Annotated in this window: 87 protein-coding genes and 1 tRNA gene (1 of these 88 running past the window's edge); 45 read left to right on the top strand and 43 right to left on the bottom strand. The window is 39.4% G+C overall.

Annotated elements, in window-relative coordinates:
- Positions 1-122 precede the first annotated feature (122 nt).
- Positions 123-215: a (4Fe-4S)-binding protein gene (locus HC176_RS03475; protein WP_167916800.1), complete on the bottom strand. Its 93-nt coding sequence runs from the start codon at positions 213-215 to the stop codon at positions 123-125.
- Positions 216-330: 115 nt separating this feature from the next.
- Here HC176_RS03475 and kynU point away from each other — a divergent pair, with 115 nt between their 5' ends.
- The 6 genes from kynU to HC176_RS03445 all read left to right on the top strand — a co-directional run bounded on the left by kynU (position 331) and on the right by HC176_RS03445 (position 6,282).
- Positions 331-1,602 carry a kynureninase gene (kynU, locus tag HC176_RS03470; protein WP_167916799.1) on the top strand — a complete coding sequence of 424 codons (1,272 nt, stop codon included), beginning with the start codon at positions 331-333 and terminating at the stop codon, positions 1,600-1,602.
- Positions 1,595-2,992 carry an FAD-dependent oxidoreductase gene (locus tag HC176_RS03465; RefSeq protein ID WP_167916798.1) on the top strand — a complete coding sequence of 466 codons (1,398 nt, stop codon included), beginning with the start codon at positions 1,595-1,597 and terminating at the stop codon, positions 2,990-2,992. The genes kynU and HC176_RS03465 overlap by 8 nt, the downstream gene beginning before the upstream one ends.
- A gap of 18 nt (positions 2,993-3,010) precedes the next feature.
- Positions 3,011-3,793, top strand: coding sequence for an SDR family oxidoreductase (locus tag HC176_RS03460; protein ID WP_167916797.1), 783 nt, complete (start codon positions 3,011-3,013; stop codon positions 3,791-3,793).
- A gap of 142 nt (positions 3,794-3,935) precedes the next feature.
- Positions 3,936-4,472, top strand: a complete 537-nt coding sequence (locus HC176_RS03455) for a 3-hydroxyanthranilate 3,4-dioxygenase (RefSeq protein ID WP_167916796.1) — start codon at positions 3,936-3,938, stop codon at positions 4,470-4,472.
- Positions 4,473-4,510: 38 nt separating this feature from the next.
- Positions 4,511-5,638 carry an amidohydrolase family protein gene (locus HC176_RS03450; protein WP_167916795.1) on the top strand — a complete coding sequence of 376 codons (1,128 nt, stop codon included), beginning with the start codon at positions 4,511-4,513 and terminating at the stop codon, positions 5,636-5,638.
- Positions 5,638-6,282, top strand: coding sequence for an O-methyltransferase (locus tag HC176_RS03445; RefSeq protein WP_167916794.1), 645 nt, complete (start codon positions 5,638-5,640; stop codon positions 6,280-6,282). The genes HC176_RS03450 and HC176_RS03445 overlap by 1 nt, the downstream gene beginning before the upstream one ends.
- Before the next feature lie 184 nt (positions 6,283-6,466).
- Here HC176_RS03445 and HC176_RS03440 read toward each other — a convergent pair whose 3' ends face one another.
- The 6 genes from HC176_RS03440 to HC176_RS03415 form a co-directional block, all read right to left on the bottom strand.
- Positions 6,467-8,719 carry an ATP-binding protein gene (locus tag HC176_RS03440; protein ID WP_167916793.1) on the bottom strand — a complete coding sequence of 751 codons (2,253 nt, stop codon included), beginning with the start codon at positions 8,717-8,719 and terminating at the stop codon, positions 6,467-6,469.
- Positions 8,720-8,847: 128 nt separating this feature from the next.
- Positions 8,848-9,135, bottom strand: coding sequence for a twin-arginine translocase TatA/TatE family subunit (locus HC176_RS03435; RefSeq protein WP_167916792.1), 288 nt, complete (start codon positions 9,133-9,135; stop codon positions 8,848-8,850).
- A gap of 68 nt (positions 9,136-9,203) precedes the next feature.
- A complete protein-coding gene (locus tag HC176_RS03430) occupies positions 9,204-11,504 on the bottom strand; it encodes a M1 family metallopeptidase (RefSeq protein ID WP_167916791.1) in 2,301 nt (766 codons plus the stop codon).
- 215 nt (positions 11,505-11,719) lie between these two features.
- Positions 11,720-12,223, bottom strand: a complete 504-nt coding sequence (locus HC176_RS03425) for a DUF6702 family protein (RefSeq protein ID WP_167916790.1) — start codon at positions 12,221-12,223, stop codon at positions 11,720-11,722.
- A 52-nt stretch (positions 12,224-12,275) separates the two neighbouring features.
- On the bottom strand, positions 12,276-13,070 hold the full coding sequence (locus HC176_RS03420; RefSeq protein WP_167916789.1) for a carboxypeptidase-like regulatory domain-containing protein: 795 nt from the start codon (positions 13,068-13,070) through the stop codon (positions 12,276-12,278).
- Positions 13,071-13,159: 89 nt separating this feature from the next.
- Positions 13,160-13,960, bottom strand: a complete 801-nt coding sequence (locus HC176_RS03415; RefSeq protein WP_167916788.1) for a carboxypeptidase-like regulatory domain-containing protein — start codon at positions 13,958-13,960, stop codon at positions 13,160-13,162.
- A 160-nt stretch (positions 13,961-14,120) separates the two neighbouring features.
- Here HC176_RS03415 and pepE point away from each other — a divergent pair, with 160 nt between their 5' ends.
- Entirely contained in the window at positions 14,121-14,828 is a 708-nt protein-coding gene (gene pepE, locus HC176_RS03410; protein ID WP_167916787.1) for a dipeptidase PepE, read from the top strand.
- Positions 14,829-14,989: 161 nt separating this feature from the next.
- Here the strand turns inward: pepE and HC176_RS03405 are convergent.
- Positions 14,990-15,062 (bottom strand) — tRNA-Gly (locus HC176_RS03405).
- 82 nt (positions 15,063-15,144) lie between these two features.
- On the opposite strand from HC176_RS03405, the gene HC176_RS03400 reads away from it, so the two are divergent.
- The gene (locus tag HC176_RS03400; protein WP_167916786.1) at positions 15,145-15,585 is read left to right on the top strand and encodes a GNAT family N-acetyltransferase; all 441 of its coding nucleotides are present in this window, start codon (positions 15,145-15,147) and stop codon (positions 15,583-15,585) included.
- A gap of 63 nt (positions 15,586-15,648) precedes the next feature.
- A complete protein-coding gene (locus HC176_RS03395; protein WP_167916785.1) occupies positions 15,649-16,416 on the top strand; it encodes a M48 family metalloprotease in 768 nt (255 codons plus the stop codon).
- 61 nt (positions 16,417-16,477) lie between these two features.
- Here the strand turns inward: HC176_RS03395 and HC176_RS03390 are convergent, their stop codons facing one another.
- Positions 16,478-16,882, bottom strand: a complete 405-nt coding sequence (locus HC176_RS03390) for an ankyrin repeat domain-containing protein (RefSeq protein WP_167916784.1) — start codon at positions 16,880-16,882, stop codon at positions 16,478-16,480.
- Positions 16,883-17,123: 241 nt separating this feature from the next.
- Here HC176_RS03390 and gpmI point away from each other — a divergent pair, with 241 nt between their 5' ends.
- The 6 genes from gpmI (at position 17,124) to HC176_RS03360 (ending at position 21,550) form a co-directional block, all read left to right on the top strand.
- On the top strand, positions 17,124-18,638 hold the full coding sequence (gene gpmI / locus HC176_RS03385) for a 2,3-bisphosphoglycerate-independent phosphoglycerate mutase (RefSeq protein WP_167916783.1): 1,515 nt from the start codon (positions 17,124-17,126) through the stop codon (positions 18,636-18,638).
- A gap of 45 nt (positions 18,639-18,683) precedes the next feature.
- The gene (locus HC176_RS03380) at positions 18,684-19,091 is read left to right on the top strand and encodes a BT0820 family HAD-type phosphatase (RefSeq protein WP_167916782.1); all 408 of its coding nucleotides are present in this window, start codon (positions 18,684-18,686) and stop codon (positions 19,089-19,091) included.
- Positions 19,092-19,164: 73 nt separating this feature from the next.
- Positions 19,165-19,983 carry a type I methionyl aminopeptidase gene (gene map / locus HC176_RS03375; RefSeq protein ID WP_167916781.1) on the top strand — a complete coding sequence of 273 codons (819 nt, stop codon included), beginning with the start codon at positions 19,165-19,167 and terminating at the stop codon, positions 19,981-19,983.
- Positions 19,984-20,048: 65 nt separating this feature from the next.
- On the top strand, positions 20,049-20,315 hold the full coding sequence (locus HC176_RS03370) for a GxxExxY protein (protein WP_342448661.1): 267 nt from the start codon (positions 20,049-20,051) through the stop codon (positions 20,313-20,315).
- Between the two features lie 89 nt (positions 20,316-20,404).
- On the top strand, positions 20,405-21,172 hold the full coding sequence (locus tag HC176_RS03365) for a methyltransferase domain-containing protein (protein WP_167916780.1): 768 nt from the start codon (positions 20,405-20,407) through the stop codon (positions 21,170-21,172).
- A gap of 9 nt (positions 21,173-21,181) precedes the next feature.
- Positions 21,182-21,550 carry a DUF423 domain-containing protein gene (locus HC176_RS03360; RefSeq protein ID WP_167916779.1) on the top strand — a complete coding sequence of 123 codons (369 nt, stop codon included), beginning with the start codon at positions 21,182-21,184 and terminating at the stop codon, positions 21,548-21,550.
- Positions 21,551-21,554: 4 nt separating this feature from the next.
- Here HC176_RS03360 and HC176_RS03355 read toward each other — a convergent pair whose 3' ends face one another.
- Positions 21,555-22,529, bottom strand: coding sequence for an FAD:protein FMN transferase (locus tag HC176_RS03355; RefSeq protein WP_167916778.1), 975 nt, complete (start codon positions 22,527-22,529; stop codon positions 21,555-21,557).
- Between the two features lie 15 nt (positions 22,530-22,544).
- Positions 22,545-22,922: a Na(+)-translocating NADH-quinone reductase subunit F gene (locus HC176_RS03350; protein WP_167916777.1), complete on the bottom strand. Its 378-nt coding sequence runs from the start codon at positions 22,920-22,922 to the stop codon at positions 22,545-22,547.
- 90 nt (positions 22,923-23,012) lie between these two features.
- On the opposite strand from HC176_RS03350, the gene HC176_RS03345 reads away from it, so the two are divergent.
- The 9 genes from HC176_RS03345 (at position 23,013) to HC176_RS03305 (ending at position 33,309) form a co-directional block, all read left to right on the top strand.
- The gene (locus tag HC176_RS03345) at positions 23,013-24,137 is read left to right on the top strand and encodes a hypothetical protein (protein ID WP_167916776.1); all 1,125 of its coding nucleotides are present in this window, start codon (positions 23,013-23,015) and stop codon (positions 24,135-24,137) included.
- 58 nt (positions 24,138-24,195) lie between these two features.
- Positions 24,196-24,972 carry a hypothetical protein gene (locus HC176_RS03340; RefSeq protein WP_167916775.1) on the top strand — a complete coding sequence of 259 codons (777 nt, stop codon included), beginning with the start codon at positions 24,196-24,198 and terminating at the stop codon, positions 24,970-24,972.
- 19 nt (positions 24,973-24,991) lie between these two features.
- On the top strand, positions 24,992-26,050 hold the full coding sequence (locus tag HC176_RS03335) for a Kelch repeat-containing protein (protein ID WP_167916774.1): 1,059 nt from the start codon (positions 24,992-24,994) through the stop codon (positions 26,048-26,050).
- Between the two features lie 124 nt (positions 26,051-26,174).
- Entirely contained in the window at positions 26,175-26,621 is a 447-nt protein-coding gene (locus HC176_RS03330; protein ID WP_167916773.1) for a hypothetical protein, read from the top strand.
- Positions 26,622-26,725: 104 nt separating this feature from the next.
- Positions 26,726-27,310: an RNA polymerase sigma factor gene (locus HC176_RS03325; protein WP_167916772.1), complete on the top strand. Its 585-nt coding sequence runs from the start codon at positions 26,726-26,728 to the stop codon at positions 27,308-27,310.
- Positions 27,300-28,043: a tetratricopeptide repeat protein gene (locus HC176_RS03320; protein WP_167916771.1), complete on the top strand. Its 744-nt coding sequence runs from the start codon at positions 27,300-27,302 to the stop codon at positions 28,041-28,043. Before HC176_RS03325 ends, HC176_RS03320 begins: the two co-directional genes overlap by 11 nt.
- 12 nt (positions 28,044-28,055) lie before the next feature.
- Positions 28,056-31,301 carry a CHAT domain-containing protein gene (locus HC176_RS03315; RefSeq protein ID WP_167916770.1) on the top strand — a complete coding sequence of 1,082 codons (3,246 nt, stop codon included), beginning with the start codon at positions 28,056-28,058 and terminating at the stop codon, positions 31,299-31,301.
- Positions 31,302-31,379: 78 nt separating this feature from the next.
- Complete coding sequence (locus HC176_RS03310; protein ID WP_167916769.1) at positions 31,380-32,819, top strand: SLC13 family permease; 1,440 nt, start codon at positions 31,380-31,382, stop codon at positions 32,817-32,819.
- Between the two features lie 49 nt (positions 32,820-32,868).
- Positions 32,869-33,309, top strand: coding sequence for a Na(+)-translocating NADH-quinone reductase subunit F (locus HC176_RS03305; protein ID WP_167916768.1), 441 nt, complete (start codon positions 32,869-32,871; stop codon positions 33,307-33,309).
- A 94-nt stretch (positions 33,310-33,403) separates the two neighbouring features.
- On the opposite strand, the gene nqrF is transcribed toward HC176_RS03305, so the two are convergent.
- Genes nqrF through HC176_RS03275 form a run of 6 tightly spaced genes read right to left on the bottom strand, consistent with a single transcriptional unit; the run spans position 33,404 to position 39,446 of the window.
- Complete coding sequence (gene nqrF / locus HC176_RS03300; protein ID WP_167916767.1) at positions 33,404-34,714, bottom strand: NADH:ubiquinone reductase (Na(+)-transporting) subunit F; 1,311 nt, start codon at positions 34,712-34,714, stop codon at positions 33,404-33,406.
- Between the two features lie 9 nt (positions 34,715-34,723).
- Entirely contained in the window at positions 34,724-35,434 is a 711-nt protein-coding gene (nqrE, locus tag HC176_RS03295; protein ID WP_167916766.1) for an NADH:ubiquinone reductase (Na(+)-transporting) subunit E, read from the bottom strand.
- Between the two features lie 51 nt (positions 35,435-35,485).
- The gene (locus HC176_RS03290; RefSeq protein WP_167916765.1) at positions 35,486-36,133 is read right to left on the bottom strand and encodes an NADH:ubiquinone reductase (Na(+)-transporting) subunit D; all 648 of its coding nucleotides are present in this window, start codon (positions 36,131-36,133) and stop codon (positions 35,486-35,488) included.
- A gap of 4 nt (positions 36,134-36,137) precedes the next feature.
- A complete protein-coding gene (locus HC176_RS03285; RefSeq protein WP_167916764.1) occupies positions 36,138-36,887 on the bottom strand; it encodes a Na(+)-translocating NADH-quinone reductase subunit C in 750 nt (249 codons plus the stop codon).
- A 4-nt stretch (positions 36,888-36,891) separates the two neighbouring features.
- Entirely contained in the window at positions 36,892-38,091 is a 1,200-nt protein-coding gene (locus HC176_RS03280) for an NADH:ubiquinone reductase (Na(+)-transporting) subunit B (protein ID WP_167916763.1), read from the bottom strand.
- A complete protein-coding gene (locus HC176_RS03275) occupies positions 38,091-39,446 on the bottom strand; it encodes a Na(+)-translocating NADH-quinone reductase subunit A (RefSeq protein WP_167916762.1) in 1,356 nt (451 codons plus the stop codon). The genes HC176_RS03280 and HC176_RS03275 overlap by 1 nt, the downstream gene beginning before the upstream one ends.
- A 171-nt stretch (positions 39,447-39,617) precedes the next feature.
- Here HC176_RS03275 and HC176_RS03270 point away from each other — a divergent pair, with 171 nt between their 5' ends.
- Complete coding sequence (locus HC176_RS03270; protein WP_167916761.1) at positions 39,618-40,868, top strand: type IX secretion system plug protein; 1,251 nt, start codon at positions 39,618-39,620, stop codon at positions 40,866-40,868.
- 107 nt (positions 40,869-40,975) lie between these two features.
- Entirely contained in the window at positions 40,976-41,362 is a 387-nt protein-coding gene (gene apaG / locus HC176_RS03265) for a Co2+/Mg2+ efflux protein ApaG (protein ID WP_167916760.1), read from the top strand.
- Positions 41,363-41,386: 24 nt separating this feature from the next.
- Here the strand turns inward: apaG and HC176_RS03260 are convergent, their stop codons facing one another.
- Both HC176_RS03260 and HC176_RS03255 read right to left on the bottom strand, forming a co-directional pair.
- A complete protein-coding gene (locus tag HC176_RS03260) occupies positions 41,387-42,382 on the bottom strand; it encodes a DUF6695 family protein (RefSeq protein ID WP_167916759.1) in 996 nt (331 codons plus the stop codon).
- A complete protein-coding gene (locus tag HC176_RS03255) occupies positions 42,375-43,100 on the bottom strand; it encodes an NRDE family protein (protein WP_167916758.1) in 726 nt (241 codons plus the stop codon). The genes HC176_RS03260 and HC176_RS03255 overlap by 8 nt, the downstream gene beginning before the upstream one ends.
- A 150-nt stretch (positions 43,101-43,250) precedes the next feature.
- Here HC176_RS03255 and pruA point away from each other — a divergent pair, with 150 nt between their 5' ends.
- The 4 genes from pruA (at position 43,251) to HC176_RS03235 (ending at position 47,981) form a co-directional block, all read left to right on the top strand.
- Positions 43,251-44,879, top strand: coding sequence for an L-glutamate gamma-semialdehyde dehydrogenase (gene pruA, locus HC176_RS03250; RefSeq protein WP_167916757.1), 1,629 nt, complete (start codon positions 43,251-43,253; stop codon positions 44,877-44,879).
- A gap of 383 nt (positions 44,880-45,262) precedes the next feature.
- Positions 45,263-46,063, top strand: a complete 801-nt coding sequence (locus HC176_RS03245) for a helix-turn-helix domain-containing protein (protein WP_167916756.1) — start codon at positions 45,263-45,265, stop codon at positions 46,061-46,063.
- 84 nt (positions 46,064-46,147) lie between these two features.
- A complete protein-coding gene (locus HC176_RS03240) occupies positions 46,148-46,690 on the top strand; it encodes a cupin domain-containing protein (protein WP_167916755.1) in 543 nt (180 codons plus the stop codon).
- 559 nt (positions 46,691-47,249) lie between these two features.
- Complete coding sequence (locus tag HC176_RS03235; protein ID WP_167916754.1) at positions 47,250-47,981, top strand: hypothetical protein; 732 nt, start codon at positions 47,250-47,252, stop codon at positions 47,979-47,981.
- A gap of 71 nt (positions 47,982-48,052) precedes the next feature.
- Here the strand turns inward: HC176_RS03235 and HC176_RS03230 are convergent, their stop codons facing one another.
- On the bottom strand, positions 48,053-50,557 hold the full coding sequence (locus tag HC176_RS03230; protein ID WP_167916753.1) for a DUF5686 and carboxypeptidase-like regulatory domain-containing protein: 2,505 nt from the start codon (positions 50,555-50,557) through the stop codon (positions 48,053-48,055).
- Positions 50,558-50,624: 67 nt separating this feature from the next.
- On the bottom strand, positions 50,625-51,605 hold the full coding sequence (locus HC176_RS03225; RefSeq protein ID WP_167916752.1) for a pyruvate dehydrogenase complex E1 component subunit beta: 981 nt from the start codon (positions 51,603-51,605) through the stop codon (positions 50,625-50,627).
- 499 nt (positions 51,606-52,104) lie between these two features.
- Between HC176_RS03225 and HC176_RS03220 the strand changes: the two genes are divergently transcribed.
- From HC176_RS03220 to HC176_RS03200, 5 genes are all read left to right on the top strand, one after another.
- Positions 52,105-52,851 (top strand): electron transfer flavoprotein subunit beta/FixA family protein, encoded by a 747-nt coding sequence (locus tag HC176_RS03220; protein ID WP_167916751.1) that lies wholly within the window; start codon positions 52,105-52,107, stop codon positions 52,849-52,851.
- A gap of 131 nt (positions 52,852-52,982) precedes the next feature.
- Positions 52,983-53,942: an electron transfer flavoprotein subunit alpha/FixB family protein gene (locus HC176_RS03215; RefSeq protein ID WP_167916750.1), complete on the top strand. Its 960-nt coding sequence runs from the start codon at positions 52,983-52,985 to the stop codon at positions 53,940-53,942.
- 209 nt (positions 53,943-54,151) lie between these two features.
- Positions 54,152-54,772 carry a bifunctional nuclease domain-containing protein gene (locus HC176_RS03210; RefSeq protein WP_167916749.1) on the top strand — a complete coding sequence of 207 codons (621 nt, stop codon included), beginning with the start codon at positions 54,152-54,154 and terminating at the stop codon, positions 54,770-54,772.
- A gap of 15 nt (positions 54,773-54,787) precedes the next feature.
- A complete protein-coding gene (locus HC176_RS03205) occupies positions 54,788-56,311 on the top strand; it encodes a NupC/NupG family nucleoside CNT transporter (RefSeq protein ID WP_245234828.1) in 1,524 nt (507 codons plus the stop codon).
- A gap of 190 nt (positions 56,312-56,501) precedes the next feature.
- Positions 56,502-57,326, top strand: a complete 825-nt coding sequence (locus tag HC176_RS03200) for a thymidylate synthase (protein WP_167916748.1) — start codon at positions 56,502-56,504, stop codon at positions 57,324-57,326.
- Between the two features lie 71 nt (positions 57,327-57,397).
- On the opposite strand, the gene HC176_RS03195 is transcribed toward HC176_RS03200, so the two are convergent.
- The gene (locus HC176_RS03195) at positions 57,398-57,694 is read right to left on the bottom strand and encodes an isoamylase early set domain-containing protein (protein ID WP_167916747.1); all 297 of its coding nucleotides are present in this window, start codon (positions 57,692-57,694) and stop codon (positions 57,398-57,400) included.
- Positions 57,695-58,006: 312 nt separating this feature from the next.
- Between HC176_RS03195 and HC176_RS03190 the strand changes: the two genes are divergently transcribed.
- The 7 genes from HC176_RS03190 (at position 58,007) to lspA (ending at position 63,454) form a co-directional block, all read left to right on the top strand.
- Positions 58,007-58,921, top strand: a complete 915-nt coding sequence (locus HC176_RS03190) for a dihydrofolate reductase (RefSeq protein ID WP_167916746.1) — start codon at positions 58,007-58,009, stop codon at positions 58,919-58,921.
- Between the two features lie 414 nt (positions 58,922-59,335).
- Positions 59,336-60,892 (top strand): NAD(P)/FAD-dependent oxidoreductase, encoded by a 1,557-nt coding sequence (locus tag HC176_RS03185; RefSeq protein WP_167916745.1) that lies wholly within the window; start codon positions 59,336-59,338, stop codon positions 60,890-60,892.
- 244 nt (positions 60,893-61,136) lie between these two features.
- Positions 61,137-61,553 (top strand): SRPBCC family protein, encoded by a 417-nt coding sequence (locus HC176_RS03180; RefSeq protein ID WP_167916744.1) that lies wholly within the window; start codon positions 61,137-61,139, stop codon positions 61,551-61,553.
- 17 nt (positions 61,554-61,570) lie between these two features.
- Positions 61,571-61,819 (top strand): maltose acetyltransferase domain-containing protein, encoded by a 249-nt coding sequence (locus HC176_RS19620; protein WP_209309648.1) that lies wholly within the window; start codon positions 61,571-61,573, stop codon positions 61,817-61,819.
- Complete coding sequence (locus tag HC176_RS19615) at positions 61,816-62,007, top strand: DapH/DapD/GlmU-related protein (RefSeq protein WP_209309647.1); 192 nt, start codon at positions 61,816-61,818, stop codon at positions 62,005-62,007. Before HC176_RS19620 ends, HC176_RS19615 begins: the two co-directional genes overlap by 4 nt.
- Positions 62,008-62,044: 37 nt before the next feature.
- Positions 62,045-62,938: an ACP S-malonyltransferase gene (gene fabD / locus HC176_RS03170; RefSeq protein ID WP_167916743.1), complete on the top strand. Its 894-nt coding sequence runs from the start codon at positions 62,045-62,047 to the stop codon at positions 62,936-62,938.
- Positions 62,939-63,454: a signal peptidase II gene (gene lspA / locus HC176_RS03165; RefSeq protein WP_167916742.1), complete on the top strand. Its 516-nt coding sequence runs from the start codon at positions 62,939-62,941 to the stop codon at positions 63,452-63,454.
- Positions 63,455-63,510: 56 nt separating this feature from the next.
- Here lspA and galE read toward each other — a convergent pair whose 3' ends face one another.
- Both galE and HC176_RS03155 read right to left on the bottom strand, forming a co-directional pair.
- Entirely contained in the window at positions 63,511-64,530 is a 1,020-nt protein-coding gene (gene galE / locus HC176_RS03160; RefSeq protein ID WP_167916741.1) for a UDP-glucose 4-epimerase GalE, read from the bottom strand.
- The gene (locus tag HC176_RS03155) at positions 64,523-65,656 is read right to left on the bottom strand and encodes a DegT/DnrJ/EryC1/StrS family aminotransferase (RefSeq protein ID WP_342448660.1); all 1,134 of its coding nucleotides are present in this window, start codon (positions 65,654-65,656) and stop codon (positions 64,523-64,525) included. Before HC176_RS03155 ends, galE begins: the two co-directional genes overlap by 8 nt.
- 258 nt (positions 65,657-65,914) lie before the next feature.
- Here HC176_RS03155 and HC176_RS03150 point away from each other — a divergent pair, with 258 nt between their 5' ends.
- Positions 65,915-67,156, top strand: coding sequence for a 3-deoxy-D-manno-octulosonic acid transferase (locus tag HC176_RS03150; protein WP_167916740.1), 1,242 nt, complete (start codon positions 65,915-65,917; stop codon positions 67,154-67,156).
- A gap of 97 nt (positions 67,157-67,253) precedes the next feature.
- Positions 67,254-67,547 carry a hypothetical protein gene (locus tag HC176_RS03145; RefSeq protein ID WP_167916739.1) on the top strand — a complete coding sequence of 98 codons (294 nt, stop codon included), beginning with the start codon at positions 67,254-67,256 and terminating at the stop codon, positions 67,545-67,547.
- 170 nt (positions 67,548-67,717) lie between these two features.
- Here HC176_RS03145 and HC176_RS03140 read toward each other — a convergent pair whose 3' ends face one another.
- The 16 genes from HC176_RS03140 to HC176_RS03065 form a co-directional block, all read right to left on the bottom strand.
- Positions 67,718-68,041 carry a TM2 domain-containing protein gene (locus HC176_RS03140; protein WP_167916738.1) on the bottom strand — a complete coding sequence of 108 codons (324 nt, stop codon included), beginning with the start codon at positions 68,039-68,041 and terminating at the stop codon, positions 67,718-67,720.
- A gap of 105 nt (positions 68,042-68,146) precedes the next feature.
- Positions 68,147-68,911, bottom strand: a complete 765-nt coding sequence (locus tag HC176_RS03135) for a sulfite exporter TauE/SafE family protein (protein ID WP_167916737.1) — start codon at positions 68,909-68,911, stop codon at positions 68,147-68,149.
- Positions 68,912-68,935: 24 nt separating this feature from the next.
- The gene (locus tag HC176_RS03130; RefSeq protein ID WP_167916736.1) at positions 68,936-69,322 is read right to left on the bottom strand and encodes a VOC family protein; all 387 of its coding nucleotides are present in this window, start codon (positions 69,320-69,322) and stop codon (positions 68,936-68,938) included.
- Positions 69,323-69,505: 183 nt separating this feature from the next.
- Positions 69,506-69,877, bottom strand: coding sequence for a VOC family protein (locus HC176_RS03125; RefSeq protein WP_167916735.1), 372 nt, complete (start codon positions 69,875-69,877; stop codon positions 69,506-69,508).
- A 17-nt stretch (positions 69,878-69,894) separates the two neighbouring features.
- Positions 69,895-70,350 (bottom strand): DUF1801 domain-containing protein, encoded by a 456-nt coding sequence (locus HC176_RS03120; RefSeq protein ID WP_167916734.1) that lies wholly within the window; start codon positions 70,348-70,350, stop codon positions 69,895-69,897.
- A gap of 24 nt (positions 70,351-70,374) precedes the next feature.
- Positions 70,375-71,355, bottom strand: coding sequence for a 2-hydroxyacid dehydrogenase (locus HC176_RS03115; RefSeq protein WP_167916733.1), 981 nt, complete (start codon positions 71,353-71,355; stop codon positions 70,375-70,377).
- A 270-nt stretch (positions 71,356-71,625) separates the two neighbouring features.
- Positions 71,626-73,002, bottom strand: a complete 1,377-nt coding sequence (mgtE, locus tag HC176_RS03110; RefSeq protein ID WP_209309646.1) for a magnesium transporter — start codon at positions 73,000-73,002, stop codon at positions 71,626-71,628.
- Between the two features lie 18 nt (positions 73,003-73,020).
- The gene (gene rsmA, locus HC176_RS03105) at positions 73,021-73,815 is read right to left on the bottom strand and encodes a 16S rRNA (adenine(1518)-N(6)/adenine(1519)-N(6))-dimethyltransferase RsmA (protein ID WP_167916732.1); all 795 of its coding nucleotides are present in this window, start codon (positions 73,813-73,815) and stop codon (positions 73,021-73,023) included.
- A gap of 60 nt (positions 73,816-73,875) precedes the next feature.
- Positions 73,876-74,328 carry a GNAT family N-acetyltransferase gene (locus HC176_RS03100; RefSeq protein WP_167916731.1) on the bottom strand — a complete coding sequence of 151 codons (453 nt, stop codon included), beginning with the start codon at positions 74,326-74,328 and terminating at the stop codon, positions 73,876-73,878.
- A 25-nt stretch (positions 74,329-74,353) separates the two neighbouring features.
- Complete coding sequence (locus HC176_RS03095) at positions 74,354-74,677, bottom strand: DUF4286 family protein (RefSeq protein ID WP_167916730.1); 324 nt, start codon at positions 74,675-74,677, stop codon at positions 74,354-74,356.
- Between the two features lie 50 nt (positions 74,678-74,727).
- Complete coding sequence (locus HC176_RS03090; RefSeq protein ID WP_167916729.1) at positions 74,728-75,324, bottom strand: helix-turn-helix domain-containing protein; 597 nt, start codon at positions 75,322-75,324, stop codon at positions 74,728-74,730.
- 131 nt (positions 75,325-75,455) lie between these two features.
- A complete protein-coding gene (locus HC176_RS03085; protein ID WP_167916728.1) occupies positions 75,456-77,231 on the bottom strand; it encodes a tetratricopeptide repeat protein in 1,776 nt (591 codons plus the stop codon).
- Positions 77,232-77,743: 512 nt separating this feature from the next.
- On the bottom strand, positions 77,744-79,015 hold the full coding sequence (gene serS / locus HC176_RS03080; RefSeq protein WP_167916727.1) for a serine--tRNA ligase: 1,272 nt from the start codon (positions 79,013-79,015) through the stop codon (positions 77,744-77,746).
- Positions 79,016-79,051: 36 nt separating this feature from the next.
- Positions 79,052-80,377 carry an HTTM domain-containing protein gene (locus HC176_RS03075; protein WP_167916726.1) on the bottom strand — a complete coding sequence of 442 codons (1,326 nt, stop codon included), beginning with the start codon at positions 80,375-80,377 and terminating at the stop codon, positions 79,052-79,054.
- Entirely contained in the window at positions 80,370-81,302 is a 933-nt protein-coding gene (locus tag HC176_RS03070; RefSeq protein WP_167916725.1) for a bifunctional riboflavin kinase/FAD synthetase, read from the bottom strand. Before HC176_RS03070 ends, HC176_RS03075 begins: the two co-directional genes overlap by 8 nt.
- Positions 81,303-81,358: 56 nt before the next feature.
- The gene (locus HC176_RS03065; RefSeq protein ID WP_167916724.1) at positions 81,359-81,877 is read right to left on the bottom strand and encodes a hypothetical protein; all 519 of its coding nucleotides are present in this window, start codon (positions 81,875-81,877) and stop codon (positions 81,359-81,361) included.
- Between the two features lie 173 nt (positions 81,878-82,050).
- On the opposite strand from HC176_RS03065, the gene HC176_RS03060 reads away from it, so the two are divergent.
- Positions 82,051-85,086 (top strand): reprolysin-like metallopeptidase, encoded by a 3,036-nt coding sequence (locus HC176_RS03060; protein WP_167916723.1) that lies wholly within the window; start codon positions 82,051-82,053, stop codon positions 85,084-85,086.
- A 308-nt stretch (positions 85,087-85,394) separates the two neighbouring features.
- Here the strand turns inward: HC176_RS03060 and pth are convergent, their stop codons facing one another.
- From pth to HC176_RS03045, 3 genes are all read right to left on the bottom strand, one after another.
- Complete coding sequence (gene pth, locus HC176_RS03055) at positions 85,395-86,021, bottom strand: aminoacyl-tRNA hydrolase (RefSeq protein ID WP_167916722.1); 627 nt, start codon at positions 86,019-86,021, stop codon at positions 85,395-85,397.
- 103 nt (positions 86,022-86,124) lie between these two features.
- Positions 86,125-87,336, bottom strand: a complete 1,212-nt coding sequence (gene odhB, locus HC176_RS03050; RefSeq protein ID WP_167916721.1) for a 2-oxoglutarate dehydrogenase complex dihydrolipoyllysine-residue succinyltransferase — start codon at positions 87,334-87,336, stop codon at positions 86,125-86,127.
- Positions 87,337-87,369: 33 nt separating this feature from the next.
- Positions 87,370-89,522 carry the 3' portion of a 2-oxoglutarate dehydrogenase E1 component gene (locus tag HC176_RS03045; protein WP_167916720.1) on the bottom strand. Its footprint extends 589 nt past the window's final position, so only the last 2,153 of its 2,742 coding nucleotides appear in the window; its start codon lies beyond the right edge, outside the window; it ends in the stop codon at positions 87,370-87,372.

Below are 89,522 nucleotides of genomic sequence, written 5' to 3'. Positions count from 1 at the left end.
CAATCCCTGGGCAATAAATCACCCAGGGAATATAAACCTCGATTCGGGGAAGAATTCTTCCCCGAATCGAATGATATTAATGAAAATTTATTGAATTTAGCTGTGTCTTAAATTGGGTAAGGCTACACTTTCACACAAATACCCGAATGTATGCAGGCCTCGGGGTTCCAAACAATGGTCACCTCGCCGTTGGTATATTCCTTAATCCCAGTCATAGTACGTGTTTTTACTAAAGATACGAAAAATTCGGGACAATATTCTTGTTTTCACCTTAGCCATTTGTAAGTTTAGAATGCTTATTTTTGTTAAAAACCCAAAAAGAAAAATACCTTGTTCCATTATAAAACGGGTCTTGATTTTGCCTTAGAACAAGACCGAAACGACAAACTGAAAGCTTACCGAAATCAATTCCACATTCCGAAAAACCAGGACGGAAGCGATTGTATTTATATGACGGGCAATTCTTTGGGACTTCAGCCTAAAAACACTAAAGCCTATGTAAACCAAGAGCTTGACGATTGGGCCCAATTGGGTGTTGAAGGTCATTTTGAAGCTAAAAATCCTTGGTTGCCTTACCACGAATTTCTAACCAAAAGCATGGCAAATGTAGTGGGTGCCAAACCTATTGAAGTGGTGGTGATGAATACCCTTACCGCCAACCTCCATTTTATGATGGTATCGTTTTACCAACCTACCAAAACCCGTTATAAAATACTAATTGAAAGCGATGCGTTTCCTTCGGATAAATACGCAGTGGAATCACAATTACGCCATCACGGTTTTGACGATAAAGACGGACTGGTTCTATGGAAGCCCCGAAAAGGTGAAGAACTTTTGAATTATGAAGATTTACAAACCATTCTCCAGGAACAAGGTCAAGAAATCGCACTGATTATGATTGGCGGTGTTAACTATTACACCGGGCAATATTTCGATTTAAAACGCATTACCCAACTGGGGCACGAATATGGCTGCAAAGTAGGCTTTGACTGTGCCCATGGAGCCGGCAACGTTCAACTGAATTTGCATGATTCAGGTGCCGATTTTGCTGTTTGGTGCACTTACAAATATTTAAACTCGGGGCCAGGTAGTTTGGCGGGCTGTTTTGTACACGAACGGCATGCCCATAATAAAAACCTCAACCGGTTTACGGGCTGGTGGAGCCACAACAAAGCAACCCGTTTTAATATGCGTAACGAGTTTGACCAACTACCAGGTGCAGAAGGCTGGCAGCTCAGTAACCCGCCTATTTTATCGATGGCAGCTATTAAAGCTTCGCTGGATATGTTTAGCGAAGTAGGCATAGAACAGCTCACCGAAAAATCGAAAAAACTAACAGGCTATTTCGAGTTTTTATTAAAACAATTGGGCGAAGACACTATTAGAATCATAACCCCAGAAAATCCCAACGAACGCGGCTGCCAATTGTCCATCCAGGTTAAAAATGCCGACAAATCGTTGCACGACAAATTAACCCAAGCCGGTGTGATTAGTGATTGGCGCGAACCTGATGTGATTCGGTGCGCCCCCACGCCATTTTACAATTCGTTTGAGGATGTGTATCGTTTAGCTGAAAAGTTAAAGACCATTTTAAATGAATAATCAACAAAACATACTCATTATCGGTGCCGGCCTTTGCGGAAGTCTTTTAGCCCTACGTTTAGGTCAACGTGGCTACAACGTTTCGGTTTACGAGAAACGACCCGATTTACGAAAAGTAGATATTAGCTCTGGGCGCTCTATTAATTTGGCATTTTCAAATCGTGGTCAAAAAGCTATGAAATTGGTGGGTCTGGAAAAAAAAGTAAAAGCACTCTGCATACCAATGAACGGACGTATGATTCACGACACGCACGGCAACACTTTTCTTTCAAACTATAGCGGCAGAGAGCACGAATATATCAATTCTATTTCCCGTGGGGGGCTCAACACCCTGCTTTTGGATGAAGCCGAAAAACATGAAAACGTCAAGGTATTTTTCAATAGCAAATGTTTGTCGGTCGATTTTGAAAACACCACCGCCCTCTTTAAAGATTACACATCGAAAAAAGAGTTTGTGGAGGATGCCGATGTTATTATCGCCGCAGATGGTGCGGGTTCGGCACTTAGAAAGAGTTATTATTTAGGCAAAAAATTCCTGTTCAGTTTTTCACAGGATTGGCTATCGCACGGCTATAAAGAATTGGCTATTTTACCTAAAGAAAATGGCGATTACAAAACGTATAAAAATGCCCTCCATATTTGGCCTCGAGGCGATTTTATGCTCATTGCCTTACCCAATTTGGATGGCAGTTTTACCGTCACCCTATTTTTAAGTTACGATGAGGGCGAGTACAATTTCAACAACCTCAACACCGAAAACCGAGTTTTGGAATTTTTCCAAAAAGAATTTCCCGATGCCTTGTCCATTATGCCCAATCTTTTGGACGATTTTTTTACAAACCCTACATCGCCGCTCGGCACCATAAAATGTTCACCGTGGCATTACAAAGGAAACACCCTATTAATGGGCGACGCGGCCCACGCTATCGTACCCTTTTACGGCCAAGGCATGAACGCGTCGTTTGAGGATGTTACCGAATTCGATAAAGTTTTGGATCAAGGTTATAATGATTGGGAAACCATTTTTAAAACCTTTGAAAAGAACAGAAAAAGAGATACCGATGCCATTGCCGATTTGGCCATTGATAATTTCCACGAAATGAAAGACCACGTGGCCAACCCTATTTTTCAAGAAAAACGTAAGTTGGAAATGGCTCTGGAAAAAGAGTTCCCCGATGAATATGCCTCAAAATATTCCATGGTGACTTTCAATGAAAATATAGGCTACCGCGAAGCTATGATTACAGGTCGCGCACAAGACAAGGCAATTTTAAACCTATTAACGGACAAAAAAATTGATATTAGTGGCGACTTAAAATCAAACCTAGAAAAAATAAAAAAAGAAACCGAAGCCATTTTAGAAGACGATAGAATTGCTGGATTGAAATAACCCTATAAAACCCAAATAATGGACCTAAAAATAAACAACAAAAACGCCTTAGTTTGCGGCAGTACCCAAGGCATAGGAAAAGCTACAGCCATAGCACTGGCCAACGAGGGAGTTAACGTTACCCTAGTAGCCAGAAACAGAGAAAAATTAAAAGAAGTTCTCTCCGAATTGCCCCAACACAGAAACCACAGCTATATCGTGGCTGATTTTACAAATCCGAGAGAACTACAGGAGCAAGTGATTAAGTTTATTGAAAAAAACCATGGCTTTCATATTCTTGTCAATAATACGGGCGGCCACAGAAGCGGCGAAATTTTAACGGCCAGTTTAGATGAATTCGACAAAGCCTTTACCATGCATATTAAATGTAACCACGTATTGGCTCAAGCCACCGTTCCGTTTATGAAAGAACAAGGATTTGGCAGAATCGTGAATATTATTTCAACCTCGGTTAAAGAACCAATACCAGGGTTGGGCGTTAGCAACACCATTCGTGGTGCCGTGGGCAATTGGAGCAAAACCTTGGCTGACGAGCTTGGTGCCTTCGGCATAACCGTAAACAATGTATTGCCTGGTTTTACCGACACCGAAAGGCTTAGCGAAATTATTAAAATAAAAGCCAACAACGAAGGTAAAACCGAGGAAGAAATGACCGAAATAATGAAAAACTACACACCTGCGAAACGCTTTGCCCAACCAGAGGAAACCGCCAGTGCTGTTGCTTTTTTAGCTAGTGAAGCTGCTGCCTACATTAACGGCATTAACATTCCGGTTGATGGCGGCAGAACCAAATCGCTGTAACGCAACATTAACAACAAAGGCTTTATCTTTTATAGTTTTATACTTAATTTTATAAACATAAACACGCGTGAGGGATTGAAGCAAGCTACCATGTAGCGCGTAAAGCCCGACCCGATAGGGACACGCCCAAAAAAGCAATGAAATGAGCCAATTAACATCTCCTATAAATTTTAAAGCTTGGATTGAAGAAAACAGGCACCTTTTAAAACCACCGGTGGGTAATAAAGTGGTTTGGAAAGATGCCGATTTTATCGTGATGGTGGTTGGTGGGCCCAATAGCAGAAAGGATTACCATTACAATGAAACACCCGAATTTTTTTATCAGGTGGAAGGCGATATTATTTTGAAAATTATTGACAATGGCACCCCAAAAGACGTGCATATTAAAGAGGGCGATATTTATTTGCTACCGCCCAAAGTTCCGCACTCACCTCAGCGGGGCGCTAACACGGTTGGTCTGGTTATTGAATACAAGCGCCCCAAAGGCACCAAGGATGCCCTAGTTTGGTTTTGCGAAAACTGCACCACCAAACTTTATGAAGAAGATTTTACCTTGGAAAATATTGAAACCGATATGCCTAAAATTTTCGATAATTATTACAAGGACAAAAGCAAACGCAGTTGCCCCAATTGTGGAAAGGTGATGCAACCGCCAAAAAAGGTTCAACTAGAGGAATAATGCCTAATTAATTTTTCCACAAGGAAAAAACTGTAACTATGACGAATAACGCAAAAAACCCTTCCCCGTCGGGGAATTTAAATGGAGCTCGCAAACTCCGCATAAACGGTCATTCGCACTTGTTGCCCTATCCCGAGGAAATACCAGAGTACATGCGTGAAAAAGGTATTTTTTGGGTGGACAAAGACCGTAAGTTCATGTTACAAAAAGATTGGAGCCGCCCCGTAACCGATTCGAGTTTCTTTTTGCACGAAAAACTGGATTGGATGTCGCGTTACAACATCGACCATGCGGTGGTTTTAAACCTGTCTCAACTTTACGGTAACGGTTTGCGTGTAGAGGAAATGAAAAAAGCATTACGGTTTCAAAACGATTTTAATGCCCGTATACAGCACGACCACCCGAGTAAATTTACTTGCGGTTTTGTAGTGCACCCAGGTTTTGTGCGCAGTGCCTGTTGGGAAATTGAGCGCTGTGTTGAAGAGCATGGCATGCAGTTGTTATGTTTACCCACGCATTATATGGATACCATTGGCACTTGGCGCTGTATTTTTGATGAGGAAAACGAACCGATTTTTGAACTCGCAAACCACTACAACCTCGCTGTTGAAATCCATCCCTATGACGGTGAAAAGTTCATTAAACTAGAAAATACCGCATGGCGTTTCCATTTAATTTGGATGCTCGCCCAATGCGGTGATGCCTATCATTTTTTAACCTTAAACGGCTATCAGGAAAAATACCCCAATATGCGCACGTGTTTTGCCCATGGCGGTCAATTGGCACAAATCAATTTAGGGCGACGTATACAAGGTTTTGATGGCCGTCCTGATCTATTTGAAGGCAAACACCATCCCCGAAAAGCCGTTGGCCATAAAAATATTTTTTTCGACACCTTGGTACACGATACTGGAGGCTTGGAATTATTGATTAAAAACCACGGTGCCAAACAAGTGCTTATGGGTCTAGACGACCCTTATCCACTGGGAGAAATGGAAAGTACCAAACAATCCTCCTATCCCGGAAAAATTTTAGATTTGGCCAAAGAACGGAATATTATCACCCAAGCCGACCACGATGCCATGTGGGAGGATAATGTGATACAATGGCTGTGTGGAGAAGACCAAACGGCAAAAGAAAAGTTGTTAAATAGAATTTTAAGCTAATGCATTTTATACCAGAGGATATTGATAATTACGTTGAAACCCATTCTGAAAGCGAACCAGAATTACTGCAACAATTAAATCGAGAAACCTATCAAAAAATCTTGCAACCCCGTATGCTCAGTGGGCATTACCAAGGTCGGTTTTTAAGTTTGATTTCAAAATTAATCAACCCCAAAAACATTTTGGAAATTGGCACGTACACAGGCTATTCTGCACTGTGCTTGGCCGAGGGCATACAAAAAGACGGTATTTTAGATACGATTGACATTAACGAAGAGCTGTTCGATTTCCAAAGAAAATACTTTGATCAATCGGGCTACGGAAAACAAATTGTGCAGCATTTAGGCAATGCACTCGACATTATCCCAAAACTAGATAAAACCTACGATTTGGTATTTATTGATGCCGATAAAGAAAACTACTCTAACTATTTTGAAGTGATTATGGACAAACTAAATACCGGTGGGGTTATTTTATCGGACAATGTACTGTGGAGTGGCAAAGTTTTAAATACCACGTTTAAAAAAGATGACACCTCTACTCCGGCGCTTATTGAATACAATAAACTTTTAAAAGACGATCCTAGGGTAGAAACCGTTGTTTTACCCATTCGTGATGGGCTAACCATTAGCCGGAAGGTTTAGCTTAAACCGAATTAGACATAGTGTTGCTTGTTCCTTAAAAGGGTTTCGACTCCGCTCAACCTGACACTGCTTTTAACAAATATCAGTTATCTTTCATCAAAGAGTAATTTACAAACAACATGAGATGCTGAATCGATTCCGAAAGTTTTCGGGACAGCATGACCAAAAGTGAAGCTTAAACCCTTTAAGACGCTTTTATCAGTTTCAGATTACCGCGTCTGCTATTTTGAATGTGAGTACTGATGACTTGGAAAAACTCGTAATTATCGAATGGTTTTATAACCACGTCATTATAGCCAATGCTCGCATACATTTGTTTAATTTCCTCAAGATCGGCAGCGGTTAAAGCGATAATGGGTATGGTTTTGTTAAACTCCCGAATGGCTTCGGTAGCTTCATTTCCATTCATAATAGGCATGTTGATGTCCATTAAAACCAAATCGTATTTTTTTCGGCTAACTGCCTCAAAAGCCTCTTTTCCATTTTTAACAATGGTACATCCGTAGCCTTGCTTTTCCAGAAGGTTTTTGGTAACCACTTGGTTAATTTTATTGTCTTCGGCCACTAGAATTTCATACTTTTCTTTTGGCTTTTCAATTTTATTATCGAGCGCTTCTTTTTCTTCGATAGCTTTGCTCTTGTCAATATCAAAATCTACTTCAAAACTAAAAGTTGTTCCTACACCTTCTTTGCTCTTCAAATCAATTTTACTGTTGAACAAGGTGATTAGATTTTTAGTAATGGAAAGCCCAAGCCCCGTACCTTGATAATTCACGTTACTGTCTTTTAACTGTGAAAACGTTTCGAAAATGGCATCGAATTTATCCTTCGGAATACCTATTCCGTTATCTTCAATTTCAAATCGAAGTCCCACCTTTTCGTCGTCCAAACTCGTTAAACTCACCCTCAAATTAATAACACCATTACTGGTAAACTTTATACTGTTGCCTATTAAATTTATTAAAATTTGAGATAACCTAACGTTATCGCACATAATACGCTCTGGCACGTGCTCATCAACAAACACCTTGATTTTATTGTTGGTTTCGACCAATCTGTAATCGAACGAATTCGATATATCTTCGAGCATGCTTTTTAAATCGACCGACACGTTTTGAAGCTCTACTTTATTAGACTCCATTTTCCCTACTTGCAGAATATCGTTAATCAAGTTTAACAGATAATCTCCTGAATACTTTAAAGATTTCAAGTATTTACGATCGCGATTGTTCAGGTTGCTATTATCCAACAACAGCGAAGTTATGCCCACAACCCCGTAAAGCGGTGTGCGCAACTCGTGTGTAACATTCGAGATAAATTTGGTTTTTAACTCAGAGCTTTTCAAGGCTTCGTTTTTGGCCGCTTCCAGCTCGGTATTTTTAATTTTTAGGGTTTGCGTTAACTTTCTTTTAGACACATAACCTATGTAAATAATTATTAAAAAGATAAGCAACATTACCGTCGCAATCATGATGATTACGTTTATCTTTTTTACCTTATTGGTTATTTCGAGTTGCTGTAAACGCTCCATATTGGCCAAAGAAGCATTGTTTTTATATTCTTCTATTTGAAGTCTCGCTTTGGTGATTGCATCTTGTTGCTGCTCCTTTCGACTTAAAAACTTCTCTTTAATCTTGTTGTGATCTAATAAAGAGAGGTAAGCTTGTGTGCTATTACCCGATTTTGCCTGCGCTATAGACTGCTGCATGTATACGTTACTCAGCAGACCTAAATGGTCTTCATTGTTATCATCCAACAAACTAATGGCTTTATTAAAATTACTTTGCGCTTGATTGAACAACTCTTTTCGGGCATTGTACAAGCCGTTCACATAATTAAAATAAGCCTGCGAACTAGGATCTAAACTTTCAACCTCTAAATAGTCTTTTACATTTAAAAGTCCCATTAAAGCAAGGTTTAAGCTATTCCTATCGATATAAAGTTCGCACAGATTCAATCGAATGTTGAATACCAATCCATTTATTTTAGCTTTATCGGCCTGAACAAAATTATTTTCCTGTAAAGCAAAACCCAAAGCTTTTTCAAAATACGGAATCGCTGTATCGTACTCTTTTTTATCCTTGTATATTTTAGCCAAGTGATGGTACACTTCAGCCATAAGAACATTATCATTCAGTTCGTTGAGCGATTGTATGGCTAACAGATAACTTTCTTCGGCGGTTTGGTAGTTTTCAACCAAACTGTAAATATTACCAAGATTAAAACTGGCCACCGCATAACCGTAGTGGTCTTGAATAGAGTCTGACAAGGTCCTGGCTTTTACAAAGCCTTCATACGATTTTACCAGATTATTTTCATTGTAGTATTGAATGGCCGAGGCGTTGATATCATCAATATGTTTGATAATTTCACGTTCCTCTTTTCCGAAGGCCAAAATGGCGAAAGATAGAAAACAGATTAATAGGTTAGTTTTCATGTTGTTTGTTTGTAGAGTTTGGGACTCCTAAAATATTTTTTTAATACAAAAGCGGGACTATAATTTCGTTAAAATGCAAGAAGAAGTTGACTAATAGATGAAATGCACATCGACGAAAAGACCAACGGCTAAAACTTTCGTTTAACCGAACCAGTAAAATCCTCTAAATCATCTTTCACCTGATCTAGCTGTTTTTTCACATCTTTGGTTACGCTTGTATCGATACCGTTTTTTTCGGCCGTTTTGGTTATTTCGTGTTTTATATCATTAGTGGCATCCTTCAAGGTACGCATGCCTTTACCAAGGCCACGCGCTATTTCCGGGAGTTTATCGGCACCAAAAACCATAATGGCAATAAATAGTATAAAAGCTATTTCTGCACCACTAATAAATAAAAATGTAGCTTGCTGTATCACAATGCAAATATACTAAGTAGTTTTGTGAGAATAAAAAAAGTCGATTTAAAAAAATCGACTTTCAATGTTTACCCTTTGTTATTTTCTTTAAACCGATCAAATTCGGTTTCCTGCGCTTTTCTTGGCCAGTGGTTATTTGAAGTATCAATATCGGCCGTTTCTTCGTCCGGGTCTATTTCTATGCTTACAATTTCTTTATCGGAAGCGATGGCCTTGCTTACTTCGTTATCATTAAGCCTCCATATTTGTGCAGGGTAGGTCTCTTCCTTTGAAGTGCCATCACTGTAGTTATACTTAACTATAATTGGCATCACCAAACCACCCAGTTTTTCAAAAGTAACATTATAAAAGTATTTTGGCTCTTTTATACTTTTGCGTTCTTCTGGCGAAAAGTTGTCCATAAGATACTCTTGCAACGGCTTTGAATTCTCTAAAAGTGACTTCTTTTTCATGCTCGCTTTAAAATCTTCACTGTCTTCTTCAACCAAATACACTAAAGGTTTAAGTTGTTTTTTCTTAATTCCCCTTTCTTTCATAATATCTCTCATATAAGCATTGGGCTCATCTGAAACATAATATTTTTTTACGTCTTTAATCGCTATATCCACCCAATCGGTAGTGTAGAACCAACCTCTCCAAAACCAATCTAAATCGAAAGCTGAAGCGTCTTCCATGGTTCTGAAGAAATCTTCTGGTGTTGGGTGTTTAAATTTCCAACGGTTGGCGTATTCTTTAAACGCATAGTCGAACAGCTCGCGCCCCATAACGGTTTCTCTTAAAATATTTAATGCTGTAGCTGGTTTTCCGTAGGCATTATTTCCAAATTGATAGGTATTGAGCCCTTTGGTCATTATAGGTGCAATAAAATCTTGATTGCCGCCCATGTAAGGCACAATCATTTTTGCAGGCCCACGATCTGAAGGGAAATGTTTATCCTCGGGCGAAAGTGCCGCAGGATACTTTTCACCGAAATCCTGTTCTGCCACGTACTGCACAAAAGTATTTAAACCTTCGTCCATCCACGTCCATTGGCGCTCGTCGCTGTTCACAATCATTGGGAAAAAGTTATGTCCCACTTCGTGGATAATTACACCCATCATACCGTACTTAACACGATCGCTATACGTACCATCTTCTTTTGGTCGACCATAGTTCCAGCAAATCATTGGGTATTCCATACCTTGTTGTTTGGCGTGTACCGAAATGGCCTTATGGTAGGGATAATCGAAAGTCATTCTCGAATATGACTCCAAGGTGCTAGCTACTGCGCGGGTTGACCATTCTTCCCAAAGTGGATTACCTTCTTTTGGATACATAGAAACCGCCATAACATCTTTACCGCCAACTTTTACGGCCATCATATCCAAAATGAATTTTCTTGAAGTAGCAAAACCGAAATCCCTAACATTTTCGGCTTTTAATTTCCATGTTTTAGTTTCTTCAGAAAACCCTTTTTCCACCGCCTCGGCTTCAGATTGTGTTACAATTAAAATGGGCTTATCGAATGATTTTTTTGCTGCTTCATATCGATCCATCATCGTTTTGCTATACACTTCTTTTCTGTTGGTAAGCACACCAGTACCATCTAAAATATGATCGGCAGGAACGGTAATATTTACTTCATAATCACCAAATGGCAAGGCAAACTCATCGCGCCCCCAAAACTGGCTATTTTGCCACCCCTCAACATCGTTGTAAACCGCCATTCTTGGAAAAAACTGCGCAATAACATAAGCTCTGTTTCTGTCTTTTTCGAAATACTCATAGCCCGAACGGCCACCCTCAACAACGTGGTCGTTGATATTATACCACCATTTTATTGTGAACGAAAATTTATCCCCAGTTTTCATTGGCTTTGGCAATTCCACACGCATCATGGTTCTATTTATCATGTGCTGTAGCGGATTTCCACTTTCATCCTTAACTTCCAAAATATTGAAACCACGTTCTAATGGCTGTTGCATATACTCTTTTGCAAATGCATTTGGAAGCATAACCGGTGCTACACCGCTTGTTTCTATTAAAGGAGACTTAGAATCTTTTGCTCTTTTGTTCTGATCTAATTGCACCCATAAATATTTTAATTCATCGGGCGAATTATTGGTATAAGTAATGGTTTCAAACCCGGAAAGCTTAGCATTTTTATCGTCCAAAACAATATCCATTTCATAGTCTGCCTGTTGTTGATAATAGGCTGGCCCAGGCGCACCAGAAGCCGATCTAAACATATTGGGTGTAGAAAACTCGTCATACAACTGTTTAAATTTATTGGTGTTGGTATGCCCTTTTTTAGCTGCCGATTGCTCTTGCGCCTGTATTGCAAAAGACATTAATAGAATTGACAGACAGAAATAGGAAAACTTTTTCATATGTGAAATTTTATTGTTTTTAATGATGGCAAGAACCTTAAAGACAGAAACAATAACGCCCTTTAAGGGGTGTTTTTAAAACTATTTTCAATCTAATCAGGTTCATTTAAAGTGTAAAGCGTTATGAAAAAAAAGCTGATTTAAGCAATTTCAATTAAAATATTCTTACAAAAAGTACCTAAAATTAAAAAAATATTCAAACAAGAAAATTGTTTTTAATTAAATTTTAACACTGCGGTGTCCTTTTGTGGAATAAGAATAACACTTTTTTGATTGGAGTTTATTTTTGTTTTTACAATATTTTGCTGTTCTTCAATTAAATCGAACAATAATTTATTGGTAACCTCAAACGAATCGATACGCTCTACCCCTTCAATTTCCAGGTAACATTTTATAATAGCGACATCACTTTCTTTCCCGATGTATGTAAAATTGGCTTTTGTTCCGTTTATTTTAATGGTCAGTTTGTCATTTATGTAGCGCTCAATATATTCATCTATCTTTTCTGCTTCTTGGTGGTCACCAAAAGTAATATTATCATTATAGCGTGAGCGCAGGGCATTCTCAAAGTCGTCAACAAACAACCTTGAAATAATTTGGACCGATTTTTTATTGGTCAAGTATTCAATCTGCGTTAGGCTGATATAATATTTGTGCACTGCCGAAAAAGAAAAAAAGGACAGCGCACACGCTAGTAGTAGTATTTTTACAGGTTTCATTCTTAAATATTTATGCTAATGTAACGTTTTCAAAAAGTATTCCAAACAGCATTTATTTTTTGTTTGTGCTTAGGTTTTCTTTGTACTGCCTATACTTTTTCCTTAGAAAAATAAGTATTTCGAAATCGGTTTTGTTTTTACAGTACTTAATAAAATGTTCATCGTCGGCACAAAAATAGAAGAAGTCCATTTTTAAATCATCATCCAAAGGATTGGAAAGAAAGAAATCTTTAGCCAATCTGGATTTTACACGCTGCATTAAAGCTTCCCGTTCTTCAAGTTCCACCCTATTTTTAAGCATTTTGGTACGGCCCGAAATGGTATTAATAAGTGGATCCAAAGGCATTGACCCTCCAAGCAACCCTAACAACATGATTGGTTTAAACTCTCCTGCTTGAGCCAAACGCCGTTCGCTTTGGGTAGCCGGCTTTCCGGTATAACCTGGAATACCTACGTCGAAAAAATTAATGGGTCGGTTGCCGTCGATATTTTCAATATCAGACATTAAATTGCCAGTTAACACTTTACCAACAACCACCTCGTCCAGTTTGTTAATTTGTTCTTCCAAAAACACGAACATCACTTTTTCTTTTATGATATTGCCCGAAACAACCACCTCTTTAGGTTGGTGCTGAATGGACGAAAACGCAAGCGTATCATTCAATTTGGCCAAAATATTAAAGCGGCCGTTTTTATCGGTAATAGTAAAAAGCTGTTGGGTTTTGTTTATAACGTGAATATTTTCAACATCGGTGGCGCCAGATACCCTGCCAGACAACTCGATGGACTGGCCATACAAAGCAAACGGCAGCACATTAAAAAGCAAAAAAACAGATAGGCGTTTCAAACGAAGTTAATTAAACCGTAAAGAACGCTTTTGAAATCTTAAAAAAATACAAATCCGCTTTAATCTTTTGTTAAAGATACCTTCCAAATTTAGCTTTTCAATTTTAAAAATGCTTTGCTTTTTTGGTTCAATAGCTCTAAAAACTCCATTTCACGACCGTAATTGAGCAGTGAAAAATCGAAATCATCGGCTTGCACGTACTGGATAAAATCCTCTACGCGATGTTCTGGAATATTAAAATTATCGACCAAAAATTCGGCTCCGAAATAGTATTTTATCGATTCAATAGGTACTTCTGGCACCTTAACTTTTTTCTTTTCCGATACTTTGGAACGAAACAACGGCAACAACAACTGATCTACCACGTTAACCACATTCAACCCATTTACCACCGCAATGCCCTCGGTATTCATGGCCACATTCTCGGCTTCTGTTTTATAATCTTTATCAAACTCAAATTCACCGCTATTTTTTACACCAAAATACAAGGCGTCCAATTTGGGCTTAAAAGGTTTTGAACGCTCCATATCGGTATCCAAATTGCCCGTTAACCCTTGGGTAACCACCACAACCTCCTCCAATTTATTGATTTCTTCAATCAAGAACAGTTTCATTTTTCTCGATTCCAAAATATCTTCATTAATTTTAAAACTGATGTTTTGATATTGCAGGGCACTCACTTCAATAACATCGTTTAGAGCCACTTTTATGGTAAACTCGCCATTTTTATCGGTCACAGTTCCCATGTTCGACGAAGCATTAAAAACAGTAATACCTGTTAAATCGCTGTCTTCAACAATAATTTTTCCGGAAACAGAAACCCGAATAATATTTTGCGAAACCGCAGACACTGAAATTAAAATTGCCAAAAAGAAGATGATTCTGTTCATGTTTTTTATTTTTGAAAATACCATTTTATTTTCATTTTGTAAAGAATAAGACTTCAAAATATGAACAAAACTTAAATTTTAACTAGTTTTAGCCCTTTTATTAGGACTCACAAAAAACAAGACTACACACAGCCCAAAATTAATTTTGAAAATTTAACCCATGAAAAACATTATCATCGCAAGCACCTCAACTGTTCACGGCAGCGGCTATTTGGAATATATTTTAAGCGAACTGGAAACGTTTTTTAAAAATGCCAATAACATCCTTTTTATCCCGCATGCCAGGCCGGGCGGCATTTCGCACGATGATTACACCAAAATTGCAAAAGATGGGTTTTCAAAAATCAATAAAACCATTAGGGGCATCCATGAATTCAGCAATCCCGTTGAAGCCGTTAAAAACGCAAAAGCTATTTTTGCGGGCGGCGGAAACACCTTCGTTTTAACCCAGCAACTTTATAAAAATGAACTGATAGCCCCGTTGAAAGAGGCTGTAAATAGCGGAACGCCCTATTTGGGCACCAGTGCGGGCAGTAACATTTGCGGACTCACCATAAAAACCACCAACGACATGCCCATTGTGTACCCACCAAGTTTTAACGCTTTAGGATTAGTGCCTTTTAACATCAACCCCCATTATTTAGATCCCGATACTTCCAGCACACACATGGGCGAAACCCGAGAAATGCGAATTAAGGAATTCCACGTCTACAACACACCACCCGTTATAGGCTTGCGCGAAGGGAGTTGGCTGCAAGTAAGAGGAAACAACATTGTTTTGAAAGGAAATCTGAAAGCCCGAATTTTTGAATACAACAAACCTGCGTACGAAGTCGATGCCGAAACCGATTTGAGTGATTTAAAATAGAATACATAAAAAAAGTCCCATCGTTTGGATGAGACTTCTTCGAGCGGGAGACCGGGTTCACTTCGGCTGCGCTAAGCATAAACTTCTCACCCCTACATCTTCATACTTTTACAAAATCCAACCAATAAAAAAGCTCCACCGTTTTCAGTGAAGCTTCTTTGAGCGGGAGACCGGGTTCGAACCGGCGACATTCAGCTTGGAAGGCTGACGCTCTACCAACTGAGCTACTCCCGCAATAATCGGATGCAAATATATACAAACTCTTAATTATCTTGCAAGAAAAAAACGTAACTTTTTTTCGCAAAATACTAATTCGATGAATTTCAACATCAAACAAATCCCTTCCGAAGAAACCCATAGCGTACGGCACCCAATTTTAAGAGCCGGCCACCCCATTGAAAGCTGTGTTTTTGATGGTGATAATTTGGAAACCACTTTTCATATCGGCATTTTTTCAGAATCAAAATTATTGGGCGTATGTTCTTTCTTTAAAAACAACAGTTCTTCTTTTTCCGAAAAAAAACAATACCAACTGCGCGGTATGGCTATTGTAGAATCCCACCAAAAACAAGGCTTAGGGCAATTACTAATAAAACATGGCGAAAACATTCTAAAAACCAAACATGCCAAGTTGGTTTGGTGCAACGCCCGCGAAACCGCCACACCATTCTATACTAAAAACGGATATAAAATTACCGGTGACCCCTACAACATAAAAACCGTGGGCATACATTACTTAATGTATAAACCCCTATAGGTTTTTAATTCTTTTATAATTTAAAATTTTGTAGTTTTATTAACTACATTATTTCATTGAGACATGAGAGGAGGAAATTTAAAATACAGACTTTTAATTGGCGCGGCCATTGCCCTGTTTTTTATTTTTAAACGCTGCAGCCAGCAAGAAGTAAACCCATACACTGGCCGTACCCAAACCATATCGATGTCTCCCGAAAATGAAATCGCCATTGGTTTGCAAAGCGCACCACAAATGGCTGAACAACACGGTGGTTTGCATCCTAACAACCAGTACCAAGCCTTAGTTGACAATGTCGGCGAAAAATTGGTAAACAATAGTATAGCCAGAGAAACACCATATCGGTACGAATTCCATTTACTCAACGACCCCAACACGATTAATGCGTTTGCCCTTCCTGGCGGACAAATATTTATCACCTATGCCCTATTTTCTCAATTGGAAAACGAAGACCAACTGGCTGGCGTTTTAGGTCATGAAATCGGGCATGTTTTGGGTCGCCACAGTGCCGAGCGTATTGCCGAAAGCGAATATTGGCAAGGACTCACCACTGCAGGTGCCGTTGGCGCCGATATGGGCGGATTAGTTGGTAGTATTGGCCAGAACACCTTATTGACTAACGGACGGGATGATGAATTGGAAAGTGACGACCTTGGCGTTAAATTTATGATAAAAGCTGGCTACAATCCACAGGAAATGATTGGCGTTATGAAAATTTTAAAAGCCGCCGCAGGACCAAACCGTGTTCCCGAATTCCAAAGTACCCACCCCGACCCCGATAACCGTATAGAAAAAATACAGAACGCTATCGAAAAATACAGAAATGAATAAACTAAAAAAAGCCCTTACAAACAGGGCTTTTTAGAGTGACTAACTCAAAATAACTCTTAAATTATTTTTTCTTTTTGGCTTTAGCTTCAGCCAAAGTCTCTTTAATAATATTTGCTGCATCGATGGCTCCGTGCAATTCGGCATATTTTAAGGCTGTCATTTTCTTGTCAGATTTTGCCTTTAAATCAGCTCCGTGGGTAATTAAAAGTTTTAAAATTTCAGTGCGGTTAAATTTGGCCGCATACATTGCGGGGGTCATCCCGTTCGATTTGGCATTAACATCGGCACCTCGGGCAATCAGTTTTTGCACGGTTTCTAAATCTCCTTTAGCTATGGAAACACAAAAAGAATTCACCTTAAAATAGGCTTCAACTTCATAAGTTTTTTCAAAATGGTTGGGGGTTGCATTTGCAAATGCCACAGATAGGCACAGCGCAACGGCTGGAATAATGACTGTTTTTTTCATGATGAAAGATTTTAATTTGATGAATTGATTTACGTTTTTTGATATATTAAAGAGACGATTTTATTTCCTAACTGTTACACAAAAAATATTTTTTAACGTTTAATTAATATAAAATTAACGGAAAGCCCTCTTTTTGAAAAAAACGCAAAACCCTTTAAAAACCAAAGCTTTTAAAAGCATTTTACGCACTCTTTTATCAAACTTCATTATCTTAGCGGCATCTTAAAATTTTAACAAAAAAATGAACAAAAAAGTTATCTTAATGATTCTTGACGGTTGGGGAAACTCGCCAGACCCGAAAGTTTCTGCTATAGACCACGCCAATACTCCATTTATCGATTCACTTTATAAAAAATACCCGTTCGCCACATTACGTACCGATGGCGAACACGTTGGGTTGCCTAAAGGCCAAATGGGAAATAGTGAAGTGGGCCACATGAATTTGGGCGCTGGGCGAATCGTTTATCAAGATTTGGCAAAAATCAATTTAGCCATTGAAAAAGATACTTTAAAAGACGAAAAAGAGTTGATTGATGCTCTAAAATATGCTTCAGAAAACAATAAAAACGTTCATTTTTTGGGGCTTTTAAGTGATGGCGGCGTACACGCACACACCAGTCATTTAAAAGGTTTTATTGATGCGGCTAACAAAGCAGGCGTTAATTCATACGTACATGCCTTTACCGATGGGCGCGACGTAGATCCTAAATCGGGCAAAGGTTACGTTGCTGATTTGGAAAATTATATTGCGGGCACCAATGCCAAGCTCGCCACTGTTACAGGCCGTTATTACGCTATGGACAGAGATAAACGATGGGAACGTGTAAAGCTGGCCTACGATGCCGTGGTTAACGGTGAAGGCACAAAAACACAAAATACTACCGCATCCATTCAAGAAAACTATGATAACGACATCACCGACGAGTTTATCAAACCTCTAATTTTAACCGATGGCAATAACGAACCCATCGCAAAAATCAAGGAAGATGATGTGGTGATATTCTATAATTTTAGAACCGATCGTGGTCGTGAGCTAACCGAAATGCTCAACCAAAAAGATTTCCCAGATTACGACACCAAAAAATTGAACCTTTACTACGTTACCATAACCAATTACAGTGACGACTTTAAGGGTATAAAAGTAATTTTCAATAAAGACAACATCACCGAAACCATTGGTGAAGTGCTTTCAAAAGCGGGGAAAAAGCAAATTCGTATTGCAGAAACCGAAAAGTATCCGCATGTTACGTTTTTCTTTTCTGGCGGACAAGAAACACCATTTGAGGGCGAATCTCGTATTCTAAAAAATTCACCTAAAGTGGCCACTTACGATTTACAACCTGAAATGAGCGCCTACGAACTCCGCGACGCCCTAGTTCCTGAACTTGAAAAGGGAGAAGTCGACTTTGTATGCCTAAACTTCGCAAACGGCGACATGGTAGGCCATACCGGAGTTATGGAGGCTGCCATTAAAGCTTGCGAAGCGGTTGATGCCTGCGCAAAAGACATCATTACCACCGGACTGGAAAATGGATATACCACGCTGCTTATTGCAGACCACGGTAATTGTGAAACCATGGTTAATCCAGATGGTTCGCCGCACACCGCACATACCACTAATCCCGTTCCTGTAATCTTAATCGATAACGAACTTAAGAAAATAAAAGATGGTATTTTAGGCGATGTGGCACCAACCATATTAAAACTTATGGATGTTGAGCAACCAGCTGCCATGACCCAACATCCATTGGTGTAAACATAAAAGGTGTAACTTTGCAAAAATTTAATGCCTTAAATTGAAATGAATTTTAGCGACACCCTTATTATTGCGGTCGATTTTGATGGTACCATCGTTAAAGATGCGTATCCTAAAATAGGAAAGCCGATGCTATTTGCTTTTGAAACCTTAAAAAAGCTTCAAGAGGATGGGCATCGGCTTATCTTATGGACCTACAGATGTGGTGAACGATTGGATGAAGCCGTTCAATTTTGCAAAGAAAATGGCATTGAGTTTTATGCCGTAAACAAAAGTTTTCCCGAAGAAGAATATACCAACGATATCAGTAGAAAGATAAACGCCGATTTATTTATCGACGACCGAAATATTGGTGGTTTTCCCGGTTGGGGTGAAGTGTACCACATGCTTACCGATGGTTCGGCTCAACCTTTAAAAGAAAAAAAGAAAGGGTTTTTCGGGCTATTCGGCTAAAATTCAGATTAAATAATATCAAAAGAATGCATTTAACTTTTTGAGTATCTTTGCATTCCTATAATTTATACTTATGATTATTGTAAAAACAAGAGAAGAAATTGAATTGATGCGCGAAAGCGCCTTAATCGTATCAAAAACCTTGGGCGAATTGGCCAAAGAAATTAAGCCCGGGGTAACCACTCTTGAACTCGATAAAATTGCTGAAACCTGTATACGCGACCATGGTGCCATTCCAGGTTTTTTGGGACTGTACGACTTTCCGAACACACTCTGTATGAGTCCGAATTCGCAAGTGGTACATGGTATCCCCAACAACGACCCTTTGATTGAGGGCGATATTATTTCCATTGATTGTGGGGCTTTAAAAAATGGTTTTTATGGCGACCACGCCTATACTTTTCCCGTAGGAGAAATTGCTCCCGAAACCGAAAAATTGCTTCAGGTTACAAAAGAATCCCTTTATGTTGGTATTCGTGAATTTAAAGCCAATAACCGCGTTGGCGACGTAGGCTATGCCATTCAAAAATATTGTGAAGACCATGGTTACGGTGTGGTTCGCGAATTGGTTGGGCACGGCTTAGGAAGTAAAATGCACGAAGACCCCGAAATGCCCAACTATGGCAAACGCGGACGTGGCAAAAAGTTTGTTGAGGGTATGGTTGTAGCCATTGAACCCATGATTAATATGGGCACACAGCGCATAAAACAACATACCGACGGTTGGACCATTACCACACGCGATGGCAAACCATCTGCGCATTTCGAGCACGATGTAGCCCTTGTTGACGGCAAACCAGAATTGCTATCAACCTTTGCTTATATTTACGAGGCCTTGGGCATTGAAAGCAATGAGGAAGATGAGTTTCGGCAAAACGCTTTAGTACTTTAATATAGACACGAATTCCACTAATTTCCACAAATCACTTAGCTACAAAACCGATTTCCAATATACATATGACTTCATTAATTTACAAAGAGGAAGCCTATAAAATAATTGGGATTTGTATGGAGATTCACAATCAACTAGGGAAGGGATTTAACGAAGTGGTTTATGCTGATGCTCTGGAGATTGAATTTATAGATAATAACATTAACTATTCAAGAGAGAAAAAATTCGATATTAATTATAAAGGTAATTTGCTTCCTCATAAATACATAGCAGATTTTACTGTAAACGATAAAATCGTTTTGGAATTAAAAGCTATTGAATGTCAAAGTTGAAACTCGGGCTCCTGATAAACTTTGGAGAAGAAAGCCTAAAATATAAACGAATTGTTCTTTAGAATGATTGGTGCTAATTTGTGAAATTCGTGTCAAAAAAACTATTCAAGTTCATACTTAACCTTGTCCCACGGCCTTTATTGATTAGGTTGAGTTATGTGGTTCGTCCTTTGTTAGCTTATTTCCTCAAGGGAGACTCCTACACCGACCCTATTGATGGAAAGAGCTTTAAAAGCTTTTTACCCTACGGTTATGGCAACCAACGCAATAATGTACTATCGCCATCCACGCTGAGCTTAGAACGCCACCGTTTACTTTGGCTCTTTTTAAAGGATGAAACCCGTTTTTTTTCAGACAGGCTAAAAGTGCTGCATTTTGCGCCCGAACAATGTTTTTTGAAACGCTTTCGCAGCCTTAAAAATCTTGATTACACTACTACGGATTTGCTTTCACCGATTGCCGATGTGAAAGCCGATATTTGCAACCTTCCCTTTGACGACAATACATTTGACGTGATTTTCTGCAACCATGTTTTGGAACACATCCCCGACGATACTAAGGCCATGCAGGAACTCTATCGCGTGATGAAACCCGGTGGTTGGGGCATCTTTCAAATTCCGCAAGACTTAACACGCGAGGATACTTTTGAAGACAATAGCATTACCGATAAAAAGGAACGAGCTAAAATTTTTGGTCAGTACGACCATGTTCGAGTGTATGGCCGCGATTATTTTGAAAAACTACGCAACATAGGATTTAAAGTTGAAGAAGTGGATTATACCTCAAAACTTTCCACCGATTTGATGGAACGCTATTGCTTAGCAAAAGGCGAAATTATTCCTGTGGTATTTAAATAAACTCAAAACATGGAGCAACACATTTTCATAATAACTGGCGCCGAATTTGGCATGCTTGCCATAATTTTTGGTGCTTTTGGCGCACATGCGCTAAAAAAAGTTTTAAACGACGACCAACTAAAAAGTTTTGAAACCGGCGTTAAATACCAAATGTACCACGCCATTGTATTATTAATTCTCGGTTTTAATCCTGAGTTTTCATCAACAGCGATGTACTGGTGCTTCTCGCTAGGAATTGTATTGTTTTCTTTTAGTATTTACGGACTCATTTTGAGCGATGCCAAAGGAAAAAAATTGAAATTTTTAGGCCCTATTACACCTATGGGCGGCCTGCTTTTTGTTGCTGGGTGGGCTTTATTAATATTTCAAGCTTTATAAAAAACTATTCCGGAAAGCCGTTAAGAGACAGGGTTTCGAATTCCTTTTTATCATTTTCAAAAATCAAAAATACCTTTAGCTCGGGGTGCGTCTGTAAAAAGGATTTCACTCGCTCCAATCCCATGCCCTTAAATGCCGTGGCATAAGCATCGGCAACCATGCAGGTTTTGGCAATCACCGAAATACTCAGTAAATTCGTCTTACTTGGATATCCCGTTTCGGTATCGATAATGTGGGCGTAACGGTTTCCGTTTTGGTCTATTTTAAACTTTCGGTAAGTCCCCGAAGTGGCCATCGCCGCATCCTTTAGCGTTATGGCTTTTAAAATAGATTGGGTGCCATCAAAATGCGGTTGCTCGACACCTACTTTCCAGCCAGCATTTTTTTCGGGGTTAATGCCTCCCACCCTAATTTCGCCACCTATTTCAACCAAATAATTTTTTATGTCTTTGCTTTCTAAAAAATTGGCCACCACATCTACCCCGTAACCTTTGGCTATGGCATTAAAATCAATAAAAGCACCTTGTGGTTTTTCAATGGAATGCCCGTTCATTTTTACTTTATCCAACCCTACCGAAAGCATCAAACTATCTATTTTCAAACTGTCGAGATTGGCTATTTTGCCTTCGGGACCAAAATCCCACGCATTCACTACAGCGCCAATGGTGGGATCGAATGCTCCTTGAGTTTGTTTGTATATTTCTTTTGAAGTTTCAAAAACATTTTTAAAATGGGCATCTACTTCGGCCACTTCATTTCGGTTGATTTTTGAAATATCGGAATCTTCCAAATAAGTAGACATCGATTGGTTTATCACATAAAACAAACTATCGAATTGTTTTTGATAATCGATTTCAGAATCATAAATAATGGAATAATTGGTTCCGAAAACAGAGCCTAAAAGTTTGCTGTTTTTAACTTCCGTTTTGCAAGAAAGCATTAAAACTAGTAAAAATGGAAATATTAAAATTCGTTTCATAATGAATTCAAAACATTAATTTAAATGGGTTTCAATCACCTGTATACCATTGTATTCCATCAAATACTCCTCATTCATATAAATAGGTTCTTTTTCACCCTCTAAACTACCTATGCCCACGCCGGCATACAGCACTTTGGCATCTTTTTCACGGGCGTGCTTTTTAAAGGTTTCCATCCAAACCACATCGTAATTATTAGGGTTATCGGGTAAAATCACAGCCCGAACGATCACAAAATAGTACTGTTTGTTTTTATCGATACACACAAACTGCGGGTGTTTTTTCAGTTTGCTGTTAACGGCTATAAATTCAAATCCGCGTTGTTCCAAATCCTTTCCAACGTGGTTCATGGCAAGGTTGTGCAATTCTTGTTCTGTTAGAGGTCTGCCCATGGTACAAAAATATAAAAATTAACAGGGGATGATGACATTTTTAAAGTATTTCGATGTAGAAGTAAAGTGAATCTTAAAAACAAAAAAAACATGAAAACTGTGCATTTACTATTGGCCTTATGGACTCTCTCGTTTATTTCGTGCGGGCAACAAAAAGAAAACAACTTCGCTAATTATAAAGACGGTTACACCGAAAACGTACCTCATGAAAACATAAAAGAACACAAAGCCACAAATAGCATAAAGGGCTACCAAGTGATGAGCAAGCAGTTTGGCATGCCTGTTGGAACGATGCCCATCCCTAGCTCATGGCAAGTAAAAAACAATAAAAAAGAAGGGATTTTATTTGAGTCTACCGATGGTGTTATAGTATATGGCGAACGGTTTAAATCCCATTTTTACTCAAACAATCAGCAGCAAAATTATTTTGCAAAGCAGGGAGGAAGCATCGTTATGCCCCCAAAAAGCATCAGTCGGGTTATCCAAGAAGATATAAAGCCCTATGCCGAATCGCAGGGTTTGCGCTTGGTCAATCAATTTCCTATACCAGAGCTTGCACAATTTGATAAGCGATTTGACAGCTATTTGTTTAAGGGCGTTCCGGAAAACAAGCAATTTCAATGCATAGCTACAGAGTGGGAAGACCAAAACGGAGATAAATCCATAGGTATTATTCGCTATTTCACCAACCAATATACTACTTTGGGCGGTATGGATTGGGGGTACACCCTAAACTCTATGGGTGCCCCGAGCGATAAGTATAAGCAAGCTAAAAAAGACTTTATAAACTCTTTGGTGAACTTTCAAATAAACCCGCAATGGGTCCAGGCCAGCAACCAGCATTATGCCAAACTATCTGGCCAGAGTGCCGCAGCGCACCAGCAACGCATGGCCGCGATAAAAGCACAGGGCCAAGCCATTATAAACAACGGAAACACCTACAGTTCCATTATCGATAGCAACCACGAAAGTTGGAAACGCCAAAACGACATGAACAGTGCCGGCCACGCCAAAACCGTTAACAGTGGTATTTGGGAACGCAGCACCGTAACCAACCCCAATTCTGGGCAATCGTACCAAGTAGAAGGTCAGTACGACTATTATTACGGCAATAATGACGATGGATACATTGGTACAGATAACGCTTTGTACAACCCTAATTTAGACCCCAATATGAACGACCAAAACTGGACCCAATACGATATTGACAATTAATAAAATGATGACATTTTAAAACTATTTCGATGTAAATATGAATTTAATGAAACCATTTATGAAAACACTAAAAACATATCGTCTTATAGCTTTAGTTCTTCTATTATGTGCATGTAGCGCTGACAACGATAACGATGGCGTAAATTTTGCGAACGCAACCTCAAGAGAGGGCTGCCCCAATGTAACGGGACCAACGGCCGTTTATTGGGATGCCGCAAACGGTATTCCGGCGCCTTTTACCAGTATTCCTATAATGCAAGGTGCCAAAACTAGGTTTACGCACTCATTTCCCAATATAAATATGAGCTTTGACTTTCCGCAAGGCTATACAGCAACCGAAATTGCCGTACCCAATAGCGCATTTGGCGTAGATTTAAGACGGTCAAACAACAATGCCCAAAATAAAGTCTTTTTTCGTTATTATCCGGTGGTCTCATTCAACACTACCAATATAGACCAAATAAGGGCCTTTTTTATCAATGATCTTTTGGCAAACGAATATGGGTTTAACGGTATACCAACCTTAGATTGCGCAACCCCAAACCAAACCGTAGATTTTGGCGGAATTACCAGAACCGTTAGCAACAGGGCTATACGCTTTGGCAATACAAGGGCAATAATATCGGTCGCCGTTGTTCCTACGCCTTTGGGAAGTTCTGCTTCAATTTCAATTTCTGCTGGCCCCATCAATGAATACGACAGTTTGGTTATGAATGTTTTCTTTCCCATCACTTTTGAATTGTTGCTTCCCGACAGAGAAAACCTTTCAGATAGGGATAACGATGGCGTACCCGATATTTTCGACATTGCCCCAGATAATCCGAATGTAAGTTAAAAATCCAAAAAAAATAATCATGAAAGTTTTACATCTATCGAAAAGAATGGCATCAGCCTTAATTAGCGTAATCATGCTAGCCAATCTAGGCTGTAGTGAGAGCAGCCCAGATGATGAGAAGATAGACGACAGTGCTGGCCCAAAAATATATGTGGCAGGAACCAAGCCCGAAAACCAAAATACTTCGGTTGCCGAATTATGGGTAAACAACGCACCGTTGAACATCTCTAGCAATAACAACCCTGGAATTGCCAACTCGGTATTTGTTTCGGGCAATGATGCTTATGTGGCCGGTTATGAATTAAGCGGCAACAACAATATCGCTACTGTTTGGAAAAACGGTACACCAACCCAACTTACAGATGGCACGACAAACTCTACCTCTGCATCCATTTTTGTGGATGGAAATGATGTTTATGTTGCAGGCGATGAAGTAGGAAACATTGGGTTTAACGCAAGGCTATGGAAAAACGGTATTGCAACCGATCTATCTGATGGTAAGCAATCAAGGGCACGATCGGTATTTATATCAAATGGCGATGTTTATGCTGCAGGATGGCAATTACATAATATAGAATTTACCGCAGTAGTATGGAAAAATGGAGTTAGCACACCATTAACAGACAGCTCAAAATTTGCCTCAGCAACTTCTGTTTATGTCTCAAACGGCAATGTTTACGTTGGCGGATCAGAGTACAATAACGAAAGCGACAAAACATTAGTTGCCAAGATTTGGAAAAACGGTACCCCTATCAATATAACAGACGGCACTAAAAATGCACTTATTGAAGATGTTCTTGTTTCTGGGGATGATGTTTACGCAGTAGGGTGGGAAATGCTTGGTAATGCTTCTGAAGAGGTTGCTACCCTATGGAAAAATGGCGTACCTACAAGACTTACAGATGGCAGTAAAAATGCCAGGGCAAATTCTATTTTTATACATAACGACGACATATATGTTGCAGGAAGTGAACGCGGAACACAAAACGATAAAGCCATGTTATGGAAAAATGGCATAGCCACCAGTTTAACAGATGGCATGAATTTAGGACGGGCATTTTCTGTTTTTATAAAATAAACAATAAGCCCGCTTTTATACAGGTATTTTTCCTTAAATAGTTAGGGGGTGCAAACGGGGCAAAATATTCATATAAATTATTACACAGAACCTCTAGCGAAAATGAATTTAAAAACCAGAAATCATGAAAAACATTCCGTACATACTTTTAATATCCGTAGCATCGTTATATCTCTCATGCAATGAAAACAGTGATGATGATAGTGCGAAATCTGAAAATGATTGTCCTGCCAAAAACACAACAACACCACAAATTTTGGGAGAGTGGCTGTTTACAGGAACCGTTAGCGGCGGGCAACTTTTAGTAGAACATTGCGACTTAAAAACCAAACTTACCGTAACCGAAACCCAGTTTATATGGGATAATTTTTCTGGAGGCAATTGCGAAATTTTAACCGTTATTCCCACATGTTATGCTATTGAGAACGGAGAGGTATTCTTTTTTAATGAACTTGATGAAAAAAATGGATTTTCACAAAAGATAAGAACACTAAACGACAACACCTTGGTTCTTGAAAATAGGAACACAACCACGATCGTTTCAAGAGAAAACTATGAAAGGATAAAGTAGCCGCAAGTGCCAATACTTAGTAGAACAACAAAATTATATGCCGTTTAAGGCTTTGTATTTGAACGAAATCTAAATAATTGTATCTTTCCCCCAGCTATTATCTTATGGGGAAAACACTATACTTATTAAGCCAATCACAGTTAATACGAGCTATAAAAACGAACGATACCGGTTTGTTGAAACAGTTTTATGTAGCCAATTACCCAAAGGTTGAAACCTTGGTTTTAAAAAACAGCGGCACCATAGAGCATGCCAAAGACATTTACCAAGAGGCCTTTATTTTGGTGTGGACCAACGTTAATAACGGAAAATTTGTTCCGCAGAACCAAACCGCTTTACAAGGCTATTTGTACCAAATTGCAAAAAACAAATGGACAGATGTCCTAAGATCAAAAACCTTCAAACACTCCAAATACCTCGACAACAACATGTTAAGATCATTTGAAAACGAAGAAGATGACAACGAACAAGAAAACACAAAACTAGAAATGGCCATGGAAGCCTTTAAAAACTTAGGACAACCATGCAAGCAATTATTAAAGACCTTTTATTTTGAAAAGAAACCGCTACGAGATATCGCTTCAGAATTAAACATAGAAGAAGCCACCGCTAGGAACAAAAAATACCGGTGCATGGAAAAATTGCGCAACATGGTTTTTACCCCAAAAAAAGAAAAAATTGAAAAATAAAAACAATGACATATCGCAAGAACTTCTTGAAGCCATAGAACGCTACGTTAAAGGTACTATGGACTTAAAAGAACGTAAGGATTTTGACGATTACCTTAAAATAGATTCAAATTTCAGGATACAGGTTGAAGAAGTTAAAACCACGATACACGCCATTGAAAAACAAACACTTATAGAAGAACTGAATGTTTTCCACCAAGACATTGAGAACAAAAAAATAAAAAAAGACAACTATAATAAAATCAGGTTTTTAAAACTAAGCAAATGGGTGGCTGGCGCAGCCGTTGTCATTGCCCTGCTCAGCATTTGGTTTTTCAGTTCCTCTCCCAACCAAAAACTTTACACCAAATATTTTACCCCAGACCCTGGCTTGCCAACAATGATGAGCAGCACCAACAACTTCAAATTTTACGATGCTATGGTAAATTATAAACACGGTGATTATAAAAAAGCTCTCGAAAAATGGATGTTATTGGCTGAAAAGCAACCCAAAAACGATACCCTTAACTATTTTATTGGCATGGCCCATATGAACAGCAAAGATGTTACTGACGCCATTCCGTTTTTAGAAAGGACCGTTCAATCGCAAGATTCGTTCCTCCTAAAAAATGAGGCTCATCACTATTTAGGCTTAGCCTATTTAAAGGAGGGTAATATAGAACTAGCAAAAAAACACTTCAAACTATCCAAAACTGATTCCAGTAAAAAAATCATTCTTGAACTAAAAGATTAAAACCATAACCAAATGGGCAGGATATTTCCATTTTGCAAAAGCATTTTTTTTCTGGCAATATTCGTCGGCACCCTAAAAACCCATACCCAAAACGATTCCATTTCTGGCATCAAATACATTCAAAATCTCATTAAAAACGATTCACTGGCTAAGGCAAAAAAGGAGCTGGAATCGCAATTGGATGTTTACCGAGCCGAAAAAAACACAGACAGTTTAATAAAGTACATTTTCTTGGTGGGCAGCTTAAAATTGGCCAATAACCAGCACGAGGTAGCCATAAAAAATGCCGAAGCCTTTGGCGAAGAACTCAAGGCCTACAACAGCCCTTATGTAAACAAGGAGTTTTTACTCGAACTCTCGTGGATTTACGATGACGCCGGGCTTACCCAAAAAGCCTACAAAACCGTTGAGGAAGCATTTGCCATTGCACAAAACATTAAAGATCCAAAAAAAGCTTCTTTAAGTACCATTTACCATAGCCTAGGATACCTAGCTTCAAATTTGGGAGACTATGTTCTGGCAAAAAATCAATATGCCAAATCGATAAAAATCATGTTGCATTCAAAAAGCAAAGATTATTTATCGCTGCACAAAACCTACAATGCCCTTGGCGGCATGATGTGGTATTCCGCCAAGTTGGACAGTAGTTTGTATTACTTCAACAGGGCCACAAAAATGCTCGATAGTTTAGAGCAAACGCCCGATAACAAATATTACCGTAAAGCTTTGGTGCAAATGAACATAGCTGTTATCAGCCATGCTTTAGGCCATATTGAAGAAGCTATCGAATCTTCAAAAAAGGTTATCAACAACTACCAGCAATACCTCAATATATCAAACGACGAATCGGGCAAGCTGCGTGCACTAAAGCACCAATTGGCGGCCATCGATAACTTAGGCTCCTTTTACCATTCCATTGGCGAGTTTGAACGGGCCGACCAATTGATTTCGTATTCCTATCAAAAAAAGTTAAAAAACCTAGCTCATGATGATAACAACTTAACCATTTCGCTTATCATTTCGGCGCAATCTAAAATAGGACTTAGGGATTTCAACGCCGCGAATAAATTGATAGACCAAGCCATTGAAAGGATAAAAAACAGCAAAAACACCATGTTTTTCTGGAAAGCTAATGCCCTATCTACAAAAGCTTCCATTAGTCACGAATTGGGCGATAACGAAAGTGCCAAACAATTTTACGATGAAGCCTATACACTTTACAAAACATCACTTGGCAAAAACGATTACACCCGCGATTTTCTTGACGAAATCATCAACATGTCTCAGTTTTATGCAGACACCAACAATGCCAACAAAGCCATTCCTTTAGCAGAAGAAAGTTATAGATTTATAAAATCGAGTGACTTTAAAAACAGCATCCAGGAATTTCATCACATCGTAAATTTGAGCGAAGTACACTTTAAATTGGGGCAATATCAAAAAGCGGCAACCTACAGCAACCAGGCCATTACTTTTCTCGACAAACCATATTTTAGAACCAGTGGCTTTAAGGATTCGGTGCATATTCAATACCGAAAGCCCAAAGCACTGTTAATCAATGCTAAATCAAAATATTTTTTAAACAATGCCCCCACTGAAACCGACTTAAAAGCACTTTTAAAAGAAATTAATTCGGGCATTGCCATTTTGGAACAACGGAAATCGATTATCAAATCTTATGACGATTTAAGTTTACTCATTTCGGAAAACAACGAGCTCTTCGATTTTTCAAAGCAATTACTTTTAGGTTTGTTCAACCTTACTAAAAATGAAAACTACTTAAACCGACTGCTCACCATCCACGAGTCTAGCCTTTACAACCGTATTAGGGCGCGACTAAACCTAAAAAACGATTTGGCATTTGCCAATCTTCCAAATTCCATTTTGGAACGCGAAAAACACCTGCGTAATACACTAAGCTCTTCCATTGAGAATAACGACGGTAGCTTTAAACGTTTCTTTCAAGCCAACGCTAACTGGAATACCTTTTTGGATTCTTTGAAACAAAACCACCCCAAATATTACAAAATGCGTTATGCCAGTATTGAAAAACCGCTGGACAACCTAAACCAAGATATCTCCAACAACACGACGGTAATTCGCTACTTTTACATAGAAAAAAAGTTGTATGCCTTGGTTTTAACACGAAGCGCAAAAAAATTATTTCCACTCGACGATACTAAAATTGCCGAAGACATCACTCAACTTTCGGAAAACGAATTGGATTTTGAAAAAACCAGCCAAAAACTCCATCAATTACACTCTAAGTTGTGGCAACCATTTGAAGCCAGCATCTCCACCGAAAATGTGGTTATTATTCCAGATGGTATACTTTTTAACCTCAGTTTTGAAAGTTTAACTCCAACACCCGTAACTTCTTTAGATGAATTAACGAATAACTGTTTGCTAAAAAAATACATTATTTCGTATAATTACAGCTTGCTACTGTTGGGCAAAAACAAAATTACTGTTGATTACCAAAACGATTTTGTAGCCTTTGCCCCAGAGTTTACCGAAGACATGAAAAAACAGTACAGCATTGGCATAACCGATTCGGTTTCGGTAGATAAAACCTACCTCACCCTATTGCCTCAACCCTTTAGTGTCGATTTAGCAAAAGAATATTCCAGGCTTTTTAATGGTACCTCTTTTATTAATGAAAATGCTTCCAAACAGGTTTTTAAAAATGAAGCCAACGAGCATAAAATTATACACATTGGAACCCACGCCGAATCGAATAACATCACTCCGGAGCTATCACGATTGATTTTTGCCAAAAACAATACGGATGAAGACAACTCACTCTACACCTATGAAATTTATAACGAAAATCTAAATTCAAACCTAGCCATTTTAACGGCCTGCGAAACGGGAAAACCAACCTACCAAGCGGGCGAAGGCATGATATCTTTGGCGCACGCCTTTAATTATGCCGGAAGCGAAAGCATTTTAACTAGCCTTTGGAAAATTGATGAAAAAACGAGTACCGAAATCATCGAACTATTCTACAGAAACATAAAAAAGGGGATGGCAAAAGACAAAGCCTTGCAGCAAGCCAAACTCAAGTACCTAACTACTGCCCATGGACGGACTAAAGCGCCGAATTATTGGGCAGGCCTCGTGCTCATTGGAGATGCCAGCCCCATTCATTTCACACCTTATTTAAACGTTTTGTACTGGGTTTTAGGGGGAGCCATACTCCTCATTGTTGCTTTACTTTTGCTTAAACGCTTGAGAAGAAAAGCCCTGTCTGCTTAAATACTTCAGTTTGAATTCCCCAAAAGTTTCACTAAATTCCGCATGCCTTTAGCTAACTAAACCAACAATCATTGGGACATGAAAACACACCCTATATCTAAAAGACTCGGACTTTTGTTCGGTCCTTTGTTGTTTATAATCATACAATTTTTCACGCCCGAAATCATTTCTCCCCAAGCCAATTCGGTGATTGCCATGGCCTGTTGGATGATTTGTTGGTGGATTACCGAAGCGGTTTCCATTTCGGTAACTGCCCTATTGCCACTTTTTATTTTTCCGATGTTTAAGGTGATGCCCATGGACGAGGTTGGCTCCAACTACGGCAGCCCCATTGTGTTTCTTTTCTTTGGCGGATTTGTTTTAGCCTTGGCGCTTGAAAAAGTGAACCTACACAAACGGATTGCCTTAAACATCATAAAACGAACGGGCACCTCGCCCAATCGGGTTGTTTTAGGGTTTATGATAGCCACAGGATTTATGAGCATGTGGATAAGCAATACTGCCAGTACCGTTGTCATGCTGCCCATAGCCATGTCGGTTATTAAATTACTCATTGATGATGCCGACGGATTCACAAAAAATGATAAAAATTTTGCCCTTAGCGTGATGCTTGGTATTGCGTTTTCGGCCAATGCAGGAGGTATTGCTACCGTGATTGGCACACCACCCAATTCGGTATTGATTGGGTTATTGGAAAACGAATACAACATTGAGATATCCTTTGTAAAATGGATGGTTATGGGGCTTCCCTTTTCCATCATTTTAATAGCTATTATTTATTGGGTTTTAGTTAAATGGATGTTCCCAAACCACAACATGGAATTTAAAGCCTCAAAACCATTTATTGATACCGAATTGAAAAAACTGGGAAAAACCTCAAAAAAAGAACGGCACGTATTAATCATTTTCGCTTGCATTGTGTTTCTGTGGATTTTCAGAAGTCTAATCAATTCGTTACTTCCTGCTTTAGCACTTTCAGACACCATCATTAGTGTATTGGGTGCTATTGCCCTTTTCGCAATTCCTTTCAACTTAAAAACAGGCGATTTCGTACTGCAATGGCACGACACAGAAAAGCTCGCTTGGGGTATTTTAATACTATTTGGTGGTGGCTTGGCGTTAGCAAATGGCATGTCGGCCACTGGTATTGTTGATGTAGTCGCAACGGCCATTTCAAATAGCAACATCAGTGTTTTGTTGATGGCCTCTGCCCTCATCTTCTTAATGCTGTTTATGACCGAACTGATGAGCAACGTGGCACTCACCGCTGTTTTAGCTCCCGTAGTGGCAGGTATCGCCTTAGGGTTGAACATCCCCATTCTGCACCTTTTAATTCCCGTTACTATAGCCAGTAGTTGTGCTTTTATGCTTCCCATGGCGACACCCCCCAATGCCATTGTTTTTGCTAGCGGTCACGTAAAAGTGAGTCAAATGGCGAGGGTTGGCATTGTTTTGAACATCATTTCGGTATTGCTTTTAATAATTTTGTTTAATTTTGTTCTGCCTTTGATTTTTTAGGTAAGGCGGCAAAGTCGTTCTTTTTTCTTATCTTAGAAAGAAAGAAGTTATGGAAACCACCAATCGTTTTGATACCGCCATTAAAAAGCTATACAAGGCTTTTCATTCCAACACATTGAACCCCGAGTGTTGCAAGCAATGTGCCGTTGGAAACATTTTGGACCATACTGATAGTTGGAAACACCTTTCGGACGAACACGGTTCAACTAAATTGAACTATGTGGGGTTGGTACACCAAAACTTCGGACGAACCTTTAACGGTTATACCCCTCATGAACTTTTGAATGTTGAAGCCATATTTTTAAAAGCCTGTGGATACCAACTTCCGCTTCACCATAATAACAATAAGCCAATACATCCCACCGACAAAAACATTCTTTTTAAAGGATTGAGTGCTGTGGTTACTTTTCTATGTGAATTGGATGGCATTCCAAATGTCATGGATTATACCAAATTATTTGAGTTCGAACATGACCAAATGTCATTGTAAACCACAAACAATTAATAAAAACAAAAAGCCCAATACTGCTGTATTGGGCTTAATTTTATTTGTGGGATGCTGAATCAAGTTCAGTATTTATTGTCTATCCACCAAAGTCGTCGAATCTAATGTTCTCATCTGGGATACCAAAATCTTCTCCCATTTTTTGAACCGCTTTATTCATTAATGGCGGTCCACAGAAATACAATTCAATGTCTTCTGGAGCATCATGCTTGCTTAGGTAGTTATCGATCACACAATTGTGGATAAACCCAACAAACCCATCACCTTCTTCATCATGAATGTCCTTTTTCACTTTCCAGTTATCTTCTGGAAGAGGTTCAGACAATGCCAAGAAGAACTTAAAGTTAGTGAATTTACGCTCCAATTCGTAGAAATGCTCTAAGTAGAACAATTCACGCTTAGAACGTCCACCATACCAATAGGTCACTGTACGGCCTGTTTCCAATGTTTTGAATAAGTGGTATAAGTGCGAACGCATTGGCGCCATACCAGCACCACCACCAACATAAAGCATTTCGGCATCACTTTCATTAATGAAGAATTCACCGTAAGGTCCTGAAATCGTAACCTTATCTCCTGCTTTTCTTGAGAAAATATAAGATGAAGCCACCCCTGGATTTACGTCCATCCAGCCATTTTTAGCTCTGTCCCATGGCGGGGTTGCAATACGTACGTTAAGCATAATATCGCGACCTTCAGCTGGGTAAGAAGCCATAGAATAAGCACGTTCTACAATTTCATCGTTTTTCATTACCAATGGCCAAAGACCAAACTTATCCCATTCTGCTTGAAACTTATCTGGTGTTTCGTGCTCTTCTGGGTGAGCCGTAATATCGATATCAGAATATTTTATCTCGCATTGTGGAATTTCAATTTGAATATATCCACCTGCTTTGTAATTCATATCCTCTGGAATACGTACAACGAATTCCTTAATGAAAGATGCTACGTTGTAGTTACGTACCACTTCGGCTTCCCATTTTTTAATACCAAACACTTCTTCAGGAATGGTAATTTCCATATCCTGCTTTACTTTCACCTGACAAGCCAAACGGGCACCGTGCTGCAATTCTTTACGCGTAAAGTGCGGTGTTTCCGTTGGAAGTGCTTCACCACCTCCTTCAAGAACGTGGCACTCACACTGGATACACGTTCCACCACCACCACAAGCTGATGGCAAGAATATTTTCTTGTTACCTAAAGTGGAAAGTAAACTTCCACCTGATTCTACTTCTATTTCTTTTTCACCATTAATCTTAATCTTTACCGGACCAGACGGCGAAAGCTTTTGTTTTACGAACAATAGCAAAGCCACCAAAAGTAAGGTTACCGTTAAAAAAGCGGCTACGGTTGCTAAAATGGTTCCTAATGTACCTGCTGCTAATATCATATTACTCGTTTATTGTAGTGTGTTTTCAGCTAATTTGTTCTCTTCTTTTTGCTCGGTCTGCTCTACTTTTACAGTTTCGGTTTGTTCTTTTCCTTCGTCATCACCACCTGTTAACATACCACCAAAACTCATAAATCCAATCGCCATTAATCCTGTAATGATAAACGTAATCCCTAAACCTCTTAATGGAGCAGGAACGTTGGAGTAACGTATCTTTTCACGAATAGCGGCAATGGCCAAAATAGCCAAGAACCAACCGATACCAGAAGATATTCCGTAATTAAAAGCCAACCCAATGGTTTGGATTTCACGCGACTGCATAAATAAAGAACCACCTAAAATCGCACAGTTTACGGCGATAAGTGGCAAGAAGATACCTAAAGAGTTGTAAAGTGATGGAGAGAATTTCTCTACCACAATTTCAACCAACTGTACCATGGTTGCAATAGTTGCAATGAACATGATAAACGATAGGAAACTTAAATCGTAGTCGGCATACTCGGCACCTAACCACTTTAAAGCTCCAGGTTGCAATATATATTGATCTAATAGCCAGTTTACAGGAACGGTTACTGCCAATACAAAGATTACTGCAGCACCAAGCCCAACGGCTGTACTTACTTTTTTAGATACAGCAAGGTAAGAACACATCCCCAAGAATGTAGCAAATACCATGTTATCTATAAAAATCGATTTGAAAAATAACTCTATATGTTCCATATTTTATATTTTGATGAGATTCTGAATCAAGTTCAGAATGACAATTCAATTTTAATGATCTTCGATTAAGTCTTTGTTTTTACTACGCTGTACCCAAATGATGATTCCAACCACAATTAATGCCATAGGCGATAATAACATAAATCCGTTATTTTCATATCCAATAGCATACAATCCCGTTTTCTCAATAGGGTCTCCCAATACTTTGAATCCCAATAAGGTTCCAGAACCTAAAAGTTCTCTAAAGAAACCTACAATTACCAAGATGACGGCATAACCCAAAGCGTTACCGATACCATCTAAAAACGATTTCCAAGGGCCATTACCCAAAGCAAAGGCTTCAAAACGCCCCATGATGATACAGTTGGTAATAATCAAACCAATGAAAACCGAAAGTTCTTTACTTAAAGAATAAGCATAAGCTTTAAGCACCTGGTCTACAATAATAACCAAAGCTGCAACTACGGTAAGCTGAACGATAATCCTGATTTTTGATGGGATAATGTTTCGGATTAAAGAGATAACTACGTTACCCACTCCCAATACGAACAATACAGATAACGACATTACAATTGAAGCTTTCAATTGCGCCGTAATGGCCAATGCCGAACAGATACCCAATACCTGAATGGTAATAGGGTTATTATCCGCTAACGGATCTGTAATTAATTTTGTGTCTTTTTTAGAAAGTAATCCCATACGATTAATTTTTTAAAGTTTTGAAATACGGCACATACAACGACAAATCACTTTTAATCATTGCTGCCACACCATTTCCTGTAATGGTAGCCCCTGCAATAGCATCTACTTCGTTATCAGTTTTATCTTGGTTGGTTGGATCGGCATTACTTTTGGTGATTTCCACACCTTTAAAGTTACCGTTGCTGTCCAATAAGTGCTCACCAATAAAATCGTCCATAAAGAAACGCTCTTTAATATTGGCTCCCAAACCAGGTGTTTCACCTTTATGATCAAAATAAGCCCCTTGAATCACCATGTTTTCGTCCATAGCGATGTATGCCCAAACAGCATCCCAAAGTCCTTTTCCACGGATTGGAGCGATGTAGTAATTTTGTCCGTCCTTTTCACCAACGAATAATGGCAAACGCCTTTCTTCACCTTCTTTAGCTTTAGCCTGCTCTTTTTTAACGTCGATCAAAAACGCTTGATCGTTTTCCTTCACGTTAGTTCCTTCAGTAATCACCAATTGTTTTTTGATGTATTGGCTGAATAAATCGGGAGCTTTAGAAGCGTCAACAAACTGTGCGCTGCTTTCGTCGTTTTCATTTACGCCCATAGCATACAAAATGTTCTGCTGGGTTTCAATTTCTCTGTTTTTATCGATTGAAGGCCTTAAAGACGCTGCAGTGAACGCTAATAATGCTCCAACTACCAATACCATGCCTATGGCAAATATTATAGTATATGCGTTACTATCTGTTTTATTACTCATTGTATTAAGCCGTTTTAACTTTTAAACGTTTCATTCTTTTCTTCACATTACCTTGTACCACGTAGTGATCGATGGTTGGTGCAAATACGTTCATCAATAAGATGGCCAACATCACACCTTCTGGGTAAGCCGGGTTGAACACACGGATAAGTATGGAAATAAAACCAACCAAAAATCCGTAAATCCATTTTCCTTTATTGGTTTGCGAAGCCGTTACCGGATCGGTAGCCATAAATACGGTACCAAAAGCAAATCCACCAATCAATAAATGGTGCCAGAATTCAGTACTCATCAATCCGTAAAACTTACTGCTTTCAGCTATCCATCCGCTGCTTACAACGGCGTTGAAAATCAAGCCCATTACCAAAGCACCGATTACAGATGACAACATGATTCTCCAGCTTCCAATTTTGGTGAAGATTAAAAACAACCCTCCTAAAAGAATCAATAAAGTTGATGTTTCTCCTACTGAACCAGGAATAAATCCGAAGAACATATCGGCTATGGAATACCCTGCTGGATTCCCTTGCGCCAAGCTACCTAAAATGGTTTCGCCCGAAATAGCATCCAGATTGGCTCCACCGGCAATTTCCTGAGCGCGATCTACAGCTCCGTGCACCCAAACTTTATCGCCCGACATCCAAGTTGGATAAGCGAAAAATAAAAAGGCACGGATAGTCAATGCTGGGTTAAGAATGTTCATTCCTGTACCACCAAACACTTCTTTTCCAATCACCACGCCAAAGGCAACAGCAACAGCCAACATCCAAAGTGGTAAATCTACTGGTACAATTAGCGGTACTAACATACCTGTTACTAAGTAACCTTCTTCTACTTCGTGACCTTTAATTACGGCGAATAAAAATTCAATGGCCAAACCAACACCGTAGGACACAATTACTAACGGCAACACTTTGATTAAACCGATGTAAAAGGCATCCCAAGACAAGAATTCTACCGGCGCACCAATAGCCGAATAATGCTGATAACCGGCATTGAACATACCAAAAATCAAACAAGGCACCAAAGCCATGATTACGGTGTTCATGGTACGCTTTAAATCGTCAGCTGCTTTAATATGTGTACCACCATGCGTAGTTTCATCAGGCAGGAATAAGAAAGTATGCAAGGCATTAAAAGCAGGAGCCATTTTTTTGTTCCTGAACTTTCTTTTTAAAATATGTAATCTCTTTTTAAGTTCCATTATCCTATCTCTTTAAGCATTAAATCTAAGCCTTCTCTTATTATTTTTTGATGTGGTTGTTTAGATACACAAACAAATTCCGTTAAGGCAAAATCTTCTGGAGCCACCTCGTACATACCCAAAGCTTCCATTTCATCCAAATCTTTATACATACAGGCTTTTAGGATTTGCAAAGGATAGATATCCAACGGAAAAACCTCTTCATAATTTCCAGTTACCACAAAGGCCCTGTGCTCGCCATTGGTATTGGTATCCAATTCGTATTTCTTGTTTGGGTTTAACCACGAAAAGGTCATGGCTCTAGTGGTAGAAATTTTATTGAAAATCGGTTTATTCCACCCGAACAATTCGTAGTCGTCGCCTTCTGGAATCACCGATAGTGTATTGCTGTAATAATCAAGAGCGCCATCCGGTTTGATTTCCTTACCAGACAACACGTTTCCTGAAATAATACGGTCGTTGCTTCGTTTCTCAACGCCGTTATCGTAAATCATGGTTGATACTTCACTACCGATAAGGGTTTTAAAGTAACGTGGCTTTTTAACCGAAGAACCTACCAAAGCAACGATACGCTCGGCATTGAATTTCCCGGTTAATAAAAGCTCCCCAATAATCACAAGATCCTGTGGACTTACCGTCCAAACTACCTCACCTTTGTTTACAGGGTTTATTTTATTGATTTGCGTGCCCACATTCCCCGATGGGTGTGGCCCAGATACTTTGTGTAAAGTAATACCCGACAGTCCTGCCAATGGAGAATTGGCGTTTTTACCAACCGAAACGTGCACTTTACCTTCAGTTAATTTTCCAAGTGCTGTAATCGCGGCTTGCAATTCGGCTTCCTTTCCTTTTAATGTAAAGTCTAAATCGGCTGCCAATGGTGCGCTAGCGTAAGCTGAAACAAAAATAGCTTTTGGCGATTTTGCTGGATTAGCGATTACATCGTACGGACGCTGCTTAATAAACGGCCAACACCCCGACTTAAGCAAATGAGCTTTTAAATCTTCCGGTTTTGCGGCATCTAAATTAAATGCTCCGAAATCCTCAAATTCCTGCGTTTTATCCGCTTGGATTTTAATGGCATCAATACGTCTTTTTGGCCCTCTAACAATCTCAATCACTTGTCCTGAAACTGGAGATGCAAACTTCACAGCCTCGTTACTTTTGTCGTAAAACAAAACGCCCCCAGCTTTAACTGAGGAACCTTCTTTTGCAACAAGTTTGGGTGTAACGCTATGAAAATCTTCTGGTCTAACGGTGCAGTAGTTGCTGATAATCGCCTGTTCTAAGGTTTTTTCAGCTTCACCTTTAAGTTTAATGTCCAGACCTTTTTTAATACGAATGTCGTTTGACATATTTATTTTTATTGAAATTAGTTGTCTAAAAATCGGTGCAAAAATACGAATTTCTTCAGTAAAAAAACGTAATGTTCTTCAGACTTTGTTATTTGTATCCATTCTAAATAATCAATTTTCAAAAAGGAATGGATTTTGCATATCTTTACGTTTTATTACACCGATTTCCTAATGAAACAAAACCTCATCACTTCCATTTTCATAGCTATTTACTCCGTTATCGGATTTGCACAAGTGGAAGAAACCCCGCCGCCAAATTATATTAAAACCATAAATTTTAAAGGCGACACCCCCGAAACCCAATTGCCGATTTTAAGGCTGGGCGAATATTTGGTTTTGGAGTTTGATGCCCTAAACGGCAATGAAGACGATTACTACTACAAAATAGAACATTTTAATTACGATTGGACGCCGTCGGTTTTGGTCCGTTCTGAATTTATGGACGGTTTCGACAACCAACGCATCCGCGATTATGAGAACTCGTACAACACTTACCAAATCTATTCGCATTACAAACTCACCATCCCAAATAATCAAACCAGGGCATTGAAAGTTTCTGGCAACTACCTCCTATCCATTTACAACAGCAGCAACGAGTTGGTATTTTCACGGAAATTCATGATTTACGAAGACAAAGCTTCGGTTGGGGTGAGCATAAAACGCTCTCGCGACATTCAGCATATTGAAGAAAAGCAACGTGTGGATATTGTTATCACGCCAAACAATATGCAACTGAACAACCCCAAACAAACCGTAAAGGCCGTTATTGTTCAGAACAACAATTTGCACAATGTGATTTCGAACCTTAAGCCACAGTACACTATTGGCAACCAACTGATTTACAAATACGACACCGAAACCAGTTTTTGGGGCGGAAACGAGTATTTTTTCTTTGAAAATAAAGATGTGCGAGCAGCCAACACGGGCATTCAGTTTATCGACTTAAAAGATCTTTACCACAATTACCTTTACACTAACATTGTCCGTGCCAACAGACCGTACACTTACAACCCCGACATCAACGGAAACTACGTAATTTTAAACATCGATGCCGAAAACCCCAGTATTGAAGCCGATTATGTTTGGGTGCATTTTTCTTTGGAAGCCAAAGACCACTTAATTGGAAAAAACATCCATGTTTATGGTAACTTCAACAATTATATTATTGACGAATCCACTCGTTTGGAATACGACGAAAACAATCAAGTTTTCACCAAACCCATTTTATTGAAACAAGGATTCTACAACTACAAATATGTAGTGGCAAACAACGACGGCAATATTGACGAAGGTCTTATTGGCGGTAATTTCTACCAAACTGAAAACAACTACAAAGTACTGGTGTATTATCGCGATCTAGGTGCCCGATACGACCAAATTATTGGTTTAGGCGAAGGCAGCTCGGTTAATATCTCGAACTAATCGCGCATTTCAACTAATATTTTATCGGTATGCGTTAAAATTTAACGCCATCCGCTTTATTTTAGTTATTTTAGCAGCGCAAAACGCTTTGTTTATCAATAGTTAGCATGGTTCAACAAGTTACAAAAGGCATAAAAATTTCGGTGGAAACCCACTACGAAGGCTCATTTTATAAAAACTATAAAATACAGTACGCTTTTGGGTACACCATAACCATACACAACCAAAGCAAAGACACGGTACAGCTCAATGCCCGCCATTGGGAAATTATGGATGCACTTAACAATGTCGAAACCGTTTCGGGTGAAGGCGTTATCGGCAAAAAACCAGTATTGAAACCCGGCGAAACACATACTTACACCTCTGGTTGTTTACTCACTTCGCCTTTTGGAGCCATGCAAGGACACTACAGTATGGTTAATTTTACAACCACCAAAAAATTTTTAGTGGCCATCCCTACGTTTAGATTGAGTGCGCCGTTTGCTATAAATTAAGGTCGGTTTCTATAAAGGACAAAATCAGTCAACCTTTCGTTTAAACCGAAATACCCTTCCATTTTGTTTCACATGAAAAAATTTGCAGTTGGAATAATGCACGAATTCAAATTCTGAATTGTAATCAAAACCTTCGTCCTGCGCCACAAACCTATCGTGCACATCAATATTCCCATGAGGTGAAATGCGTTTATAATCAAATTCTGTGTCGTGACCGTTAGCATGTAATTCGAACCACGCACCAGCAGCAATACCGGGCAACCATTGTGCTTTTTCATGCAAGCCGTCAACAGGTTTGGGCCGTAATGTCCCCACAAAATTAACTTTATGACCTTTCAATCGATCTAAAAAACAACGGATATTTTCACTTTTTTGTGAGCCTTTAAATTCTGAAATATTACCCGTTTCCGAAACCTCATAAACCTTATTTTCAGTATTGGCCAATACCACATTTCCAACGGTACTGGGCGTAAACCATTTCGATTTTTCAAGTTTCCTTTTAATAGTATTATCGGTTGCCGAAGCAATCAAACTATCTGTAACAAAACGGGCACAGTTGCAGGCTCCTTTTATGAAAGCGGCATAGCGAATAAAGTGCTTGTTTTGCATGTTGGTGATGTGCGTTCTCGCTTTTTGATAATCAACCGCATCGCAAACCGAAGCAATCAATTTTCCGTCGCCGTGCGTCAATTTGGGATGCGTACCCAAAAAAGATAGAATGTCTTCTAAATTGATAATTTTCCCACCTTCAATAGTCGCCATTAACGGAAAATCCAATTCGTTATCGGTATCCTTTCCACGTACACGTCCGGTAGGCTCGGGCGTAATATAGCGTCCAAAATCGTGGTATTCCAAAACACCGGTTTCTTTATTTATAAGCACCAAAGCCGCATGCCCAGCCCGCAAATAATTCTTTTTGCCAATACCGAAGAAACGTAAAAACGGTGAAAACCATTCTTTGGAAACCATAACAATCGTTTCCGGATATGCTAAGGTTAAAATGATGCCAGTATTATTCATTTACGGTTTGTGGTAAATTGAAGATGACTGAAGACAATGTACTTTTTTGGAGGTTTTCATAGCGCATGCTTACCTTTTGGTCTATTTTTTCAACTTGGGTGATGCTCGTGGTTTTTACAAAACCTCGGTCCATAATCACACCAAAATCACTATTGCCGCAACCTGCGGTTTTATGGAATTGCAACAGCGTCTCGGCATTTAATGCGTGCTCCGATTTAAAATCTCGAAACCATTTTAACCGTTCCGCTTTCATTTCTGGTAAATATAAAGTGGACGACGACCAAATGTGAGCTTCCAAAGGTAATTGGGTAATGTGTTTTTGGTTTCCGTCCCAAACCCATTCCATAAATTTTAAACCGTTGTTCCAATCGGCAATCACCATGGTAAAGGGTTCCACATCTGTTAAATCATGATGCTCTATACTTTCCAAAACAGCATCGGCAGCCAATATATCTTTGGTAATAACGCCTCTGCTTTTTCCGTAGCTGGATTTCCGTTCGTGGTATTCAAAACCACCATTCAGCACACACACTACCCGCTGCTTTTCGCTTACGCCAACCCACGTGCCTCCGGCCATTTCATCCTTGGGGAATAAAAGCTTGGTATTTCCATGGTTATAAAAATCGGGGTCGAGCGATACTCTATTGGGTGCTTCGTCCCTATTGGTGGTCAAAACAAAGTCGTTGTTATTCTGCGGAACAATCGTAACAGTACACATAAAACCAGTAGTCTTAAATCAGATAGCCAACTTACAAAAATTCTGGAAACTTTAACGCCGATTTAGCAACCCGCACCCTTATTTATCATTTGAAAATTACTAGCTTTGTTACACATTCACTGAATTTTTAATAACAAAAACTGCAAAACTATGGGAAAAGGCTTTTTTAATGTACCAATTGCCGTAAACGAACCTGTAAAATCTTATGCGCCAGGAACGCCAGAACGTACTGCTGTTTTAGAAGCATATAAAACCATGTACAACAGCAAGATAGAAATACCATTGTACATTAACGGGAAATACGTTTCTACGGGCAATACTAAGCCTATTTCGCCTCCCCACGACCATCAACATATAGTTGGCAGTTACCATTTGGCAGAAAAGCACCATGTGGAAGACGCTATTGCTACGGCTCTGGAAGCCCGAAAAAAATGGAGCAAAATACCGTGGGAACAACGTGCGGGCATCTTTTTAAAGGCTGCCGAACTGGTTGCCGGCCCTTACCGCGCCAAAATAAATGCCGCCACCATGATGGGGCAATCTAAAAACATACATCAAGCTGAAATCGATTCGGCTTGCGAATTGGTCGATTTTCTGCGTTTCAACGTGCAGTACATGACCGACATTTACATGGAACAGCCCGAAAGCACCAGCGATGCTTGGAACCGTGTGGAGTACCGCCCCTTGGAAGGCTTCACATACGCAGTAACCCCTTTCAATTTTACGGCTATTGCCGGAAACCTACCCTCGTGCATGGCCTTAATGGGCAATGTGGTGGTTTGGAAACCCAGCGACAGCCAAGTGTATTCAGCCAAGGTAATCATGGATATTTTTGAGGAAGCCGGCGTGCCACCAGGAGTGATTAACGTGGTATTTGGCGACCCCGAAATGATCAGTAACACCGTATTGTCGAGCCCCGATTTTTCTGGTTTGCACTTTACGGGTTCTACTTTTGTATTCAAGGAACTTTGGAAACAAATAGGAAACAACATCCACAATTATAAAACCTACCCACGTATTGTGGGCGAAACCGGAGGAAAGGATTTCATAATAGCCCATAATTCGGCCGTGCCAAAGCAAGTATCGACCGCGCTTTCGCGTGGTGCGTTCGAATTCCAAGGCCAAAAATGTAGTGCGGCCTCCCGTGCCTACATCCCGAAAAGTATTTGGGGTGATGTAAAAAAATATCTTTTGGAAGATGTGAAATCATTTAAAATAGGCTCACCAGAAGATATGGACAACTTTATTACGGCTGTAATCCACGAAGGCTCGTTCGATAAATTGGCGAAGTACATCGACGCGGCCAAAAATGACAATGAAGCCGAAATCATTGCCGGCGGAAACTACGATAAAAGCAAAGGCTATTTTGTGGAGCCTACCGTAATCGTTACACAAGATCCTAAATACACCACCATGTGCACCGAGCTATTCGGCCCTGTGTTGACCATTTATGTGTATGAAGACGACGCTTACGCGGAAACCTTAAAACTGGTTGACGAAACCAGCGATTATGGCTTAACGGGAGCTATTTTGTCCACCGACCGATACGCCATTACCGAGGCTACCGACGCCCTGCAAAACAGCGCCGGAAACTTTTATATTAACGATAAGTGTACCGGAGCCGTTGTGGGCCAACAACCGTTTGGAGGCGCCAGAGCATCGGGTACCAACGATAAAGCCGGTAGCGCACAAAACCTCATGCGTTGGGTATCGCCAAGGTTGATTAAGGAAACCTTTGTAACCCCAACCGATTACCGCTATCCGTTTTTAGGGGAATAACCATGCCTTATCATCCCGATAGCCATCGGGAAGGAAACTTTCATAACTATAAAAAACAGGCTGCACATTTTGCAGCCTGTTTTTTTTTGAAGCTTTTTAGATTGTAATATTTTTAGCTATTTCAACTACTAATATTTTATATTAATCCGAAAAAAACATCTTAGCATAAACGCCATGGTATTTATTCAATTGTTATGTGTAACCTGAATCGCTATGCTGCATTATTATAAAATGAAACGCTCAATAAGCAATCTTATTAATCATTAACTTGATTTTAAAGATTCCTTCACTTTGTTCGGAATGACGATTTCACTTTTTAAACCGTCTTTTTTCGTTTTAAACCACTCCAATATTTTAAAACGAAAACACTTATATTTGTGTTAATGACGCCAAGCTCCGTTAGCATATCGCCCATTAGCCACACAGAAACCCCAAAACAAAAACCGGGCTACTCTGTGGTGTGTTGGGTTAAAAATGAAATTGACGGCATCGGAATTAACGGTGCTTTTCATAAAAACGTGTCCGATGCCGTATTCTTTATCGACTCCAAACACCAATGGCGTCTCTCCATCCAAAACACAAATGTTTCTGGTTACGTACTTTATTTAAGCGAAGCCGTGTTGAACCAGCCCACATTGAGTAATCTGCACATTAACAAAGTACGCTTATTTAGCAGTGACAACACCCCGATGTTTAAGCTCAGCCCAGGTATTGAAAAGCGTACACAGTCCATTTTAGAAATGATCGACGAACTTTTGGGCTCGCACCTCAACCATAAAGACGAAGCCATCCTTTCGTTGCTCAACACCTTTTTTATTTATTGCGACGGACAATGCAACATTAAAACGATGGTACACGACAACAGCTCGAAAGCCAATATTGTTTACAGTTTTAAAAAACTGGCGGACCAGCATATTTTCAACTATCACGAGGTGGGCGATTACGCCAAAATGCTCAACATTACACCAAAATACCTCAACGAATGCGTTAAGGAAGTACTGCAAGTGAGTTCTAAAAGTATTTTAATAGAACAGTTGCTCATGCGCTCTAGGCACGCGCTAAAATTTTCGAACAAAACCATAAAGGAAATCAGTTTTGAATTGGGGTTTTCGTCACCCGACTATTTCAGTGCCTTCTTTAAAACCCAAACAGGCATACCACCTTCCGAAATCCGAAAAGCCTAAGCCAAAACAAAATCTAAGGTTTTACGGCACTTTTCACATTGTGCCACTTTCATTCCCATTGTAAATTGCATAAAAGCATTTATTATGGACCGAAAAACATTTATCAAAACATCAGGATTAGGTTTGGGGCTGGCCCTTATCCCGAGCAGCATTCAATGCCAAGCTGCAGAAGCAGACAACGGCAACACCTCCGCCCTACCCAAAATCGTTAAAGATAGCGAGGGCGAAGTTTTAAACGTTATTGGCGACATACAAACCCACAAACTGGTGGGCAGCGACACCAACAACCAAATTGTGGAATGGGTAGATAACGTAGAACCCGGAGTGGGCATTCCGCCGCACATCCACACCAAAGAAGACGAAATTTTTAGGGTGATTAAAGGCGAAGTTGAAATAACCGTTGATGGCAACACCACTATCTTAAAAGCTGGCGACACCGCATTTGCCCCCAAAGGGATTGCCCACGCTTGGACCGTGGTGGGCACCGAAAAAGCTAAAATGATTACCTCGGCCTTTCCCGCTGGTATTGAACACATGTTTAATACATTGGCACAACTGCCTCCTGGCCCACCCGATTTCGAAAAAGTCGCTGCCATTTGCGGCGAACACGGCATCACCTTTGTGTAAATCCTACTTCTCAAAAAACTGAAGAGGCGGTTTAAAAAGTAAAGTCTTCATTCCGAGGAGAGACAACAGAAGCGACGTGGAAATCTTTAAAATTTTAGTTACTGATGATGAGATTGCCGCGTCGTACCTCCTCGCAATGACGTTAATTTATTACTTTTTAAACCGCCTCTTTTTTGTTGAACTTTAATTTTATAGTATTTTTCAACTATTGATTGCAGACAATTATTTATATTTATCGGAATACATTTAATAGATTTAAATGCAATTGTGTTTACTCAGTTGATGTGAGCAATTCAATTGAAAAAGTAAGAAAATAATAAAATTTGTTTTGGAATAATTTTTGGAGTATATTTAAAACGATGAAAACAAAATCAAAAATATGGAAGATAATTACGGGAGACACTAAAACCAGACAAGTATCTGGTGCTTCTATCCGTATTACCGGGAGCAAGGACCTGTCAGCGAAAGTATATAAACGAATTGACAAGTCAGATAATTTCAAAATATCTTCAAAAGACGGTAAAACTTACACTATAAAGCAATTAGTCCCAACTAAAAGATGAATATAGCAACAGTAAGTTTAGCTATATTTATTCTGCTTGCACCTGCTATTCTGGCAAGAAGAATATACTTCACTAAAGAATTATCAAAATCTTTTACTTCTAAAAATACACTAAGAGAGTTGTTTAGTTCAGTGTTTTTGGCAGGTTTGCTTCATTCTATTTGGGTAATTGTTGTACAACATTGTGGATACATAATAGATTTTGATATAGTTTTCAGATTACTTTTTGACGCTCGTTCCATAGCTGATTATTCTAATATCACTAGAAATATTTACAAAATAATTTCATATTTCTTATCATTAACTATTATAGCCATAGTAATCTCTTATTTATTTAGGAATTTAGTAAGAGTAAACGGATGGGATAGGAAATATAGTTTTTTACGTTATGACAATAATTGGTATTACTTATTTTCAGGTGAAGTCTGGGATATACCTGCATATAGTGAAAGTGAAATTACATCTGCCGATATTGACCAAAGAGTTGTCGATATTCTTGTAAATACTGATAATGGGCAAACCATATACAGAGGAAATCTTGTTGATTACCAACTAAATAAAGACAACGGAGTAGATTACATCGTGTTAAGTTATCCAGAAAAAAAGAAAAAAGGCGAGGAACTTAAATTAATTAATAGTAGTTACTTCGTTATACCATACCAAGAAATTGTAAATATCAATTTGAGATATCTAATAACTGAAGAAGAACATGCCAAAGAGAATGACTAAAAGAACATCCCACAACAACGGCAACCATTGCACAACCCTATAACCATGCAAAAACATAAACCAATTCTACACTAAAAATAAAACCCAAAACTACCTGTAACACCAAATTTTCGGGCATCGGGATAGGCGTCGTTATCTTTATAGTTGCCCCTAAAATTAAAGTCTATTCTAAACACCTTAAAAATATTGCCAATACCCAAACTGTATTCGTAATACGGCTCGTTTGATGGTGCTACCAAATCGATGTTGTTAGGATTGCCGGTTGTGCTTAGTGCAATATTTTCGTCGGATAGTTCGCCCCAAGCTCCACGAACGCTTACAATTTCACGCAGGTTGAGTTTGCGTAACCACGGAATTCTTGAAAAGAACCGTCCGTTAAAATTATGCTCAAAATGGAACGAGGCATAGGTATCGGTTACGAACTCATAAAAATCGAGTTGCGAAAAGGTGTTGTAAATGGAGAAATACGATTGGTTTCCCGGCACCACACTTAAAAGACCAAGCGGCACTTCACCAAAGGTTTTACCCACTTCCACCGAGGTGGTCAATCGACCAAAGCCGCCCACTTGCCAAGGCTGCAAATAGGAAAGCTGCAGTTTGGTATAATCAAAATCGCTATCCATTACCGTTTTATCTCCACGGCTCACTTGCGCAAACAAACGTGCAAAATCGTCGTTGGCGGTTCGGCGTTCCACACCAAATCCGGTCATTTTTCGCTTTGGGAAATACGACACCGAAAAGGTCGATTCGTATTGCTTTATTTCCGATTTCACCCCATCGGGCGTGTTGTAATCCAAACTAAAGGTTGGCGATGCCGACTCTAAAGTGCGGTAGTTGGCACCCAAGCGCAGCACCACATTTCGCCACGGTTCGGCCTCAATGGCCACACTGGTGAGGTTGATATTGGTAAGCTTATCGTTGGCACTCGTGGTCACCAATGACGACGACGCCAAACTGCGCCCCAACACATCGGTACTGGTGGTTAAGCTCGCTCCTGTTTGCTCCACATCACGACGGTTTCCCCCGGAAATAATAAATCGGCTTTTTTTATCGAGCAGCCATTTTCCAGACAAACCATATTTAAACTTGTCGTCGCGAAGTCCGTAAGCCACAAAACCTTCCAAACGCCATAAATCGTTCGGACCAAAATAGGTACGGCCACCGGTTCGCAGTCTCAAACCTTCTACTTCATTAAACCCAAAAGTGGAAAAAATGGGGCCGTAATCCAATGGTAGTGTGTTAAACTCGATATAGCCCGACGCCAAAATACTTCCCAAATTATAAAGTCGTTTAAACTTCTTTACAGTTTTTAGGGTATCGAGCATTTTATAAACGCCTTTTTCGTCTTTATTTAGGTCTTCCAAACGGTTTTGTGCCCAAAACGCATCATCGCGATTGTACACATCTTCGTTATAGTTATACACATCTTTTTCGTAAAAAGCTTCGTCCTTTTTTATGTCGAACTTATAATTATCGTAAAGCGTGGTGCGCTTGCCGTAAACGCCTCTCGATTTTTCCTTTTTACTGAACGCGAAATCGGTCATCATATAATCGCGTTTTATCAAAAACAACGAATCGCTGAGCACTTCAAATTCCTGCTCAATATAAATCTCTTTCACCCAGTTGATGTTGGCACTTTTTGATGCCCGAAGGTTGATTTCTTTAATGGCGTAAGTGGTATCGGCCACCCAAAAATCGCCCTTAAAAGTCAATTCGTTTTTTCGGCGTGGATAATACATCACATTATAGCACCATTTGTTGCCGATGTAAGCACTATCCAACAATTTGTAATTGTAGGTGCTGATGCCTGTTTTGGACAGCGGACTCACAAAACTTTTATCGAAAAAACGCAGGTAATTATCGTACACGTTGAAATCGTTGTACAAATCGTCAACAAAATCGATAATGACTTGGTTATCGCTAAAGCCCGAGTTTTTATTGCCCTTTAAAATTTCCTTGGTTTTGTTGATGGTGTTATCGCCATACACTTCTGAAAACGCCTCGTTGATAAACATGGGCAAATAGGTTTTACCCGTAACCCGCGAGGTATCTACTTCGTTGAACACAAATTCCATCCCACGGAACAACCTACTTTTAATGAGTGCGCTATCGATGGTATTGATATCGAACTCAACTTTTTCGTATTTATCGTATTCGTATTGGTCAAACTGCTTTAAGCCGTTGCTACGTTTGTGTGCCCAAATTTTCCGAAGCAAATCAATCGCCGGATTGTTCTTTTTGGGTTGCTTTCCAGCCACAATCACCACTTCGCTCAATTCGGCACGCTCTTCCTTTAAAACATATTTTAAATTGTAGTTTACCTTTTTTTCCAACGGCGCATTTAGGGTTTCGTAACCAATAAACGACACGGTGACTCCGTTCCAGGTTTCATCCGACTCCAAATAAAATCGGCCGTTTTCATCGGTAATCGTGCCCTGTGTGGAGCCTTCAAAAATAACATTGGCGAACGATATGGGTTCGTCGTTTTCATCGAATACGTGACCGCTCACCTTGGTTTGGGCAATTGATGAACTGGTTACGGCAAAAAATAGGGCAATAAGTAGTCTTAAGTTCATAATACAAAAAAACTTCATCAGCAATACTGCCGATGAAGCTTATATAACGTAAAAAAATATAATTTATTTATAATTTGTACATCACCTTTTTAACGGCCTTAATCACATCTTCGTGATTTGGTAACCACTCGGCCAATAATACTGGCGAGTAAGGTGCAGGCGTATCGGCTGTGTTTATTTTCACAACAGGAGCATCCAAATAATCAAACGCTTCCGATTGTACCAAATAAGTAATTTCGGTGGCAACGTTACCAAACGGCCAAGCTTCCTCCAATACTACCAAACGGTTGGTTTTCTTAACCGACTCTAAAATGGCTTTTCTGTCCATTGGGCGCACAGTACGCAAATCGATAATTTCACAAGAAATACCTTCCTTCTCCAACTCATCGGCCGCTTTGTAAGCTTCCTTTATAATTTTCCCGAAAGACACGATGGTTACGTCGTCTCCCTTGCGTTTAATATCGGCAACGCCCAATGGCAAAATGTATTCGCCTTCTGGCACTTCGCCTTTATCACCATACATTTGCTCACTTTCCATGAAAATTACAGGATCGTCATCGCGAATCGCGGCTTTTAATAATCCTTTGGCATCATAAGGATTTGATGGCACTACAACCTTTAAACCTGGTGTATTTGCAAACCAGTTTTCGAAAGCTTGCGAGTGCGTCGCTCCCAATTGTCCGGCCGAAGCTGTTGGGCCACGGAATACGATAGGACACTTAAACTGCCCACCCGACATTTGACGGATTTTGGCAGCGTTGTTTATAATTTGATCAATTCCAACTAAAGAGAAGTTAAAAGTCATATATTCTACAATCGGTCTGTTGCCCGTCATGGTAGAACCAATAGCCACCCCAGCAAAACCTAGCTCGGCAATAGGTGTATCGATAACACGCTTTGGCCCAAATTCGTCCAACATACCTTTTGATGCTTTATAGGCACCATTATACTCGGCTACCTCTTCACCCATTAAATAAACGCTTTCATCGCGGCGCATTTCCTCGCTCATGGCTTCGCAAATAGCCTCTCTAAATTGAATTGTTTTCATGTGTTTTTTCTATTGTTTTTCAACGGTCACATGTAACACCCACTCCATTAATTTAGCAATAATGCCAAATTTTTAGTTATGGATATTTCATTAAGTGTATTTTTTTCGAAAAGCAAAAATAGTAATTATTCATTAGAATTTTGGCAAAAACTTGGTATCTAATTCGCATTAATTCCTGTTATTTTTTTTAGGTTTTGCGGTGAAAATACTTTTTTACTGAATTATAATTACTTTATAAGAGTTTTATACTTATTCTATATTTCTACCATTGCAGCCTCCTTAGTATTTAAAAAATAAGGGGAATTCTTCCTGAACAATTGTAGAAACGAGCACTTTAAAAAAACTTAAAAATCGTTAACACCCATCAAGCCAAATGAGGTTTTCGCAAAATCAACGGACAATTTTTTAAATAATACTATGCGTGCATAACAAATATTCAGAATAAAATAATTAACTTCGTAACCTGAAAAGAATAAGAGATTTTAATATACCTTTCACCATGAAAATATTAGTGTGTATCAGTCATGTTCCCGACACTACATCAAAAATCAATTTTACCGATGGCGACACCAAGTTCGACACCAACGGCGTACAATTTGTTATTAACCCAAACGACGAATTTGGCTTAACCCGAGCCATGTGGTTTAAGGAAAAACAAGGCGCTACGGTTAGTGTGGTTAACGTAGGCGGCCCAGAAACAGAACCTACGCTGCGTAAAGCATTGGCTATTGGTGCCGATGAAGCTATTCGCGTAGATACCGCTGCTACCGATGCGTTTTCCGTTGCCAAACAATTAGCAAAAGTCGCCAAAGAAGGCGTTTACGATTTGGTTATCGCCGGTCGAGAGTCTATCGACTATAACGGCGGTATGGTTCCAGGTATGATTGCCGGATTACTCGACGCCAATTTTGTAAATAATTGTATTGGCTTGGAAGTGGAAGGCACTTCGGCCAAAGCCACACGGGAAATTGACGGTGGAAAGGAAACGGTTTCCACAGCACTTCCACTGGTTATTGGTGGACAAAAAGGATTGGTTGAAGAAAGTGATCTTCGCATTCCCAACATGCGCGGTATTATGATGGCCAGAAAAAAACCGTTGAACGTAGTAGGTCCTGTTGATGCCGAAGCCGAAACCAATTCGGTTTCCTTTGAAAAACCAGCTCCAAAAGGTGCTGTTAAATTGGTAGAACCTGATAATTTAGACGAATTGGTAAACTTACTTCACAACGAAGCTAAAGTGATTTAAGGCCCCTCCCGGCCTCCCCGAAGGGGGAGGAGTAATTGGGATTGCGTAGAATAAAAATGTTAAAATAAAACCTGTTGCCCTCTCACAGGATAAATTCTTCCCCTTTGGGGAAGTTAGATGGGGCTAATATTATGTCAGTTTTAGTATATACAGAATCAGAACAAGGTACATTTAAAAAAGCCGCTTTCGAAGTGGCTTCGTACGCCAAAGCCGTGGCAGACCAATTAGGAACGTCTGTTACCGCCATTGCCATAAATAACAACGACACTTCGGCTTTAGCCAACTACGGTGTCGATAAAGTTTTAAACGTAAGTAACGAGCAATTAAATAAATTCAACGCCAAAGCTTATGCGGCAGCAATCCAACAAGCTGCCGAGCAAGAAGGCGCTAAGGTTGTTGTAGTAAGCTCTAGTGCCGATAGTAAATATTTAGCACCGCTATTGGCCGTTGGCTTAAATGCCGGTTATGCCTCTAATGTGGTGGCTGCACCTTCAAGCACGAGCCCGTTTACCGTTAAACGCTCAGCGTTTACCAACAAAGCCTTCGAAAACACACAGATTAACACCGATGTAAAAATTGTTGGCGTTTCAAACAATGCTTTCGGATTGGTTGAAAATAGTGGCAGCGCTTCCGCGGAAGACTTTTCTCCATCCATTCCAGAGCTTTCTGTAAATGTAGAGTCGGTTGATAAAGCCACCGACAAAGTAACCATTGCCGATGCCGAGATTGTGGTTTCTGGCGGAAGAGGCTTAAAAGGCCCCGAAAACTGGGGAATGATTGAAGACTTAGCCGATGTATTGGGTGCTGCAACGGCCTGTTCCAAACCCGTGTCCGATTTAGGCTGGAGACCGCACGGCGAGCACGTAGGCCAAACCGGGAAACCCGTAGCCGCCAACCTTTACATTGCCGTTGGTATTTCGGGCGCAATTCAGCATCTGGCTGGGGTAAACGCTTCAAAAGTAAAAGTAGTGATCAATTCCGATCCAGAAGCACCATTCTTTAAAGCAGCCGATTACGGCGTAGTTGGCGATGCCTTTCAAGTGGTTCCAGAACTCACCGAAAAATTAAAAGCCTTTAAAGCGCAACAATAAACCCATATATTGCCAGCACAATTAGGTATAAAAACTAACTTTTAGTAGCGACTAAACCAGAAAAGTAAACCTCATTGATTGAGTCATTTATTTTTTTCATAAATTGTAAAGTCCTTTTTAACTGCTTAAATTAGCATTTTGTACATAATTGTGCTTTGGCACTTGGTAAAGTTCTAATTTAAACAGTTCTTTGCGTTTTGAAAAAAATTATGAGTTTAGTACGATTAAATATAAAAGGCATTTCATATAGCCAAACCCAAAATGGTGCTTATGCCTTAATTTTAAATGAAGTGGATGGCGACCGTAAACTCCCTATAGTTATTGGTGCTTTTGAAGCCCAATCTATAGCTATAGCTTTAGAAAAGGAAATTAGTCCGCCACGCCCATTAACGCACGACCTTTTTAAAAATTTTGCCGACCGTTTTGAAATTGTAGTAAAGCAAGTGATCATTCACAAATTGGTTGATGGTGTTTTTTACTCTAGCCTTATTTGCGAGCGCGACAAAATAGAAGAAATTATTGATGCCAGAACTAGCGATGCTATTGCTTTGGCACTACGTTTTCAGGCGCCTATTTTTACATACAAAAACATTCTCGACAAAGCCGGTATCTACTTAAAAGTGAATCCTAAGAAGGAAGAAGAGGAAAGTACGGAAGACAGCATTTTAATGGATGAAATGGTAGCCAAGGAATTGGAACCCGAGTCTCCCAAGGAAAGCCTAAGAAGTAAAACTTTAGACGAGCTTCAAAAAATGTTGGATGAAGCCGTTGCACAGGAAGACTACGAAAAGGCTGCCCATATTCGTGATGAAATCTCTAAACGGGAATAACCCTAAAATCTTTTTATGAAAAAATTGTTTTTATTTTTTGCTGTCTGTTTTTTGCTCAATGCGCACATTTCAGCTCAAAATAATAACAACGACACTCTAAACGGTGCTGTACAATCTGTTACGGTGGTTAACACCCCGCACGATTCGCTAACCCAAGCTGCAATAAATAGCCAACCCACCAAAGTAGCCGAAACTACGCCTGAAAACCTTAGTCAATCAGAAATTATCCCCAGCGCAGGTTTTTCCTTAAACAGCCTATTCCGCGGTATTTTGGGTATGGTGGCCTTAGTATTTTTGGCATTTCTTTTTAGTAGTAACCGCAGGGCTATAAACTGGAAAATTATTGGGATTGGTTTGGCGTTTCAACTACTTATTGCCATTGGAGTTTTAAAGATTGACTTTATAAAATCGGCTTTTGAATTTATTGGCGGACTCTTCGTTCAGATTTTGGAATTCACCAAAGCGGGAAGCAAATTCCTCTTTGAAGGTTTGGTGGTCGACATGGATACCTTCGGATTTATTTTCGCATTCCAAGTGTTGCCTACCATTATTTTCTTTTCGGCGTTAACCTCGGTTCTGTTTTATTTAGGTATCATTCAAAAAGTGGTAAAAGCCATGGCTTGGCTACTCTCAAAAGCATTGAAAATTTCTGGAGCCGAAAGTTTAAGCGTTGCCGGAAACATCTTTTTAGGACAAACCGAAGCCCCACTTTTAATCAAAGCATACTTGGAAAAAATGAACAAAAGTGAGATCCTTTTGGTGATGATTGGTGGTATGGCTACGGTTGCCGGCGCCGTTTTGGCGGCTTACATTGGCTTTTTAGGAGGAGACGATATTGCCTTGCGATTGTTTTACGCTAAACACTTATTGGCTGCTTCGGTTATGGCTGCACCGGGCGCCATAGTTATTTCCAAAATTCTATATCCACAAACCGAAAACGTGAATACCGACGTAACCGTTTCGGAAGAAGTAATAGGCTCCAATTTTTTGGATGCCATTGCCAATGGTACTACCGAAGGCTTAAAATTGGCAGTTAACGTAGGTGCTATGCTTTTGGTTTTTGTGGCTTTTATAGCCATGTTTAATGGTATTTTGGGTTGGGTTGGCGATTGGTCGTCTTTAAACATATGGATTGCAACAAACACCTCATACGATAGTTTTTCATTGGAATTTATACTCGGCTATATTTTTGCGCCTTTAATGTGGCTTATTGGCGTAGCCCAAGAAGATATGGCACTTATGGGGCAGTTGCTGGGTATTAAATTGGCTGCTAGCGAATTTATTGGCTACATTCAATTGGCCGACTTAAAAAATGCAACAAGCAGCATCCATTTAACTTACGAAAAATCGATTATAATGGCCACTTACATGCTCTGCGGATTTGCCAATTTTGCTTCCATTGGCATTCAAATTGGAGGCATTGGTTCATTGGCCCCCGGGCAACGCAAAACACTATCTAAATTTGGCATGAAAGCCTTAATTGGCGGAACCATCGCCTCTTTGATTTCGGCCACAATCGCCGGGATGATTATAGGGTAAACAGCCCCTTCAATTCCCCAAAGGGGAATGAAAAAATATTAGAGAGATAAGCATCTATTTTTAAGTTAATAACTTTTGATATTATGCTGTTTAGAATCCATCAAAATTCTGCACATATTTTTAATTTAGTCCAAAATTTATTTATCAACTTAAATAGTTTCTTCCCTTTGGGAAGACGGAAGATGGGCTCATGAAACAATACCACGACTTAGTAAAGCATGTTTTAGAGAACGGCAACGAAAAAGGCGACCGTACGGGCACGGGCACCAAAAGTGTTTTTGGCTACCAAATGCGATTCGATTTAAGTGAGGGGTTCCCTATGGTAACCACCAAAAAACTGCACTTAAAATCGATTATTCACGAATTATTATGGTTTTTAAAAGGCGATACCAACATAAAATACCTTACAGAAAACGGCGTTAGAATTTGGAACGAATGGGCCGACGAAAACGGCGATTTGGGTCCTGTTTACGGTCACCAGTGGCGCAATTGGAACAATGACGAAATCGACCAAATTAAGGAGGTGGTAGACACCCTAAAAAACAACCCCAATAGCCGTAGGATGCTGGTCTCTGCCTGGAACCCTTCGGTGCTGCCCGATACTTCAAAAAGCTTTAGCGAGAACGTGGCCAATGGAAAAGCAGCACTTCCGCCCTGCCACGCGTTTTTTCAGTTTTATGTAGCCAACGGAAAATTATCATGCCAATTGTACCAACGCAGCGCCGACATCTTTTTGGGTGTACCGTTCAACATTGCGTCGTATGCGTTGTTCACTATGATGATGGCCCAAGTTTGTGGTTACGAAGCTGGTGATTTTATACACACCTTTGGCGATGCCCACATTTACAGCAATCATTTCGAGCAATTGGAACTACAACTTTCCAGAGAGCCTAGACCGTTACCAAAAATGATTTTAAACCCCGAAGTAAAAGATATTTTCGACTTTACTTTCGATGACTTTACCTTAGAGGGCTACAACCCGCACCCTCATATAAAAGGAGCTGTGGCAGTTTAAATTAACGATTTTTATAAAACAAAAAATGCTTCCAGTTTGGAAGCATTTTTTGTTTTATATGTGCTTGAAAACTACAAATTTAAAACACTGTTTTCCGCACCGGCGAAATCGTTCCATACATAAGCATCAGCTTCAGCATCGTTTACGTAAACACCGTCAACAATATATTTAAACTCATAAGAGTTTCCTGTTTCCAAATCTACAGTCCCCTTAAAGGTTCCGTTTTTTAATTTTTTAAGCACCGCTTTCTTTTCATTCCAATCGTTAAATGTTCCTACTACAGAAACTTTTTTTGCATCTTCAGCTGGTAAAGAAAAAGTAACCTTACAAACCGGTTTGCTTTTCAAGAATTGTTTTTTAATAGCCATAATTCAAATTTTAATTGTGTTGTATGTTGTAATATGGTACAAATTTATAAAACAATTTACTACAGCCTTAATTTTGAGCTGCTTTAGCTCAAAGAATTATCATTTTGTTAACATGGCATCCATTTAATTTGTGGCAAAGAAAAAAAACAACGGCTAATTTATATTATTGGCAACCTTACAACCCATGTTTTGCACTGATTTTCAACACTTTTAAACCTCAATGTTTTTATATGGACATATTTTACAGTATTCTATTAATGATTATGCAGTGACCAAAAAAACTTTAACTTTACAACCGATATAGATTTAGATATGTTCGGAAAGAAAAAATCCAGCCCACAGATAGATAAAGAGCAATTAGAGCTTATTGAAAACGCCCAAAAACGCATCAAGCAAAAAAAACGCCTTTATGTTCATTTTGTATTGTTTTTAATCGGTGCCATATTTTTAATTGTAGCCAACACCGTTATAGGTATTGGTAAAGATGTTACCCTTTTTGGAAAAGAATGGTTTTTGTTCGCTATCCTGTTATGGTTATTTTTCTTTTTGTATCATCTTTTTAATGTTTTTGTGACGCACAAATTCATAGGAAAAGCATGGGAAAAGCAACAACTTGAAAAGCTTGTGGCCAAACAAAAAGACCGCATTGAAAAGATAAAACAAGACCTTGTAAAAGAAGAAACCGTTTTGGCCAAAAGTGAGGTGTATAACAAAACAAAAAACATCAACAAAAAGCAATCGACATTGACCATTATTGCTGCCGCTGCCGAAAATAATGCCATTGGAAAAGACAACCAACTCATTTGGCACTTAAGTGACGATTTAAAACGCTTTAAAGCCTTAACCAGCGGACACCACATTATCATGGGGCGCAAAACCTTTGAGAGTTTCCCCAAACCATTACCAAACCGAACACACGTGGTGATTACCCGACAAGCCAATTACCAAGCGCCCGACGGTGTTATTATTGTAAACAGCTTGGAAGATGCTCTTGACGCTTCTAAAAGTGACAAACAACCTTTTATTATTGGCGGCGGACAAATTTATAAACAAGCCATGGGCATTGCCGATAAAATTGAGCTTACTCGAGTACACAGCACTTTTGAGGCCGATGCTTTTTTTCCTGAAATAGACTTTAACGTTTGGAAAGAAACCAACAATGTTTTTCATAAAAAAGACAGCGATAACGAATTCGATTTTTCTTTCCTCACATATGAAAGGAAGTAGGTTACTACTAAGTTTGATTTACTGTTACTTTTAAAGTATTATGATTTACAGGATTTGATGGGATTATGTGGAAAAAGCAGAATTCGGTTTTTAGATTAACTAAATTGCTCTATAACGTTTTCCCACTAACTCTTTCAATCGTTAATTTTTAAAATTGGCAGTAGTTTATAGAACACCGTGGATTTTAACAAGCTATCAATAGGTTTAGAAAAGAACATATAACCTTAAAGACTCAACTTTTTATTATTGCTAAGTATTTTTTCGGATAACCAAAAACTTTTTCTCTTAATAATTCCGTAAAACTAAGTTTTTTTTTTGCGATAAAATCTTATATCATTAATCACTCCATTTATCCATGAATTTTTATTCAGTTTTTGTGAATTTCGGAATAAAAAATTCAAGTACTTTTGCAGTATGATAAAAGACATTCAGCTTCGCGTTAGTTTAAAAGAGGAAGAAATCAGCAATATTCTCTTGTTAAAATCTGCAGAAAAATTAGCGATAAATCAAGCTGATATTTCAGGTATTAAAGTACTTCGAAAGTCGATTGACGCACGAAAACCAAATATCGTTTTCAACTATAAAGTCGCGGTTTTTATCAACGAAACGGTTCCCCAAACTTCCGAATACCAATTCGATTACAAAGACGTTTCAAACGCCAAGCCCATTCATATCATTGGATTTGGCCCTGCTGGCATGTACGCTGCACTGCGCTGCATCGAACTGGGATTTAAGCCCATCGTTTTGGAGCGCGGCAAAAACGTACAAGACCGTCGTCGCGATTTACGGGCCATTAACCAGAACCATTTCGTAAACGAAGACTCGAATTACTGTTTTGGCGAAGGCGGTGCCGGCACATATAGCGACGGCAAACTGTACACCCGAAGCCTGAAACGTGGTGATGTACGCCGTATTTTCGAAAACTTGGTTTATCATGGCGCCACCGACCAAATTTTAGTCGATGCCCACCCGCATATTGGCACCAACAAACTCCCAAAAGTAGTTAAAAACATCAGGGAAACTATTTTAAATTATGGTGGCGAAATTCATTTTGAAACCCGTGTTACCGACTTTAAAATCAGGGAAAACAAAATACAATCCATTCTATTAAAAAATGGTGATGAATTGAATGTGAATAAAGTCATTTTAGCTACCGGACATTCGGCGCGCGACATCTTTTATATGCTCCACCAAAAGGAAGTAGCTTTGGAAGCCAAATCGTTTGCTATGGGCGTTAGGGTGGAGCATCCACAGCATATTATTGATGGTATTCAGTATCATTGTTCAGGCGAGCGTCACGAACTTTTACCAGCGGCATCCTATAGTTTGGTACAACAAGTTAACAACCGTGGCGTGTACTCTTTTTGCATGTGTCCTGGCGGATTTATCGTTCCGGCAGCAACCGCCAACGGCGAAGTAGTGGTTAATGGGATGTCGCCATCCAAACGGAATAACCTTTACGCCAATTCGGGCATCGTGGTTGAAATTAATGTGGATAAAGACCTTCCCAAATATGAAAAATTCGGCGTTTTAAAAGGTTTGGAATACCAAAAGGATTTAGAAAAATTGGCCTTTACCGCTGGCGGAAGAAGCCAAACCGCACCTGCCCAACGACTCACCGATTTTGTAGAAGGCAAACTGTCGAATAGCTTAAACGATTCATCGTACCAACCGGGATTAAATTCCTCACCTTTACATTCATTATTACCCAAATTGATTGGCAGCCGATTGCGAAAAGGTTTTGATGCCTTCGGAAAAAAAATGAAAGGTTACTACACTCACGAAGCCAATATTGTTGGTGTGGAATCACGTACCTCATCGCCGGTTTCCATTCCTAGAAATGAAAAATTAGCGCACTTACAAATTACCAATCTTTATCCCTGTGGCGAAGGTGCTGGCTATGCCGGGGGCATAATTTCCGCAGCTATGGATGGCGAACGTTGTGCCGAAGCGGCTGTTGGGAGTATGTGATTTTTTTATATCTTATGATTCAATTAAAAATCAACTTTAACTAGAACCGAACAACTATTTAAACTTAGCCGCTGACTAAAAGTTAAATAATATTTTGTCAGGAGCCTTTCGGCTTCGCTCAAGATAAACTAAAGTCGAAACCTTTTGGCCTTTAAGTCTTCTCGACTCTGTTCGAAGTGACTTTAATTTATTTTTAATAGGGAAATCGCATATCCGTTTATAATTCACACTAAACCAAAAGAAAATGGAACACGAAAAAATCACCATCGAAGCTACAATCGACAGACCGGTTGAATCTGTTTGGGCATATTACAACCAGCCCGAGCACATTGTAAATTGGAATTTCGCTTCAGTAGATTGGCATTGCCCAAAAGCTGAAGTAGATTTAAAAGTAAACGGGAAAATGACGTCCCGAATGGAAGCCAAAGATGGTAGTTTTGGATTTGATTTTGTCGCGACTTACAACCTTATTTCAGAATTCAAAAAAATCGTGTATACCATTGAAGACGGGAGGACGGTCGATATTGATTTTACAGACGACAACGGAAAAACCAAGGTAAGCGTTGTATTTGAAGCCGAAAACATGAATCCCATTGATATGCAACGCGACGGATGGCAGGCCATTCTCAATAACTTTAAGGCTTACGCCGAATCCAAATAGAAAACCCCAAAACACTAATGACTGAAAAAGAAAAAATGCTCGCCGGGTTGATGTACAGTCCGTCGGATCCCTCATTAATGGCCGAACGCCACAAAATGCGTTTGTTATTTCATAAATTCAACCATTTAAGTGAAGAACACTTGGAGGAACGCACCAAAGTACTTTATGAAATTTTTGGTGAAGTTGGCGAAAACCTCTTTATAGAACCGCCGTTTTTTTTTGCGACTATGGCTCAAACATCAAAGCTGGCAAAAACGTATTTATGAACTTTAATTGCTGTATCTTAGATGTTGCCGAAGTAACTATTGGCGGCAACAGCACCATTTGTCCCGGTGTTACCTTAGGAAATAACGTAGTAGTTGGCGCTGGCTCGGTGGTTACAAAAAGTTTTCCCAACGATGTAGTGATTGCCGGAAATCCAGCTAAAATCATTAAAAGCATCGATAATAGTTAATTATTATTATTTTTGCTGCACAAAAAAAGACAACATTATGAACGCATATATTTTTCCAGGCCAAGGGGCACAATTTACAGGAATGGGTTTAGACCTTTATGAAAACTCGCCACTGGCTCAAGAATTGTTTGAACAAGCCAACGAAATATTAGGTTTTTCCATTACCGACACCATGTTTGAAGGTTCTGCCGAAGACCTAAAACAAACCAAGGTGACCCAACCGGCTATATTTTTACACTCCGTAATTTTAGCTAAAACTTTGGGAGAAAGCTTTAAACCAGATATGGTTGCTGGGCATTCGTTAGGTGAATTCTCAGCGTTAGTGGCCAACGGTTCCTTAAATTTCGAAGACGGGCTAAAATTGGTTTCTCAACGTGCTTTAGCTATGCAAAAAGCATGCGAATTACAACCAAGCACTATGGCTGCCGTTTTAGGTTTGGACGACGATATTGTTGAAAAAGTATGCGCAACCACTGAAGGTGTGGTGGTTGCTGCAAACTACAACTGCCCAGGTCAATTAGTGATTTCAGGTGAGGTTGAAGCCATCAATAAAGCTTGCGAAGCTTTAAAAGCCGAAGGCGCCAAACGCGCTTTGGTATTGCCCGTTGGTGGTGCATTTCACTCGCCATTAATGGAGCCTGCTCGCGAAGAATTGGCGGCAGCCATTGAAAACACGACTTTCAATAAACCCAACTGCCCGATTTATCAAAACGTAACGGCCAATGCCGTGATTGATGAGGCAGCGATAAAAACAAATTTAATTTCTCAACTTACCGCTCCGGTGCGTTGGACACAATCCGTACAACAAATGATTGCCGATGGTGCTACTCTTTTCACAGAAGTGGGACCTGGAAAAGTATTGCAAGGTTTAGTAAAGAAAATAAACCGCGAATCTGAAACCGTTTCTGCAACTTTTGAAACCAACAACTAAATGAAGCTCAGCAAACGCTCCATCTTTATTATTGTGGTTATTGTTTTAACCATAGCAGCCGATCAAATTTCAAAAGTATTGGTTCGAGCCAACGTCGGGTTAAGAAATGAAATTAGTCCCGGCGAACGCATTCCATTAATTGGCGATGCCTTTGTTTTAATGCACGTTGAAAATACCGGTGCCTTTTTGGGTATGGGTAGCGAACTGAACGAAACTCTGCGTGTTCTTTTATTGCTCGTACTTCCAATTTTGGTTTTGGGGTTTGTACTACGCTATATTATCAAAGACAAAAGCCTGGATAAGTGGTCGTTATTTGCTTTTTCCAGCATTATAGGAGGAGGTATCGCCAACGTTTACGACCGCATCGTTTATGGAAAAGTAACCGATTTTCTGTTTATTGATTTGGGCGGCGTTTTTAGAACGGGCATTTTCAATCTGGCTGATCTTTCGGTAACCACAGGAATGATAATTTTAGTTTTTGTGAGTTTTAGTAAAAAGAAAACACAAACAGCATAAACAAAAAAGGTTGCTCAAATATTGAGCAACCTTTTTTATATTCTTTTTTTGATAATCTATCCTCTAACTTTCTGTTCCCATTTCCATGCCGAACGCATAGCGTCATCCAAGCTCAATTTAGTTTTCCAGCCCAATTCATTATTGGCTTTTTGGGTATCAGCGTAAGCTGAAATAATATCGCCCTCACGACGGCCAACAATTTGGTAATTCAGTTTTTCGCCAGATACTTTTTCAAAAGCTTTCACTACTTCTAAAACAGAACTACCTTTACCTGTTCCTAAATTAAACGTTTCGTAGTTAGACTTGTTTTTATTACCCAACAAACGCTGAAGAGCTACAACGTGCGCCTTCGCCAAATCCACCACATGGATATAATCCCGGATGCAAGTACCATCTGGTGTAGGGTAATCATCTCCAAAAACAGACAGCTTCTCACGTAATCCTATGGCTGTTTGCGTGATAAACGGCACTAGGTTTTGAGGCACTCCGATTGGCAACTCCCCAATATTAGCCGATTCGTGCGCTCCAACCGGGTTGAAATATCGCAATGCAATGGCTTTAAGACTAGGTGTTACTTTACAGGTATCTCGAATGATTTCCTCTCCAATTTGTTTGGTGTTCCCGTAAGGAGACTCGGCTTGCTTTACTGGTGCATTTTCGGTGATTGGCAATTCATCCGCCTGACCGTAAACCGTACACGACGAACTGAAAATAAAACTCGCCTCGGGCAGTTTTTTCAATTCCTTTAAAATATAAACTAACGTACCAATGTTGTTTTCATAATACAACAACGGTTCCTGTACGCTTTCGCCCACAGCTTTGCTAGCCGCAAAATGGATAACGCCTTTTAAATCGCTGTATTTTGCAAAAAAGGCCTCTACCCCAGCTTTATCTTTTAAATCGAGTTTTTCAAAAATGGGCGTTTTTCCGGTTATGGCGGTGATGCCTTGCAATACGTTTTCAGAAGAGTTAGACAAATCGTCGATAATCACTACTTCGTAGCCTTCGTTCTGTAATTCTACAACGGTGTGCGAACCAATGAAACCCAGCCCGCCGGTAACTAAAATTTTATCCATTTATAAAGTTGATTATGGTTGAAGTTATATGTTCAATTTGTTCGTCGTCCAATTCGGTGTGCATGGGCAATGAAATGACTTCCTTTACCAATTGGTTAGTCACCTCAAAATCGGCTTCGTTGTATCTCTCGTCTAAATAAGCCTTTTGCCTGTGCAACGGAATGGGATAATACACTCCACACGGAATGTCGTTTTCGTTTAAATGCTTCACCAACGCATCTCGGTCAATCCCCTTTATCTGTAAGGTATATTGGTGAAATACGTGATTATCAGCTTCACCCGACCTAAACGGTGTTATAATGCCATCTATATTTTTTAAAGCTTTGTCGTATTTTGTGGCTGCCAGATTTCTTCTTTCGTTATATCTATCCAAATGCGGCAATTTAGCATTTAAAACCGCAGCTTGGATACTGTCCAATCTAGAATTTACCCCCACAACATCATGGTGGTAACGCTCATACATCCCGTGGTTTACAATACCGCGAATGGTATGCGCCAAATCGTCGTTATTGGTAAAAATAGCTCCGCCATCTCCATAACAACCGAGGTTTTTCGATGGAAAGAATGACGTCGCCCCTACATCGCCAATAGTGCCGACTTTTACTTTTTTTCCATTTTTATAAGTGTAAGTTGCACCAATAGCTTGGGCGTTATCTTCAATAACAAATAAATTATGCTCTTCAGCAATATTCATTATAGCCTCCATATCGGCACATTGCCCAAACAAATGCACAGGAACAATAGCCTTAGTTTTTGGTGTAATAGCCTTTTTAATAGCTTCGATGTTAATGTTGAAATCGTCTGGGTTAACATCAACCAAAACGGGCGTTAATTGTAGTAATGCAATCACCTCAACGGTTGCCGCAAAGGTAAAATCGGCCGTAATTACCTCATCGCCCGGCTTCAACCCCAAGCCCATCATGGCTATTTGTAAAGCATCGGTACCGTTGGCACATGGAATAACATGCTTTACGCCCAAATATTCCTCTAAATTTTTTTGAAATTCGTGAACCTTTGGTCCGTTTATAAATGCAGTGGTTTCAATAACCTCGTGGATTGAGGGATTAACAACATCTTTTATGTCGTTGTACTGACCTTTTAGGTCTACCATTTGAATTTTTCTCACGCGCTCAAAAATTTATAACTTTCAAATGCCATGACATTTAAAAGCGTTATAGCCTTTCCCTTTATTTGAAATGTTTTTCAACCGAAAATCTTTCAGAATAATAGTTTTCAAAACTACAAAAATCATTGGCTACAACCAATCAAACATTTGCGATTATTTTAAGTCATCGATTACATTTTATTTGAAACTTTTGATTTCTACGGAATATACGGCCTGTTTATTTAAAGTGATGTATTTTAGCGGCAAATAAAACGTATTTTGAACTTCATTTACAACATAGGCATTTATTTAGCGAATTTTGTACTACACTGTTCTTCAGGATTTAATACTAAAATTAAAAGCGGAATTGATGGCAGAAAACAGAGCTTTAAAACCTTACAATCGAGCTTAACACCAAACGATAAAACCCTGTGGTTTCATTGTGCCTCGTTGGGCGAATACGAACAGGGACTTCCTATTTTTGAAGCTCTAAGAAAACAATATACAACACATAAAATTGTGCTGACTTTTTTTTCGCCTTCGGGTTACGAAGTACGGAAAAACACACCCATTGCCGATGTGGTAGTTTATCTGCCCATGGATACCCCAAAAAATGCTGAACGTTTTATAAACTTGTTGCAACCCGAACTCACTGTTTTTGTAAAATATGATATTTGGCCCAACTATTTAAATAAAATTAAAAAACATCAACTCCGGGCCATCTTAATTTCAGCGGCCTTTAGGGAAAACCAATTGTATTTTAAACCATTTGGCAAACCCCTACGTGATGCCCTTTTTGCATTCGAACATATTTTCACCCAAAACGAAGTTTCCAAAACGTTATTGGAATCGATAAACTTCAACCATGTTACGGTAAGTGGCGACACACGGTTCGATAGGGTTTCAAATCAATTGAAACAAGACAACACCTTGCCTTTTGTTGAGGAATTCAAAAGCAATCAGCTATGCGTGGTTATTGGCAGTTCGTGGCCAGAGGACGAAGTCCTTTTAACGGAATACATTAATAACCAAGCCCCGAAAAATGTAAAATTCATTATTGCACCGCACGACATTAAGTCTAGCCATATTAAAAATATCGAAGCCCTGCTAAAAGTTCCATACGTGCTTTTTTCAAAAAAAGACAACACACACCTTCAAAGTGCAAGCGTCTTTATAATTGACACCATAGGCCTACTAACAAAAATTTATAATTATGCTGATATCGCCTATGTTGGTGGCGCCATGGGCAACACTGGACTGCACAACACTTTAGAACCAGCTGTATTTGGTGTTCCCGTAGTTATTGGAAAAAACTACGACAAATTCCCTGAAGCTAAAGACTTAATTAATAATGGCGGCATGTTTTCTATCGCTAACCAAACAGAACTTAAACACATTTTAGATGAGCTAATTAATAACGAAGTAAAACGTCTCGACACTGGAACGGCCAACGCTACTTTCATTATGAAAAATAAAGGCGCCGTGATCCAAATACTCGATTACCTTCGTATATACAAATGAAGTTGATGAAATATTTGTTGAAATTTCAACATTTAAAACAAAAAAATTATTAAATTAAATATCAACTTTAATAATTAACACTAAAATGAAAAAACCAATGAAAAAATTACTTTTAAGCACCGTTATGTTAGTGGCACTTGCCTTAAGTTTTACCTCTTGTAGAGACACCAAAAAAGCCGACTCTGTTGAAGACGCTATCGAAAATGCCGGTGACGCCATGGAAGAAGCTGCCGATGATGCTGCCGATGCCACCGAAGGCGCTTTAGAAGAAGCAGGAAAAGCTATGGATGAAGCTGTTGACGCAACAGATAATGCCATTAAAGAAACCGGCGAAGCTATGAAAGAAGCTGGCGACGCCGTTGAAAATAAAGCCGAAGAATTAGAAGAGTAATTCTATTTTTTTGTAAACTTTAAAATTAACCAGTGAATATTTTCACTGGTTTTTTTTATGGATATACGTCATCCCTTCTTACTGAATTCATTTGATTCTTGTAAAATAAAAAAGCCGAAAACTTAAATTTTCGGCTTTTAAATATATTATCAGTAATGGATTTTCAAAAATTAAAACCAAGGTTTTTTACCCACTTGATAAGTTTGATAAAACTCCGCATCCGATTTTGTTAAATAAATGATTCCTTCAATAAAGCCTACTATACTGGCAATACCACAAGTTAAAATAGTAGCTATCAATAAAATCACACCTTCTTTATTATAACCTAGCACAAATTTGTGTATGCCCAATCCTCCAAAAAGGATTCCTAAAACCCCAGCTAAAATTTTCTTGTTTTCTGTGGAATCGAAGGTTTGTTTGGCATTGCTCGCAAACTCAGAAGCCGTTTTTTTGGCTTCATTGAATGTATCGTTTGTTTGTTTTTCTTCAGACATAAAAACATTTTTAATGGTTAGTAAATGGATTATAAATGTAGTAAAAAATCTGTTTGCTTTATAACCCAACTACAATAAAGTAATTTCCGACTGAAAAAACGGTAGTTATCTAAACAGCATAATAAGTCCGCCCAAAGCCGTTACCAAAAACACAAAACGCCTGTAGTGGGTGTTTGAAATTAGCCTTACAATACGCGCACCTACGAAAAAGCCAACAATTACCATGGGAATAAGTACCGAATTGAGCACCAAAGTTTCGGTGGTAACAGTTTTCCAAACTAAAATATGAAAGGGCAGTTTAAACACATTGATTATAAAAAACAACCAAGCCGCCGTGCCAATAAATTGGTTCTTCGGAAATCGCATGGCCAAAAAATAAATGTTGGAAATGGGTCCGGCTAAATTGCCTATCATGGTAGTAAACCCTGCCAAAAACCCCATAATAATTCCAAACCATTTACTGGTGGGCACTTTTGGCGATGCGCGCCTTTCGGTATAAAACATAATAAGTACCGAAACCATAATGATAATGGCCATCATGCGTTTAAAAACCAACTCCGAAATATCGTTACCTACCCACACGCCAACGAGTACACCAACAATCATCCAAGGAATGAGTTTTTTGATGATATCCCATTTTACATGTTTGAAATAATAGATAACGGCAAAAATATCGGCAGCGATAAGCATGGGCAGCAGCACACCGGTAGATGCTTTTTCACCAAACACAAAAGCTAGAATTACCACTATAATAATACCGATGCCTTTAATGCCCGATTTGGATAAACCCAACAGGAAAACAGCAAAACCAATGGCTAACCATTGCCATACCGACAGTTGAAATGATTGTAAAATTTCTAAATAAGACAATGATTCTTTTTTGAAGCAGCGAAATTACAAAAAAGCATCATCAACAGGCTCCCAAAGCTCTATTTTATTGCCATCATTATCTAAAATCCAACCGAACTTTCCGTATTCGTATTCTTCAATTTCACCTACAATGGTAACGCCTTCTGCTTTTAAAGTCTTCAATAATTCCTCCAAGTTCTCCACCCGATAATTAAACATGAAATCTTTTTTTGAGGGCTCGTAATATTTGGTGTCTTCCGGAAACGGACTCCATTGTGTAGAGCAATCGTTGCCATTTTTATCTTTCCACCAAAAAGTACAACCGTAATCGTCGGTATTAAATCCCAGATGTTTTTTGTACCACGCTTTTGTGGCTTTGGGGTCTTTGGTTTTAAAAAATAATCCGCCTATGCCTGTTACTCGTTTTTTCATTGCTCTGCTTAAGAAGCTAAAAAGTATATTTATTCTGAATTTTTATAGTGATTGGAAAAGAAAAAGAATCTCAAAAATTCAGTTTTAACAAAATGAGATTTCTCGACTTTAGTTTATCTTGAGCGAAGACGAAAGACTCGAAATGACAAAAAACTACTTTACAGATAGCTCCAGTTTTATAGATTAAACATGTTGATCGATTAAAATTGTATTTCCGTCGGGGTCAAAAAGCACGGTGCTTCCTGGGCCAGAAGTAGTCTCATCGGCCTCGCTTTCCAGTTTGATGTTATTGTTTTTCAAATGCTTTTGAATGGCACGGACATCATCAAAAGGCTCCACCTTTTGCGCATTTTCGTCCCAACCAGGGTTAAAGGTCAAAATATTTTGTTCGAACATGCCTTGAAATAACCCTATGATGGCATTACCATTTTTCATGATGAGGTAATTCTGCTCGATATCGCCTGCAAATTGCGAAAACCCCAAGGTTTCGTAAAATTGCTTTGAAGCCTTAATATCCTTCACATTAAGACTTACCGAAAATGCTCCTAATTTCATAATAATGGTTTTGTTGGTTACTTTTTAATGGCGGTTTCGTAAATGTTTATCCACTTGTTAACCGTTAGCTTTTGGCACAGTTCGGCAATTAATTCCAATGGAATATCATCCATTTTTTTAAACCGAATGCAACTTTTGCCCATATCCAGTTTGCGTTTGCTGTGCTTCGGGTATTCGGCCACAAACCAATCGTGGATTTCGGGCACGGCATAAATACCACTATGGTAAAGATTCACCGAATTTTTCTGCGACGCAAAACTCATAAACGGCAAGGGTTCTTTGGGGTTGCAATGATAGCCATCGGGGTAAACCGAATGCGGCACATAATAGCCAATCATACCGTATTGGATGCCCTCTTCAAAACCTTTGGGCAAATTTTCGTTTATAACTTTACGAAGTGCTTTTAAGGCTTGCTGACGTTCTTCGGGCACTTGATTAATGTAATCTTCGGGCGATGTAGCGTTGTATTGCATCGGTTCTTTTTTACGAACCTAAAGTTAACAAAATTTCGCCTTAATCTTATCAACAATAGTTTGGGCTAGTTTTTCTTTACTTTCAACAGTCCAACCCGCAACATGAGGCGTTAACAATACTTTTTTAGAACGGATTAAATACTGAAAGGCTTTAGTGGCTTCTACTTCGCTAAGCAAGCCTTTTTCTACATTTCCAGAGGTATCGGGTGTTTTGAATAAATTCTCAAAAGAGTCTTTTTCGTATTCTAAAACATCCAGCCCGGCACCCAGAATTTTACCCGATTGCAGGGCTTCCACTAAATCTTGGGTCACCACACTTTTTCCGCGGGCCGTATTTATAAACCAAAACGGCTTTTTAAACTGGTTGATAAACTCGGTGTTCACCATTTTTAAAGTTAATGGGGTTTGCGGCGTGTTTAAGCTCACCACATCTACCTTTTCCTGAAATTCTTTTAGCGACACTTGTTTGGCATTGGCATCGCCCACATTATCTTTAATATCGTAACACAGCACCTCAACATCAAATCCGCGTAGTTTTTTGGCAAAGGCCTTGCCCATGTTTCCGTAGCCAATAATGCCCACGGTTCGGCCATCGAGTTCTATGCCACGGTTATCTTCGCGCAACCATTGCCCCAAACGCACTTCGGCATCGGCCTTATTGAGTTTATTGAACAACGAGAGTAGCATGCCCAAAGCGTGCTCACCTACGGCATTGCGGTTTCCTTCGGGTGCCGCTATTAAATACACGCCTTTTTTTTCGGCGTACTCGCAGTCAATATTTTCGAGTCCGGCACCTACCCTTCCTATAAATTTTAGATTGGTAGCAGCATCGAGAAATGGTTTATCGATGGTAAAACGGCTTCTTATAATAATGCCGTCGTATTGATCTATTTTTTTTTCGATGGCTTCTTTTGAGGAATAATAATCTTCGTCGTTTTGAAAGCCTAATTCGTTTAATTGATTAATAATTAGTTCGTGATTGGTATCTAAGTGAAGAATTTTCATTTTGAATATTTATATCACCCAAAATTAAAAATAATGTAGCACCGAACAAATTTTAGAACTGCTGAAGTTTGCGTTAGGGATTGCAATGGCATCCTTTTTAAAAGACTAAAAAGGCGATACGCAATATGCCTAACTGAAATTTAATGGATGGCTTTGGCGTTTCCTACTCGCCCTGACCTTTTTAAAAAGATAAAACGGAAAGCCCGACCCGGAGCTTGTCGAAGGGTAACGCCCAAATATGATACTGAAAATAAACTCAGCAGATCTACCTTAAATCCCTAAAATAAGTTTAGCGATTGAAAAGTAAATAAGAATACCAAAAATATCGTTACTGGTGGTTATAAACGGACCAGTGGCTATGGCAGGATCAATGCCACGTTTATCTAAAAATAACGGTACAAAAGTACCGATTAGCCCAGCGACCACAATAACGACAACCAACGAAATTGACACCGCAAAGGCCGTGTTGACGCTATTGCCAATGGCCCAAACAAACAAAAATAAGAACAGCGCCAAAACCACGCCGTTTAAGGCTGCCAATAGCATTTCCTTTAAGAGACGACTGTTAATACTTCCTTTTACATCGTCGTTGGCCAAACCTTGTACGATAATCGCTGAAGATTGCACCCCAACGTTACCCGCCATCGCTGCAATGAGTGGAGTGAAGAAAAACAACACGGCATATTTACTGAACGCTTCGTGAAACCCTTCCATAATCAAAAAGGCGCCCACGCCACCAACAAGTCCTAAAAACAACCATGGCAAACGTGCTTTGGTAAGCTGAAGAATACTATCGTCTGAATCGACATCGCCCGTAATACCAGCAGCCATTTGGTAATCTTTATCGGCTTCCTCTTTCATAACATCCACAATATCGTCGATGGTAATGCGCCCTAACAAGACTTTATTCTCGTCGCTTTCAACTACCGGAATAGCTTCCAAATCGTACTTGGCCATGATTCTGGCGACCTCTTCCACATCTTCGTTCACATTAACGTAATCGACACTGGAAATATAAATATCGGCGATTTTCTGGTCGCTTTTGGCCACAATCAAATCCTTTAATGACAAACGGCCAATGAGTTTTTCCTGCTTATCGACCACATAGACTGAATGTACCCGCGTCACTTCTTTGGCCTGCCCACGAATGCGGCGCAAGCAACCGGCCACCGTCCAAGTATCGTAAACCTTAACCAACTCTTTAGCCATGAGTCCACCAGCGGTGTCTTCATCGTAAGCCAAAAGCTCCCTAATTTCTGCTTGGTGCGCTTCGTCTTCAATTCTGGAAATAACTTCTTGCCGGCGTTCTTCGGGAAGTTCGGCAATGATGTCGGCAGCATCATCAGTATCGAGCTCTTCAACTTCTTCGGCTATTTCTTGTGCCGAAAGGTTTTTTAAAACTTTTTCACGGTTGTCTTCATCCAATTCCATTAAAATATCGGAAGTGGTTTCAGAATCCAGAAGTTTGATTACATACATCGCGCCTTCCAAATCGAGCTCATCCAGGATTTCGGCGATATCGGCATAATGGAAATCGTCCATAAGCTTTTTGAGCTGCTTATCACTTTGCGATTCGATAAGTTGCTCAACCTGCTCTAAGAGTTCATCTGTGAGTTGAAATTGTATGTTTTCTTTTTCTTCTGACAAATGGAAAAGTTTTAAGGATTAAAGATCTGCTTCGATTAATTGGGTGAGCTCTAAAAACTCTGGAACACTCAATTGTTCGGGGCGTTTGCCAAATATACTATTTGCTTTTAAATTATCGGACAAATTCAATGTTTTTAAACTGTTACGAATGGTTTTTCGGCGCTGCTGAAAAGCCATTTTCACCACTCTAAAAAACAGTTTTTCGTCGCATGGCAAAGTGTAATTTTCTTTTCTGCTGAGTCGTAACACACCCGAATCTACTTTTGGTGGTGGATTGAACACATTGGGCGGCACGGTAAACAGGTATTCGGCATTGTAAAACGCTTGGGTAAGTACCGAAAGAATGCCGTACACTTTGCTGCCTTCTTTTGAACAAATGCGCTGTGCCACTTCCTTTTGGAACATACCTGAAAACTCAGGGATTTGATGGCGCATTTCCAAAGCCTTAAAAACAATCTGGCTCGAAATATTGTAAGGAAAATTTCCAATTATGGCTAAAGGTTCTCCTTTAAACACTTGATTTAAATCGTATTTTAAAAAGTCTTTTTCAATGATTCGAGGTGCCAAATTCAAGTAATTGGCTTTTAAGTACTCGACCGACTCGGTATCGATTTCAATCACATAAGTGGTGATATCTTTTTTTAAGAGATACTTAGTGAGCACGCCCATACCCGGACCAATTTCCAAAACGTTGTTGTAGCCGTTTAAGCTTAAGGTATCGGCTATTTTTTGGGCCACCGCTTCATCATTTAAGAAATGCTGACCTAAATGTTTCTTTGCCTTTACTTGATGTTGGTTGGAATGTTGCGCCACGGGATATAACAATTTAAGTTAGCAAAGATACAAAAGCCCTTACTTCTATTAGCTTTATACTTAAAAATGTAATTTGAGCCCTTCGTGCGAAGCTACAAAACCTAGTTGTTCGTAAAACTTTATGGCTTTGGGTCTTTTTTTATCGGAGGTTAATTGCACAATCACCGCATTTTTTTCCTTGGCTCGGTGTATTGCCCACTTAAACATTTCTTTCCCCAGGCCTTTTCCTCTTTGGTTTGATTTTACATGCACTGATTCAATTTGGGCTCTTAATGCACCCAAGCGGTTTAAATATTGAATAAAGGTAAGTTGTAGCGTGCCTAAAATTTCCCCCTCGTCATTTTCGGCCACCACCAGTTCTTGGTTGGGGTCGGCCACGATGTTTTTAAAAGCATCGAAATATGTTTTGGGCAATGGCAATTGATAGTTTTCCCGGGTTTTACCGAGTTCATCGTCGGCATACATGGCCACAATTTCTGGTAAATCCTGTTCGATTGCTTTTCTAAAATTCATGATTGTATTTTTTACAGCCGAAAAATCAATTAAAATCTACCGTATATTCATCAATAATTTGAAGCTCGGTACGGAAGGCCAACATTTTATCGGCAAACTTTTTTGCACCTTCCGTGCGTAGTCTGTTTGCATCTTCTCGGTAGTAAGCATCTAAAGCTTCGCGGGAATATGTGCGGTATTGAATGGAATAGGTAATACCACCCATGTCTTCTTCAACCAGTACTCGGGTTAAGGTCGCTTTTTCAAATTTTCCCGTACCCAATACTTGTGGAATGTGCTCTTTTATCCATTTTAGCCATTCGCCGTGGATGCTTTCGTCAATGTTTACGGTTACGTTGTAAATATACATAATTAGCGTTTTTGCAAATTACCGCAGTTCTATCGCAGAATCAAAACAAATCACCTTAAAATTGGTATCGCTGGCACATACTTTACCGATTTTTGTTGATACACCCTAACGGTATTTATTATTGTAACCACAATGTTATATCCGTATAGTGCCCCAATTAATAAAATCACACTCAAAAACGGGCTTGGCGAAATGGATTTTAAAACCCCACTTAAAAAACCTCCCATCATCCCTGTTACAAAAATGATGTAAAAGGAAAATAGCAATATCACCCACGTTATCTGAAAGTTTAAAATGGATTTTCCCAATCTATCGACCCCTTTAGTTTTTTCGCGCTTCAAAATCCAAAGTGTTAGCGGAATTATGATACCTAAAATCGGAAAAAACACAAAACCTAAAGCCGACAGACTCATAATAACTAAATACGAATTATCTTCCCGAACTTGCCATTCTACAATATCAGAAGGTGTACAGTTTAAAGCTTGTGCCAACTTTTTTAGGGTATCGCCTCTGGGTACCGTTTCACTATTTTCAATACGTTGGATGGTTCGCAAACTTAAACCCGATTCCGTAGCCAAAACTTCTTGCGACAATCCTTTTTGTTTTCTTAATTCTTTTACTCGCTCTGCTAAATTGAAGTTATTCATTTTTTAGGTTTTAATTTTGAGTAAAACTACAACAACACCTTATTATTTGATAGCGTCTTTATTGCGTCATGTTTACGTCAACCGTGTCGAAACCTCTATTTTAAAGGGATTTCACCTAATGAAATTTAAAATCAGTTTACCGCATCACCCCGAAGTGCCCTAAAACGTTTTCTGGCATCGACAAAATAAATGCTATCGGCGTGGTTAAAAATGATGCTTTCGTAAAGCTGTTTGGCCTTTTCGGGTTGGCTTAATTTGTTCTCAAAAATTTTAGCCAAATGAAATAAGGCATCGTCGACCAAAATTCCATTGCGATAATTTTCAATAAGCACTTCGTAATTCGCCTTAGCTTTTTCAAATTCTTTTTTCAACTCGAACAATTGGGCTTGTTTGTACAAGGCTTGGCCAATAATCGGTTCGGTTTTATGTTCATTTAAAATGCCGTCGAGCAATGTAATGGCCGCATCATTTTTGTTTTGAAAAGCCAGCAAATCGGCCTTTGCGTATTTTTTTAAGGCCGTTTGAAGCGAATCTTCGTATTTGTTATCTGTTATTAGCAACTTTAAATCGAGTGCATCGTTGGCAATTAATTGCGAGGTGGACGATTTTAATATTTTCAATTGCGACTCGGCCCATTTAAAATCGCCTTTGTAGTAGCTGGCTTTGGCGACCTTAAAACGTGCTTCTTGCGAAATGGTACTGTTTTTTAAATTACGCTGAATTTGAGTATAGTAAATCAAGGCCTGGTTGAATTTTTCCTGAAGCACCAAAATATCGCCCAACTTCAATTTTACTTGTGCCTGCTCCATTTGCGACAAAGGTTCTTCCAAAAGGTTTTCTAAAAATGCACTGGCGGTTTTAGGGTCGTCCATATAAAAGGCTAAAAAGTGCGCATACGAAATTTGCAAACTCAGCAGATTGGCTTCATCTCCAAAATCATTCAATAATTCTAAATACTGTTCTTTTATTTTCGGATACTCTTTAGCTGAACTTTCCTTTATTTGAAGCTGAAGCAAATGATAATAGGCATTGAGTTTGGTATCGGGGTTTTGTGCTGTTTCAATTAGGTAATTATAAATTTCTTTGGCGGTTTCGGGCTCCTCTTCATTTACGCAAATTCCTGCCAACTCTTCAATACGCAGCAAGCCGGCCTGCTCTCTGTTATAAATGGCTTTTTCTTGCGTAAAGGCTTTTTTATAATCTTTTTGCTGAATAAACAACCAACTGAGCAGCTCATTCCACAACACATCGGGCTGTTCCTGCATTTTTTTTAGCAGCATTTTTCGGAACAGGATGTTGTTTTCGTTGTTGGCATCTTCGGTTATAAACTCGTTTATATTCCGTTTTACATCGCTTAAAACAATGGGGTTCGACATGGCAAAATCAAGATAACTACCGAACATTTTTTCTATTTTCCCCTGTTCGCCATAAACCTGCGCCAATTGTACGTTGAAATTATAATCAGGATTTAGGGCCATGGCTTTTTCATAAGCTGTTGCTGCTTCTTCTAAAAGCGTATGGTTTTGAAATCCTCGGGCAACCGAAAATACATTCGACGGTCGCTCGTCAATCGATTGTAATGCCATATTGTAATTTACCTTAGCATTTTCCAAATCGCTTTTAAGCTGGTAATTATAACCCAGCTCTACAAAAAACGCTGGATATTTTACCCGATCCATAAGCTGTACCAAAAAGCTTTCGGCTTCATCGTACTGTTCTAACTGCTGGTGTGCACTTATAATTTGATTGATAACGTTAATATTGGACGGCGACTGGGCATAGATTTTTTTATACTCCAACAAGGCTTTTTCGAATTCACCGTTCTTAAAATATTCATTTGCAATTAGCTCATTTTGGGAGAAAACGCTTGTAGTTATGAAAAACAATATGATAAATAGAGGCCTCATGCGGTAAATATAACAAATGTGAATTTCAGTTTTAGATAAGACGGGATATTTTTGGCAGTTTTTGGAAATCTGATTAACAAAAAATGCCCGGACAACAATCCGGGCACTAACCAACCAAAAATAATGCTCTATTAACTACTTGTTAATTAACTACTCGATTGGGGACAGCCATTATACTCCTGCTCTGCAAGACAGGCTATTTTTCTTATCAAGTAAATAAACAGGAAATATTTATTTGCTAACAATCGCTCTTGTTTCTCCTTCAGATTTAAATAGCTTAAAATCTGAAGACAAAACTTTTGTCGCGAAAAATATGAGAGCAATTAATAAAACAATGCGTTTAACATTTTTCATAATCAGCAGGTTAATTAGATTTAGGAAGACGAACTTGGGAAATAAAATTTAAAAAAACAAGAAAATCGACAAAAAACACACCGAACAACATGTGTTTTGTGTGTTTTGTCGATTATTTCAAATTAAACATTCTTAAAAAGAACGTTTTAACCTACATTTTAATCAATAATTTTGAAACCGGTGTACGGTTGTAAAACCTCAGGAATAACGATACCCGATTCGGTTTGGCAATTTTCCAAAATTCCGGCCAATACGCGTGGCAAAGCTAAAGAACTTCCGTTTAACGTATGGGCCAATTCGTTTTTACCATCACTATTTTTAAATCGTAGTTTTAAACGATTGGCTTGAAAAGTTTCGAAGTTAGACACCGATGAAATTTCTAACCATCGGTCTTGCGCCGTTGAAAACACCTCAAAATCATAAGTCAGTGCCGACGTAAAACCTAAATCACCACCGCACAACCTTAAAATTCTGTAAGGTAATTTTAATTCTTCCAAAATGGTTTTTACATGAGCTACCATACCGTCTAAAGCTTCATAGGATTTACTTGGGTGTTCTACACGTAAAATCTCCACCTTATCAAATTGGTGCAAACGGTTGAGTCCGCGAACGTGCGCTCCGTAACTTCCAGCCTCACGTCGGAAACATGGCGTATAGCCCGTAATACCAATAGGCAAATCGCTTTCATTCAAAACCACATCCCTAAAAATATTGGTTCCAGGTACCTCGGCTGTTGGTATCAAATATAAATTATCGGCCGTTACATGGTACATCTGCCCTTCTTTATCGGGTAATTGCCCTGTGCCAAAGCCAGAAGCTTCGTTCACTAAATGCGGCAGTTGATATTCGGTATAGCCTGCAGCAGTGTTTTTATCCAGAAAATAGGCAATCAAGGCGCGTTGTAAGCGTGCTCCTTTTCCTTTGTAAACGGGAAATCCAGCACCGGTAATTTTATTGCCCAGTTCAAAATCGATAATATCATATTTCTTGGCCAACTCCCAGTGTGGTAATGCCCCTTGGTTCAATTTTGGAATATCGCCAGCACGAAACACCTCTTCGTTATCGGCATCGGTGCCCCCTTGCGGCACAATTTCGTTGGGCACATTGGGTATTTTATAAAGCAATTCGTTGAGCGCTTCGGCTTTTTGGTTTAAAGCTTCGGTCAATTCTTTCGAGGCCTCTTTCAACTGGCTCGTTTTTTCCTTGAGCACATTGGCTTTTTGAACTTCGCCGGATTTGTACAAGTTTCCAATTTCTTTTGAAAGGGTGTTCGATTCGGCCAAAGTATTGTCCAACTCCGTTTGAAGACGTCTTCTGTCCTCATCAAAAGTAATGACATCGTTTATCATTTGCGTGGCATCAATGTTTCGTTTTGCCAACCGCTCTATCACTAAATCTTTGTTTTCTCTAATAAAGGGAACTTGTAACATGCAATGAAAATTTAAGCGACAAATTTAAGGAAATAGTTATTTAATTGCCCGTGTTTTTGAAGTTAAAATCCAGTCGCTGTGTTTAAAGTGCTGCCATTCTACATTGGCCAAATCCACATCGGGATTTACTAGGGTTTTAAAAGGTTTTCCGTTAACGCTAACTTTGCTATTTACATAAACCGCAACCTCCTTTCCTTCAGACTTGTACTTGTTTTTCAGATGTTGTGCAAATTGCCAAATTACATCAGGTTTGGTACTAGCCGCCCGTTTTTGTTTTGGGGTGAGGTACTCGTTTAAATTAACGTATTCACGCTTGCCCGTTTGTTTATCTTCCACCCAATAGGCTACCTGGGCGCCTTTTGTACGCAGCATCATACGCCAAGCCAGCCGGTGACCTTCTTCCGTCCACAACACATCGTCCTCAAAAAAATGATGCCTTAACGGTAAACCAATTTGCACAATAAAATAGATTGAAAAAACCGCTATCCATGCGTTTTTATACTTCGGAAGCACTATTTCATTTCCTTCATAAAACGGTTTCCTTTTTAAAAATAACTTTTGAATGGTTTTCGGTTCGAAAAAGAAAAGCGTAAACGCCAAGGCCAAATACGGAAAGATACCAATTTGAAACACCACCGAATTGAACAGATGAAAAAACACCGCCACGGCAAATGCATATTTTCTTGTGGGTTTGTACAATAGCAGTGGAACTATCAATCCATCGAAAAAAATACCACCGTAAGCCATAATATAGTGCATCCATTTTTGTTGGAGCAAATCGCCCACCAAAAAATAGTTTTGCTTGTTTTTCATAAACACTTCAATAACCATGGTATCCAACCAATCGGGATAAAACTTGGCCACCGAAGCATAAGTGTAAACAATGAAAAGCTGTAAAATAATCACCCATCGGCACCATTGTGGCATGGAAATACTTTTAATTTCTGGATGGTGTTTAGCATCGAGTGAAGCATAACGGTTGGCCGGAAGACATACCATAATGGCACTGACCAACATCAATAAATAATAGTGGTTGTTGTACGACGACTTCTGCATTAAATACGTGGCCGACCACATCAACGTAAACGCCAACATACTAAATCGGTATTTATACCCCAGCATAATGAACAAACCGAAAACGCCCATCAATACATAATAAATGTACATGCCGTTGCCCGGCAATGGTTGCAACCATTCAAAACCAATAAAAGAAAATGTGAATTGAGGCTCAATAAGTGTGGTTTTTACCCAGCCGGTAAAAATAGCTCCCACAGATTCTAAAAAACAAAGCAGTCCAAAAATAATTCGGAATACAATTAATGCCGAATTATCAATTCGCTTGAACAGTCCATTATTACCCATTTTGGTTTGAAATAAAATGCAATGCGGTTTGTTTATCGAGCGACAACTGGGTTTTTAAAGCCTCCACCGATTCGAATCGATATTCATCACGAATGCGCTGCAATAAATCCACTTGAATGGTTTCGCCGTAAATATCGGCATCAAAATCAAAAAAGTGCACCTCTATGGTTTGTTGGCTACCATTTACCGTGGGATTGGTACCAATATTCATCATTCCAAAAACCGTTTTATTGTTGATTTTTGAACTGACGATGTACGCCCCCTGTTTGGGGATAAGCTTATAATCTTCTGGAATTTTAATATTTGCCGTTGGGTAATTAAGTTGTCTGCCCAAGCCTTTTCCTTTGGCAACCACCCCGGTAAGCATAAAAGGATAGCCCAAATAAGCATTCGCTTTGGCAATATCGCCCGCTTGAAGAGCCGTTCTAATTTTTGTGGAACTCACCGAAACATCATCAATATCCTGTGCTGAAATTTCTTCAACTTCAAAACCGTAAGTTTCACCGTATTGTTTCAGGTCGTTGATATCGGCATTTCTATTTCTTCCAAAACGGTGGTCGTAACCAATAATCACCTTTCGGGCATGAAGTTTATCTACCAAAATTTGCTTCACAAAATCTTCGGCCGAAAGTCTTGAAAACTCGTGGGTAAACTCTTTTATAAGCAGATAATCCAAGCCCAAATCGTTTAAAATTTGGTGGCGCTCTTCAATCGTATTGATCAGTTTGATGTTGGAATCTTTCTGTAAAACCATCCGCGGGTGCGGAAAAAACGTAAGAATCACCGATTTTAAACCAAACTGCTCGCCCGTTTTTATTAAGCGCTTTATTATTTTTTGATGCCCAATATGCACACCATCAAAAGTACCGATGGTTACTACGGTGCCTTCTTTGCCAAGGGCATTTAAATTACTCTTCGTTTTCAAGCTGTGAATTTTCTACAAAACTAGGTATAATCCCTATTAAAACAAACTGAAAGCGTTTATTGTAAACTGAAGGTTTCATTTATTTGGGTAACTACCTGCGGCACTTCGCCTATTTTAAAACTTAAATAAAGCTGAAAGCTCCCATCATTCAATTTCTCAACTTTCAACAGGCCTTCCTTGATTTTATAGTACCCCGTTTCCCCCTTACAATAACACCATCGTGCAAAATAGAGTTTCTGATTTACCAAGTCTTTAGTTTCTATTTTTAAATCGTTTGGGTTCAGCTCTAAAAACACTTCCTCTCTGTAACTGCCGTCTTCGAGTTTTTTATCGTGATTTTTACTGTACTCAAATTTTAAAACTAGTTTTTTACCTTCAACGGTTTCCAAAAACAAATCTCCCAATCCATCGGTTTTAATCGCTAATGATTTGTTCTGTAAAACTTTAAATGAACAAACGCCGTTTTCAGGACAAACAATTGAATTTAACTCACTATTCTTTTGGGTTACCGCTGTGTTTTCACTTTTACAGGAAAGTGTAAAAACAAGTAAAATAACTAGGCACAAATGCTTCATAAACAAATATATGTATTTTAAAATGACGGATTATTTTTTGCAATTGATATTTATACTGAGTATTTTTAGCCAATTGTAACGCCCAAATCGCAATTGCCATGATAGCCCGCAACGGCCTTTTGGCAAGGATTGTCAACAATTTAAAAAGTAAATTGCCACAAAAATTTAACCGAATGAAACGTTTTTACTCAAAAACCGCCCTACAGTCTCTGTTTTTTTTCTGCCTTGTTTTTAATCTTGTAGCACAAAACCAAAATCCAATTTGGACAGCAATATCTTCTGAAAAAGCATCAAACGCAAAGAAACTGGCTAGAAAAACAGAGCCAAAAAAAGCACAGTTTTATCAATTGGATATTGAAAGTTTAAAAACGGTTTTGAGTAAAGCCAATAAAAACAAAACAAAAGCGGCGGAAAATATTCTGGTAAATTTCCCCAATAGCAATGGGAAGTTAGAAACATTCCGCATCACCGAATCTTCTATTTTGGAAGCCGATTTCCAAGCGAAACATCCCGAAATTAGAACCTATATCGGGCAAAACGTTAACCATCCAGCCTCAACCATAACTTTTAGTTTAACGTCGCAGGGACTGCACGCCATGACATTTGCCACAGATAATGGCGTACAGTTTATTGATCCGTATTCAAAAAGCACCAATCAATATATTGTTTACAATAAAGGCGACCTGCCTACTTTGAAAAAAGGATTTGAATGTTATTTATCCGAAAATACTACCGTTGCCAGCAAATCGGAAAACCACTCTAAAGCTTTAGCAAATGCCAACGACGGCATGTTGAGAACGTTTCGATTGGCACTGGCTTCAACCGTTGAATATTCCCAATACCATTGGGTAGCGGCCGGACTTAATGCCGGCGACAGCGAAGCCGACAAAAAAAATGCTGTGCTCAATGCCATGGTCGTGACGATGACACGAGTAAATGGCATTTTTCAGCGCGACCTGTCCGTAAAAATGGTTTTAGTGGACAATACCGATATTATCTTTATTAATACGGATAACATTACCAACAACCCTGATGATAATGAAGTACAAACTGTATTCAGTCAAATACAAACTTTAACAGACGACCTAATACAGCCTGCAAATTACGATATAGGCCATACTTTTATGACCGGTAATGGCGGTATTGTACAAATGTTAGGCTCAGTCTGTGTAAACGATGTAAAAGCGATGGGTTATACAGGCTCTCAAATTCCCGTGGGCGATGCTTATGACATTGACTACGTAGCCCACGAAATGGGACATCAATTTGGGGCGCCACATACTTTTAATGGCAACGCCGGAGGTTGTGGAAGTGGCAACCGAACAGCTAGCAATGCTTACGAACCTGGAAGCGGCAGTACTATTATGGGCTATGCCGGGCTATGTTCTTCACAAAATGTTCAATCAAACAGCGACGCATATTTCCATCAAAAAAGTATTCAAATGATGTGGGATAACATTACCACTGGCAACAGTACCTGCGGCACACCAACCGCAACCGGAAATAGCGCACCTATTGCCAATGCGGGCAGTGACTACACCATACCTATTTCAACGCCGTTCAAGCTAACAGGAAATTCAACCGATCCAGACGGCACCAGTACCCACACTTACACTTGGGAGCAATACGACTTAGGCGCAGCAGGCGCTCCGGACGAAACCAACGTTACGGGCCCGTTGTTTCGTTCTTTTGAAGGCACTACCGACCCCGTAAGATATTTTCCAGATTTTGAAGATTACCTCAACACAAACGGTTCAACCGATTGGGAAAAACTGCCTGCATTTAACAGAACCATGCGTTTTGCTTTAACGGTAAGAGACAATGACGTTGTTGGCGCTAACGGCGGCGGACAAACCGCTGTTGATTTTATGAACGTTACCGTAAACAGCACCGAACCTTTCACAGTTAGCAACCCCGTAAATTGGGCTCAAACCACCACAGAAACCATTAATTGGAATGTGGGGCAAACCGTTGATGTTGGCACTATTAATTGCCAGTTTGTAAATATCAAGCTGTCTACCGACGGTGGGCTGACCTTCCCAACCATTATAGCGTCAAACACACCAAACGACGGCGAACATACTTTTACTGTTCCGTCTATTTCAGATACCAGTTCTGCAAGATTGCTTATTGAGGCTGCCGACAATATTTTTTATGATATTTCTGATTTTGATTTCAGTATTTCCGCCAACCCTGATTTCTTTATAGTTGAAGAAGAACTAACACCTGTAAATTGTGGTGACGATAGTGCGGTATTTACTTTTGATTACGTAATAGCCAACGGGTTTTCTGAAAATACTACGTTTAGTGCGTCCAACATTCCGGGCGGCGCCACCGCTACGTTTTCACCAAGCAACTTAAGCAGTTCGGGTTCTGTAACATTAACCATCGGTAACCTAGATGGCGTGTCTCAAGGTGATTATACGATTATTATCACAGGAACGGCCACTACACAAACCAAAAACAAAAATGTGGACTTTCCTTTTTTCAATTCCATTTGCTTAGCTTCTGGTAGTTTGGAATTTCAAACCAGTACAACGCGCGTCCAATTTAATACCATAGATAACACCTCGGCAAAATCTGCCTATTCAGACTTTACGAACATTTCAACCGATGTTAACCGAAACAGCAGTTACGATCTAACCGTAAACGCCAACACAGACGGCAATTTTACCACCAATACGAAAGTATGGATAGACTGGAACCAAAACTGTAGTTTTGGAGACCCCGGTGAAGAATACAATTTAGGTGATGCTACCGATGTTTCTGATGGCCCAACGGGCAATTCACCGGTTTCAATCACCATTCCTAATAATGCCATTCTTGGAAACACCATCATGCGTGTAGCCACCAAATATAAACAGGACGGGGCGCCAACTTCGTGTGAAAATGATTTTGACGGTGAAGTGGAAGATTATACCATAAACGTTGAAGCCGAATTGAGCATTCAAGAATTTGGGTTTGCCAATTTTAACGTTTTCCCCAATCCGAATCAAGGTGAATTCAAAATCAAGTTGAATAGTGCTTCAACCAGCAAAATAAATGTGGAAGTTTACGACGTTAGCGGACGCATGATTTATCAAAACCTTTATGAAAACGGAGGCGATTTTAATGAAACCGTTTCATTAAAACATGTGCAATCGGGCATTTACCTTTTACGAGTGAGTGATGGTTTAAGACGGGCTACTAAAAAGATTGTTGTTGATTGATCAAGTTTAGCTTAGCATAATCAGTTCGAGTGATTTTGAGTGGTTGCTGAGCGTAGCCGAAGCAGAACGAAAAATTGTTCCCGATAGCTATCGGGAGAAAACTTTTAGGGTATTAAAATCCTAATTCTCGATAAAAATTTCCCTCATTGCAATCGAAAAATCCACTCGAATTGACGAATTTTATTAAAATGCACATTTGGGAAAATAAAAGATAAAGAGATATTATTCAAACGCTACTTTAGTGAATATAACTATCAAAACTTGAAACCAAAAATTTCAAATAGAAAGTTTTTTTTACTGTTTAAGGGTTACTTCCCATTAAAAGTATTCATGGTATTATTGACCCCGGCCAACACAAATGATTTTATCAACTCTGTTGATTTTTCCAAGCGCTCTTTAAGCTTGCTGCTTTCCTCATCAGTCCATTCGCCCAACACGTAGTCCACTTGTCGACCTTTACTAAACGCATCGCTAATGCCAAACCTAAAACGGTTGTATTTTGTGGTATTGAGTTTATCCTGGATATCTTTCAAACCGTTGTGGCCGCCGTCGCTACCTTTGGTTTTTAATCGGATGCTCCCAAAAGGCAAGTTTAAATCGTCGGTAATAACCAAAAGGTTTTCCATCGGGATATTTTCTTTGGTTAGCCAGTACTGCACCGCCTTTCCACTTAAATTCATATAAGTATTGGGTTTCATAAATATAAACGTTCGCCCTTTTAACTTATAAGTAGCTACATCACCCAGTTTTTGGGTTTCAAACGAAAAGCCTTCTTTATCGGCAAAATAATCCAACACCTTAAAACCGATATTATGACGGGTGTTTTCGTATTTTTCACCAATATTCCCTAAACCAACTATTAAAAATTTCTTCATAACATCCTGTTCTTCAACCTTTGTTTTCTTTGCAAATAAGTCTTTTAAAAATGACCACATAATCATTCATTTTGGTTGCAAAAATAAAAAAGCATTCCGAATAAACCGGAATGCTCTTTGTTCTATAATTTGAATTTTAAAAAGGTATGGTTCCTTTTTTGTTTTATAATTCTAACGCCTTTTTAACGTCGTTATCCATCAATAACTCGGTTGGGTTTTCCAAAGCTTCTTTAACCGCTACCAAGAACCCAACACTTTCCTTACCGTCGATGATTCTATGGTCGTAAGAAAGCGCCACATACATGATTGGGCGAATTTCAACCTTACCGTCAACCGCTACTGGACGCTCAACAATGTTGTGCATACCCAAAATACCACTTTGCGGCGGGTTAATGATTGGCGTGGACAACATACTACCGAATACACCTCCATTGGTGATGGTAAAAGTACCACCAGTCATTTCATCAACAGTGATTTGTCCATCTCTGGCACGCAAAGCCAAACGCTTCACCTCAGATTCCACACCTCTAAAGCTTAAGTTTTCGGCATTTCTGATTACAGGTACCATTAAACCTTTTGGTCCGGAAACGGCGATACTGATATCACAAAAATCGTAAGTCAGCATTTCTTTCCCATCAATCATGGAATTCACCGCAGGGTACATTTTTAATGCCCTAACCACGGCCAAAGTGAAGAAACTCATAAAGCCTAAACCAACGCCGTGCTTCGATTTGAAAGTTTCTTTATATTCTGAACGCAATGCAAAAATAGGCGACATGTCCACCTCGTTAAAGGTCGTTAACATAGCCGTAGTGTTTTTGGCTTCCACCAAACGCTCGGCAACCTTACGACGCAGCATTGACATTTTAGTACGTGAAGTTCCTCGGTTTCCACCAGTTGGTGTTCCCATAGATGGTACCGCTTTAACGGCATCATCTTTAGTTACCCTACCATCTTTACCTGTTCCGGTAACAGAAGCGGCATCCATACCTTTTTCGGCCAAAATCTTTTTAGCCGCTGGGCTTGCGCTACCTGTAGCATAGGTTTTGGTTTCTGCAGCAGGTGCTTTAGGCGCTTCAGCTTTTGGTGCTTCTTCCTTTTTCTCAGCCTTTGGAGCGTCGCCACCTTCCGGTTTTTCTGCAGCGGTATCAATCAAGCAAACCACTGCACCAACGGCAACGGCATCGCCTTCTTCTGCTTTAAAGGTAATGGTTCCGCTGGCTTCGGCAGGTAATTCTAAAGTAGCCTTATCGCTATCTACCTCTGCAATAGCTTGGTCTTTTTCAACATAATCTCCTTCTTCAACCAACCATGTTGCTATTTCAACTTCTGTGATGGATTCCCCCGGCGAGGGAACTTTCATTTCTAAAATCATTCTTTATAATTTTAATGGTATCTAAATCTAATTTTATTCTATATCAAAAACAGCGTTTATCACTTGTCTTTGTCTTCTTTTATCTCGAGTGCTAGATCCTGGTGCTGGAACCGAACTGTATGGTCTTGAGCACACTTCCAGTTTCACTAAATCCATGCGTTGCGCCATGTGCGTCCAAGCTCCCATATTTTTGGGTTCTTCTTGTGCCCAAACGTATTTTTCAACGTTGCTATAACGATTAATCACGCCTTGTATTTTATCTAAATGCAATGGGAACAACTGCTCTATTCTTACCAATGCCACATCTTCCCTGCCCAACGATTCTCTTTCTTCCAACAAATCGTAATAGAATTTACCGGTACAGAATACCAATTTCTTTACGTTTTCTGGGTTTACTGTATCATCAATAATTTCCTGGAATTGTCCTGAGGTTAACTCACTCATGGACGATACCGCTTTTGGGTGGCGCAGTAAACTTTTAGGCGTGAACACAATTAAAGGCTTACGGAAGTTACGTTTCATTTGACGACGTAACAAGTGGAAGAAGTTGCCCGGAGTAGTACAATCGGCAACAATCATATTGTCGTTTCCGCACAACTGAAGGTAACGCTCAATTCTGGCCGATGAGTGCTCAGAACCTTGTCCTTCGTAACCATGAGGCAGCAATACTACAATACCGTTTTGTGATTTCCATTTATCTTCGGCGGCCGATAAATATTGGTCGAAAATAATTTGTGCACCGTTACTAAAGTCACCAAACTGAGCCTCCCAAATAGTTAATGTATTTGGGTTGGCCAATGCATAACCGTAATCGAAACCTAACACGCCGTACTCTGATAAAAACGAGTTGTAAATGTACATTTCGCCTTTATTCTCTGGGTTGGTATTTAGTAGGTTGATACGCTCTTCAGACTTTTCGTCCCTTAAAATAGCATGACGGTGGCTAAATGTACCACGCTCTACATCCTGCCCCGAAATACGCACGTTATAGCCTTCTTCCAACAAACTTCCGTAAGCTAAAGTCTCGGCCATACCCCAATCCAAAGTATCGGTTTCGAACACCATTTTAGAACGACCCTCCAATATACGCTCGGCCTTTCTTAAAAACTTAACGCCATCGGGAACAGTAGAAACTACTTTTGAAATATTCTTCAATTTAGACTCGTCGTAACCGGTCTCATCCGATTCCAACATCGCCTCAATACCTCTACGCTCGAAACCTTTCCAGCGCTCTTGCATAAACTCCCTTACTTTGGACGACTCAGCCTCTTTCGATTTTTCGTATTCAGACTCTAAAGTGTCTTTAAATTCACTTACAATACCATCTACATAATCTTTATCTACTGTATTTTCAGCAATTAGCTTATCGGAATAAAGTTTAAATGGGTTCGGGTGTTTTGAAATTTCTTTATATAATTTAGGTTGGGTAAATCGAGGTTCGTCACCTTCGTTATGCCCATATTTTCTATAGCCCAATAAATCGATATAAACGTCTTTTTTGTAACGCATTCTGTATTCCAAAGCCAATTCAACGGCGTGAACCACAGCTTCGGCATCATCAGCATTAACATGCATTACGGGCGAAAGGGTTACTTTGGCCACATCGGTACAGTAGGTACTGGAACGCGCATCGAGGTAATTAGTAGTAAATCCAATTTGGTTATTCACCACAATATGAACCGTACCACCAGTTTTATACCCGTTTAACTGGCTCATTTGTGCCACTTCATAAACCACGCCTTGCCCTGCAATAGCGGCATCGCCATGTACGATAATAGGAATGATTTTAGAGTCGTCGCCATTGTAATCGTTATCGATTTTGGCACGGGTAATGCCCTCGGCCACTGGAGCGACGGTTTCTAAGTGGGACGGGTTGGGCACCAAATTCATTTTGATATTTTTACCGTTTTGGTAAGTTTTATCAAGTGTTAAGCCTAAGTGGTACTTTACGTCTCCATCAATATTTTCATCTTCAAAATCCAAGCCGTCAAATTCGTTAAACAACTCATTTAATGGCTTTCTAAAAATATTTACCAAAGTACTCAATCGGCCACGGTGTGCCATTCCTAAAACGCACTCTTTTACATCGTATTTTTCTGAAGCATAAAACAGCACGTTGCTTATTGCGGGAATAAGCGACTCGCCTCCTTCAAGTGAAAAACGCTTTTGCCCAACATATTTGGTCT

Source organism: Tamlana crocina (assembly GCF_012037625.1).
This window is presented reverse-complemented; position numbering and strand designations above follow the sequence as displayed.

Excerpts from the sequence above, each read along its gene's own strand:
- HC176_RS03120 (WP_167916734.1), bottom strand. The coding sequence starts at position 70,350 with ATGCAATACAACGCTACATCGCCCGAAGATTACATTAATCAAGTGCCC.
- HC176_RS03185 (WP_167916745.1), top strand. The coding sequence starts at position 59,336 with ATGATAAAAGACATTCAGCTTCGCGTTAGTTTAAAAGAGGAAGAAATC.
- HC176_RS03445 (WP_167916794.1), top strand. The coding sequence starts at position 5,638 with ATGCATTTTATACCAGAGGATATTGATAATTACGTTGAAACCCATTCT.
- HC176_RS03400 (WP_167916786.1), top strand. The coding sequence starts at position 15,145 with ATGAATTTCAACATCAAACAAATCCCTTCCGAAGAAACCCATAGCGTA.
- HC176_RS03415 (WP_167916788.1), bottom strand. The coding sequence starts at position 13,960 with ATGAACAGAATCATCTTCTTTTTGGCAATTTTAATTTCAGTGTCTGCG.
- HC176_RS03220 (WP_167916751.1), top strand. The coding sequence starts at position 52,105 with ATGAAAATATTAGTGTGTATCAGTCATGTTCCCGACACTACATCAAAA.
- HC176_RS03430 (WP_167916791.1), bottom strand. The coding sequence starts at position 11,504 with ATGAAAAAGTTTTCCTATTTCTGTCTGTCAATTCTATTAATGTCTTTT.
- HC176_RS03075 (WP_167916726.1), bottom strand. The coding sequence starts at position 80,377 with ATGGGTAATAATGGACTGTTCAAGCGAATTGATAATTCGGCATTAATT.
- HC176_RS03475 (WP_167916800.1), bottom strand. The coding sequence starts at position 215 with ATGACTGGGATTAAGGAATATACCAACGGCGAGGTGACCATTGTTTGG.
- HC176_RS03305 (WP_167916768.1), top strand. The coding sequence starts at position 32,869 with ATGGAAACCACCAATCGTTTTGATACCGCCATTAAAAAGCTATACAAG.
- HC176_RS03345 (WP_167916776.1), top strand. The coding sequence starts at position 23,013 with ATGAAAACTGTGCATTTACTATTGGCCTTATGGACTCTCTCGTTTATT.
- HC176_RS03350 (WP_167916777.1), bottom strand. The coding sequence starts at position 22,922 with ATGGGCAGACCTCTAACAGAACAAGAATTGCACAACCTTGCCATGAAC.
- HC176_RS03200 (WP_167916748.1), top strand. The coding sequence starts at position 56,502 with ATGAAACAATACCACGACTTAGTAAAGCATGTTTTAGAGAACGGCAAC.
- HC176_RS03455 (WP_167916796.1), top strand. The coding sequence starts at position 3,936 with ATGAGCCAATTAACATCTCCTATAAATTTTAAAGCTTGGATTGAAGAA.
- HC176_RS03270 (WP_167916761.1), top strand. The coding sequence starts at position 39,618 with ATGAAACAAAACCTCATCACTTCCATTTTCATAGCTATTTACTCCGTT.
- HC176_RS03460 (WP_167916797.1), top strand. The coding sequence starts at position 3,011 with ATGGACCTAAAAATAAACAACAAAAACGCCTTAGTTTGCGGCAGTACC.
- HC176_RS03225 (WP_167916752.1), bottom strand. The coding sequence starts at position 51,605 with ATGAAAACAATTCAATTTAGAGAGGCTATTTGCGAAGCCATGAGCGAG.
- HC176_RS03060 (WP_167916723.1), top strand. The coding sequence starts at position 82,051 with ATGAAACGTTTTTACTCAAAAACCGCCCTACAGTCTCTGTTTTTTTTC.
- serS (WP_167916727.1), bottom strand. The coding sequence starts at position 79,015 with ATGTTACAAGTTCCCTTTATTAGAGAAAACAAAGATTTAGTGATAGAG.
- HC176_RS03125 (WP_167916735.1), bottom strand. The coding sequence starts at position 69,877 with ATGAAATTAGGAGCATTTTCGGTAAGTCTTAATGTGAAGGATATTAAG.
- HC176_RS03140 (WP_167916738.1), bottom strand. The coding sequence starts at position 68,041 with ATGTCTGAAGAAAAACAAACAAACGATACATTCAATGAAGCCAAAAAA.
- HC176_RS03310 (WP_167916769.1), top strand. The coding sequence starts at position 31,380 with ATGAAAACACACCCTATATCTAAAAGACTCGGACTTTTGTTCGGTCCT.
- HC176_RS03100 (WP_167916731.1), bottom strand. The coding sequence starts at position 74,328 with ATGAATTTTAGAAAAGCAATCGAACAGGATTTACCAGAAATTGTGGCC.
- HC176_RS03215 (WP_167916750.1), top strand. The coding sequence starts at position 52,983 with ATGTCAGTTTTAGTATATACAGAATCAGAACAAGGTACATTTAAAAAA.
- HC176_RS03230 (WP_167916753.1), bottom strand. The coding sequence starts at position 50,557 with ATGAACTTAAGACTACTTATTGCCCTATTTTTTGCCGTAACCAGTTCA.
- HC176_RS03190 (WP_167916746.1), top strand. The coding sequence starts at position 58,007 with ATGTTCGGAAAGAAAAAATCCAGCCCACAGATAGATAAAGAGCAATTA.
- HC176_RS03280 (WP_167916763.1), bottom strand. The coding sequence starts at position 38,091 with ATGGAACTTAAAAAGAGATTACATATTTTAAAAAGAAAGTTCAGGAAC.
- HC176_RS03425 (WP_167916790.1), bottom strand. The coding sequence starts at position 12,223 with ATGAAACCTGTAAAAATACTACTACTAGCGTGTGCGCTGTCCTTTTTT.
- apaG (WP_167916760.1), top strand. The coding sequence starts at position 40,976 with ATGGTTCAACAAGTTACAAAAGGCATAAAAATTTCGGTGGAAACCCAC.
- HC176_RS03260 (WP_167916759.1), bottom strand. The coding sequence starts at position 42,382 with ATGAATAATACTGGCATCATTTTAACCTTAGCATATCCGGAAACGATT.
- nqrE (WP_167916766.1), bottom strand. The coding sequence starts at position 35,434 with ATGGAACATATAGAGTTATTTTTCAAATCGATTTTTATAGATAACATG.
- HC176_RS03090 (WP_167916729.1), bottom strand. The coding sequence starts at position 75,324 with ATGAATAACTTCAATTTAGCAGAGCGAGTAAAAGAATTAAGAAAACAA.
- HC176_RS03065 (WP_167916724.1), bottom strand. The coding sequence starts at position 81,877 with ATGAAGCATTTGTGCCTAGTTATTTTACTTGTTTTTACACTTTCCTGT.
- HC176_RS03235 (WP_167916754.1), top strand. The coding sequence starts at position 47,250 with ATGAATATAGCAACAGTAAGTTTAGCTATATTTATTCTGCTTGCACCT.
- HC176_RS03440 (WP_167916793.1), bottom strand. The coding sequence starts at position 8,719 with ATGAAAACTAACCTATTAATCTGTTTTCTATCTTTCGCCATTTTGGCC.
- HC176_RS03355 (WP_167916778.1), bottom strand. The coding sequence starts at position 22,529 with ATGAAACGAATTTTAATATTTCCATTTTTACTAGTTTTAATGCTTTCT.
- HC176_RS03210 (WP_167916749.1), top strand. The coding sequence starts at position 54,152 with ATGAGTTTAGTACGATTAAATATAAAAGGCATTTCATATAGCCAAACC.
- fabD (WP_167916743.1), top strand. The coding sequence starts at position 62,045 with ATGAACGCATATATTTTTCCAGGCCAAGGGGCACAATTTACAGGAATG.
- HC176_RS03205 (WP_245234828.1), top strand. The coding sequence starts at position 54,788 with ATGAAAAAATTGTTTTTATTTTTTGCTGTCTGTTTTTTGCTCAATGCG.
- pruA (WP_167916757.1), top strand. The coding sequence starts at position 43,251 with ATGGGAAAAGGCTTTTTTAATGTACCAATTGCCGTAAACGAACCTGTA.
- HC176_RS03285 (WP_167916764.1), bottom strand. The coding sequence starts at position 36,887 with ATGAGTAATAAAACAGATAGTAACGCATATACTATAATATTTGCCATA.
- HC176_RS03370 (WP_342448661.1), top strand. The coding sequence starts at position 20,049 with ATGACTTCATTAATTTACAAAGAGGAAGCCTATAAAATAATTGGGATT.
- HC176_RS03095 (WP_167916730.1), bottom strand. The coding sequence starts at position 74,677 with ATGTATATTTACAACGTAACCGTAAACATTGACGAAAGCATCCACGGC.
- HC176_RS03330 (WP_167916773.1), top strand. The coding sequence starts at position 26,175 with ATGAAAAACATTCCGTACATACTTTTAATATCCGTAGCATCGTTATAT.
- HC176_RS03195 (WP_167916747.1), bottom strand. The coding sequence starts at position 57,694 with ATGGCTATTAAAAAACAATTCTTGAAAAGCAAACCGGTTTGTAAGGTT.
- HC176_RS03340 (WP_167916775.1), top strand. The coding sequence starts at position 24,196 with ATGAAAACACTAAAAACATATCGTCTTATAGCTTTAGTTCTTCTATTA.
- HC176_RS03380 (WP_167916782.1), top strand. The coding sequence starts at position 18,684 with ATGAATTTTAGCGACACCCTTATTATTGCGGTCGATTTTGATGGTACC.
- HC176_RS19615 (WP_209309647.1), top strand. The coding sequence starts at position 61,816 with ATGAACTTTAATTGCTGTATCTTAGATGTTGCCGAAGTAACTATTGGC.
- HC176_RS03130 (WP_167916736.1), bottom strand. The coding sequence starts at position 69,322 with ATGAAAAAACGAGTAACAGGCATAGGCGGATTATTTTTTAAAACCAAA.
- map (WP_167916781.1), top strand. The coding sequence starts at position 19,165 with ATGATTATTGTAAAAACAAGAGAAGAAATTGAATTGATGCGCGAAAGC.
- HC176_RS03325 (WP_167916772.1), top strand. The coding sequence starts at position 26,726 with ATGGGGAAAACACTATACTTATTAAGCCAATCACAGTTAATACGAGCT.
- HC176_RS03390 (WP_167916784.1), bottom strand. The coding sequence starts at position 16,882 with ATGAAAAAAACAGTCATTATTCCAGCCGTTGCGCTGTGCCTATCTGTG.
- HC176_RS03085 (WP_167916728.1), bottom strand. The coding sequence starts at position 77,231 with ATGAGGCCTCTATTTATCATATTGTTTTTCATAACTACAAGCGTTTTC.
- HC176_RS03145 (WP_167916739.1), top strand. The coding sequence starts at position 67,254 with ATGAAAAAATTACTTTTAAGCACCGTTATGTTAGTGGCACTTGCCTTA.
- odhB (WP_167916721.1), bottom strand. The coding sequence starts at position 87,336 with ATGATTTTAGAAATGAAAGTTCCCTCGCCGGGGGAATCCATCACAGAA.
- HC176_RS03315 (WP_167916770.1), top strand. The coding sequence starts at position 28,056 with ATGGGCAGGATATTTCCATTTTGCAAAAGCATTTTTTTTCTGGCAATA.
- pepE (WP_167916787.1), top strand. The coding sequence starts at position 14,121 with ATGAAAAACATTATCATCGCAAGCACCTCAACTGTTCACGGCAGCGGC.
- HC176_RS03255 (WP_167916758.1), bottom strand. The coding sequence starts at position 43,100 with ATGTGTACTGTTACGATTGTTCCGCAGAATAACAACGACTTTGTTTTG.
- HC176_RS19620 (WP_209309648.1), top strand. The coding sequence starts at position 61,571 with ATGACTGAAAAAGAAAAAATGCTCGCCGGGTTGATGTACAGTCCGTCG.
- HC176_RS03245 (WP_167916756.1), top strand. The coding sequence starts at position 45,263 with ATGACGCCAAGCTCCGTTAGCATATCGCCCATTAGCCACACAGAAACC.
- HC176_RS03465 (WP_167916798.1), top strand. The coding sequence starts at position 1,595 with ATGAATAATCAACAAAACATACTCATTATCGGTGCCGGCCTTTGCGGA.
- HC176_RS03240 (WP_167916755.1), top strand. The coding sequence starts at position 46,148 with ATGGACCGAAAAACATTTATCAAAACATCAGGATTAGGTTTGGGGCTG.
- HC176_RS03290 (WP_167916765.1), bottom strand. The coding sequence starts at position 36,133 with ATGGGATTACTTTCTAAAAAAGACACAAAATTAATTACAGATCCGTTA.
- HC176_RS03450 (WP_167916795.1), top strand. The coding sequence starts at position 4,511 with ATGACGAATAACGCAAAAAACCCTTCCCCGTCGGGGAATTTAAATGGA.
- nqrF (WP_167916767.1), bottom strand. The coding sequence starts at position 34,714 with ATGATATTAGCAGCAGGTACATTAGGAACCATTTTAGCAACCGTAGCC.
- pth (WP_167916722.1), bottom strand. The coding sequence starts at position 86,021 with ATGTGGTCATTTTTAAAAGACTTATTTGCAAAGAAAACAAAGGTTGAA.
- HC176_RS03115 (WP_167916733.1), bottom strand. The coding sequence starts at position 71,355 with ATGAAAATTCTTCACTTAGATACCAATCACGAACTAATTATTAATCAA.
- lspA (WP_167916742.1), top strand. The coding sequence starts at position 62,939 with ATGAAGCTCAGCAAACGCTCCATCTTTATTATTGTGGTTATTGTTTTA.
- HC176_RS03180 (WP_167916744.1), top strand. The coding sequence starts at position 61,137 with ATGGAACACGAAAAAATCACCATCGAAGCTACAATCGACAGACCGGTT.
- galE (WP_167916741.1), bottom strand. The coding sequence starts at position 64,530 with ATGGATAAAATTTTAGTTACCGGCGGGCTGGGTTTCATTGGTTCGCAC.
- HC176_RS03360 (WP_167916779.1), top strand. The coding sequence starts at position 21,182 with ATGGAGCAACACATTTTCATAATAACTGGCGCCGAATTTGGCATGCTT.
- gpmI (WP_167916783.1), top strand. The coding sequence starts at position 17,124 with ATGAACAAAAAAGTTATCTTAATGATTCTTGACGGTTGGGGAAACTCG.
- HC176_RS03335 (WP_167916774.1), top strand. The coding sequence starts at position 24,992 with ATGAAAGTTTTACATCTATCGAAAAGAATGGCATCAGCCTTAATTAGC.
- HC176_RS03275 (WP_167916762.1), bottom strand. The coding sequence starts at position 39,446 with ATGTCAAACGACATTCGTATTAAAAAAGGTCTGGACATTAAACTTAAA.
- HC176_RS03395 (WP_167916785.1), top strand. The coding sequence starts at position 15,649 with ATGAGAGGAGGAAATTTAAAATACAGACTTTTAATTGGCGCGGCCATT.